The sequence below is a fragment of the Mycobacterium sp. NGS66 genome, assembly GCF_059812225.1.
Genome location: NZ_JCALCG010000016.1, coordinates 57,166 through 168,355, shown reverse-complemented (window position 1 = coordinate 168,355; position 111,190 = coordinate 57,166). Strand labels below are relative to the sequence as shown.

General features: G+C 65.7%; 102 protein-coding genes, 3 tRNA genes and 2 pseudogenes. 52 read left to right on the top strand and 55 right to left on the bottom strand.

What is annotated here, in order from left to right; all coding sequences use genetic code 11:
• The first annotated feature begins 199 nt into the window (after positions 1–199).
• Both AC5Y2L_RS24590 and AC5Y2L_RS24585 read left to right on the top strand, forming a co-directional pair.
• Positions 200–2,034 (top strand): annotated as a pseudogene (locus tag AC5Y2L_RS24590) (acyl-CoA dehydrogenase).
• 1 nt (position 2,035) lies between these two features.
• Complete coding sequence (locus AC5Y2L_RS24585) at positions 2,036–2,431, top strand: winged helix-turn-helix transcriptional regulator (protein WP_499938343.1); 396 nt, start codon at positions 2,036–2,038, stop codon at positions 2,429–2,431.
• Positions 2,432–3,274: 843 nt separating this feature from the next.
• Here the strand turns inward: AC5Y2L_RS24585 and AC5Y2L_RS24580 are convergent.
• Complete coding sequence (locus tag AC5Y2L_RS24580) at positions 3,275–3,964, bottom strand: Crp/Fnr family transcriptional regulator (protein ID WP_499938342.1); 690 nt, start codon at positions 3,962–3,964, stop codon at positions 3,275–3,277.
• Positions 3,965–4,829: 865 nt separating this feature from the next.
• On the opposite strand from AC5Y2L_RS24580, the gene AC5Y2L_RS24575 reads away from it, so the two are divergent.
• The 10 genes from AC5Y2L_RS24575 (at position 4,830) to AC5Y2L_RS24530 (ending at position 12,811) form a co-directional block, all read left to right on the top strand.
• Positions 4,830–5,072, top strand: a complete 243-nt coding sequence (locus AC5Y2L_RS24575; RefSeq protein ID WP_499938341.1) for a hypothetical protein — start codon at positions 4,830–4,832, stop codon at positions 5,070–5,072.
• A 458-nt stretch (positions 5,073–5,530) separates the two neighbouring features.
• Positions 5,531–6,751 carry a PucR family transcriptional regulator gene (locus AC5Y2L_RS24570; protein ID WP_499938339.1) on the top strand — a complete coding sequence of 407 codons (1,221 nt, stop codon included), beginning with the start codon at positions 5,531–5,533 and terminating at the stop codon, positions 6,749–6,751.
• A 238-nt stretch (positions 6,752–6,989) separates the two neighbouring features.
• A complete protein-coding gene (locus tag AC5Y2L_RS24565; RefSeq protein WP_499938337.1) occupies positions 6,990–7,448 on the top strand; it encodes an STAS domain-containing protein in 459 nt (152 codons plus the stop codon).
• 8 nt (positions 7,449–7,456) lie between these two features.
• Positions 7,457–7,672 carry a hypothetical protein gene (locus AC5Y2L_RS24560; RefSeq protein WP_499938336.1) on the top strand — a complete coding sequence of 72 codons (216 nt, stop codon included), beginning with the start codon at positions 7,457–7,459 and terminating at the stop codon, positions 7,670–7,672.
• Positions 7,669–7,980 (top strand): hypothetical protein, encoded by a 312-nt coding sequence (locus AC5Y2L_RS24555; RefSeq protein ID WP_499938335.1) that lies wholly within the window; start codon positions 7,669–7,671, stop codon positions 7,978–7,980. The genes AC5Y2L_RS24560 and AC5Y2L_RS24555 overlap by 4 nt, the downstream gene beginning before the upstream one ends.
• 881 nt (positions 7,981–8,861) lie before the next feature.
• Complete coding sequence (locus AC5Y2L_RS24550; RefSeq protein ID WP_499938333.1) at positions 8,862–9,881, top strand: SDR family oxidoreductase; 1,020 nt, start codon at positions 8,862–8,864, stop codon at positions 9,879–9,881.
• Positions 9,882–10,106: a hypothetical protein gene (locus AC5Y2L_RS24545; RefSeq protein WP_499938332.1), complete on the top strand. Its 225-nt coding sequence runs from the start codon at positions 9,882–9,884 to the stop codon at positions 10,104–10,106. It begins immediately after the preceding gene.
• A gap of 2 nt (positions 10,107–10,108) precedes the next feature.
• Entirely contained in the window at positions 10,109–10,873 is a 765-nt protein-coding gene (locus AC5Y2L_RS24540) for a phosphatidylserine decarboxylase (RefSeq protein ID WP_499944838.1), read from the top strand.
• On the top strand, positions 10,873–12,078 hold the full coding sequence (locus AC5Y2L_RS24535; protein WP_499938329.1) for a hypothetical protein: 1,206 nt from the start codon (positions 10,873–10,875) through the stop codon (positions 12,076–12,078). The genes AC5Y2L_RS24540 and AC5Y2L_RS24535 overlap by 1 nt, the downstream gene beginning before the upstream one ends.
• A gap of 196 nt (positions 12,079–12,274) precedes the next feature.
• Positions 12,275–12,811 carry a class I SAM-dependent methyltransferase gene (locus AC5Y2L_RS24530; protein ID WP_499938328.1) on the top strand — a complete coding sequence of 179 codons (537 nt, stop codon included), beginning with the start codon at positions 12,275–12,277 and terminating at the stop codon, positions 12,809–12,811.
• Positions 12,812–12,852: 41 nt separating this feature from the next.
• On the opposite strand, the gene AC5Y2L_RS24525 is transcribed toward AC5Y2L_RS24530, so the two are convergent.
• The 10 genes and pseudogenes from AC5Y2L_RS24525 to AC5Y2L_RS24480 all read right to left on the bottom strand — a co-directional run bounded on the left by AC5Y2L_RS24525 (position 12,853) and on the right by AC5Y2L_RS24480 (position 24,060).
• Entirely contained in the window at positions 12,853–13,011 is a 159-nt protein-coding gene (locus AC5Y2L_RS24525; RefSeq protein WP_499938326.1) for a hypothetical protein, read from the bottom strand.
• Positions 13,012–13,421: 410 nt separating this feature from the next.
• Entirely contained in the window at positions 13,422–16,505 is a 3,084-nt protein-coding gene (locus tag AC5Y2L_RS24520; RefSeq protein ID WP_499938325.1) for a replicative DNA helicase, read from the bottom strand.
• Between the two features lie 604 nt (positions 16,506–17,109).
• The gene (gene rplI, locus AC5Y2L_RS24515; RefSeq protein ID WP_499938324.1) at positions 17,110–17,568 is read right to left on the bottom strand and encodes a 50S ribosomal protein L9; all 459 of its coding nucleotides are present in this window, start codon (positions 17,566–17,568) and stop codon (positions 17,110–17,112) included.
• 32 nt (positions 17,569–17,600) lie between these two features.
• On the bottom strand, positions 17,601–17,855 hold the full coding sequence (gene rpsR, locus AC5Y2L_RS24510) for a 30S ribosomal protein S18 (protein ID WP_499938322.1): 255 nt from the start codon (positions 17,853–17,855) through the stop codon (positions 17,601–17,603).
• A gap of 44 nt (positions 17,856–17,899) precedes the next feature.
• A complete protein-coding gene (locus tag AC5Y2L_RS24505) occupies positions 17,900–18,418 on the bottom strand; it encodes a single-stranded DNA-binding protein (protein WP_499938320.1) in 519 nt (172 codons plus the stop codon).
• A 59-nt stretch (positions 18,419–18,477) separates the two neighbouring features.
• On the bottom strand, positions 18,478–18,768 hold the full coding sequence (gene rpsF, locus AC5Y2L_RS24500; protein WP_499938319.1) for a 30S ribosomal protein S6: 291 nt from the start codon (positions 18,766–18,768) through the stop codon (positions 18,478–18,480).
• Between the two features lie 112 nt (positions 18,769–18,880).
• Entirely contained in the window at positions 18,881–19,519 is a 639-nt protein-coding gene (locus AC5Y2L_RS24495; protein WP_499938317.1) for a DJ-1/PfpI family protein, read from the bottom strand.
• A pseudogene (locus tag AC5Y2L_RS24490) lies at positions 19,479–21,162 on the bottom strand (glycosyltransferase family 87 protein); the annotation flags it as partial. The pseudogene AC5Y2L_RS24490 and the gene AC5Y2L_RS24495, both read right to left, overlap by 41 nt.
• The gene (locus tag AC5Y2L_RS24485) at positions 21,159–23,633 is read right to left on the bottom strand and encodes a transglycosylase domain-containing protein (protein ID WP_499938316.1); all 2,475 of its coding nucleotides are present in this window, start codon (positions 23,631–23,633) and stop codon (positions 21,159–21,161) included. The gene AC5Y2L_RS24485 and the pseudogene AC5Y2L_RS24490, both read right to left, overlap by 4 nt.
• Positions 23,626–24,060, bottom strand: a complete 435-nt coding sequence (locus AC5Y2L_RS24480; protein ID WP_499938315.1) for a DUF5318 family protein — start codon at positions 24,058–24,060, stop codon at positions 23,626–23,628. Before AC5Y2L_RS24480 ends, AC5Y2L_RS24485 begins: the two co-directional genes overlap by 8 nt.
• Positions 24,061–24,184: 124 nt before the next feature.
• Between AC5Y2L_RS24480 and AC5Y2L_RS24475 the strand changes: the two genes are divergently transcribed.
• From AC5Y2L_RS24475 to AC5Y2L_RS24435, 9 genes are all read left to right on the top strand, one after another.
• Complete coding sequence (locus AC5Y2L_RS24475) at positions 24,185–25,066, top strand: DUF1707 SHOCT-like domain-containing protein (RefSeq protein WP_499938313.1); 882 nt, start codon at positions 24,185–24,187, stop codon at positions 25,064–25,066.
• Positions 25,067–25,226: 160 nt separating this feature from the next.
• Positions 25,227–25,769 carry a PadR family transcriptional regulator gene (locus AC5Y2L_RS24470; protein WP_499938311.1) on the top strand — a complete coding sequence of 181 codons (543 nt, stop codon included), beginning with the start codon at positions 25,227–25,229 and terminating at the stop codon, positions 25,767–25,769.
• A gap of 68 nt (positions 25,770–25,837) precedes the next feature.
• Positions 25,838–26,947, top strand: a complete 1,110-nt coding sequence (locus tag AC5Y2L_RS24465) for an inositol-3-phosphate synthase (RefSeq protein WP_499938309.1) — start codon at positions 25,838–25,840, stop codon at positions 26,945–26,947.
• Between the two features lie 154 nt (positions 26,948–27,101).
• The gene (locus AC5Y2L_RS24460) at positions 27,102–28,001 is read left to right on the top strand and encodes an Rv0045c family esterase (protein WP_499938307.1); all 900 of its coding nucleotides are present in this window, start codon (positions 27,102–27,104) and stop codon (positions 27,999–28,001) included.
• 26 nt (positions 28,002–28,027) lie between these two features.
• Positions 28,028–28,840 (top strand): LLM class F420-dependent oxidoreductase, encoded by an 813-nt coding sequence (locus AC5Y2L_RS24455; protein ID WP_499938305.1) that lies wholly within the window; start codon positions 28,028–28,030, stop codon positions 28,838–28,840.
• A gap of 109 nt (positions 28,841–28,949) precedes the next feature.
• The gene (locus AC5Y2L_RS24450) at positions 28,950–29,681 is read left to right on the top strand and encodes a GntR family transcriptional regulator (RefSeq protein ID WP_499938303.1); all 732 of its coding nucleotides are present in this window, start codon (positions 28,950–28,952) and stop codon (positions 29,679–29,681) included.
• A 33-nt stretch (positions 29,682–29,714) separates the two neighbouring features.
• Positions 29,715–31,532 carry an ABC transporter substrate-binding protein/permease gene (locus AC5Y2L_RS24445; RefSeq protein WP_499938301.1) on the top strand — a complete coding sequence of 606 codons (1,818 nt, stop codon included), beginning with the start codon at positions 29,715–29,717 and terminating at the stop codon, positions 31,530–31,532.
• Positions 31,529–32,278 carry an amino acid ABC transporter ATP-binding protein gene (locus AC5Y2L_RS24440; RefSeq protein ID WP_499938299.1) on the top strand — a complete coding sequence of 250 codons (750 nt, stop codon included), beginning with the start codon at positions 31,529–31,531 and terminating at the stop codon, positions 32,276–32,278. The genes AC5Y2L_RS24445 and AC5Y2L_RS24440 overlap by 4 nt, the downstream gene beginning before the upstream one ends.
• Before the next feature lie 64 nt (positions 32,279–32,342).
• On the top strand, positions 32,343–32,846 hold the full coding sequence (locus AC5Y2L_RS24435) for a MarR family winged helix-turn-helix transcriptional regulator (protein ID WP_499938297.1): 504 nt from the start codon (positions 32,343–32,345) through the stop codon (positions 32,844–32,846).
• A gap of 18 nt (positions 32,847–32,864) precedes the next feature.
• Here AC5Y2L_RS24435 and leuS read toward each other — a convergent pair whose 3' ends face one another.
• Complete coding sequence (gene leuS, locus AC5Y2L_RS24430) at positions 32,865–35,765, bottom strand: leucine--tRNA ligase (protein WP_499938296.1); 2,901 nt, start codon at positions 35,763–35,765, stop codon at positions 32,865–32,867.
• A gap of 182 nt (positions 35,766–35,947) precedes the next feature.
• On the opposite strand from leuS, the gene AC5Y2L_RS24425 reads away from it, so the two are divergent.
• Together AC5Y2L_RS24425 and AC5Y2L_RS24420 are read left to right on the top strand one after the other, a co-directional pair.
• The gene (locus AC5Y2L_RS24425; RefSeq protein ID WP_499938294.1) at positions 35,948–37,147 is read left to right on the top strand and encodes an LpqN/LpqT family lipoprotein; all 1,200 of its coding nucleotides are present in this window, start codon (positions 35,948–35,950) and stop codon (positions 37,145–37,147) included.
• A 51-nt stretch (positions 37,148–37,198) separates the two neighbouring features.
• Positions 37,199–37,546 carry a hypothetical protein gene (locus AC5Y2L_RS24420; RefSeq protein ID WP_499938293.1) on the top strand — a complete coding sequence of 116 codons (348 nt, stop codon included), beginning with the start codon at positions 37,199–37,201 and terminating at the stop codon, positions 37,544–37,546.
• A 117-nt stretch (positions 37,547–37,663) separates the two neighbouring features.
• On the opposite strand, the gene AC5Y2L_RS24415 is transcribed toward AC5Y2L_RS24420, so the two are convergent.
• Complete coding sequence (locus AC5Y2L_RS24415) at positions 37,664–38,272, bottom strand: YqgE/AlgH family protein (protein WP_499938291.1); 609 nt, start codon at positions 38,270–38,272, stop codon at positions 37,664–37,666.
• Between the two features lie 141 nt (positions 38,273–38,413).
• Here AC5Y2L_RS24415 and AC5Y2L_RS24410 point away from each other — a divergent pair, with 141 nt between their 5' ends.
• Positions 38,414–39,739 (top strand): MFS transporter, encoded by a 1,326-nt coding sequence (locus AC5Y2L_RS24410; protein ID WP_499938367.1) that lies wholly within the window; start codon positions 38,414–38,416, stop codon positions 39,737–39,739.
• A 2-nt stretch (positions 39,740–39,741) separates the two neighbouring features.
• Entirely contained in the window at positions 39,742–40,515 is a 774-nt protein-coding gene (locus tag AC5Y2L_RS24405) for a TIGR03084 family metal-binding protein (RefSeq protein WP_499938289.1), read from the top strand.
• A 142-nt stretch (positions 40,516–40,657) separates the two neighbouring features.
• Here the strand turns inward: AC5Y2L_RS24405 and AC5Y2L_RS24400 are convergent, their stop codons facing one another.
• From AC5Y2L_RS24400 to AC5Y2L_RS24360, 9 genes are all read right to left on the bottom strand, one after another.
• Positions 40,658–42,385, bottom strand: coding sequence for a serine/threonine-protein kinase PknH/PknJ (locus tag AC5Y2L_RS24400; protein ID WP_499938287.1), 1,728 nt, complete (start codon positions 42,383–42,385; stop codon positions 40,658–40,660).
• A 53-nt stretch (positions 42,386–42,438) separates the two neighbouring features.
• Positions 42,439–44,238, bottom strand: a complete 1,800-nt coding sequence (locus tag AC5Y2L_RS24395) for a serine/threonine-protein kinase PknH/PknJ (protein WP_499938286.1) — start codon at positions 44,236–44,238, stop codon at positions 42,439–42,441.
• Positions 44,239–44,343: 105 nt separating this feature from the next.
• Entirely contained in the window at positions 44,344–44,601 is a 258-nt protein-coding gene (locus AC5Y2L_RS24390; RefSeq protein ID WP_499938284.1) for a hypothetical protein, read from the bottom strand.
• Between the two features lie 117 nt (positions 44,602–44,718).
• Positions 44,719–45,900: a PPE domain-containing protein gene (locus tag AC5Y2L_RS24385; protein ID WP_499938282.1), complete on the bottom strand. Its 1,182-nt coding sequence runs from the start codon at positions 45,898–45,900 to the stop codon at positions 44,719–44,721.
• A gap of 9 nt (positions 45,901–45,909) precedes the next feature.
• Positions 45,910–46,209 carry a PE domain-containing protein gene (locus tag AC5Y2L_RS24380; RefSeq protein WP_499938281.1) on the bottom strand — a complete coding sequence of 100 codons (300 nt, stop codon included), beginning with the start codon at positions 46,207–46,209 and terminating at the stop codon, positions 45,910–45,912.
• A gap of 89 nt (positions 46,210–46,298) precedes the next feature.
• A complete protein-coding gene (gene eccCa / locus AC5Y2L_RS24375) occupies positions 46,299–50,378 on the bottom strand; it encodes a type VII secretion protein EccCa (RefSeq protein ID WP_499938280.1) in 4,080 nt (1,359 codons plus the stop codon).
• Positions 50,379–50,380: 2 nt separating this feature from the next.
• Positions 50,381–51,889, bottom strand: a complete 1,509-nt coding sequence (eccB, locus tag AC5Y2L_RS24370) for a type VII secretion protein EccB (RefSeq protein WP_499938278.1) — start codon at positions 51,887–51,889, stop codon at positions 50,381–50,383.
• A 71-nt stretch (positions 51,890–51,960) separates the two neighbouring features.
• On the bottom strand, positions 51,961–52,293 hold the full coding sequence (locus AC5Y2L_RS24365; RefSeq protein WP_499938365.1) for a DUF2710 family protein: 333 nt from the start codon (positions 52,291–52,293) through the stop codon (positions 51,961–51,963).
• A gap of 41 nt (positions 52,294–52,334) precedes the next feature.
• Entirely contained in the window at positions 52,335–53,615 is a 1,281-nt protein-coding gene (locus AC5Y2L_RS24360; RefSeq protein WP_499938277.1) for a DUF5631 domain-containing protein, read from the bottom strand.
• A gap of 81 nt (positions 53,616–53,696) precedes the next feature.
• Between AC5Y2L_RS24360 and AC5Y2L_RS24355 the strand changes: the two genes are divergently transcribed.
• Entirely contained in the window at positions 53,697–53,840 is a 144-nt protein-coding gene (locus AC5Y2L_RS24355) for a hypothetical protein (RefSeq protein WP_499938275.1), read from the top strand.
• 3 nt (positions 53,841–53,843) lie between these two features.
• On the opposite strand, the gene AC5Y2L_RS24350 is transcribed toward AC5Y2L_RS24355, so the two are convergent.
• From AC5Y2L_RS24350 to AC5Y2L_RS24330, 5 genes are all read right to left on the bottom strand, one after another.
• On the bottom strand, positions 53,844–54,149 hold the full coding sequence (locus tag AC5Y2L_RS24350; RefSeq protein WP_499938273.1) for a DUF2694 family protein: 306 nt from the start codon (positions 54,147–54,149) through the stop codon (positions 53,844–53,846).
• Entirely contained in the window at positions 54,146–54,463 is a 318-nt protein-coding gene (locus AC5Y2L_RS24345) for an ESX-1 secretion-associated protein (protein ID WP_499938271.1), read from the bottom strand. Before AC5Y2L_RS24345 ends, AC5Y2L_RS24350 begins: the two co-directional genes overlap by 4 nt.
• A gap of 10 nt (positions 54,464–54,473) precedes the next feature.
• A complete protein-coding gene (locus AC5Y2L_RS24340; protein ID WP_499938269.1) occupies positions 54,474–55,952 on the bottom strand; it encodes a DUF4226 domain-containing protein in 1,479 nt (492 codons plus the stop codon).
• A 117-nt stretch (positions 55,953–56,069) separates the two neighbouring features.
• Complete coding sequence (locus AC5Y2L_RS24335) at positions 56,070–56,435, bottom strand: HepT-like ribonuclease domain-containing protein (RefSeq protein WP_499938267.1); 366 nt, start codon at positions 56,433–56,435, stop codon at positions 56,070–56,072.
• Entirely contained in the window at positions 56,435–56,887 is a 453-nt protein-coding gene (locus AC5Y2L_RS24330) for a helix-turn-helix domain-containing protein (protein WP_499938265.1), read from the bottom strand. Before AC5Y2L_RS24330 ends, AC5Y2L_RS24335 begins: the two co-directional genes overlap by 1 nt.
• Before the next feature lie 140 nt (positions 56,888–57,027).
• On the opposite strand from AC5Y2L_RS24330, the gene AC5Y2L_RS24325 reads away from it, so the two are divergent.
• Positions 57,028–57,411, top strand: a complete 384-nt coding sequence (locus AC5Y2L_RS24325) for a hypothetical protein (protein WP_499938263.1) — start codon at positions 57,028–57,030, stop codon at positions 57,409–57,411.
• Positions 57,412–57,428: 17 nt separating this feature from the next.
• Here AC5Y2L_RS24325 and AC5Y2L_RS24320 read toward each other — a convergent pair whose 3' ends face one another.
• The 3 genes from AC5Y2L_RS24320 to AC5Y2L_RS24310 are packed head-to-tail and all read right to left on the bottom strand — an operon-like array spanning position 57,429 to position 59,381.
• Complete coding sequence (locus tag AC5Y2L_RS24320; protein WP_499938261.1) at positions 57,429–57,785, bottom strand: DUF4226 domain-containing protein; 357 nt, start codon at positions 57,783–57,785, stop codon at positions 57,429–57,431.
• 8 nt (positions 57,786–57,793) lie between these two features.
• Positions 57,794–58,630, bottom strand: a complete 837-nt coding sequence (locus tag AC5Y2L_RS24315) for a C40 family peptidase (protein ID WP_499938259.1) — start codon at positions 58,628–58,630, stop codon at positions 57,794–57,796.
• A complete protein-coding gene (locus tag AC5Y2L_RS24310) occupies positions 58,617–59,381 on the bottom strand; it encodes a helix-turn-helix domain-containing protein (RefSeq protein WP_499938257.1) in 765 nt (254 codons plus the stop codon). The genes AC5Y2L_RS24315 and AC5Y2L_RS24310 overlap by 14 nt, the downstream gene beginning before the upstream one ends.
• 144 nt (positions 59,382–59,525) lie before the next feature.
• Here AC5Y2L_RS24310 and AC5Y2L_RS24305 point away from each other — a divergent pair, with 144 nt between their 5' ends.
• The 4 genes from AC5Y2L_RS24305 to AC5Y2L_RS24290 are packed head-to-tail and all read left to right on the top strand — an operon-like array spanning position 59,526 to position 62,719.
• Positions 59,526–59,942 carry a WhiB family transcriptional regulator gene (locus tag AC5Y2L_RS24305; RefSeq protein WP_499938255.1) on the top strand — a complete coding sequence of 139 codons (417 nt, stop codon included), beginning with the start codon at positions 59,526–59,528 and terminating at the stop codon, positions 59,940–59,942.
• A gap of 55 nt (positions 59,943–59,997) precedes the next feature.
• Entirely contained in the window at positions 59,998–61,380 is a 1,383-nt protein-coding gene (locus tag AC5Y2L_RS24300; RefSeq protein WP_499938253.1) for an acyl-CoA dehydrogenase family protein, read from the top strand.
• A gap of 29 nt (positions 61,381–61,409) precedes the next feature.
• Positions 61,410–62,387 (top strand): pirin family protein, encoded by a 978-nt coding sequence (locus AC5Y2L_RS24295; protein WP_499938251.1) that lies wholly within the window; start codon positions 61,410–61,412, stop codon positions 62,385–62,387.
• Positions 62,384–62,719 (top strand): GNAT family N-acetyltransferase, encoded by a 336-nt coding sequence (locus AC5Y2L_RS24290; protein WP_499938249.1) that lies wholly within the window; start codon positions 62,384–62,386, stop codon positions 62,717–62,719. Before AC5Y2L_RS24295 ends, AC5Y2L_RS24290 begins: the two co-directional genes overlap by 4 nt.
• A gap of 24 nt (positions 62,720–62,743) precedes the next feature.
• Here the strand turns inward: AC5Y2L_RS24290 and AC5Y2L_RS24285 are convergent, their stop codons facing one another.
• From AC5Y2L_RS24285 to AC5Y2L_RS24270, 4 genes are all read right to left on the bottom strand, one after another.
• On the bottom strand, positions 62,744–64,051 hold the full coding sequence (locus AC5Y2L_RS24285) for an ammonium transporter (protein ID WP_499938247.1): 1,308 nt from the start codon (positions 64,049–64,051) through the stop codon (positions 62,744–62,746).
• A gap of 90 nt (positions 64,052–64,141) precedes the next feature.
• A complete protein-coding gene (locus tag AC5Y2L_RS24280) occupies positions 64,142–64,525 on the bottom strand; it encodes a type II toxin-antitoxin system death-on-curing family toxin (RefSeq protein WP_499938246.1) in 384 nt (127 codons plus the stop codon).
• Positions 64,522–64,722, bottom strand: a complete 201-nt coding sequence (locus AC5Y2L_RS24275) for a CopG family transcriptional regulator (RefSeq protein ID WP_499938244.1) — start codon at positions 64,720–64,722, stop codon at positions 64,522–64,524. Before AC5Y2L_RS24275 ends, AC5Y2L_RS24280 begins: the two co-directional genes overlap by 4 nt.
• Before the next feature lie 115 nt (positions 64,723–64,837).
• Positions 64,838–64,923 (bottom strand) — tRNA-Leu (locus AC5Y2L_RS24270).
• 248 nt (positions 64,924–65,171) lie between these two features.
• Between AC5Y2L_RS24270 and AC5Y2L_RS24265 the strand changes: the two genes are divergently transcribed.
• From AC5Y2L_RS24265 to pknB, 7 genes are all read left to right on the top strand, one after another.
• A complete protein-coding gene (locus tag AC5Y2L_RS24265) occupies positions 65,172–66,938 on the top strand; it encodes an FHA domain-containing protein (protein ID WP_499938243.1) in 1,767 nt (588 codons plus the stop codon).
• A 124-nt stretch (positions 66,939–67,062) separates the two neighbouring features.
• On the top strand, positions 67,063–67,530 hold the full coding sequence (locus tag AC5Y2L_RS24260; RefSeq protein WP_499938242.1) for an FHA domain-containing protein FhaB/FipA: 468 nt from the start codon (positions 67,063–67,065) through the stop codon (positions 67,528–67,530).
• A 49-nt stretch (positions 67,531–67,579) separates the two neighbouring features.
• Positions 67,580–69,073 (top strand): PP2C family protein-serine/threonine phosphatase, encoded by a 1,494-nt coding sequence (locus AC5Y2L_RS24255; RefSeq protein WP_499938240.1) that lies wholly within the window; start codon positions 67,580–67,582, stop codon positions 69,071–69,073.
• The gene (locus AC5Y2L_RS24250) at positions 69,070–70,482 is read left to right on the top strand and encodes an FtsW/RodA/SpoVE family cell cycle protein (protein WP_499938238.1); all 1,413 of its coding nucleotides are present in this window, start codon (positions 69,070–69,072) and stop codon (positions 70,480–70,482) included. Before AC5Y2L_RS24255 ends, AC5Y2L_RS24250 begins: the two co-directional genes overlap by 4 nt.
• Positions 70,479–71,957, top strand: a complete 1,479-nt coding sequence (gene pbpA / locus AC5Y2L_RS24245) for a D,D-transpeptidase PbpA (protein ID WP_499938236.1) — start codon at positions 70,479–70,481, stop codon at positions 71,955–71,957. Before AC5Y2L_RS24250 ends, pbpA begins: the two co-directional genes overlap by 4 nt.
• Positions 71,954–73,243 (top strand): serine/threonine-protein kinase, encoded by a 1,290-nt coding sequence (locus AC5Y2L_RS24240; RefSeq protein ID WP_499938235.1) that lies wholly within the window; start codon positions 71,954–71,956, stop codon positions 73,241–73,243. The genes pbpA and AC5Y2L_RS24240 overlap by 4 nt, the downstream gene beginning before the upstream one ends.
• Positions 73,240–75,117, top strand: a complete 1,878-nt coding sequence (gene pknB / locus AC5Y2L_RS24235) for a Stk1 family PASTA domain-containing Ser/Thr kinase (protein WP_499938233.1) — start codon at positions 73,240–73,242, stop codon at positions 75,115–75,117. The genes AC5Y2L_RS24240 and pknB overlap by 4 nt, the downstream gene beginning before the upstream one ends.
• Before the next feature lie 66 nt (positions 75,118–75,183).
• Here the strand turns inward: pknB and AC5Y2L_RS24230 are convergent, their stop codons facing one another.
• Both AC5Y2L_RS24230 and AC5Y2L_RS24225 read right to left on the bottom strand, forming a co-directional pair.
• Positions 75,184–75,846 carry an aminodeoxychorismate/anthranilate synthase component II gene (locus tag AC5Y2L_RS24230; protein WP_499938231.1) on the bottom strand — a complete coding sequence of 221 codons (663 nt, stop codon included), beginning with the start codon at positions 75,844–75,846 and terminating at the stop codon, positions 75,184–75,186.
• A gap of 15 nt (positions 75,847–75,861) precedes the next feature.
• Positions 75,862–76,614, bottom strand: coding sequence for a DUF881 domain-containing protein (locus AC5Y2L_RS24225; RefSeq protein WP_499938229.1), 753 nt, complete (start codon positions 76,612–76,614; stop codon positions 75,862–75,864).
• Positions 76,615–76,761: 147 nt separating this feature from the next.
• Here AC5Y2L_RS24225 and crgA point away from each other — a divergent pair, with 147 nt between their 5' ends.
• Both crgA and AC5Y2L_RS24215 read left to right on the top strand, forming a co-directional pair.
• Positions 76,762–77,043, top strand: a complete 282-nt coding sequence (gene crgA, locus AC5Y2L_RS24220) for a cell division protein CrgA (RefSeq protein ID WP_499938227.1) — start codon at positions 76,762–76,764, stop codon at positions 77,041–77,043.
• Between the two features lie 155 nt (positions 77,044–77,198).
• Positions 77,199–77,612, top strand: a complete 414-nt coding sequence (locus AC5Y2L_RS24215) for a PH domain-containing protein (RefSeq protein ID WP_499938226.1) — start codon at positions 77,199–77,201, stop codon at positions 77,610–77,612.
• Between the two features lie 86 nt (positions 77,613–77,698).
• On the opposite strand, the gene AC5Y2L_RS24210 is transcribed toward AC5Y2L_RS24215, so the two are convergent.
• Entirely contained in the window at positions 77,699–78,247 is a 549-nt protein-coding gene (locus AC5Y2L_RS24210) for a peptidylprolyl isomerase (RefSeq protein ID WP_499938364.1), read from the bottom strand.
• Between the two features lie 139 nt (positions 78,248–78,386).
• Here AC5Y2L_RS24210 and cwsA point away from each other — a divergent pair, with 139 nt between their 5' ends.
• The 3 genes from cwsA to AC5Y2L_RS24195 all read left to right on the top strand — a co-directional run bounded on the left by cwsA (position 78,387) and on the right by AC5Y2L_RS24195 (position 80,632).
• On the top strand, positions 78,387–78,812 hold the full coding sequence (gene cwsA, locus AC5Y2L_RS24205; protein ID WP_499938224.1) for a cell wall synthesis protein CwsA: 426 nt from the start codon (positions 78,387–78,389) through the stop codon (positions 78,810–78,812).
• Between the two features lie 327 nt (positions 78,813–79,139).
• The gene (locus AC5Y2L_RS24200) at positions 79,140–79,439 is read left to right on the top strand and encodes a PE family protein (RefSeq protein ID WP_499938222.1); all 300 of its coding nucleotides are present in this window, start codon (positions 79,140–79,142) and stop codon (positions 79,437–79,439) included.
• A gap of 17 nt (positions 79,440–79,456) precedes the next feature.
• Entirely contained in the window at positions 79,457–80,632 is a 1,176-nt protein-coding gene (locus AC5Y2L_RS24195; RefSeq protein WP_499938220.1) for a PPE family protein, read from the top strand.
• A gap of 227 nt (positions 80,633–80,859) precedes the next feature.
• Here AC5Y2L_RS24195 and AC5Y2L_RS24190 read toward each other — a convergent pair.
• From AC5Y2L_RS24190 to dnaA, 10 genes are all read right to left on the bottom strand, one after another.
• A tRNA-Ala gene (locus AC5Y2L_RS24190) sits at positions 80,860–80,932 on the bottom strand.
• A complete protein-coding gene (locus tag AC5Y2L_RS24185; protein WP_499938218.1) occupies positions 80,923–81,051 on the bottom strand; it encodes a hypothetical protein in 129 nt (42 codons plus the stop codon). Before AC5Y2L_RS24185 ends, AC5Y2L_RS24190 begins: the two co-directional genes overlap by 10 nt.
• A 26-nt stretch (positions 81,052–81,077) precedes the next feature.
• Positions 81,078–81,151: transfer RNA gene (locus AC5Y2L_RS24180), tRNA-Ile, on the bottom strand.
• A 63-nt stretch (positions 81,152–81,214) separates the two neighbouring features.
• A complete protein-coding gene (locus tag AC5Y2L_RS24175; protein ID WP_499938216.1) occupies positions 81,215–82,123 on the bottom strand; it encodes a DUF3566 domain-containing protein in 909 nt (302 codons plus the stop codon).
• A gap of 65 nt (positions 82,124–82,188) precedes the next feature.
• Complete coding sequence (gene gyrA, locus AC5Y2L_RS24170; RefSeq protein WP_499938215.1) at positions 82,189–85,974, bottom strand: intein-containing DNA gyrase subunit A; 3,786 nt, start codon at positions 85,972–85,974, stop codon at positions 82,189–82,191.
• Positions 85,975–85,985: 11 nt separating this feature from the next.
• Positions 85,986–88,019: a DNA topoisomerase (ATP-hydrolyzing) subunit B gene (gene gyrB, locus AC5Y2L_RS24165; RefSeq protein WP_499938363.1), complete on the bottom strand. Its 2,034-nt coding sequence runs from the start codon at positions 88,017–88,019 to the stop codon at positions 85,986–85,988.
• 255 nt (positions 88,020–88,274) lie between these two features.
• A complete protein-coding gene (locus AC5Y2L_RS24160) occupies positions 88,275–88,808 on the bottom strand; it encodes a DUF721 family protein (RefSeq protein ID WP_499938213.1) in 534 nt (177 codons plus the stop codon).
• Positions 88,805–89,953 (bottom strand): DNA replication/repair protein RecF, encoded by a 1,149-nt coding sequence (gene recF / locus AC5Y2L_RS24155; protein WP_499938211.1) that lies wholly within the window; start codon positions 89,951–89,953, stop codon positions 88,805–88,807. Before recF ends, AC5Y2L_RS24160 begins: the two co-directional genes overlap by 4 nt.
• A complete protein-coding gene (dnaN, locus tag AC5Y2L_RS24150; protein ID WP_499938209.1) occupies positions 89,954–91,150 on the bottom strand; it encodes a DNA polymerase III subunit beta in 1,197 nt (398 codons plus the stop codon).
• Positions 91,151–91,626: 476 nt separating this feature from the next.
• Complete coding sequence (gene dnaA, locus AC5Y2L_RS24145) at positions 91,627–93,183, bottom strand: chromosomal replication initiator protein DnaA (RefSeq protein WP_499938207.1); 1,557 nt, start codon at positions 93,181–93,183, stop codon at positions 91,627–91,629.
• Positions 93,184–93,724: 541 nt separating this feature from the next.
• On the opposite strand from dnaA, the gene rpmH reads away from it, so the two are divergent.
• The 9 genes from rpmH to AC5Y2L_RS24100 all read left to right on the top strand — a co-directional run bounded on the left by rpmH (position 93,725) and on the right by AC5Y2L_RS24100 (position 100,161).
• Positions 93,725–93,868: a 50S ribosomal protein L34 gene (gene rpmH / locus AC5Y2L_RS24140; protein WP_082966674.1), complete on the top strand. Its 144-nt coding sequence runs from the start codon at positions 93,725–93,727 to the stop codon at positions 93,866–93,868.
• 21 nt (positions 93,869–93,889) lie between these two features.
• The gene (gene rnpA / locus AC5Y2L_RS24135) at positions 93,890–94,246 is read left to right on the top strand and encodes a ribonuclease P protein component (RefSeq protein ID WP_499938205.1); all 357 of its coding nucleotides are present in this window, start codon (positions 93,890–93,892) and stop codon (positions 94,244–94,246) included.
• Between the two features lie 17 nt (positions 94,247–94,263).
• A complete protein-coding gene (gene yidD, locus AC5Y2L_RS24130; protein ID WP_499938362.1) occupies positions 94,264–94,542 on the top strand; it encodes a membrane protein insertion efficiency factor YidD in 279 nt (92 codons plus the stop codon).
• Positions 94,543–94,585: 43 nt separating this feature from the next.
• Positions 94,586–95,668, top strand: a complete 1,083-nt coding sequence (yidC, locus tag AC5Y2L_RS24125) for a membrane protein insertase YidC (protein ID WP_499938360.1) — start codon at positions 94,586–94,588, stop codon at positions 95,666–95,668.
• A gap of 57 nt (positions 95,669–95,725) precedes the next feature.
• Positions 95,726–96,349, top strand: a complete 624-nt coding sequence (locus AC5Y2L_RS24120; protein ID WP_499938203.1) for a Jag family protein — start codon at positions 95,726–95,728, stop codon at positions 96,347–96,349.
• Between the two features lie 67 nt (positions 96,350–96,416).
• The gene (gene rsmG / locus AC5Y2L_RS24115; RefSeq protein WP_499938202.1) at positions 96,417–97,136 is read left to right on the top strand and encodes a 16S rRNA (guanine(527)-N(7))-methyltransferase RsmG; all 720 of its coding nucleotides are present in this window, start codon (positions 96,417–96,419) and stop codon (positions 97,134–97,136) included.
• Entirely contained in the window at positions 97,133–98,140 is a 1,008-nt protein-coding gene (locus AC5Y2L_RS24110; RefSeq protein WP_499938200.1) for a ParA family protein, read from the top strand. The genes rsmG and AC5Y2L_RS24110 overlap by 4 nt, the downstream gene beginning before the upstream one ends.
• Positions 98,137–99,123, top strand: coding sequence for a ParB/RepB/Spo0J family partition protein (locus AC5Y2L_RS24105; protein WP_499938199.1), 987 nt, complete (start codon positions 98,137–98,139; stop codon positions 99,121–99,123). The genes AC5Y2L_RS24110 and AC5Y2L_RS24105 overlap by 4 nt, the downstream gene beginning before the upstream one ends.
• Positions 99,124–99,420: 297 nt before the next feature.
• A complete protein-coding gene (locus AC5Y2L_RS24100) occupies positions 99,421–100,161 on the top strand; it encodes an acetyltransferase (RefSeq protein ID WP_499938198.1) in 741 nt (246 codons plus the stop codon).
• Position 100,162: 1 nt separating this feature from the next.
• On the opposite strand, the gene AC5Y2L_RS24095 is transcribed toward AC5Y2L_RS24100, so the two are convergent.
• From AC5Y2L_RS24095 to AC5Y2L_RS24060, 8 genes are all read right to left on the bottom strand, one after another.
• Complete coding sequence (locus AC5Y2L_RS24095) at positions 100,163–101,377, bottom strand: N-acetylmuramoyl-L-alanine amidase (RefSeq protein WP_499938196.1); 1,215 nt, start codon at positions 101,375–101,377, stop codon at positions 100,163–100,165.
• A gap of 132 nt (positions 101,378–101,509) precedes the next feature.
• A complete protein-coding gene (trxA, locus tag AC5Y2L_RS24090; protein WP_499938195.1) occupies positions 101,510–101,863 on the bottom strand; it encodes a thioredoxin in 354 nt (117 codons plus the stop codon).
• Positions 101,860–102,870: a thioredoxin-disulfide reductase gene (gene trxB, locus AC5Y2L_RS24085; protein WP_499938194.1), complete on the bottom strand. Its 1,011-nt coding sequence runs from the start codon at positions 102,868–102,870 to the stop codon at positions 101,860–101,862. The genes trxA and trxB overlap by 4 nt, the downstream gene beginning before the upstream one ends.
• A 119-nt stretch (positions 102,871–102,989) precedes the next feature.
• Positions 102,990–103,718, bottom strand: coding sequence for an RsmA family anti-sigma factor (locus AC5Y2L_RS24080; RefSeq protein ID WP_499938192.1), 729 nt, complete (start codon positions 103,716–103,718; stop codon positions 102,990–102,992).
• Positions 103,719–103,764: 46 nt separating this feature from the next.
• On the bottom strand, positions 103,765–104,331 hold the full coding sequence (gene sigM, locus AC5Y2L_RS24075) for an RNA polymerase sigma factor SigM (protein ID WP_499938190.1): 567 nt from the start codon (positions 104,329–104,331) through the stop codon (positions 103,765–103,767).
• Positions 104,332–104,384: 53 nt separating this feature from the next.
• Entirely contained in the window at positions 104,385–107,879 is a 3,495-nt protein-coding gene (locus AC5Y2L_RS24070; protein WP_499938358.1) for a lipid II flippase MurJ, read from the bottom strand.
• Positions 107,880–108,043: 164 nt separating this feature from the next.
• The gene (locus AC5Y2L_RS24065; protein WP_499938356.1) at positions 108,044–110,365 is read right to left on the bottom strand and encodes a hypothetical protein; all 2,322 of its coding nucleotides are present in this window, start codon (positions 110,363–110,365) and stop codon (positions 108,044–108,046) included.
• 53 nt (positions 110,366–110,418) lie between these two features.
• Positions 110,419–111,153: an NUDIX hydrolase gene (locus AC5Y2L_RS24060; protein ID WP_499938189.1), complete on the bottom strand. Its 735-nt coding sequence runs from the start codon at positions 111,151–111,153 to the stop codon at positions 110,419–110,421.
• Between the last annotated feature and the right edge of the window lie 37 nt (positions 111,154–111,190).

Sequence of the window (111,190 nt, the reverse complement as noted above, 5' to 3'; positions counted from 1 at the left end):
ACAGCCGGGCCGCCGGAACACCATGCCCAGTGGTCGCCGCCCACCGAGCTCCGCACGGCTACCCGCTCATGCCCATTCGAGAGGGACAGGCAGCACGCCACAACGGCGAAGTCCGGCAGAAACGCGGCCGACGAGGCCGCCGCGGACTCCACACGCGGATATCCCAGAACTCACACCAACTACAAAAAGGACCACTCGCATGGGCCACTACAAAAGCAACGTCCGCGACCTCGAATTCAACCTCTTCGAAGTGCTGGGCCTCGACGAGATCCTCGACACCGGCGCCTACGGTGACCTGGACTCCGATGTCGTGCACCACATGCTCGACGAACTGCGACGCATCGCCGAAGGTCCGGTAGCCGAGTCGTTCGCCGACGCCGACCGCAACCCACCGACCTTCGACCCGCAAACACATGCCGTGCAGCTGCCAGAGAGCCTGAAAGCCGCCTACCGGGTGAGCTACGGCGCCGGCTGGGACAAGATCGGCATCGCCGAAGAACTCGGCGGCACACCGATGCCCCGCCCCGTCCTGTGGGCGCTGATCGAGATGCTGTTGGGCGCCAACCCCTCGGTCCACTTTTACGCCTCGGGCGCCTGCTTCGCGGACGTCTTCTACCGGCACGCCACCGAGGAACAGAAACGCTGGGCCACGATCTGGGCCGAACGCGGCTGGGGATCATCGATGGTGCTCACCGAACCCGACGCCGGCTCCGACGTCGGCGCCGGCCGCACCAAAGCGATCCCACAGCCCGACGGGTCTTGGCACATCGAAGGTGTGAAGCGGTTCATCACCTCCGCCGACTCCGGGGACTTGTTCGAGAACATCGTCCACCTCGTGCTGGCCCGACCCGAAGGCGCCGGCCCCGGCACCAAGGGCCTGAGCCTGTTCGCCGTACCGAAGTTCCTCTTCGATTTCGAAACCGGCGAACTGGGCGACCGCAACGGCGTCTACGTCACCGGCCTGGAACACAAGATGGGCCTGAAGGGCTCGGCCACCTGCGAGCTCACCTTCGGCGGCCACGACCGGCCCGCCAAAGGCTGGCTGGTCGGCGAGCGTCACGCCGGCATCGCCCAGATGTTCGACATCATCGAGATCGCGCGAATGATGGTCGGCACCAAGGCAATCTCAACCCTCTCCACCGGCTACCTCAACGCGCTCGACTACGCCAGACAACGCATCCAGGGCGCCGATCTGACCCAGATGGCCGACAAGACCGCCCCACGGGTGCCGATCATCCGCCATCCCGATGTGCGCCACAGCCTGATGATGCAAAAGGCCTACGCCGAGGGACTGCGGGCGGTATACATGTACACCGCCGCCCACTACGATGCCGATGTCGCCCAACAGGTTTCGGGCGCCGATGCCGACCTCGCACTGCGGGTCAACGACCTACTGCTGCCGATCGTCAAAGGCGTCGGCTCCGAACGGGCCTACCAGTACCTCACCGAATCCCTGCAAACCCTCGGCGGATCCGGCTACCTACAGGACTACCCCCTGGAGCAATACATCCGGGACGCCAAGATCGACTCGCTCTACGAGGGCACCACCGCGATCCAGGCCCAGGACTTCTTCTTCCGCAAAATCCCCGCGACCGCGGTGAGGCCCTCTCCCACGTCGTCGGCCAAATCCAAGAGTTCCTCAGCACCCAAGACGGCACCGAACGCTTGAAGCATGAGCGGCACCTGCTAGAGACCGCACTCGAGGACGTTCAGGCCATGACTGCGACGCTGACCACACACCTACTCGGCGCCGGCGAGCAACCAACCGAACTGTACAAAGTGGGCCTGGGCTCCGTGCGATTCCTGTTGGCCGTCGGTGATCTGCTTGTCGGTTGGCAACTGCTGCACCAAGCGCAGATCGCCCTGACCCAGCTCGACGCCGGCGCGACCGGCACCGACGCTGACTTCTACCGCGGCAAAATCGCTGTCGCACAATACTTCACCCGTACCGTCCTGCCCGGGCTCTCGGCAACCAGGACGGTACTCGGTGCCCTCAACGTCGAGATCATGGACCTCAACGACGCGCTGTTCTGACATGCCCGGCACAGACATACAACTACGCGGACGAACACACAGCGACATCGGCCCACTGCAGGCAGTGCTCGCCAGCATCAGCAACAAGTGGGTTACCACGGTGTTCGAACACCTCAGCGACGCAACGGAACTCAGCTATAGCGAGCTCCATCGCCGAAGCAGAGCATCCCGCAAGATGCTGTCAGCGACACTACGCAACCTCGTGCGAGACGGACTCGTGCAGCGCCGTGCAGCATCAGGCCCCGTGCCAAAACGCGTCTACTACCGCCTGACTGACCTGGGTCGCTCTCTCGACGCCAACCTCGACGGACTCCGGGACTGGGCCAACAACCACATGCACACCATCGAGACCGCTCGGCAAACCGGTAACGGCCCAGCTGGAGCGAGATGCAGGTAATCCGTCACGATATATGACAAGCAAACGATCGCGCGATCGCTCATCATCAGCGTCACCGAGGCTGGCACATTCAGTCACCGCCGTCGACGGACCTTCCTTGTCCCCTTGGGGCTACCCCACCATTGCCGAGCCGCCATCTCGCCGGCGAGGAATACGGCGGAATCGAATACCGAGGGTTACCAGTCGTATGCGCACGAAACTATGCTGCAGCACATTTAGGATGCGGATAATTCAGCCAGGTCCGCGGTCGTCGTTGCAATAAAATACGACGCTGGCGCTGACGCTGGCTGCGCTCAGGCTTGCGCGGACACAGAGATGGGCGTTTCCGCGCGTCGGTCGTTGCGTCCTTAGGTGCTCGATACGCCACTGTGACGTGTGGATCGCCAACTGGGGCGTGTACCAGCATCTTCCGCTAGGTCGCATGGAGAATTGAAATATCCGTCACGTCCAAATTCGTCATGATACCGACCGTGACGCGCTGGTAGTCCTGGGTCGCGCTCCGACCCCCGCCGGGTCACCGGCGCCAACGGAGCCCGCGCTGTCACTGCGATAACGGCGCACCGTTGCACAGATTGGCTAGAACTGAGCGTCTGGCCACACCGCACCGATCGGCCTATCGGTCCCTTGCTGGCGCCGCTGCTGCGAGGCACCCTGCGACGTGACCTTCGTCATGCTGTTGACCGATCGCGGGAAACCGCGCGTGCTGAACCTACCGCGGCCCCTGAAAGCCTTTGGCTGACGCAAAGGACGGACAGGTCGACGGCCCAGCGCAAGGCGCGTTCTTTACCCCGGCCATGGCCTCAGGCCATCCCGAGGTCATCGCCACCGAGCTGATCCGGCAGGTCAATCCCCCCGGCTCCGCATTACTAGGCGGGCGGGATCGACGATCACTACGGCATCGGTTTCGAGCTGTATCCAGCCTCGGGCGGCGAAGTCATGCAACGCCTTATGAGCTGCTTCCGGCGAAGCGCCTGCGAGCTGGGCGATCTCGAGGGGGCTCACATCGCGGACTATCGATGCCGCGCCGCCGGATTCGCGCAAGTCGAATTGCTGGGCCAGCAGCAGCAGCAGCAGCTGTTTAGCTACTCGCCCGGGCATATCGGTGAAGACATGGCCGGCGACGGTGTCGTTGGTACGGCGCATGCGGCGTGCCAGTACACCCAGTAGCTGCCCGCCGATCTGCGGGTGAGCGGTCATCCAGGCGCGCAGCGCATCACGGTCCATCCAGACCGCCGACATCGCGGTGATGGCGATCGCGCTGCAGGTGCGCGGTCCCGGGTCGAAAACCGATAGCTCACCGAACATTTCGGATGGCCCCAAGATCGCCAGCAGGTGCTCGCGCCCATCAGCGCAGCACTGTGCCACTTTGACCGTGCCGGATTTGATGATGTAGAGCCGATCGCCAGGCTCACCCTGAGCAAATACCACCTCGCGGGCCGCGAACTTGACACGGTGTAGCTGGCTTCTCACCGCAGCCAGACACTCGGATTCGACTCCGTCGAAAATGGCGGCCTTGGCCACGACCTTGTCCACAGCTCAAGCCCCCTCGGGTGTCCCGGCCAGATAAGGTGTCCTTGATGGAATTGCGGGGCAGCACTGCCCGATACCACGACCCGATACTCCCGCGTCGGTCGTGGTATTGGGGATGTGCAATTACGCCAGGCGGGGACTTGTTTCGAGCACATCGCATCAATGCGAATCACTTCGACGGTACCTCGCAATCGTCCTGAGAGCTTTATCCGCACGCACACGACTTTGGCGGGTCGATTGTTCCCGCGGACAACCGCGCGGCGTGTCGCACCAACTAGCCCCACGTGGCGACGAAGCCATGCGACGTTGCTGCGCCGCGCCGGGCTGCTGTTGCTGCCGGCGCCCGAGCCCCGCGCTAGGTCGAGTAGGTGCACTGTGTCCCAGGGTGTTTGGTTTCCGACGGCAGGCACCGTCGAGTTATCTGAGGTTCGATGGAAGTGGTTACCACTGTTCCCGATTGGGTCGAAAGATGTGGAACACTCAGAACAGGTGCTCCCGTTGGGCCTACAACCAGGTGCATCGATTGAGGGTGTCGGCTCGTGACGTGCACCGACGCGTCACTTCTGGATACGCGGATCCACAAGCGGCCCCGGACCTTTGGTGGCGCAGCTTCGGGTCCCCATTGCCCTACACGGCTAGCGCCGTTACTGTAGCCCGTTACGCCACATCACCAATACCGCGGTGGCGCAAGGGGGCGGCACCCTGTCCGAGATGGACGGGTTGGCCCGAGGGGGGTATTGGGCGGCGCTGCGCCGCGAGGCCGTTGCGGCATGCCCGGTCGCAGACCACTGGGCGAGTCAGCACCGTTGTGTCGCTCGTGCGGGGAAGGGGGGTCGACGAGATGACCGCGCACTGTCCCGTGGACTTAATGTCCACAGCCGCCTATATCGTTCGATCGTTTAACGATCGGAGTCAACCAGATCGCCTGGTCGAGGGGTGTTTAGCGGTATCGGATGCGTACCGGACGATGGATTCGGCCGCCCTCCTCGCCGAGGGCATGCGTCAAGCGATGATCCACATGCTCGGTGCACTGCAGCGCTCCTCGGTGGCGTTTGATGTTTATGACCGCGGCCTGCACCCCGAAGACGTCGCTATTGCGGTGGGGCACTAGCTGAAGCCGTCGATGCCTTCAGTGGTGCGGCCCAACATCTTTGCGATGCGCAAGCCGCCCTGGCCCATCAGATGCGTGGCGGGGCCGTCAGCGGCCACCAGGGCGCGCGGAGTGGTTGCTGTTCTGACGGAACACTGTTTTCGTCGGACTGAGACGGCGTGCTCAGCGCCCGTGGGTCCCCCCGACTGTCGGGCTGCGGTTGGGATTCGGGCACCACCACAGCGGTTTTCAAGCTGCTTTGGCTAGACGGCATCGGTGTGCTGTGTCCTGGCGGACATGCCCAAACCCGGCACGGATACCGGTCATCCCCCTGTTTTCGAGTCCAGCCCGATGGATCGCGGCGGGTTCCCTGGACACGACGCTTGGTGGTGAGCCATGCCCATTCAGGTCGAACCGGGCATGGCGGTGACAACGTGGAATCGATCGTGCCGACCATATTGGATACTTACGCTGTGCTGATGAGCGAGAACAACGTGGTCGGCGCATTCCAGCCGGCTCGAATGGTCGCATCCGCCCTACTGAAGAGGTTGCCTGAGCTAGCCGAAGAGCTGGCTCGCCAGATTGCCGACCGACTCGAGAGCTATCGCGCCGATCTGCTCGTGCCGCGAGAGGACCTCTACGACGCAGTGCTTGCCAATATCGAGTTCCTACTGCGCCACGTCGCGCACGAACAATCCATGGATCTCGACGCTCCCCGACAGACCGGCGCTCGGCGGGCCGAACAGGGCGTGCCGTTGGCCGCAGTGCAAAGCGCGGTTCGCCTGGGTTACCAATTTATGTGGGAGGCGATCGTCGACGAAGCGCAATCATCCGGCACAGCAAGCCACGCCGATCTGGTAGCCATGGCCTCGGATGTGTGGTCGGTCAATGACAACTTCACTACCGCAATGATGAATTCCTACAACGAGACCATGGCCGAACTGATGCTACGCCGTGAACAGGAGCGGTCGGCGTTGGTCGAGGCGGTGCTGCAAGGCAAGATCAGCGACGCCAGGTCACTATGGGAATTGGCCGACCTGCTGGACCTGCCGTACGAAGGGGCCTTTGCCGTGGTCGCCGCCGACGCTCCGCAAGTCGGCCGGGCGCCGCTACCGACTATCGAAGCGGCCCTGCGCACACGCGGTATCGGATCGGCTTGGCGATTGACCCCGGGCCTACAGATCGGGATCGTCTCGCTGCGCGAGGTCTCCAGGGTCGATCAGCTTGTTGACGCTTTGAACGCGCAGGCGACCGGCCGGGTGGGGGTAAGCCCGGTCTACTCCCGACTCGACCGAACCTCAGATGCGCTTGGTCTTGCGCGAATCGCTCTGGCCAATGTCGAGCCGATGAGCGTGGGTGTGACCGTGTTCGACGATGCCCCGCTGTCGATGATGGTGCTCAGCGCGCCGACGACCGCTTACCGGATCGCTAGCCGGATCCTAGGACGGTTACTGGGCCTGCCGGCAGATGATCGCGAGGCGTTGCTGACTACCCTGTCGACCTATTTTGAGGTCAATGGCTCCGCCGCCGAAGCGGGCAAACGGCTTTATCTGCATCCCAATACCGTGCGGTATCGCCTGCGACGCATTGAGCAATGCACCGGGCGCTCACTGGAATTCCCCCAAGATTTATCTGAACTCTATGTCGCGATGCAGGCCATCCGGCGCTTGCCCGGCGGCATCATCGATCCGTTGGTATGACCTGATCTCAGTGTCAGCTTCGGGCCGATCCGCGCTGTTCACCGGAACCATTCACGCGCCTCGGGATTGTTCCGCCGACTAACGACAAAAGCGCTTACAAGCACAATACTCGCAGTGTGATCGCAGTCACGCCCGTGGGCCAGTGCACTACCAGGTTGGCGCTTTCGCTTGAGCCATGGACGTTTCCAGCGAAGTGTTCGACCTGACCCGGATGAGTCAACTGGGGGGGTGATTTAACGTGACAACTGCTCGAAGTGGGTTGACGGTCTCTGCCAAGGCGGTCGCGGGCTGTTGTGTGCTCACTGTCCATGGCGTATGGGACGCCAGCACGTATGAACTTGTGCGTCACGCGGTTATCGCGGCCGCGCACGATGAACCTCGGGCGTTGATCCTCGACGTCAGCAGAATAGCGATCGCGGCCGAATCGGCGTGGTCGAGGTTCGCCAGCATCCGGTGGCCGAAGCCGGAGTTACTCGGCGTCCCGATAGTGCTGGTGTGTGACTCCATTGCCGGCCAACGAAGATTGCGCCGCAGACACATCAGCCGTTACCTGCCCCTGTACTTCAGCGTGCAAGCCGCGATCGCCGCCCTGACCGAGGGCGAGGGTCCCAGTGTCAGCGGCGCGAACGCCGAGCGCCTGGTCGCCGAGGCGCCAATAAGCCCGGCCGCGGCGCACGAGCTGCCTCAACGACGATGATGCCGCCGATGATCATCTTCGAGCAGCATGTGGGTGAGGGTATGCGCCGAGTGAAGGCGCGGCCGGTACCACGACGCATGCAGACCGCCGTCGGCCGCTACATTGCAGCCGAGATCACCCAGCACGCGCGCGCCCAAAGTCATCGGCCACTGCCCTTCGGCCGCGACGGCCAGGTGATCGAGCTAGGTCAACAGGTGTGCCACCGCCAAGGTGCATCGGCATGAGGACGCCACGGCGTTCTGGCTGGCTCAACGACCGCGCAGCGCTATTGGTCAGACTTCTTCAACAGCGCCACGGTCTGGCTGTAGCTGACGGCACTGCGCGCCATTACATTTCGGATCAGCTGGACCGCGTTGCCGAGATGATGGGCATCGGCCGGCAAGCCGCAAAACTCCATGTCACCGATGACGTCGTCAGCGACGTGGCCGACCGGATAGCCACCGCCGTCACATTGCACCCCGCCTCATCGAGCCGCCAGACTCGAGAAGCCCAGCTGGTGAATCTTGACGTCGAACGCCGCCGTCGCCGCTGATCATCTCCAGTCCAGAAGCTACGGCGGGTGGGCACGCTCACCGGGACGACCGAAGCGTTCGAGGTGAAGTAGCGTGAGACGCAAAAGACCCTCATCTTCTCGCCAGGCGATTTCAGGGTTGACGCAACAGCCTCAAGGTGAGGGTCCGGTGGGTCGTTGAGGAACACGAATCAGAACTCAACGGCACCTAAGCAAGGCGAGCACACTTTCGTAGTGCTCCGACAGATTCCGACGACGGCACCCGCTACGATTGCGTACTCAATGGTGGCTGGTCGCCGTCGGCCTTCGTTGTAGTCGGACAGCAATTGATGAACCCGGCGGGGCTGCGGCGGTCTTCCCATGAAGGAAAGAATCTGCGATCGTGCGCGGGGTCATCCGCCCGCGCGTGAGCCGATCAGTTCATCGCTGCTGCTGCGCTCGACGACCGCAGGGTCGATTCCTGCCAGCGTCAAATCACCGGCCAGCATCAGCCGGTCGGTCCTGCTGCGGCAACGACTACCTCACTCGCGTGTGTGCATCCCCGCCGAGAGTGGTGTCCGCACCATCGCCTCACCAATGCCACGCGATGACACTCATAGCTGTCCGATCGCGGGTCAACTCGTAGCCGTACGAGCGGGGCCCACCCAAATCCGTGATCCAACAACTGGATTCCGTTCAAGCGCGAAGGAGGAAAGGCGATGACTGAGGCTGATGGGCACCTGCGGAGTCGTGCTGACATAGTCACGTTGGCCGAGGACTGCCCGGCGCTGCGTTTCAGCAGCAAGTTCGCTGATATCGTCGCACTCGGTTGCGGTAGGGCCGGGTTACTCAGCCCGGTATTCGACCGGCGCGCGACCGGCAGCGTCGCCCCGAGCCGGGGCGGTGGCCGTGAGGTCGCACTCGTGTTGGGCGCCAACGGATTTGTCGGCACGCATCTGGTGGCCGCCCTGACCCGGCAGCCAGGTATCCGCAAGGTATACGCCGCGGTTCGCTCAACGCCCGATCTTGCCGGCGGCGCCCGACTGCAGGCCACCCTGACCCGGTACCGGATCCACGACATCGATCTCGACAAGATCGTCCCGACGCCCGCAGACCTGACCAAGAGAAATTTCGGGTTGGCTGATGACGAGTACACACGCCTGCTGGAAGACACCGACTTCGTCTTCAGCTGCGCAAGCTCCACCGACTACTCCAGGAGCTACCTCGAGCTTCGAAACGACTGGGTACTTAGTCTGTTGCGCGTCTTGCAGTTCTCGGTCGAACGTCGACGCAAGCATCTGACCTATTTGGGAAGCGTTGGGGCCTCCTTTTATCGCAACCCTAGCGACTTCCGCCGCCCCGACTCGTGGTGGTATTCGGGGTATTGCCAAATGAAGTGGGTTAACGGCGCGCTGTTGCGCGCGCTCTTCGATGTCGATGACGTCAGTGTCACGCTGTGCGAGGCGCCGTATGTCCTGGGGTCCACCGCCGTGGGCTTAGACCCGGGCCGTCACTACAGTTGGTGGCGTCTGATCGACCTGGCCGCCACGGCCGGGGCCATTTGGAAGGGCCCGGGAATGAACTACATTCCCGTCGACGTGCTCGCCGAGGTGGTTGCAAATAACGCGTTGGCCGACGGTCCGTTGAACTATCTGCTGCCGTGCAATCCGATCGGCTACCACAACACACTTTTCGCCGATCTGTTGGACCTCGATCTGGTCGAGTGGCCAGATTTTGTTCGGCTGGTTTCACACAGAATCTCGCCGCGCTATCAGGACACGTTGCTGTCATCCAACGTCGATGCACTGATCAGAATCGTCAACGAACCCGGCCCCACATTGCCGCGCGGCCACGACCCGTCCTGGTGCGACAACCGCCGTCTCTTTGGTATGTATCTGCGCAACATCGACTTTCGCGCTTCGTCCCGAAGGGAGGTGGCGTAGATGTGCACGGGAACAGTTGCGGTACAGGGTATCCGGGGCAACACTGCCGCGCTGTTGGCCGGTGTGGTCGGCGACTACTGGCGCTACGTGTTGACTTTGGTGTTCTACGCGACATGTTGGCCGATCGGCGGGATCGCAATGAGCATCGACAGATTCAGCGGATCTCGCAGCCTAGAGCTGCTGCTGCGGTTGTGTGAGGCGGTCGACGAAGGACGGTTCCGATGACTGTGCACCGACGGTCCTATTGGGCGCCGGCCGCACCGGCGGCGTTAGCGTTAACGGTCTTACTGTCGTTTGTCCTCTTCGCCTACTGGCGGACAAGGTACTTCTTCCGCGATCCGGTTCGCCAGATCCCCAGCAGCGACCACAAAATCGTCTGCGCCGCCGACGGCTTCATCACCTACGTGAAGCGCATCGAGGCAGGAACGGTGCCGATCGCAATCAAAAACCGCCGATCGATCGCGCTTTCAGAATACTGCGGGCTGGGCATCTGTGAGAGCGGTTACCTCATTGGCACGTATATGACCGAGCATTCGGTTCACCGAAATCGTCTCCCGATTTCCGGTGTCATCCAAGCACGTGAACACCGCCGCGCGGCTCCGTTCAACCGCTCGATGGCACGCACGCTGGCAAACCTCATCCTCGACCGCAGGCCGTTCGACCGTGACTGCGAGCATCTGGTCTGCAATGAGCGCTTAACGATCGGCATCCGACATCGGTGCGGTGCCGTAGTGGCTGTCACGCAGATCGCCGACCTGTGGGTCAACCGGATCGTCGCCGATGTCCGGGTCGGCGATGTCGTCACACGCGGAAACCAGTACGGGATGATCCGCTTCGGATCACAATGCGACGTATTCCTACCCGATGCCCTGGTGTCGAAAATCCTGATACGCCCGCGCCAATACGTTCTCGCCGGCTCCACCGTCCTGGCGCTCACCAAGCCGACACAAACCTGCGACATACCCTGCGCACAGTCCAACGAGGTGGCGTGATGATCTCAGTCCAAGCAGTCCAAACAGGTTCGCACTGGCGGGCGTTTCGTCGAGTACCGCGCGCTGCATACCGTCATGACCCGAACTGGATCCCGATCGAGCTCGTCGACATCGACCGTTTCCTGATCAACCCCTCGCCGCAGCGGCGAGCCCGGGCAACCACGCAGGCGTTCGTCGCGTTCGACGAGGGCAAGCCGGTAGGTCGGGTGGTCGCCATCGCCGACCACGACTTCATCTCGCACAGCCGCACACGGTGCTGCTTCTTCGGCTTCTACGAGGCCGTCGCTGACGACGAGGTCGCATTCGCCCTCCTCGACGAGGTCCGCACCTGGGCACTGGGCAGATCGCTGACCCAGCTGTGCGGCCCATTCAACCCGTCGATGGTGTACGGCGCGGGCGTGCTGGTCGGCGAGGCCGCCCAGCGCCCGCTCATCGGGATGCCACACAACCCGGGGTACTATGCCACGCACCTCGAGCGCTGGGGGATGACCGGTGTCAAGGACTTCCACAGCTACTTGATCGCCGACCCATACTCGCTGCTGCACTCCCCCGCGTTCGCCACGCAGTTCGCGATGTGGCAACGGTTCAGCGCGCGATCACCAGTGACATTCAGGTCGATGACCCACCAATCATTTGACCGAGATCTCGAGACCGTCCGGACACTGTACAACCGTGCCTTCGGCAACTTCATCGGATTCGCGCCGCTTCCCGCTGAAGAGATGCAAGATCTTGCCGACACTGTCCGGCCGATCCTGGACCTGCAACTGACCGTGATCGCCGAGATCGATTGCCGGCCAGTCGGATTCTTGATGGCCATTCCCGACGTCAACGAACTCGCCTCGCGCAGCGCGCTTCGGTGGCAAGCAAATCTATGGTCACGGACCCTTCGACAGCGGCTCACCGGCGCCGCTACACCTATGACCGCCAACATACGGGTCGACATGCTGGTAGTGGACCCCGATTGCGGCTATCAACCCACCGCGGGGCTGCTTCTGGTTGAGATGCTCCGCAGAATCCACGACCGCGGCTACGCAACCGTCGAAGGAGCGCCGGTGCTGGAGGACGGTTCCTGGATACAGCCGTTCCGCAGAAAGCTCAACCTCACGCCACACCGGACCTACCGGCTATATAGCAAAGACATCACCAACAGCCTTGAGCGCCGAGGGGAGCCACAGAGCAATGCTGAACAGCTACTCGCAGTTTGATGTCCACTCGCTCAAACAGCACGCCAGCACCGCGCAACACTGCGGTGTAGGCGCTTCGGTCATCGACTGTTTATGCAGCGATGAAACGCAACCCACACAAGCTCGATCGCTCGGGCAGACGATTCTGCAGAGCCGCCCAGCCGCCAGGCTGTACGCCAAGCTTCGGGGCCCCGCCGGACGGGCGACGCTAGGGGGCATGTCCCCGGCCGGGGAGCGCGCGGTAATTCGTGACAGCCTGCGCCTCACCGAAAGAACAAACGTCCTCGACGTCGGATGCGGACCCGGCAACTTCACCAGTTTCATCGCTACCGAACTGCCCGCCAGCGGGCTGGCCGTCGGTGTGGACATCTCGATGTCGATGCTCGAGCGCACTGTTCGTTGCACCGAAGTCTTCAACACCGTTTACATTCGAGCCGACGCACACGAGTTACCGTTCCCATCAGAAAGTTTCGATGGTGTGATGTGCTATGCCGCGATGTACATGATGAGTGACCCATACCGTGCGCTGGACGAACTCGTCCGCGTGCTAGCACCGGGCGGACGACTGGCCGTGATGACGACATGCACCGCCAACAGCCGCGCCGGGCGACTCGTGCAGTGGCTACTCACCGCACCGCTGGGTATCCGCATGTTCACCCGCCGCGACGTCGAGCACCAGCTCCGCGAACGCAACCTTCGCGACGTCGCGGTCCAGGTACACGGCATGTCCCAATTCATCACTGCTAGCAAATAGCCCAAGCCGGTCCTGCTCGGACCAGAGAGCGCACATCGACATCAAGCGAGATCGCGACACAGCCCGCGGGGGTCCAGGCGGATCATTTTCGACCGCAGCCGGAATACGTCAGGCTCGATGCCGAGCTGCTCGGCGAACGCGGCGAGGGCCGCCGACGGTGTCGCCGGCTGAAGGTCGGTGCGGTGCTGGTCGCGGCTCATTTGGGGCGTACCTCGGTTGCCTACGCCGCCGCATACCCCGACATGAGTTGTCCTGCAGGACACCGGGCGGCTTGGACACGAGTTTGAGAGCTATCACCAACCGCCGCTGACGACGCTCGCGAACTCGATCGACTTTGACGACCCGCGGCGCGCGCGGGCGTGCGTGGCGTGGTGGTGGTGGCTGCGGGTGTTCTACTATCTCCGCTGTAATCCCTTGCGATTACATGGAGTTGGGCGACGATCGCTTCGCGGAGGAACTGCGCAAAGGTGTAGCGTCGGCCGGTGACACGTCCAACGATGCGTACGGCAGCGCGGACACGCTGGTGTAACTCGGTAGGGATATTGACCTTACTGACGTCACCACCAACGCCGCCGGCGGCGGCGATTCTCATCACTCACCGTCACATCCGTCACCTTGCCATGTTGGCGAATCGCGACAAATGCAGTTGATGCGCGACGGTCACTGTCTTTGTGGGACCGTTACGGTGTTTGGCCAGAATCAAATCCGCCTCTCCCCCGCGCGGATCATCGCGGTCGAACGCATCGGGCCGGTGCAATAGGATGACAACGTCGCTATCCTGTTCGAGGCTATTATGCACTGAAATACCTTGTGCCACAAAGTTGTTCGTTCCAGGAACGGTGCCGTCGTAAACGTTCTGCTCCCCCAGGCTGGTGATCTCAGCCACCGTATCCCAATACACGTCGCTGGTCGCCAGCGCATGAATCTCGCGATCGTCCAGCAGCGCCGCCGCACGGTGGAGTCTCGGCCGGCTGGGAGAGTGCTTCCACAGCGTAGATCCCCAGAATTGGATGCCCATAGCGGCCGCGAACGTACGGTGCGTTATCCCCTTGCCGGACAGCGCCGTCCGGATCTGCCCCCATACCTCTTTCGGCGCGGTGTCCTGGCTTGTATTTCGCACCACATATTCGAGACGAGACAATACCTCTTGCGCCGCTACTCCTCTCGCGCCATGCACGCCGACGTGACGAAGGAACCTGGCCTGGTTTTCCGCACCGTAAATCAGTAGGTGCCAGCAGTCGCGGTAGCCGAATTTCTGCGCGCGCTTGATCCTCGTGAAGACGCCAACCCGAAGCAGCAGTTGAGCGACGTCATCGACAAGACGCCGGCTAGTCGACGCGTAATAGATCCGGCCCTGACCCGCCGTTGCGTCCCACCGCACCGACCCGTCCATCGCCCACAGATGCCGCAGGAACAACGCCACCTGATCATTGGGAGCGCGAAACACCGCTTCTGGCACGAACTTTTCGTAACTGCGCATCCCAAACAATCCGAGGCTGTCGAGCCAGGCAGCGATCGGGTTGCGCCGACCTTGCGCCAAGCGCCCCGGCGCCAGCATGCGCAGCGTTGTCACCCGTGCGGCGGGATACTCGTCTCGAACCGCTGTCACGCCGAAGTGCGCGGCCGAAATCGTCACCGGGACGAGGTTCGCCTCGTCGACCGACGCATAGCGGATCGGCTGGTTCTTCACACATGAACCGTCACCGATCATGTGGGCCAGCAGAATCAGCTCCGACTCGTCCATCCGCTGGGTGTCGACGGGTTCAGGCACCCGCCGAGGCACCGCAATACGATCACCAATCTTCAACTGCTCCAAGGGAGTCCAGCCCTCGAGCTTCATAAACGGATGGTTACCCGTTGCCTCAACCTCGCGCCCCGAGGCCAGCCGCAGTCGGAAAACCTCCTTGCGGCCACTGGAGAACACATTGGTCATCGGACGGGCGACCATGCGCAGCCGCTCATCCAGCGACCACACCAGCGGACGCTCGCCGGTCCGCATCAACTCTCCGAGGGACACCTCGGTACCCGTGTCGGCGCGCAGGATCCGGGTTGCGGCGGTCAGGCATCCCGACTCGCGGAGGTCGGCCAGCATGGGCTTCTTGTCGGTGCGCTGCTCAGGACCGCGGTTCAGCTGGCTGATCGCGACCACCGGAACCTCGAGCTCCTTCGCCAAAAGCTTGAGATGCCTTGAGAACTCGGACACCTCCACCTGTCGCGACTCGTACTTCTTGCCCGATGTCATCAGCTGCATGTAGTCGACCACAATCAGCCTGAGGTCGGCCTTCTGCCGCAGCCGCCGAGCCTTGGCGCGGACCTCCATCATCGTGAGATTGGGCGAATCGTCGATATAGAGCGGGGCTTCGCTGATTTCGCTCATGCGCCGCGCCAGCCGGGTCCAATCGTCGTCGCTCATGCGGCCCGAGCGCATATCGGAGAGCTTGATTTTCGCTTCCGCCGACAACAGCCGCATCACGATCTCAGACTTGCTCATCTCCAGCGAGAAGATGACGCTGGCCATGCGGTGCTTGATCGAGCAGGACCGCATGAAGTCCAAGCCCAGGGTCGAGTTGTGGGTCGGAACCATGCCCCTTCCGGCCAGGTAGAGATGATCGGTGCTGTCCACCTGGACGCAGCGCACCGCGACGCTCCGCACGCGACGCACCGAATCGACCTGCAGCACCGGAGTCAATACAGCGGTCTGCGCCTGCGCGAAATGCGCGGCCGATCCGGCTGCGTTGATAGTGTCCAAGCCGCAACGCAAGTGGTTCGATGTCCGGATGCCGTAGCTCGTGGGCCACTGGTGATCGGCGTCGGCGACAATGACTGTGCCGTCGGAGAACTCGATCTCGTAGCAGGGGCGGCCCAACAAAACGTCAGTCGCGGCCACAACCCGCGTCGGCTTCCCGTCGGCGCCGAGCAACTCGTCGCCGACACTGACATCGCCCATCGTCGTCCAACCGGACGGCGTCGGCAGCGGCGTATCCAGCGCAAGCGCTTTCCCCACCCCCGGACGGGCCGCAACTATGATCATCTGCCCTGGATGCAGACCGTTGGTCACTTCGTCGAGTTCGGTGAAACCCGTTGGCACACCGCGCGCCAATCCCCCGTTGGAGGCGATGGCGTCGATCTCGTCCATCGTCGGCTGCAGCAGATCCTCTAACGGGACGAAGTCCTCGGACAGCCGACGGTCGGCAACGTCGTAGATTTCGGCCTGCGCCCGATCGACCACCTCGGCCACATCGGCGCCCTCGGCACCGGCGTATCCGTACTGCACCACCCTTGTCCCGGCCTCCACCAGGCGGCGCAGCAGCGCCTTCTCGGCGACGATCCCGGCGTAATAGCCCGCGTTGGCGGCCGTCGGCACCGTCGAGATCAGGGTGTGCAGATACGGTGCGCCGCCGATCCGGCGCAGCAGCCCGCGCCGGTCCAATTCGGCGGCTACGGTCACCGCGTCGGCCGGCTCGCCGCGGCCGTACAGGTCCAGGATGGCGTCGTAGACGTTCTGGTGTGCCGGGCGGTAGAAGTCGCCGGGCCGCAACCTTTCCAGTACGTCGGCGATGGCATCCTTGCTCAGCAGCATCCCGCCCAGCACCGACTGTTCGGCGGCCAGATCCTGCGGTGGCTGGCGGCCGAAGTCCTCACTGGGCGGCGTGGCATCCATGCCCGGGTGCCCCAGATCGTCAACGACCGCCATGCGCTCTCACCTCCTCCGACCAGGCACCCGAACATACATTCGACAGCTGCTCTCAAGAGCGTAAGTTGCGGCACCGACAAAAGCCGTTGCTCCCGGTGGCCGACTCGTGGAAGCACCTGCCGTCGCCTCGCGCCGGGATGACGCTAAACGTTGCTGGAAGGTACTCCAAGGGGTGCTGTTCATGAAGCTGTGCATCGCGTGTGCATATCCGTCGGCACCTGTGTTGAGCGGGGTGTGGAAAACCTGTGGATCAATGCGGGTTGTTACGACATCACTGCTGATAAAAGTCCCACGACGTGCCGCATCCCGTGTGGACAACAATCTCTTCGGCGTGTCGGGCCAGGTTGCCTAGTCGGGCGTGTTGGTTTTCGGCCAGATTTTCGGCGCGTTAAGCACCGGTAACGGCGGCCACCGCAAAGGATGCTCGAAAATGTTCGCCAGCCGCGACCGCCGCAGCGGGCGGCCGGGGCATGTACCAACGCGGGAATTCGGCTGCACCGCAGCCGCGTTGGCTCTGCGTTCACGGCGCAAAACTACGAGTGAGACCCGCCACCACCGCAGAATGAAAAGCTCTCTACCGCACTCGGTGCGGCCTGCCGCGGAATCAGCTCTCGGCGACGACCTCGAGGGCAAGCTCGACATCGACCTCGGGATGCAGGTGTACCGAGACCGGGTGCGTACCGATGGCCTTGATGTGCGCCTTGGGCAGCCGGACTATTCGCTTGTCCAGATTGGGCCCGCCGGCCTTCTTGATGGCGGCGACCACGTCGTTGGAGGTCACCGAGCCGAACAACTTACCGGAGTCGGCCGCCGTCTTCACCGGCAACGACACCGGCCCCAGCGCCTCGATGGCCGCCTTGATCTCGTTGGCGTGCTCCAAATCGCGCACCGCCTTGGTTTCGCGTGCCCGGCGGATCTCGTCGGCCTGCTTCTGGGCGCCACGCGAGGCGACGATCGCCAGTCCGCGCGGCAGCAGGAAGTTGCGGCCATACCCGTCCTTGACCTCGACGGTGTCGCCGACGGAACCGAGGTGGTCAACGTCGGACGTCAGAATCAGCTTCATCGTATTGCAAACTCTCCGTTGGTATTTCGCGGTCAGCGCGCCGACGAGGTGAAGGGCAGCAACGCGACCTCGCGGGCATTCTTCACCGCGAGCGCGATGTCCCGCTGGTGCTGCACGCAGTTGCCGGTGACCCGGCGCGCCCTGATCTTGCCGCGTTCACTGATGTAGGTCCGCAGCAACGTCGTGTCCTTGTAGTCGATCACTTGTTCCTTCTTGGCGCAGAAGACGCATTTACGCGCCTTGATGGGCTTCTCCGGAGCCGGGCGCCGCTTGCTGGATTTGGCCATCTCTGTCTTTCTTTCCGTTCAAAGTGTGTTGAAGTGTCGTGCAATCAGAAAGGCGGTTCGTCGTCACCGCCGCCGAACGAGCCCGACGCCGGGGCGCTGCCCCATGGGTCGTCGGCCGGTGCGGCGCTCGGCTGGGCCGGCGCGGGCCGCGATCCGCCGCCGCCGCCACCGAAGCCGCCGCCTCCGCCGCCGCTGCGGCTGGCCTTGTTGACCTTGGCGGTGGCATACCGCAACGAGGGGCCGATCTCGTCGACTTCGACCTCGACGACGGTCCGCTTCTCCCCTTCGCGGGTCTCGAAGGAACGCTGCTTGAGCCGGCCGGTGACGATCACGCGGGCCCCGCGGGTCAGGCTTTCGGCCACGTTCTCGGCGGCCTCGCGCCAGATGTTGCACCGCAGGAACAGCGCCTCGCCGTCCTTCCATTCCCCGCTCTGACGGTCATAGATCCTGGGGGTGGACGCCACGGTGAAGTTGGCTACCGCAGCACCCGACGGCGTGAACCGCAATTCCGGGTCGGCAGTCAGGTTTCCGACGACGGTGATGGTGGTGTCACCAGCAGCCACAATTTCCTCCTGAGGACGTGTTCTGGCCGAGCCTACGCAACCGCGCTGACAGCAGACAGTCAGTGCTTGTCGGTGCGCATCACCTTGGTGCGCAACACCGACTCGTTGAGGCTGAGCTGACGGTCTAGCTCGGACACCGTCGCCGGCTCGGCCTTGAGGTCGATGACGACGTAAATGCCCTCGGCGTGCTTGGCGATCTCGTACGCCAGCCTGCGCTTACCCCAGATGTCGACCTTGTCGACCGTTCCACCGTCCTTGCGGACGACGTTGAGGAACGTCTCCAGGGACGGGGCCACGGTGCGTTCGTCGAGCGTGGGGTCAAGAATGACCATGATTTCGTATGGACGCATGGAAACCTCACCACCTCCTCTGGTCTTGAGCGGCCACGGTCTGTCCGTGGCAGGAGGGTCGCCTGCGTCGGCAACCCCGCTAGGTTACCGGACGGCAGGTCAGCTCGGAAAATTACTTCCTGGCTTGCAGGAATTCGGCTGCCCTGGCCTGTGTCGCCGGGTCAGCCTTGGCCAGTGAGCCCGCATCGAACGGCGGCTGCGGGTCGTATTCGATCAGCAATTGCGCGGCCTGCGCGGCCTCCCGATCGACCAGCAGCTCAACCAGCCGCAACGCCATGTCGATGCCGCTGGACACCCCCGCGGCCGTGATGATCCGCTGCGGCAGGTGCTCGACGACACGGTCGCTCACATACCGCGCACCCAACTCGTTGAGCAGGTCCGCAGCCCCCCAATGCGTCGTCGCGGTCAGTCCGTCGAGCAAGCCCGCCGCCGCTAGCAGCAGCGCACCGGTACACACCGACGTGGTGAACGTGGTCTGCGCATGCACCTGCTGCAGCCAGCCGCGGATGACTTCGTCGTGAATCAGCCGTCGGGTGCCGATCCCACCGGGGACGACCACGACGTCCGGCGTCGCGATTTCGTCGAACGCGGCGTCGCAGCTGAGGCCGAGCATCCCGTTCTCGGTGCGCAGTTCACCGCGCTGATGGCCGACGAACACCACGTCGACGGCCGGGATACGTTGCAGCACTTCGTAGGGTCCCACCGCGTCGAGTGCGGTGAACCGGGGAAAGACCGGGATCGCGACCAGCATCAGCCGCTCCCGACGCCGGCCGCCGCTGCCCCGGTCTCGGAGGGCACCGCCCGGCGTAGTCCAGCCGGGCGCAGCCCCTGAGGCAGCCAACCGGGTGCAGCGTCGGGCGCCCGGTCGAAAGGCCCGCCCGCCGGATCGTCCAGGCGTCCGTTCCACCGCACCAGGTCCTCGTCGGGGCGGTAGATCTGCCGAATCACCAACGCGCACAATGCCATAACCGCGATGTCGCGCAGCAGCACGGTCGTGGTGAACCACTGCTCGGGAAGCGAGCGGTTCGGGTTGCCGTAGAGGTAATACATCCGCGGCACCCACACCAACGCGTCAATCGTCATCCAGGCCAGCAGTATTCGGCGATGCGGCAAGGCCAGCACCGCCAGCGGTACCAGCCACAGCGAAAACTGCGGGCTCCACACCTTATTGGTCAACAGGAACGCGGCCACCGTCAAGAAAGCCAGCTGCGCCAACCGCGGCCGCTGCGGGGCGGTGAGAGCGATGTAAGCGATTGCCGCGCAACACACCACGAACAGCCCGGTCACCACCGCGTTGAGCACGGTGGGCGGCTCCCAGAAGCCCAGGCTCGGATCGAAACCCCGCCAGCCGGTGAACGATTTCACCACGTTGTACAGCGAGTCCATGTCGTCGCCGCGGCGGGCGTTGAGCCGGAAGAATTCCGACCAGCCGCGCGGAAACAGCACCAGCACCGGCAGATTCACCAACAACCAGGTCGCCGCGGCCGACGCAGCCGCGGCGGCCACCGCCCGCAGCCGCCCAGAGCGGATGCCCAGCACCAACATCGGGCCCAGGAACAGCAGCGGATACAGCTTGGCCGCGGCTCCCAGCCCGATCAGCAGCCCGGCCAACACCGGTTTGCGCCGAGCCCATGCCAGCAGCCCGGCCATCGCGAATCCCGTTGCCAGCGCGTCGAAATTGGTGAAGATCTGAAAGATGACCAGCGGCGAGGCCGCCACCAGGGCCGCATCCCAGATTCGGCGTCCGGCCAGACTCGCGGTTGCCCACACCGTCGCCAGCCAGGCCAGCGCCAACCCGAATGCGGCCACGTCGAAAAACACCACCACTTCGGCGATGACCGGCAGGGGGATGAGTTTGCTTGCCGCGGTATAGGTTTTGGCCACCGCCATCGACAGGTACTGGTAAACCCCGGTCAGCACCGGATACTCCATGTAGCGCACGGCGGGCTTGCCGTCGTAGCGGGTCTGGGGAGCGCCGCTGGGGTCGGTCTCGACCCAACTGGACTTGTACGGAAACTTGCCCTGGTTCAACAACTCCGCGCCGTACAACGGCACCGTGTCGGAGTAGCACAGTTCGTAGTAGGCGCGTTGATTCTCCCAAACCGCGACCCGCTGGTCGCCCGGCCCGGTTCCGGTGCTTTGCAGACACGCGGCCTTGGTCGACCAGCCCAGGGCCAAGAACACCAGCGCGATCACGAACATCACCCGCAGCGGCGTCATCACTCGGGCCCGGCCGATGAGCGCGTGCCGACCGACCGGCCCGCCGATGACGTCGGCCAACGCGGCGCCCAACGGGTCTGTGCGACTTGGGCAATCGCGGTTGTCGATGCTACGCGGATCCGGGGCCAACGGGCCCGGCGAGATGATCGGGGGCTGCTGCTGAACACCACTCACGGCGGCGAGGGCTCACCGGGCGGCGGGGCGGCGGGTGCCGGTGGTGGTGGCGGCCCGACGGTGACCGTCTGCGGCGGACCGACCGGGACCGTGATACCCGGGGCGACTTCCACGGTCGGCTGGATGACCGTCACCGACGGTGGCGGCGCGACGGGCTTGGGCGGTGGCGCGGGCACGCCCGCGTAACCACCGATCTCGGTGGGCTTGGGGAAGGATTCGTTCGAGGTGCCCTTCAGCGCCCCGTCCATGGTCGCCTTCCAAATGTCCGACGGCAGGCCGGAGCCGTAAACCGCTCCGCCAGAGGCGGTTACCAACGGTTGGTCACCCCTGACCGTGCCCACCCAGACAGCGGTCGACAGCGACGGCGTGTATCCGACCATCCACGCGTCCTTGTTCGATTTGGTGTCCCCCAACTGCGTGGTGCCGGTTTTGGCCGCCGACGGTCGGCCACCGGACAACGCGTGGCCCCGTGAATAGGCGGCGATCGGCTGCATGGCCGCGGTGACGTTATCGGCCACGGCCTTGGCGATGCGCTGTTCGCCCGGGCCGTCCGCGGCGCCGGCGTCGAAGAGAACTTGGCCTTCGGCGTTGACGACCTTCTGCACGAAGTGCGGCCGGTGATAGCTGCCCGATGCGGCCAGCGTGGCGTACGCCGAAGCCATGTCGATCACCCGAGTTTGATACTGGCCCAGGACAATTCCGTTGTTCGGCGGTCCACCCTTGCCGTCCTCGGACAGGGTGTGCGGGACGCCGGGGAAGCTGGTCGCAACCCCTGCGCGATGCGCCGCGTCCGCCACCGCCTGCGGCCCGTTCTTCAGCTTCAGCATCAACCGGTAGTAGGACGTGTTCAACGACTGCTTGAGCGCCTCGGCGATATTGCAGGTGCCGCAACCCTCGCCGTCGACGTTGGTGATCTTGATGCCGTCGACGGTCAAGGGGGAACTGTCGACCTGGTAGCCCAGGCCGATGCCTTGCTCGAGCGCGGCGACCAGCGCGAAGACCTTGAACGACGATCCGGTCTGTAGCCCGGCCTGTGCGAAGTCGAATCCGTTGGCGTCCGAACCGCCGTAGTAGGCGCGGATGGCGCCGTTGCGCGGGTCGATCGAGACCACGGCGGCCCGCATGTCGGGATTTTCCCCCTGGAGGTATTTCGATACCGCCTTCTCCGCGGCCTGCTGCGCCTGCGGCTCAATAGTGGTGGTGACTTGCAGCCCCTGGGTGTTCAACGTCTGCTCGTCGATGTTGAACAACTCCATCAGTTCCTTGGTCACCTGCCGCTGGATGAGCCCGTTGGGGCCGGTGGTCTGGAACTGCGCGCGGGCCTGCTCCGGCGGCACGGTCGCGGGAAACACCTGTGCCGCACGATCACTCGCGGACAGGGCCTTGGTTTCCACCATGCCGTCGAGGACCCAGTTCCACCGCACGTCGGCCCCCTTGGGATCGACGGCCGGATCAAGCGTGGACGGCCGGCGGATCAGCGCCGCCAGCAACGCCCCTTCGGAGACCGTGAGCTGCTCGACGGGCTTGTTGAAATACGCCTTCGCCGCCGCCGAAATCCCGTAGGCGCCGCGACCGAAGTAGATGATGTTCAAATAGGCCTGCAGCACATCGTCTTTGGACCACTCCCCCGACATCTTGGTGGCGATCACCAATTCCTTGGCCTTGCGCATCAGACCGCTCCACCCGTGCTGCGCGGAACCGACCAACGCGTTCTTCACGTACTGCTGGGTGATCGTCGACCCGCCCTGCAGATCACCGCTGCCGAAGAGGTTGTTGTTCACCGCCCGCGCAAATCCGCTGAACGAGAAGCCGGGATTGGAATAGAAATTGCGATCTTCCGCGGCGATGACGGCCTGGCGCACATGCACCGGCACTTGGCTGATGTTGACGTCGACCCGGTTACCTTCGGGCGGAATGATTTTCGCGATCTCCGAGCCGTCGCTGGCCAGGATGGTCGACACCTGGTTGGTGCGAATATCACCCGGCTTGGGAATGTCGACGATGAAGTACGCCATGGTGAAGGTGACGATGGGTAGCAGAAACACCATCACGGCGGTGAGAACCAGTGCGCGTCGCACCCATTTCCAGTTGACCTGCTGCTTGAACTGTTGGAACCACGGTGGATTCGAGCCCGGCCCGCGGCCACGTCCGCCGGGCCCTCGGGGAGGTGCGGGTGGCGGGGTCGGTCCGCCCGGTGGACGCCGTCCGGCGCTGGGCCGTCGTTGCCGGGCGGGAGCGGGGGCGTCCAGCGCCGCCTTGACCTCCTCGATGGGGTCCATCCGGACCGGGCCGCGGTCGTCACGAACCGGCGGGATGATCGAGGTCAATCGGTCGTCGGGAGGAACCTCTCGGCGCGGGGCCCGCGGACGGGGCTCCGCCGCCTCGTCCGGACTCGCATGCTTGCCTGCCCGTTCAGTCGGTGACCCCTTCGGGCCGTCATCGGACTGATCGTGGCGCCCTTCGTTATTCACTGGCCGTGCGGGCGCCGTTGCGCGCCGTCCGCGTGCCGCGCGTTCCCCTGGGCGGAGGTGCCGGGCGTGCCGCGCCGAGCACATACGACTTGACCAAGTGATTCCAGCTGCAGGTTCGGCATACCTCCACCACGTGGACAGCGAACTCGGAGAACCGGGTGGCCAGCAAGACCAATTCCTCGGCTGTTCGCGCCGACCCCGAGACCGCGCCCAGATGCTCCCCGAACACCCACGACACCAACGTGAGCTGCTCCTTGCGGCAGATCGGACACATCACCCGACTCGGTTTCCCGTGAAACTTCGCCGCGCGCAGCAGATAGGGATTCGCGTCGCACACCTCCGAGACGCCGGTGCGCCCCGCATACACCTCGGCCAGCAGGGAGCGACGCCGAAGCGTGTAGTCCACCACCTGTCGCTGCAGTCGCACGCTGACCAGAGTACGTCCCCCGCCGCGGCGCCGTTAGGCAACCAACGCGGTTGTCCGCCCCGTTGACCGGCCTGAGCGGCGGTATTGCCGATCACGATTGGCGCACGACTTCTACGATCAACCCGTGGCGAAATGGCTCGGGGCACCACTCGGCGGCGGGTTGACAACTGCGACCAGGGCCAAGGACACCGACCGTCAGGAGATTTGCACGCTGCTTGACGCCGCGCTCAGCGACGGCCAAATTTCCGGTGAAGAGCACCGGGAACGGATCGGCAAAGCCACCAACGCCGTGACGCTCGGTGATTTGAAGCTGCTGGTGTCCGACCTGCAGGGCAACGCGGCACCCGCCCGACTGCGTGGCCCGAAATTTCCGCTGAACACAGCGCGCTGGCGCGCACTGGCGGCCGGCTTCGTCGGGTCCGTGCTGCTGGGCGTTCTCATCGGTTGGGGGCTGTACGGCGACACCTCCTCACCGTTGGACTTCGGCGGACATGCCGGGGACCCGGGCGCCAAACCCGACGGGATTGCGCCGGTGGTGTTGACACCACCCACTCAGTTGCATTCGCTCGGCGGGCTGACCGGACTGTTGGAGCAAACACGCAAACGGTTCGGAGACACCATCGGCTACCGGATGGTGATCTACCCGACCTACGCCGTCTACGACCGGCCGGATCCTTCCGACGACCGGCGCAAGCTGGCCTACGACTACCGCGGTGGCTGGGGCGATCCGACGAGTTCCGCCAGAAGCAGTGGTGACCCTGATGTGCCCGTCGACCTCAGCAAGTTCGACGTGACGAAGGCCGTGGGCATCATGCGGGGCGCGCCGCAAACCCTCCACATCAAACCCGCCGACGTCAAGAGCACGTACCTGATCATCGAGCCCGGAAAGGATCCGTTGCAGCCCGATTCGTTGAGCCTGTCGGTGTACGTGTCCAGCGACTACGGCGGCGGCTACATCAACTTCGCAGGTGACGGCACCATCAAGCGGTTGAATCTGCCGTCTTGACTCCACGCTCGGCGCGGCTCGGCCGCCGAAAAGCGTGGCTGTGACTAATAACGCACGAACACCCGGTGGTGTTGTCGCAAATATATCGGAACGATACGATGGCACGAGGCGTCGAGCCGCTAAATCGCTGAGCAACTAGCCGAGCAAAGGAGGTGAGTCGGTGCTGGAGCTCGCCATCCTGGGCCTCCTGATCGAATCGCCAATGCACGGCTACGAACTACGCAAGCGGCTCACCGGTTTGCTCGGTGCATTCCGCGCATTCTCCTACGGTTCGCTCTATCCCGCCCTGCGGCGCATGCAAGCCGACGGCCTGATCGCGGAGAACGCCGCCCCGGCCGGTACCCCGGTCCGCCGCGCGCGCCGCGTCTACCAGCTAACCGATGAAGGCCGGCGTCGGTTCGCCGAATTGGTCGCCGACACCGGCCCGCACAACTACACCGACGACGGCTTCGGGGTGCACCTGGCCTTCTTCAACCGGACTCCCGCCGAGGCGCGGATGCGCATTCTGGAGGGCCGCCGCCGTCAGGTCGAGGAACGCCGCGAGGGGCTGCGTGAAGCAGTGGCGCGGGCCAGCAGCTCGTTCGACCGCTACACCCGCCAGCTGCACCAACTCGGACTCGAGTCCAGCGAACGTGAAGTCAAGTGGCTCAACGAGCTCATCGCTGCCGAGCGGGCGATGCCCGGCCTTACCGAGCAAACATAAATCCCGCACCACAGGGAACAGTTAACCCAATACCTGAGACAGCAGATATGAAGTTAGGAGAACGCCCAATGAGTGAGCACCAGCCGTTGAGGCCGGAGGCAGGACAGACGCAGACAGACGTACGAGTCGCGATTGTCGGCGTTGGTAACTGCGCCTCCTCGCTGGTCCAGGGCGTCGAGTACTACCAGAACGCCGACGACACGTCCACGGTCCCCGGCCTCATGCACGTGCGGTTCGGCCCGTACCACGTCCGCGACGTCAAGTTCGTCGCGGCCTTCGACGTGGACGCGAAGAAGGTCGGTTTCGACCTGTCGGATGCGATCTTCGCCTCGGAGAACAACACCATCAAGATCGCCGACGTCGCACCGACCAACGTGTTGGTGCAGCGCGGCCCGACGCTGGACGGCATCGGCAAGTACTACGCCGACACCATCGAACTGTCCGACGCCGAGCCCGTCGACGTGGTCCAAGTACTCAAGGACGCGAAGGTGGACGTGCTGGTGTCCTACCTGCCGGTGGGCTCCGAAGAGGCGGACAAGTTCTATGCCCAGTGCGCGATCGACGCCGGTGTGGCTTTCGTCAACGCACTGCCGGTGTTCATCGCCTCCGACCCGGTATGGGCCAAGAAGTTCGCCGACGCCGGTGTGCCGATCGTCGGTGACGACATCAAGAGCCAGGTCGGTGCCACCATCACCCACCGCGTGATGGCCAAGCTGTTCGAGGACCGCGGCGTGCAACTGGACCGCACCATGCAGCTCAACGTGGGCGGCAACATGGACTTCCTCAACATGCTCGAGCGCGAGCGACTGGAGTCCAAGAAGATCTCCAAGACCCAGGCCGTCACGTCCAACGTGCAACGCGAGTTCAACGCCAAGGACGTGCACATCGGCCCGTCCGACCACGTCGGCTGGCTGGACGACCGCAAGTGGGCCTACGTGCGGCTGGAAGGCCGCGCGTTCGGTGACGTGCCGCTGAACCTGGAGTACAAGCTCGAGGTGTGGGACTCGCCGAACTCGGCCGGCGTCATCATCGACGCGGTGCGGGCCGCCAAGATCGCCAAGGACCGCGGGATCGGCGGGCCGGTGGTCGCGGCGTCGGCCTACCTGATGAAGAGCCCGCCCGAGCAGCTGCCCGACGACGTGGCACGCGCGCAGCTCGAAGAATTCATCGTCGGCTAGCTGTGCGCGCGGCGCTCCTGCGCCGAAACTGCGGTCAGGGCGGGTCGTCGGCAGTAGTCGACGCCCTGAGCGCAGTTTGGTCGCCACCTCCGCAGTCTCGACGCCCAGCCCGGCACCGAGCGTCACGCCAGCGTGACGCATAGAGTCGGAGATCGTGACTGAGATCTCCGAAGACGAACTGGCCGGGCTCTCCGAATTCGCGTTGTTGTCCGAGAACGCCGAGCAGGCCGGCGTTTCGGGTCCGCTACCGAAGGTCGAGCGGGTGGACGCCGGAACCATCAGCGCGCTGCGCTGGGGTGAGCGCCCGCGGATCATCTTCCTGCACGGCGGCGGGCAGAACGCCCACACCTGGGACACCGTGATCGTCGGCCTCGGCGAGCCCGCGCTGGCAGTGGACCTTCCCGGCCACGGCCACTCGGCGTGGCGAGAAGACGGCGACTACTCCCCGCAGCACAACGCCGCCGCGCTGGAGCCGGTGCTGCGGGAACTCGCGCCGGATGCCGAACTTGTCGTCGGCATGTCGCTGGGCGGGCTGACGGCGATCCGGCTGGGCGCCCAAGCACCCGAGCTGGTCGACGAACTCGTCCTGATCGACGTCACGCCGTCGGCATTGCAGCGGCACTCCGAGATGACCAAGGAGCAGCAGGGCACGGTGGCCCTGATGCACGGCGAGCGAGAGTTCCCCAGCTTCCAGGCCATGCTGGACCTCACCATTGCCGCCGCCCCGCACCGCGAGGTCAAAGCGTTACGCCGCGGCGTGTTCCACAACTCCCGCCGGCTGGACAACGGCAACTGGACGTGGCGCTACGACGCCATCCGTAAATTCCCCGACTTCGGCGCGCTGTGGGACGACGTCGACGCATTGGCGGCGCCCGTCACGCTGATCCGCGGCGGCTCGTCGGGCTTCGTCAACGACCAGGACGCCGACGAACTCGCCCGTCGCGCAAAGCATTTCCGGGCGGCGCACATCGTCGAGAATTCCGGGCACTCGGTGCAAAGCGACCAGCCACGCGCACTGATCGAGCTGCTGCGCAGGGTACTCGACGGACGCTGAGTCGGCAGTCGGCATACGTTAGTCAGATGACTTCCGATCGCCCCGTTCGTATCGGCGTGCAACTGCAACCGCAGCACGCCCCGCACTACCGCAACATCCGCGACGCCGTCCGCCGCTGTGAGGACCTCGGCGTGGACATCGCCTTCACGTGGGATCACTTCTTCCCGCTCTACGGCGACCCCGACGGTCCGCACTTCGAATGCTGGACCGTGCTGGCGGCGTGGGCCGAGCAGACGTCGCGCATCGAAATCGGCGCCCTGGTGACGTGCAACTCCTACCGAAACCCCGAGCTGCTGGCCGACATGGCCCGTACCGTCGACCACATTTCCGACGGCCGGCTGATCCTGGGGATCGGATCGGGTTGGAAGGAGAAGGACTACACCGAGTACGGCTACGAATTCGGCACGGCCGGCAGCCGCCTGGACGACCTGGCCGCCGCGCTGCCGCGGATCAAGTCGCGCCTGGCGAAACTCAACCCACCACCCACGCGCGACATCCCGGTGCTGATCGGCGGCAAAGGTCCCCGCAAGACGCTGCGCCTGGTCGCCGAATACGCCGACATCTGGCACGGATTCACCACCGTGGACACCTACCCCGCCGCGGCGGCGGTGCTGGACGAGCACTGTGCGGCCGTCGGGCGAGACCCCGCCGCCATCGAACGGTCCGCCGGGGTGGAGAACGACACCGGCGTCGCCCGCGGCGAAGGCACCGACGCGCTGATCGCCAACGCCGAGGGCCTCGCCGGGCTCGGGGTGACGCTGTTGACCGTCGGCTGCAACGGCCCGGATTACGACCTCACCGTTGCCGAGACGCTATGCCGGTGGCGTGACCGCCGCTGAATTGCGGGCGTTTGCTTCGGCTTCTGATTCAAACCCCTAATAATTCGCGCCGAGTCGTGAGAAACTTGCCGCGCTGATCTAGGGGTTTGAAAGAGGCCAGCTGAAACCCATGCCCAAGAAATACGGGGTGAAAGAAAAGGACGAGGTTGTCTCGCACATCCTCAACCTGGTGCTCACCGGCAAACTGCGCAGCGGCGACCGGGTCGACCGCAATGAGATCGCGCATGGCCTCGGAGTCAGTCGTGTCCCGATTCAAGAGGCGCTGGTCCAACTCGAACACGACGGGATCGTGTCGACGCGCTATCACCGGGGCGCGTTCGTGGAACGGTTCGACGAAGCCACCGTTTTGGAGCACTACGAACTCGACGGACTGCTGAACGGCATCGCGTCGGCCCGCGCGGCCACCAACCCCACGCCGCGGATCCTCGGACAACTCGACGCGCTCATGCGCGCGATGCGCTCGGCCAAGGAATCGCGGGCGTTCACCGAAGTGGCTCGGGAGTACCGGCGCACCATCAACGACGAATACGCCGGACCACGGCTGCACGCCACGATTCGTGCCTCGCAAAACCTCATCCCCCGGGTGTTCTGGATGACCTACCACATCAACCGGGACGACGTGTTGCCGTTCTACGAAGACGAGAACGCCGCGATCCATCGGCATGACCCGGAAGCCGCGCGGGCGGCCTGCATTGCCCGGTCCTCTTTGATGGCTCAGACGATGCTGGCCGAGCTGTGGCGGCGCCGGGTATTCACCGCACCAGGCACGCCCATCCCCGCACACGTCCGGGTACTGGCCGGAGCCGACGCGGCGCGCACGGAACCATCGATTGCGCTCTGAACGGTTCGGCCGTCGGCCGATACGGTGGCGGTGATGAGTTTGTGTGTGAGTCTGCCCGCCAATCGCGTTGCCAAGCTGCTTTCAATCGTCGTCGCGGTCCTGATGGTGGGTGGCCTGACGTCGACGACGCTGGCCGGGCTGGCATTCGCGGACCGAAATCAGTGCGCGCCACCGGGTTTGGACAGCGCGACCACGTTGCCGAAAGACCTGACCGAGAATCCGGCGGTGGCCCAAGACGACCCGAACACGACCCCGTCGGTCGAGCCGCTGAGCTCGGTGGACCTCGGTGCATTGGGCCTCGGGACGCCGGGGGTTCTTACCGTGGGCACGCTGTCGGATGCCCCGCCCAACGCCTGCATCAACCCGACCGGACGATTCAGCGGGTTCGACAACCAGCTGTTGCGTGCCATGGCCAAGAAGCTGGGCCTGCAGGTCCGCTTCGTCGGCACGAATTTCGCCGGACTGCTCGCCCAGGTGGCGTCGCGGCGCTTCGACGTCGGCTCCGCATCCATCAAGGCCACCGACGCCCGTCGTCGCACCGTCGCATTCACCAACGGCTACGACTTCGGCTACTACGCGCTGGTGGTGCCGCCGGGCTCCGCCATCAAGAAGTTCACCGACCTCGCCGAGGGGCAGCGCATCGGCGTCGTGCAGGGCACCGTCGAGGAGTCGTACGTCGTCGACACCCTGCAACTGCAACCGGTGAAGTATCCCGACTTCGTCACGGTGTACGCCGCCCTCAAGGCCCGCCAGCTCGATGCGTGGGTGGCGCCGTCATTGCAGGCCCAGACGGTGATGCGGTCCGGGGATCCGGCGACGATTGTCGCGAACACCTTCAGCCCGGGTTCCTTCGTCGCCTACGCGGTGGCCAAAGACAACCAGCCACTGCTCGACGCGCTGAACTCGGCGCTGGACGAGGTGATCCGCGACGGCACCTGGACGAAGCTGTACAACGAGTGGGTTCCGCGGTCGCTGCCGCCGGGGTGGAAGCCCGGGTCGCGGGCCGCTCCCGGCCCGATCCTGCCCGACTTCGGTGCCATCGCCGCCAGCCACCACCACAAACCGGTAAGTCCGGCAGCACCGAAGTCCACCCTGGCCCAGCTGCGCGACTCGTTTCTCGACTGGGACATGTACCGGCAGGCCATCCCCGCGCTGTTCACCACCGGGCTGCCCAACACGTTGATCCTCACCGTCAGTGCCGGCGTCATCGGGCTGGTGGTCGGCATGGGCCTGGCGATCGCTGGAATCTCTGGTTCTCGCTGGTTGCGATGGCCGGCGCGGGTCTACACCGATGTCTTCCGCGGCCTTCCCGAAGTGGTGATCATTCTGATCATCGGGCTCGGTGTCGGGCCGATAGTGGGCGGCCTGACCAACAACAATCCTTATCCGCTGGGGATTGCCGCGCTGGGCTTGATGGCCGCGGCCTATGTCGGTGAAATTCTGCGGGCCGGCATCCAGAGCGTGGACCCCGGCCAGCTGGAGGCCTCGCGTGCGCTCGGCTTCAGTTACCCGGCCGCGATGCGGCTGGTGGTGATACCGCAGGGGATCCGCAGGGTGCTGCCCGCCTTGGTCAACCAGTTCATCGCGCTGTTGAAGGCCTCGGCGCTGGTGTATTTCCTGGGCTTGGTCGCCCAGCAGCGCGAGCTGTTTCAGGTGGGCCGCGACCTGAACGCGCAGACCGGCAACTTGTCGCCCCTGGTGGCTGCCGGCGTCTTCTACCTGATGTTGACCGTCCCGTTGACGCATTTGGTGAACTACATCGACGCCCGGCTGCGCCGCGGACGCGCGGCAGTGGAACCAGAAGAGACTCCGGACATGCTCAAGTCCACCTTCGGTCAGGAGATGACATGACCGAAGAGAAAGTGGACCGACGGTCAGTGTCCTTGGTAGGCAAGGATATTCACCAAACCCTCAACGGGACGGTGGTGCTGCGCGGTGTCGATATCGAGGCTCCGGCGGGCCGCACGGTGGCCGTCGTCGGCCCGTCGGGTTCCGGCAAGTCGACACTGCTGCGCACCCTGAACCGCTTGCACGAGCCCGATAGCGGGGACATTCTCCTCGACGGACGGTCGGTATTGCACGACGACCCCGACGAGTTGCGTCAGCGCATCGGCATGGTGTTCCAGCATTTCAACCTGTTTCCGCACCGCAGCGTTTTGGACAACGTCGCGCTGGCGCCGCGCAAGTTGCGTCGGTTGTCCGCCGACGCCGCACGTGAGCTGGCATTGACACAGCTGGACCGGGTCGGCTTGAAGCACAAGGCCAATGCGCGCCCGGGCACGCTCTCGGGCGGTCAACAACAACGGGTCGCGATCGCTCGGGCTTTGGCGATGTCCCCGCAGGTGATGTTCTTCGACGAAGCCACTTCGGCGCTGGACCCCGAGCTGGTCAAGGGAATCCTGCAGCTGATCAGCGACCTCGGCGACGACGGCATGACGATGATCGTGGTCACCCACGAGATGGGCTTTGCCCGCTCGGCATCGGACACCGTCGTCTTCATGGATCACGGCAAGGTGGTGGAATCCGGGCCACCAGAGCAAATATTCGAAGCTGCGCAAACAGAGCGCTTAAAGAAGTTCCTTTCCCAAGTACTTTGACGATCTAAGCCTTTTCCAGGTAACTACCGACTACGTGCGGCATAGCGCGTTAGACTGCCGACTTATGGCGGACAGCGAATCCACCGAGCCCGAGTTGGCGGAGCTGGCAGAAGGCCTGCACCGCGCGCTGTCCAAGCTGTTTTCGATCCTGCGCCGAGGGGATCCCAACGGGGCGGCAGCCGGTGAGCTGACCCTGGCCCAGCTGTCGATCCTCGTCACGTTGCTGGACCAGGGGCCCATCCGGATGACAGACCTGGCCGCGCACGAACGGGTACGCACGCCCACCACCACCGTGGCAATCCGACGGCTGGAGAAGATCGGCCTGGTAAAGCGCTCGCGTGACCCATCTGACCTGCGCGCCGTGCTGGTCGACATCACCCCCCGAGGCCGGGCAGTGCATGGCGAATCGCTGGCCAACCGGCGGGCCGCCCTCGCCGCCATGCTCGGTCAGCTCCCCGCCGCGGACTTGAACACCCTGATGAAGGCACTGAAGCCGCTGGAGCGCCTGGCCTCCGGCGAACCGGCAGCCAGCGCCGCGGGTGAATCGCCGGCGCGCAAGCAGGCGTGAAACCCGACCTGGTCCGCGTCAAACGACGAGGTTGACCAGCCGGCCGGGGACGACGATCACCTTGCGCGGGGTGGCGCCCGCCAAGAACGCCTGCACCTTGTCGTCGGCCAGGGCGGCGGCCTTCAACGTCTCTTCGTCGGCGTCGGCGGCCACCACCACCCGGCCACGCACCTTGCCGTTCACCTGTACCGGGTATTCGACCGTTTCGTCGACCAGGTAAGCCGGATCGGACTGCGGGAACGGACCGTGCGCCAACGAGGTGGTGTGGCCCAGGCGCAGCCAGAGCTCCTCCGCCAGGTGCGGGGCCAGCGGTGCCAGCATCAGGACCAGCGGTTCGACCGCCGCTCGGGGCACCGAGTCACGGTGCTCCTTGGTCAGGTGGTTGGTGTATTCGATCAGTTTGGCCGCCGCGGTGTTATTACGCAGTGCCGCATAGTCTTCCGAGACGCCGGCGATAGTGCGATGCAGCGCTCGCAAGGTGTCGGTGGCCAGCTCGGTATCGATCACCGTGGTGTCACCGGTGTGTTCGTCGACCACCAATCGCCACACCCGCTGCAAAAATCGATGCGCGCCGACGACATCCTTGGTGGCCCACGGTCGAGAGGCTTCCAGCGGGCCCATCGACATCTCGTACACCCGCAACGTGTCGGCGCCGTACCCGTCGCAGATCTCGTCGGGCGATATCGAATTCTTCAGGCTCTTACCGATTTTCCCGAATTCCTGAAACACTTCGATTTCGCCGTCGGGTGTGGGGTAGACGAATCTTCCGTCGCGCTCGATCACCTGCTCTGCGGGCACATAGGAGCCGCGCGCATCAGTGTAGGCGAAGGCCTGGATGTAGCCCTGGTTGACCAGCTTGCGGTAGGGCTCCAGGGAACTGACCTGTCCCAGGTCGTAGAGGACCTTGTGCCAGAACCGGCAATACAGCAGGTGCAGCACGGCGTGCTCGGCGCCGCCGACGTACAAGTCGACGCCACCGGGGTCGTCGGGGCCGTGCTCAGCGGGCCGCGGACCCATCCAGTAGGCTTCGTTCTCCTTGGCGCAGAAGCGATCCGGGTTGTGTGGATCGGTATAGCGCAGTTCGTACCAAGAGCTGGCCGCCCATTGCGGCATCACGTTGGTGTCGCGGGTATAGGGCTTCAGGCCGTCGCCCAGGTCCAGCTCTACGTGCACCCAATCGGTTGCCTTGGCCAGCGGCGGCGAGGGTTCGCTGTCGGCGTCGTCGGGGTCGAACAGCACGGGCGAATAGTCCGGCACGTCGGGCAGCTCGACCGGCAGCGCGGCCTCGTCGAGCGCGTGGGCGCGTCCGTCGCTGTCATAGACGATGGGAAACGGCTCACCCCAATACCTTTGCCTGGCGAACAGCCAGTCGCGCAGCTTGTATTCGATGCGGGCCCGGCCCTTCCCCTCGGCCTCCAGCCGGGCGGTGATCGCCTCCTTGGCTGCCGCCACGTCCAGGCCGTCGAGATAGCCGGAGTTGACCAGCGTGCCGTCGCCGGCGTATGCGGCCTCCGAAATATCGCCGCCGGCAATGACTTCGATGATCGGCAGGCCAAACGCGCGGGCGAAATCCCAGTCCCGCTGGTCGTGGCCGGGGACCGCCATGATCGCGCCGGTGCCGTAGCCGAGCAGCACATAGTCGGCAATGAAGATAGGGACGGGTTTGCCGTTGGCCGGATTGATCGCGTGGCTGCCGAGGAAGACGCCGGTCTTCTCCCTGCTCTCCTGACGCTCCAGGTCCGACTTGGCGCCGATGGCACGGCGGTAGGCGTTGACCGCGTCAGCCGGTGTGGTAGCGCCGTACGTCCATTGCGGGTTCGTCCCGTCCGGCCAAGCGCCCGCGACCAGGTCGTCGACCAGTTCATGTTCGGGCGCCAACACCAGGTAGGTGGCGCCGAACAGAGTGTCGGGCCGGGTGGTGAACACCTCGATGTCCACCGGTTGGCCGTGCCGGCTGGTCGCCGTGAACAGCGCCTCGGCACCGGTTGAGCGACCAATCCAGTTGCGCTGCATGGTTTTTATCTTCTCGGGCCAGTCCAGCAGGTCCAGGTCGTCGAGTAACCGGTCTGCATAGGCGGTGATACGCATCATCCACTGCCGCAACCGTTTCCGGAATACCGGGAAGTTGCCCCGATCACTGCGGCCGTCGGCGGTCACCTCTTCGTTGGCCAGCACGGTGCCCAGCCCGGGGCACCAGTTCACCAGCGAGTCGGCCCGGTAGACCAGCCGGTGGCTGTCGACGACGTCGGCCCGCTCTCCCGCCGACAGCTGCGCCCAGTCCCTGCCGTCCTCGAGACGACGTGCACCGGAATCGAATTCGGCGATCAGCTCGGAGATCGGCCTAGCCTTGTTGGCCTCGACGTCGAACCAGGCGTTGTAGATCTGCAGGAAGATCCACTGGGTCCACTTGTAGAACTCGACGTCGGTGGTGGAGAAACTGCGTCGACTGTCATGGCCCAGGCCCAGCCGTCCCAGCTGGCGCCGGAAGTTGACGACGTTGGCCTCGGTCCTGGTGCGCGGATGGGTGCCGGTTTGCATCGCATATTGCTCGGCGGGCAGCCCGAATGAGTCGAATCCCAAGGCGTGCAGCACATTACGGCCAAGCATCCGGTTGTAGCGGGCGAAGACGTCGGTGGCGATGTATCCCAGCGGATGCCCGACGTGCAGTCCGTCACCGGAGGGGTAGGGAAACATGTCCTGGACGAACAGCTTGTCCTCCGGCACGGCGCGACCGTCGGCGGGAGCCAGCGAGCCCACGGGGTTGGGCACAGTGAATGTCCCGAGCTCAGCCCATTTCTGCTGCCAGTCACTCTCGATGCGGCCAGCCAGTTCCGCGGTGTAGCGGTATCGCGGCGCATCGGGGTCCGGGACAACAGCACCTGCGTTGCCTCCGGGGGCGGCGGTCGGGGATTCGCTCACGTGAACAGGGTAGTGGGCGGTGCCGGTCGGCCCTCCGGCCACAGGTTGGTATCGGTTGCGTAGCGCACCGATCAGAGCTTCATCCCAGCTCGATTTCAGCCCTATTCCCCCCTTTGACCTCTGATTACAGTCGGCCTGAAGCACGGGCCCCGAAAAGCTGGGGTAGGAAGGATCGACGCAAAATGTTTGAGGTCGCACGGACGTGGCTGGCCGTCACTGGAGGTCTGGCCGCCGGCGTGATCGGTGTCACCGCCTTCGCCGGTGCCACCGCATCCGCGGCGCCTTTGCAGCCACTCCCCCCGCCCACTCCCGGTGTCACAGCTCCGGCGCCAGCTCCGCAGAACATCACCGGCCTGCCAGGCAGCACTAACCGGTTCGCGCCGACGGCGCCGGGGGCCAACCCCGGGACTCCGGTCAGCCCGCCCATTCCGACGGCCGCGCCGGCACCAGGGGCGGGCACCCCGATGCCGGCCACCGCGACCCCGCCGGTCACCGGGACAATCCGCGACTACCTGCAGTCCAAGGGCGTCAAGCTGGAAGCGCAGAAACCCCAGGGCTTCAATGCGCTCGACATCACCTTGCCGGTGCCGACCCGCTGGACTCAGGTTCCCGATCCCAACGTGCCCGACGCGTTTGCCGTGATCGCCGACCGGCTCGGCAACAGCCTGTACACCTCGAACGCACAGCTGGTGGTGTACAAGCTGATCGGCGACTTCGACCCCAGGGAGGCGATCACCCACGGCTTCGTCGACAGTCAGCAACTGTCTGCCTGGCAGACCACGAATGCCTCGCAGGCCGACTTCATGGGCTTCCCGTCGTCAATCATCGAGGGCACGTATCGCCAGAACGAGATGGCGCTAAACACCTCGCGGCGCCACGTCATCGCAACGTCCGGCAAGGACAGGTATCTGGTGTCGCTGGCAGTGACCACCGCCCTGTCGCAGGCAGTCGCTGACGGTCCGGCCACCGACGCCATCATCAACGGGTTCCGCGTGACGGCTCCGACGGCGCCGGCCGCTCCCGCGGCTCCCGTGGCTCCCGCGGCTCCCGTGGCTCCGGCGGCTCCCCCGCAGGCGGTCGTCGCTCCCCCGCAGGCGCCCGTCGTCGCTCCCCCGCAGACAGCCGTCGCTCCCCCGCAAGCGCCGGTGGCGACGCCCACCCAGATATCGGCCGCGGCTCCGGTCGCCGTGCCTGCGCAGGCGCCGGTGGTGGCACCTCGTGCACCGACCCTGCCGGCACCCGCGGGAATTCCCGCGGCGGCGCCGCCGGCACCCGGCCAGTCGCTGACCCCGCAACCCACGCCCAATCTGTTGGCCCTGCTTCCTGGGCTGCCGCCGTTGCCGAACCTGCACCTGAACCTGCTGGGCACCCAACCGCGCTAAGCGGCAGGAGCCCGACGAGCGGGTCGCCGGGCGGGCTCGTATTGTGAGCCCATGCTGATCGCGGGCGTGCTATGCGTGTGTGCGGCGGTGGTGTCCGCCGGCTTCGGAACCTGGTCCCTTTCCCACGCGCCCACCGCCGACGCGACCCAGACGGCTCTGCGTGCCATGGCGCCCACTCAGTTGGCGGTCGCTTTGATGCTGGCGGCCGGCGGCGTGGTCGCTTTGGTCGCGGCGCCTCCCACCGCCTTGGTGCTGGTGATCATCTGTGTAGCAGGCGCTTTCGGCACGCTGGCCGTCGGGTCATGGCAGAGCGCACGGTTTGTATTGCGCCGCGGCGCGGCTACCGAGCCGGGCGTCTGCGCCGGCAATTGCGCGGTCTGCACGCTGTCCTGCCACTGAACGTCATTTTGGGCGGCGATGGTGAGCGCGTCGAACGTGTGGGCTATGCACGGAAATTGATCGGCGCTTTTCGTCCATACCACCCACGTTCGGTGAGTAAGCCCGCGGGCGATCCGCTCAGTTGCGGCTGACGTCGATCGGGTGAGTGGCCAGCAGCGAAAGCGGCAACGGCTGCCGGCGCAGTACCTGACCCCACAGGTCGGACCGCGGACCCACCAGAACGTCAGATGGCAACGCAGACAAGACAATCCAGTCGTCTCGTTCTATCTCGCCTTCGAGCTGCCCGATGGTCCAGCCGGAGTACCCCGCGTATATTCGCACGCCCTCCACAAATGGTGCGATCTGATCCGGGTCGGCATCCAGATCCACCATCGCCATCCGTCCGGCCACATGCCGTAGACCAGGCGCCCCCTGCGGATCGACGCCGACGCGCAGCACCGCCAGACACAGCGCCGCGTCCCGCTTCACCGGCCCACCGATGAACATGGTCTTCGGCTTGGCCGCAAGCTTGGCCCACTGCGGCAAGACGTTGTACACCGCCGTCTCGCTGGAGCGGTTGAGCACCACACCTAATGTGCCGCCGTCATTGTGCTCGACGATGTAGATGACGCTGCGACGGAACGTCGGTTCCAGCAGATCGGTGTTGGCGAGCAGCAACGTTCCTGCACGCACCCGTTGCGCGGCAGGTGCGACATAGTCCTCGGGATCCTCGGGCTGCGGCACCACTCCATCATGGCACTCCGGCTGGCATCGCCGGGCCAAACGTGCACGGCTCGCGGATATTTGTACTGTTGTTGGGTCGGCGCCGAGCGAGGTGACCCTTGCTACCCCCGATCGTTGGAAGTGGGTGCTGTGGATCAACCCCGAATGCAGGGGAGCGCGCCCGTCGCCCTTTGGCGGTCGGTGCGCAGTCTGCCCGACTTCTGGCGACTGCTGCAGGTGCGCATGGTAAGTCAGTTCGGCGACGGGCTTTTTCAGGCGGGCATGGCCGGAGCGTTGCTATTCAACCCGGAACGGGCCGCCGACCCGATGGCGATCTCGGGTGCCTTCACCGTGCTGTTTCTGCCCTACTCACTTTTGGGTCCATTCGCTGGCGCGCTGATGGATCGGTGGGATCGACGGCTGGTACTGGTAGGCGCCAACCTGGGCCGGTTGGTGCTGGTCACTGCCATCGGGACGATCCTGGCCACCCGGGCGGGGGAGTGGCCGTTGCTGTGTTTGGCGCTGCTGGCCAACGGCCTGACCCGGTTCGTGCTGTCCGGCCTGTCGGCGTCGTTGCCGCATGTGGTGCCGCGCGAACAGGTGGTCACGATGAACTCAGTGGCTACCGCGTCGGGCGCGGTCGCGGCCTTTGTCGGTGTCATCTTCATGCTGCCGCCCCGCTGGCTGGCCGGCGCAGGGGATAAGGGCTCCTCGGTCATCATCTTCATCGTCACGATCCCGCTGGCGGTCGCGTTGCTCTTGTCGTGGCGATTCGCCCCCAGGGCACTGGGCCCGGATGACACCCGGCGCGCGATCCACGGATCGGTGTTCTACGCCGTGATCACCGGTTGGGTGCACGGCGCACGGACTGTGGTGCAACTACCGACGGTCGCTGCCACCCTGTCCGGTTTGGCCGCGCACCGGATGGTGGTCGGCATCAATTCGCTGCTGCTGTTGCTGCTCGTCCACCACCCGAGTAATCCGCAGAAAAGCGGACTGGCAACCGCGCTGATCTTCTTTGCGGCGGCGGGAATCGGCGCCTTCCTCGCCACCGCGCTCACTCCGCCCATGGTCCGTCGCTGGGGCCGCTACGCGACTGCAAACGGTGCGCTGGTGGCGGCCATGCTCATCCAGATCGCCGGGGCCGGACTGGTGATACCGATCATGGTGATCTGCGGCTTTCTGCTCGGGGTGACCGGTCAGACGATCAAGCTCTGCGCCGACTTCGCGATGCAAATCGATGTCGACGACGCGCTCCGCGGCCACGTGTTCGCTGTGCAAGACGCGGTGTTCTGGGTCGCGTTCCTGGTCTCGATAAACATTGCGGCGACGATGGTTCCTGATGACGGTCGCGCGCCGGGGTTTGCGCTGTTCGCGGCGGGACTCTATCTGGTTGGGCTGGTCGCTCACGGCATCATCGGGCGGCGGGGCCAGCCGGTGCGGGCAGCCGACCGTTCCTTGACTCGCGACCAGGATTCCTTCAGGAGGTAACCGTGGCTGGTGCAGCACCGATCGTCGCCGACCTGCGGGCCGAAAGCGAAGAGCTCGATGCATTGGTGGCGCCTCTGCCGCCGGACCGTTGGGCCGATCCGACCCCATCCCCGGGATGGACGATCGCGCACCAGATCGCGCATTTGTTATGGACCGACCGGGTCTCGTTGATCGCGATCACCGACGAGGCCGGGTTCGGCGAGGTGCTGGCCGCGGCGAGCGCCGATCCCGCGGGCTTCGTCGATGCGGGTGCCGAAGAGTTGGCGGTTATGGCGCCGGCGGAGCTGCTAGCCGACTGGCGCGGCACTCGAGCCCGGTTGCACGACGCTCTGGTGTCCGTTCCCGACGGGCGCAAGCTGTCGTGGTTCGGACCTCCGATGAGCGCTGCGTCGATGGCCACCGCGCGGTTGATGGAGACCTGGGCGCACGGACTTGACGTCGCCGATGCTCTGGGCGTCGACCGGCCCGCCACCGAGCGACTGCGCTCTATCGCGCATCTTGGAGTGCGCACCCGCGACTACGCCTTTGTGGTGAACAATCTGGCGCCTCCGACTGAGCCTTTTCGGGTCGAGCTGCGGGGACCCGGCGGCGACACGTGGTCGTGGGGTCCACCCGACGCACTGCAGCGCGTCACCGGGTCCGCACAGGACTTCTGCTATCTCGTCACGCAGCGACGTGGATTGAACACCCTGGACATTGCGGCAGAGGGACCGGATGCGCAGCGCTGGCTGGAGATAGCTCAAGCCTTCGCCGGACCTCCCGGCCCCGGTCGCTGAGCGCGCCTCGCGCGCGAAAGAGAGCCGGGGCCCATCAAACCAAGCCCCGGTCGCTGAGCGCGCCCCGCGCGCAAAAGAGAGCCGGGGCCCATCAAACCAAGCCCCGGTCGCTGAGCGCGCCCCGCGCGCGAAAGAGAGCCACTTATTGCGGGATCTTCGCTGTGATTGCCTTGACGATTGCCAGGCCTTGGTCGCCGACGTTCAACCCGTTGGCCGCGACGTCGATGATGACGTTGTTGCGGACAGCCAACACGCGCTGAACACTGGCTGAGCTCCGAGCTTGAGCGGTGAATCTGATGACCAGAAAACCGTCGGGCGTGTCCAACGACCCGAAGGTCCAACGGCTAGGAGTTTCGTTGGGGACGGTAAGCGTGAAGGATCGCCCAGCACAGGCCGCCCATTGTCGGTGTTGATCGTCGAAAACCTTACGAGCCGCGTCCGCGGAGAAAAATGCGACCACCGCTTGCTCGACCATGTTCGGGCCGGTCGGGTTGGCGACGATCTGGAGCTGCGATCCGATCGATCCAGTGTGGGCGTAGGCCCCCAGGTCGGCCGGTGCATACGGACCGGTGCAGTCCTTCTCCGAGATAGCCGGGGTGTCATCGGTGAAGCCGTTACTCGAGGTGTTTTGCACGACCATCGAAGGGACGCCGAATATCGCCGCGAGCTCTTGCGTGGACAGCAGCAGCCCAGCCAATGCCGAGGCTGGCTGCAGTGCTCCTGGACCCGTCGCCGACGTGGTGTCTGACGAGATAGCCGGTGGATTGCTGGATGCCGGCGAGTTTGATACCGATGCTGCGGCGGCGGGCGGTGAGTGGGATCGCCAGGTACGCGCGACGGCGGTGACCACTGTGGCGGCGACCACCAGAACGACGACTATTAGCGCCGCGATCCTGCGGCGTCGCCGCCTGACCGGGGGCGGGGGCAACGGGAGACCGGGCCACGGCGGATAGCCGGGTGGGGGCATGGGCTCGCCGCGAATCTGTTGCCGCATAACAGGTGTCGGCACAACTGTTGACGGTGTCGCGGCATCGGTGAGCGCCTCGGCGGCGGCGGCGGCCAGCTGGCGCGCCGACGAGAACCGCCGGACGGGGTCTTTGGCCATTGCCGTAGCAATCACCGCATCCATCCGCGTTGATATGCCGGGCAGCAGATCGGTGACTCTTGGTGGTGGGGCGTACAAATGCGCGGCCACCACGGCCGCCATACCCGGATCCGTGGCATACGGCTCGTGGCCGGTAAGCATCCGAAACAGGGTGCACCCCAAGGAATACAGGTCCGCCCGGGCGTCAGCCGGTCGTCCGGCGAGCACCTCCGGTGCCGCATACGGCAGCGTGGCGAGCAACGAGCCCGTGCCGGTCAGTCCAGCATCGCCGAGCGCGCGAGCAATCCCGAAGTCTCCCAACAAGACTCGCTCATCGGGACCAATCGTGCCGGACAGCAACAGGTTGGCCGGCTTGATGTCCCGGTGGATTACGCCGTGCTGGTGGGCGTAGTCGAGCGCCTTGGCGGCCTGGCCGACGATATGCACCGCGCGCGCCGGCGACACGGCGCCCGCGCGCACCGCTTTGTCGGCGTCGGTGCCGTCGACGAACTGCATCGCGATCCACAGCTGACCTTCGCCGGTTTGGCCGCGGTCGTAGATCGACACGATGTTCGGGTGATCCAGCCGGGCGGCGACATCTGCTTCCCGGATGAAGCGGGCCCGGAAATCGGCGTTGGCCGACAACTGTGCGCTGAGCACCTTCAACGCGTCATAGCGTGGAAGATTCGGATTCGCGGCCAGATAAACCGCTCCCATGCCGCCCGAACCCAGTACCCGCTCGATGCGGTAACCCGCCACCACCGACCCGACGCTGAGCATGACCATTTGGGTCTCAGATTAGTGGCTGGCAGCCGGTGGCCAACTTGACCGCAAGCGCGCTATTGGGGGATTTTCGCGGCGATGGCGTTGAGAATCTCGACGCCCTTCTTGTCGACGCTCATGTTGCAGGCGCCGACGTCGATGATGACGTTGTTGCGGGCGGCCAGGGCGCGCTGACACCCGGCGTAACTTCTGCCTTCTCTGGATGTCGTCAGTACCAGGGTGCCGTTGGGAGTGCTCAGCGGGCTGAAACTCCACCGATGAGGTGCCTCTCGGGGAAGCGTGAGCGTGAAGGTGCGCCCCGCGCATGCTGCCCATTTCTGGTGTAGATCGGCGAGCACCTTTTGGGCGGCGTCGGCGGTGGGGAAGGCGATGACAGCCTGCTGGACTGCTTCTGGACCGGCGGGATTCTCCATCTGCTGAAAGTGCGAGGCGACGGCTCCGGAGTTGACGTACGTCGCCTGGTCAGCCGGTTCGTAGGGTCCGGTGCAGTCTTTGTCGGAGATGTAGGGGGAACCGTCGGTCCAGGTGTCGGCGGACGACGAGACAGAAGGCATGTTGGCTCCGCCCATGATCCGGCTGACTTGCTCGGCGGGCAGCAATAATCCGCTGAGTGCCGAACCCGCCACCGGCGGCCCCGGAGCCCCACTTGCGGTGCCGGGCGGCTGACCATCCGCCGAGCCGGCCGACGTCGGCGGTCCGGATGCCGTCGGCGGCGCGGTGTGTGGTGGCTGGGATCGCACAGTGAACGTCAGCGCCATGACCATGGCAGCGACGACCGCGATGGCGGCCGTTGCGACAATCGCAATCCGGCGTCGATCCCGCCGTCGTCTTCCTGGCGGCAAACCCGGGAACCCGGGCGGTGGGGGAGGCCATGGATATTGCGGCGGCGTGGGCGCGGCCGCCATCGTGCGCGCGGCACCCGGCTGCCACCACTGCGCGGCAGTCGAGGCCGTCGGTACCGAGTGCGAGCTCACCTGGGCACCCGAAATCGGTTGCCACGGAGCAGTAGTCGAGCCCATCGCGTCATGCAGCGCTGCCGTAGCAGCGGCCGCCAGTTCACGGCTAGATGAAAAACGATGCGCCGGATCCTTCGCCATCGCGGTCGCGATCACCGCGTCCATGCGCGGCGACAACCCCGGCGCCCAATCGCTGACCCGCGGCGGCGGCGCCTGCAGGTGCGCGGCGACCACAGCCGCCATGCCGTCGACCCACGCGAACGGCGCCTTGCCCGTCAGCAATCGAAACAACGTGCAGCCCAACGAGTATTGGTCCGCCCGTCCGTCGAACGGGAGGCCACTGAGGACCTCGGGCGAAGCATAGGACACCGTCGCCATCACCGACCCGGTGACCGTCAACCCCGCGTCGCCGAGCGCACGGGAAATCCCGAAGTCCCCCAATAGGACTCGCTCATCGGGTCCGATCGGGCCGGACAGCAGGAAGTTCGCCGGCTTGACGTCGCGGTGCACGACGCCGCACTGATCGGCGTAGTCCAGCGCCTTGGCGACCTCGCTGATGATGTACACGGCGCGTGCGGGGGTCATCGTGCCCGCGCGCAACACCTTGTCGGCGTCGGTGCCGTCGACGAATTGCATCGCGATCCACAACTGACCCTCATCGGTTTGCCCGCGGTTATAGATCGACACGATGTTGGGGTGGTCCAACCGAGCCGCGACATCGGCTTCCCGGATGAACCGAGCGCGAAAATCCGGATTGCCCGACAACTCGGCATTGAGTACCTTGAGCGCGTCGTAGCGGGGAAGACTCGGGTGCGCGGCCAGGTAAACCTCACCCATGCCGCCCGAACCCAGTACCCGCTCGATCCGGTAACCCGCCACCACCGACCCGGCGCTGAGCATGTCCTATCCGACTCCGAATGCGTGGCGGCGGGCACCGGCGCTGACAAGCGCTGACACTGCAGTCACCCGTTCAGTATGCGGGCGCCGAGGCGCCCGCGGCAGACGTCAACGACGAGGCTCCGGCGGCGGGTGTTGATCGCCTCTGCCCTCGCTATCGTCAGCCTCAGCCGATTCGACCCACTCCGGTAACGGTGTCGGCGGCACACCTCCATGCATCAAATCCAGGTACGGGGAGGCGTAGGGGTCGGCGCTTCGTGGCGGAAATCCACCACGGGACTTGCGCAGGTAGGTGATCACCAAGACGCTGCAGCCCAGCACAAGAAAGGCGAGCAGTGCGACCTTGCCGAGCAGCAACCAATTCATCAAGGGCAACGTTACCCGGCCCGGAGGTCCCGTGGACGTTTACCTGTGAAAACCACTGCTATGCATCAGCTTCCGCACAACGCTAAAAATGACGTGCATCAAGCTGGTCGTCGTCGCTCAGACGTCCTTCAGCTGGTCGCTGGGGACGACGACGCGGGCGCGGGCGACGTCCTTCTCGTTCTCACCGCCGCCGCCACGCGCCGACATGCCCGCCGACGTCAACGGCATGGGAGCACCACCCATTCCGGAAGTCGTTGTGGGACTTCGTATCTCGGTGGCATTGAGCACCCCGGCCCGTAGGCCCACGGGCCTGCCGCCGGTTTCCGGCTCGAAACTACTGGTTGGCCTTGTGTAGCTGGTCAGTCCAGCTCCGGGAAAGGACCCGACTGTGCCGGCGCCGCCGGCGGACGCACCACCGACCCCACCTCCGGCCAGCACCGGTTCGACGGCCGCGGCCGCATTCGGCGCGGCGGTCGCGGGAAACATGCCGGCCATCGATTGCAGCATGGTTTGCGGCAGGCCGGTGATTCCCTGGAACGCCTGGAGCGGCGCGTGGACCAGCTGCTTGAGTGGCTCGGTGGCGCTGGACATCATCGACATGGGTTGCTGCACAAGCGAACTCAGTTGGCTACTCGCGTCAGGGGGAGTGGCCGCGGTGTGCCCCGCGGTCTGGGCGGCCTGCGTCGATGCCTGCATCGCGTCGTTCACGCCGGTGTGTGCCGCGGCCTGCCCGACGGCTTCTGCGGCGGCCGCCGGGGCGCCCGGTGACGCTCCGAGCGGGGCGATGGGCGGCGGCACGCCCAGAACGGCAGTCAGCGTGCCCATGACGCCGGAGTACGTCCAGCCGCGGATCGAATTGTGCGGCCAATGCTCGCCGAAGTATTCCGTGTCGCGTTCGACGATCGCCGGGGTGTTCTGACCGAAGAAGTTGGTGGCGTTCAGCACGGCCCATTCGTCTCGGTTGGTCTGCGAGACCACCGATGGGATGACCGTGGACTGCGCAATGGTGAAGGCCTCGACGGCGGCTTGGGTGACGCTGATCTTGTGCGCGGTCCAGCCGACCAGTGTCTGCAGTCCCGCGTTCAGGCCGGTCGCGGCGGCCATCGAGCCGGTGGCCCCCAAACCCTGCCATTGCGCGGCCGTGACAAGGGTGTTGACCGCCGAAAGTCCCATCGACAGTTCCTTGGTCGCGGTCTCGGTGACCCATACCAGGTTGTTGGCGATCACCGATGCCGCGCTGCCCGCCTCGAAGATTGCCGCTACCACCTCGGGCGGACCTGACCACCTCGGGTCGGCCATGTCGTCCTCTTACAGCAGGCCCGCGCTGATCGCCTCGACGGCCGTCGTGGTGGCGGCAGCCATTCCTTGGGCACCCGAAAAAGCCGCGCGCTGCCCGACGTGCTCGGCCGCCGAAGCCAGGTACGCCGTACCGGCGGCGTTCAGCGCGGCCGCGAACTGGATGGAGTCCGCGTCGGCCGCCATCGGTAGGACCCCGGTGAGGGCCGCCGCTCCGGCCGCGGTCGTGGCCGCCATCCCCTCGCTGATCCCGGCCTCGGCCGCTGCCGACAAGTCGACGCCGTCCGGAGTCATGCTGAACAAGCCGCCCATATATCGATCTCCCTTGTGTGTGAAGGCCCCGCTGGAGCTGTCTGAGTTTAAGAAGGGTGCTGGATGCTGTCGAATCAGGTTTCGACCACCTAGGTTTCCGGGTTCCCCACCAGCACGCCTTCGATCGCGCCGTCGGTGGTGACCAGCAGACCGCGCCCGGGCGGCAGCTGCTGGGCGCTCACCCGCCCGAAGACCTTCACCGCCGCGGGATCGTTGTCCATGAACAGCGTGGGCGCGCGCGAACTGGTCATCTTCTGCAAGAAGGGATTCGTCACCGACACCCCCGCCCAGTTCCCGGGTAGCCGGGAGACGATGACATGCAGTCCGATTTCGCGGCTGCGCTCGATCAATCCCCACAGCGGCGCTGTGGCCGCGTTCTTGCCGATCACACCGTGCGGCCGCAGTTCCTGTTCGTCGTCGATCAGCAGGAAATGGTGCGGTCCCTGCCAGGTGCCCCGGTTCAGCAGCTCTTCCTGGCTCAAACCCGACGGCGGCAGGCGGTCGCGCATGATCTGCGCCAATCCCTCGATTACCTCGTCGATGTCGTCCTGGGTATAGGCGTACGCGCGCACATGCGGCCCCCGGACTTTTCCGATCAGCGATGTCTTGGGATCGACGATGCTGATCTGTGCCTCGTCCGGGCTGAAACGGCTGACGATCGCTTGCCCGAACGCGGCCAGCGCCGTGGTCTTCCCGCACAGCTGGCGGCCCAGCACGAGGAGGTTGGGCAGCACCCGGGCGGGCAGGGCGACCGGCTGCAGCGCACTCTCGCCGATTGCGAAGGGGATGTTCAACGGGTCTGCCGCGTCGGCGGTGTCCGCGAAGGCAGCGATCACGCGAGGCAGCGCAATCTCCTCGGGCAGCCGCGCCAACCGCTCCACTCGGCCGGCGCCGGTCAGACCGGCGATCAGCGGGCCGAGCTCGCGGGTGCTCACGCGCGCGCCATTGCTCGCGATGATCTCCGGTACGCCGACCAGCAGCTCATAGCCTTCGCGGGTGACCCCGAAACCAGGCCTGTCCAGTGTGTTGCGGGCCGCCTTTCGGCGTTCGAAGCCTTCGCCCATCTGCGTTTCGTCCGGGTTGCTCAGCCGCAGCTGGATGCGTGCGTTCGAGACGTTGACCAGCTGTTGCTTCTGTCCCACCAACCAGGCCGTGGCGCTGGTCATGACGTGCACCCCGTACGACAGGCCCTGGCGGGCGATTGCGATCAGCCGGTCTCCCGTCGCGGCGTCCTTCTCGTAGAGGTCGCTGAAATTGTCGACGACGAGGAAGACGTCGCCGAATTTGTCGTCGGGATCGGTCGGCCCGACGCCTCCGCTGCCGAACCGCCGATCGCGAAATTCGGCGATGTCGATCTGGTACCGCTTGAACGACGCTTCCCGGGCAAGGATCAATCCCTCCATCGATGCGATCGTCCGCGACACACCCTCGCGGTCGGTCTGGCTTACCACCGAGGCCACGTGCGGCAGCTCTTCCACCGGATACAGCGAGGCCCCCACACAGAAAAACGTGACGCGCTCGGGTCGGTACATCAGCGCCGCCGAGGTCATCAACGTCATCAATGTGGTGGACTTACCGCGCTGCGCGGTGGCGACCACCATGACGTTGTCCATCTCGGCGTCGATCGCGTGCACTCGTTGCGCGTGCTCGTCGGGGATGTCCACGATGCCCACCGGAAACACCAGGCCCGGGTTTTCGCCGTAGTCGACATCCCAGGGCTTGCCGCGCCATCGCGCCACCAGCGCATCCACCGGCTCGCTGACTTCCAAAGGGGGAAGCCAGATCTGATGTGGCGGCCGGGCCGGGTGCGACACCAGCGACTCCCGGATCACGTCGACCAGCTTCTTCTTCCGGAATCCGTCTGGATGGAAGAGGAACTCGTCGGGCTCCTCGGGTTCGTCGGCCACCGCCAGCGCGGCGCTATCGGATTCGCTGAGCGGCTGATATGCCCAGGTGTACGAGCGTGGTTGGGAAAAGCTCACCGCCACAGTCTTGTTCACGTTGACCGCGCGTTTGGGCACCACGAATGGAGCGGACACGTAAAAGCACCGGAACTGCTCGAGGTCACGCGGCCCGACTTTGAGCAACGCGTACCCGTTCTCTTTCGACGGAAGATGCAGCGCCGAGTCGCTACCGATGACGTCGCGTGAATCTTCTGCGGTCTCGGCGCGCAATGCCACCCGGAAGGCGATGTTGCTCTTGACCTTGCTCAGCGACGAAAGGTCCAGCCGCTGGCCGCCGAGGGTGAAGAAGACGTTGCAGCCGCGACCCTCCTGCCCGATGTGGATGACGAGGTCGATCCACTCCGGGTGGTGAATGAACAACTCGAGGTACTCGTCGATGATGACGAGCAGAATCGGCACCGGCTCCAAATCCCGTCCGGCGAGCCGCATCTCCTCGTACTCGTTGGCGTCGCGGGCGCCAGCATCCTTGAAAAGCCGGTAGCGCCTGGCTATCTCGCCGTTGATCGCCTTGCGCATCCGCTCGGCCAGATGGCGGTCGTCCTTGCCCAGGTTCGACAACGAGCCGGCGACGTGCGGAAATCCTTGCAGATCTTGGGCAGCAGACTCGAACTTCATGTCGACGAAGATGACGATGAACGTTTCCGGCGAGTGTGTCAGCGCGATCCCGCTGCACAACGACAAGAAGTACTCCGACTTGCCCGACCCGGAGGTCCCGATCACCACCGAGTGAAAGCCGTAGCCGCCAAAATCCTTGGCGCGCAAGATCACATACTGCAGCTCACCGCCTTGCTTGACGCCGACGGGCACCATCGCCCACCTCTGGTCGCCGCGGCCCCGGCTATCGGCCCAGAGCCTGTCGACGTCGAGTTCTCGCGGATCGCTGATACCGAGTGCCCGCAGCAGTTCACCGCCCTGGCTGTCGGTCTCGGACAAGTCGCCAGCGCTCATCGGCGACCACCGCGCCAGCGCCCGGGCATACCTGTTGGCGGTGCTCTCGGCGAGCATATCCGCGACGGCGTAGAACGTTTCGCGGTGGGTGAGCCGGCCCTCGCGCAGCGTGAACCGCTGGTTGGCGCCAAACCCGACGCCGACGCCTTCCCGGGTGGCCAACCGCAGCACCGTGATACCGGCCATACCCTTCTGTCCGGTCACGCCCTCCCATTGCTCGGGCGTGCCCGCGTTGTCGTCGACGATCACCCAGTGCGGGCCCAGTGCGGGGCCGCCGAGCGACTCCACGGGCGACGGCATTGACGTCGGGCTGGAACCTACCGGCGGCGTCCACGGCCCGCGGCCCTTGCGATGCAACTCCGCGTCGAGCGCTTCTTCCAACTCCACCGGGGATGCAAACACCAACCGCCGCAGCCCACATGCATCGAACATCTCGTCATGCTGGTTGTGCGGCAGCCATACCAACCAGGACCAGAGCTCGGGATGGCGGGTGACCACCATCAGCTTGAGGTCGCTGGGGCTGTGATAGACCGCGAGGGAGCACAGCACCGACCGCATCAGGTGGTGCAAGTCGCTCGGCTCTTCGCCGATGAAGCTGAAGCCCGGGCTGGACCGCAGGCTCAGCACCTTGCCGATCCCGCGAATCTTGCTCTGCTCGAGGATGAAATCCCTTAGCGCGCCGCCGGTTACCGGCTCCAGCTCCTCGCCGACCGGAACGTCCGGCCATTGCAGTGAAACCGCCGCTTCGCCCGCTTGTTGCACACCGATCCCCAGCCGGACGTCGAGGAAGTCTGGGTCGCTGGGCCGGCGCTCCCACATGCGGGGCCCGCCGATGACGGTGTCCAGCCGCTGCGGATCGGCATGGACGAACAGCTGACCGCGGCGCTGCTCTTGCGCGGCGCGCTGGACTTCGTCGCGGTCGTCGTCCAGCTGGCGCAGGTAGCTACGGCGTTGCTTTTCTTGTTCGCCCCAACTGATGCGGCGAGCCCGCCCGAACCGTCCGCTGAACATCAGCGTGCCGAACCCCACCAAGCCGATCATCGGGAAGAACCCGGACTGCAGGGATCGAACGCCCGAGGCGTACATCACCACCAGCGTGCCGATGATGCCTACCAGCAGCGCCGGCAGCGCGATCATCAACAGGATGTTTCGCGGCTCGCGTTCCGGCAGCGCCAGCGGCGCTTCGATCGCGATTCGCACCGGCGGGATGGTCGGTGCGGGCTTGCGGGCGGCGCGGACGAAACCCCGTTTGGACATGTCTAGCTCCCGTTGTTCTGATCGTTGGGATCGGGAATGGGTGCCACCATCCCACCCCCGGGAATCGCGTCGCGGGCCACCAACGCGGCGTCACGGCTGATCGCCGGCCCGGTCGCAAACGTGCGGACGATCGGCCACGGAGCTTGCGCTGCAAGGCGCGAATCCAGCCCCAACGCTCGCAGGGTCCGCTGATCGGATTGGATGCCGTACCGAACCCCTTGCGGGGAAAGCCAATACAAACTCTCCCGGCTGCCGGCGGCGACAACGCCGCTCGTCGTCGCAACGAAATTGGCCGCGTCCGGCAACACCAGCGTCTGGTTGGCCTCCACCGAATCGGGATGGCGGTCGTCGCGAACCAACTGCACCAAGCGGGAATCCATGCCGATCGGTACCGGCAGACCGCGCCCGCTGAATACCGCGACCCGGGCCTGGGGATCACCGGCTTGCTTCTCCCATCCCACGCATGTCACCGGATTCGCGGACGTATCAACGAAATCCAGCTTTCCGGTTGGGTAATAGTCGACATTGAGCACATCGACCACCGGGATGTGTATCAGCTTGTCCGGCGCCACCAGCGTCGGCGTCGTCGAACCGTGCGAATCCCCGGAGCGCAACAGGTCCGCGACGAAACTGCTGATCTTCTGCACGCCTCCGGCCAGCAACACGTAGAAGCCATTGACGGCCCCGCTTGCATCGCGGGTCTCCAGAACGCTGCCCACCGAGGCCCCGGGCAGCCATTGCGACGGCGTGCCGGCCGCCGGAACGGCAGGCAACACAAGGGGTTCCGTCGACGGCATGGCGTCGAACAGGGCGTTGGAGATTTCAACGGGATAGGTCACTCCGGGGTCGAGACCGAGGTTGAAGGTGACCGCTCGCTCGGTGGGCTCGATCCGGGACCGCTGCCCGTGCCAGATGACGTAGGTGGCGCCACGATGAGTAGCCAGGATGGCTTGGCCAGGACCCATCGCCGCGGCCCTCCCGAACGGCGAGAGTTGACCCGCAATCGCCGTCACCACGGCAGCCGTCCCGCCGGCCGGGGTGGCGCCCCGGTTGGCCGCGGTGTCGCACACCGACCACGCCGATACGGCGCCCGACGTGACCGGCAGGCTGTCCGGAACACCGGGGATGCCTATCGTCGGTCCGGTCGGGTATTTGGCGATCTCGCCCGCTTTGACCCAGGCGGGGGCGGCGGCATTGCCCACCGCCAATCGTGCCGAGGTCAGGTTGAGCGCCGGGTAGAGGCGCCCGTTGATCTTGGCGTACACCGCGCCGGTGTCGCGGTCACCGACGATCGCCGATTCGCCGACCAGACCGGCGGGTTTCATGATGTGCAATAACGCCATCCAGGCGACGCCGATGACGACGAGCACCATCGACAACGCCACCGCCGCTTGCTGTTTGCGATCGTCGTGCTTCATGCGTACGGAGAACCTGGTGATCGCAGCGCGCAACCGCCGGTTATAGAACAGGTGCCCTGAATTCTGGTCCCGATTGGACAGATTGAGTGGCACTCTTCATTTCCCCCTTCGACAGGATCATTCGTCGGGCAGCCCCAGCACGCTTGCGTGCTGCGGCACCGCCGTCAGCGCAATTGGCCGCCGTACCTGGCCTGGTTCTCGGCTTGTGCCTCCGCCCGCAACGCTGCGATGGCGAGGTTCAACCGGTCGGTCAGTTCCCCATGTGCATATCCGGTCATCACGTCCGGATGCAGCGTCAATTCGAGCAATCGGCCGTCGGAATTCGCGACGGCATGAATATCGCCCAAGTCGACACTGTATGTGACGGTTTCTGCCTGCGCGACAAGGGCTTCCCACTTGTCCGCCGCCTCGCTCAGCTCGCGCAGAACTGATTCGACGAGATCTTTGTCCGTCAGGTCACTCAGCTCACCGCTGCGACCGTCCGACCCCGACACGATGACAGTATGTCGACGGCCCCCACCAGCGTCAATTCAAAGGCTCAGGGCTCCATTGACGGCTCACCGCCGGTCTCCCACCGGGTCACCGGTGGGGCGTTCAATTTCTGGAACCAGCAGAGATGGTAATTCGCCGATATTCGGTCCCCGGTGACAAATCCTTCGGTGGCCGCCAACAACAGACAATTCAGCAAATGCGCAGGGTCGACATCCGGAAATTGGGTCAGCAGTTGCTGATACGCGGTGTCGCGATGCACGCGAAGCAGATCCACTTCGTCGTCGACCACGCCGGTTCCCGCGGCAGCGGCCCTCGCCAGGGTATGCACCATCCGCGGTACGCCATCGCGCCAGTGCGTGGCTTGGCTCAGATCCCAGCCCAGGTCATCGATCGGCGGCAGTTCGCGTGGTTGCACCGACGTCGGCGTGGCGGCGAACTCAGCGGGCCAGTCCATAGCGTCGCCAGGCGCATAGGTCACCTTGCGCAGGGTGTCGCCCAGCAGGGCTGACACTTTGCCGGTGCGCCGTTCGGGCGCCAGCAGGCGCACCTCTTCGGGGATGGCGATGCCTGCCGGAATCCAGCCATGCGCTAGGTCAGTGACCAGCACTGTCGTCCCATCCGGGCAGTCGCCGACGGCCCAGTTCAGTCTGGGATCTTGACGAACGACGAACGCGAGGAGTCGTTGCAGTCGTTCATCCTCGGACTCCGCGGGAACCGTGGGCGCCGGGGCTGGTGGTGGCTGCGACTGCGATGCCGGCTCGGCGGCGAGGTCCGCAGAGCCGGTCGGCGTCGCGGGTGTTGGCGCCGCCGATGCGTCAGGGACCTGGCCGTCCACCCGCACCGCACCGGTACTGAACGTGCTCTGCGGCGCCGCGCTGGGCGGCTCTGGGTGCCGGACAGGCGGCATGACCTGCGTCTTGTCCAGATCCATCGCGGCGGAGTCGGGCGGTTTCGCACCTCGTGCGGGCGGTGGAGCCGTCATCGGCTGCAAATGACGAAGTACCGACTCGACTCGCCGCACAGCGCGGGCTCGAGATTGCTCGATCACGCGTGCCTCTTGTGCCCGCCGGACCGGATCGGCCATCCCGGCGCGTCTCATCAGCTTGAGCTCATCGTTGGCGTTACGGGCGATCCGCTGCAGGTCGTCGCGGAGATGGTCGGCAAGCGCGGCGTTCTCGGGAGTGATCGTCGACAGCTCGGCCGGCCAAAGACCGCCGATGACCCATGCGGTGCAATCGATGGGAGAGCTGAACGCCGGTATCGTCAACGATTCCTGCGTCGCTCTGCGCAGGCGCTGGCGCGCCGTCATCCGACCGAAGATCGCCACCGGGAAAGCGTACCGGCGTCCGGGGCTGACGTGCGCAGACGGTGAATTGTGTGGCCCTCGCGGCGTGGGTAGCGTGGGGACATGGCTGATTCTGCGCTGCAGCAGCAACTCGACGAGGTGCGTGCGCTGCTCGGCCGGGCCCGAGAACTGTTCGGCGCCAACCCAATCGAGCCACCCGCCGATATCGTTCCGAACCCTGACGCGGCCAAGACCTGGCTGGTTTGAACGTCAGCTGCCGCGGCGGCGCAACTGATGCGCCAGTAACTTCTCGATCGCCGCATCCAAGTCGTGCGGGGTTGGCACCTCCGGTGAGGGCGAGTGCCCGGCGGCCACGATCTCGTCGCGCACTTCCAGCAAAGCCTTGAGGCACGACACGTCGGCCGTCAAGAGAATGGCCTGCGCCAGGGTGGACGCATCGGTGTCCATCGCCTCGGCGCTCAGCGCGACGCTGTGCAGGTATCCGCCGCGACAGGAACGGACCAGGATGTGTCCGCTCGGATGAACGGTGTCGAAGGCCGGATTGGGGTCCGTCATCGACCGCCGTCGGCGACGCCGCCGAGGTTGCGTGCCGCGTCCTGTTCGTGCTGCTCCCACGCCGTCGCGGTCGCCCTGAGGTTGCGGGCCATGTTGGCGTGGTCGTCGGCCTGTTGTTCGTAGCACCGTCGTCTCAGCTCGAGCAGTTCGCGTCCGGCGTCGCGAAGCTCGCCGAAGATCGGCCCCAGCGAGTCCAGGCTTTCCTGGATCGCTGGATGCGATGACGGCACGGTCCGTAGATAACCGGAGACCTGCTCGTGATGCGCCGCCGCTGCACGCAAGTGCGCGGGCACCACCTGGACTTGCTCTGCCATCCGTTGTCTCCTACTCGTGCGCTGGGGCGCTCACTCTGTAAGCCGCCGGGCGGGTCGGTGTCGGTGGTTCGGTTTGCGCCGGCGCCGTGCCCGGTGCCGCATTCGCCGGCGTCGGCGGATGCTCCCAGCCTAGAAAGCTGGGTCCGCTGACTGTCGAGATGTGCTGGATTTGACCGTCCATGATCGCTTTGCTGTGACCGAGCGCCAGGGCGTGACGATCGGTGAACATACCGACGTCACCCGGAGTGACCCGGGACGGTTCGAGAGGATGAGCAACCGGCGTCCCGGGCGGCGGAATCGTGATTCCCTGCTGGCGAAAGGCCTCGGCGATGGGAACTCCGGCAGCCGCGGCCTTGATGGCCGCGGCCAATTGCGGGCTGGCGGCCGTCACCGTTTCGCCGTCGGGCAGCGTCACCGAGGTCGGGCCCGCCGGCTGCGGTTCGGGCACTGCCGACGACGGCTCCTTGCGCTCGCCGTCCTCGTCACGGGGGTCCTCGGGTCCGCCGTGGCCCTTTTCGGCCCGCGGGTGCGTGTCCTCGTCGAGGTCGCGGAGCGCCGGATCCATCTCGCCGCCCCTCGACGCAGTGGGCAGCGCCAAGCCGCTCGGCAGCCCCAACCCGGGCATGGAGGTTGGCAGTGCGCCGCCGGGCGTCGCTGCTCCGCCGAGATTGGGGATGCTCGGCATGGCGGGAGCCACCGGCATGGCAGGCGCTGTGGGTGCGGCGGCGACGGCCGGCGCCGGGGACTCCCCGGCGAGCAAGCCGGGATCGGCACCCAGCAGCGCATCGAGGTAGGGATCCGCTCCGTCTCCGCTGACTCCGCCGGCGGGTGCCGGTGCGGGCGTGGCCACCGGCGACCGCGCTTCACCGGCACCAGTGGGCACCGCCTTGGACGCCTCGTACAGCGATGTCCACGCGGCCATCAGGGCGGACTTCGACGTGTCGTCAAGGCTTGCATCAGCGACCACTGCCCGGATGTCGCGGAGCTTGCCGATGAGAAACCGCTGGAAGTCGCGCGCGCCCGCGGGGGTGTCGAGATCGGATCGCGTGCGCAGCGCGGCTTCGATCTCCTGCTGTAATTTGGTCAGCGCTGCCCTGCCGTCCACGGCTTTGAGGTGTGCATTCAGAATCGCCGAAATCACTTGCAGATCGAGCTGCGAACTGGCCGAATTCTGGTGTGCCAGAGCGGCTTCGGCCCGCGCTATGGCTTCGGCAGCGTCGCTGTCCGGTCGATCCGAGGGCGGCCTGTCGGTGGCCGGCGGCCTTCCCGTCGGCCCTTCCCCAGGCGCACCCGGCCCGGCACCGAACAGCTGGGGATGCTGCTTGCGGATCTTGCCCAGAATCGCTTCTATCTGTTCTGGACGAGCGAGCGGCAGGTTGATGACGGCCGCCACCTCGTCCGGCGTCAGACCCGTCTTCCATGCCTGCGGGTCGCCGGTGGCGGCCTGGATGCGCGAGAGCGCTGCGGCCAGGTCTGCCCAAGTCGACATCGGCTACGCCTACCGCGTTTGCGGGTGCCGCCGCGCGTCCTCCATGCGCGGTGACAGTACGCAGGCGGCTGCACCGCGACAATTCACCTCACTGTCAGTGCGGGGAGAACCTGCGAGTCAACCCAGAATCTCCTCGACATAGCGCTTCAACTCGGCCGCTTGGGTAAGGGAGATCCACACCTGGTGGTAGTCGAGGGCCCGGTACTTGTGATCGGCGATTATCCGTACGCCGATGATCTGCTGCCAGGGCTGAGCCGGATACTCTTCGCGAAACTCGGAAGGTATATGGGAAGCGGTTTCTCCGATGCGGCCTAGGACGGCCTCTGCTGCGCGTTGCTGGCGCCATTGCGTCAATAAGCGCTCCCGGCCGTCGGCCACCAGCTCCGCCGCTTCCCCACAGAATTCGCACAAATCATCGAGTCGGTCGACGATGCGGTCGCCATATCTGCCCGCAATGTAAGCGCGGCCGGTGCGCGGCGGCATCAAACGGGCAGCGCGTCCGCCACGACCCGGCGACCGAACCGTCCCCGCAGGCCGCTCTCGCTGATGACCTCGACCGGCACTCCGAGCAATTCGCGCAACTCCCCTTGCAGCAAAGCGACATCGCCAAGCGACGAACCCGGTCGAAACCTCACCACCAGATCGATATCACTATCAGGGGTGTCCGTTCCACGCGCGACCGAGCCGAAGACTCTCGGGTTCTCCGCACCGTACTTGCGCGCAACGGCCCGGATCTCCTCGCTGTGCCGACGCACCAGCTCCGACGGACGCACCCGGGTCGCCTCCTCGATCCTGGCCAAGACTCGCGGGGTCACCGGGCGTGCTCCGCGTTCGTAGGCAGATAGATGCGGTTGCGCGATGCCAGTGGCTTCGGCGAGCTGTGCTTGGGTCATTGCGGCCCGTTCACGAAGACCCCGTATCCGATCGCTGCTCACGTCGTCGAATATACCATCTACGGTATGTCGGCGCTTTGCCGCGGCGCCGCGGCCAACGGCTGACGCAAGAATTTCGCAAGTCCCCGGCGATAACCTACGGCCGACGTCAGCCGAGGAATCAGATGAACACCATCCGCACCGTGAAACCAACTCTTGCGAGGGCATTACTGTCAATCGGCCTGGCGCTGGCCGGCTTTGGGCTGGCCGACGGCACAGCCGAGGCCAAAACCGGCCCGCCGCCGCTGGGCGCCTGGCCCGGGTGTCCGGAAGACCATCCCGCCGGGCCGTGTCACTGGTGCCCGGGGGATCCACCGGTTCAGACCGGCAATCTTCGGGTGAACCCAGTGATTTGGGACAACAACGTCTGCCACACCTACTGGTATGTGTACTTCGGGCAAGGCAATGTTGCGCAGAACATCTTTGAGGGGGAGGTTCCGCCACCGCCGCCTCCGCCGCCGCCCCCGGCTCTGATCAATAAGGACAATTGCCGCTTCATCCTCGGAAACTTTTGCCCGCGGGCATGAAGCAAATCCGTCTTCGGCTAAGGCCGCGGGGCTTCGTAGTGCTCCCGTAAGCCCTGCAGCACAGCGCTTTTCGCCTGGGCAACGTCGCGGACGTGCGCCATGACGGCTGCGATCTCGCGCTCTTTGGCAACCAGAAAACGTTGAAACTCGCGCGCGCCCAAGGGGGTATCGGCGGCGGACTGGTCCGACACGGCCTGCTCGATTTCGGCTGCGATCGCATCGAGTCGGCGCACGCCCTCGCGCATTTCGGCATGAGCGGTGGCCAACGCGTCCATCAGCGCCCGGTCGGCGTCAGAGATGGCGCTGTGCCGGCTCGCCAATCCCGCCTGTTGCGCCTGAATGGCCGCTATTGAAGGTCCGGTCTGCTCCGCCATGATCCTCCTCAAACCGGCCGACGAATTTGCACGTAATTACCCAATCGGCTGATCCGCACCGATGCGCCAGAGTAGGGCGCTTCGACGACCAAATTGTTGCCGATCGCCATCTGCACGTGTCCGGAATGCGGAAAGACGAGGTCGCCCGGCCGGACTTGTGCGCGCGGCACCGGAATTCCGTCGTTGATCTGTTGATAGGTAGTGCGGTCCAGGTGGACTCCGGCTTGCGCGTAGGCCCATTGGACCAAACCCGAACAGTCGAACTGGTTGGGCCCGGATGCACCCCAGACATACGGGCGGCCCAGCCGCGACAGCGCGGCGCGCACCGCAACGGCGGCCCGCCCGCCCGTCGCCGGTAGCCGCAACCCGGTCGGTGCTGCGCCGCGATGGTGGGTCAGCCGATATCGCAACGCGCGCAACGCCGCAACATGCTGTCGCGCCCGCCACCGGGCTGCCAACACGTGCGCGCGCTGAGCCCGCAGGCGCGCCGCCCGACGCCGTATCGCTTCGCGCTGCGCCATCGGCGTCGCGGGCGCGACGGCAGCATCGGCGCGAGCCGCATCTAGCACTCCTTTGGTCAGCTCATGTGCCCGCGCCCGGTCCCGATGGGCGCCCGCCAGCACGGCCGTTATCGCGCTATCCGTTCGTGTCGCCGACAGCAAGGCGTCCCGGCTCCGGTGCACCGATTCGCGGTAATAGCCATGTGCCGCAACGGCATTGGCTGCAGCAGTGCGCTGCAGCAGGTCGGCGTGGTGTCCGCTGCCGGCATCCACCGCCGCGGGCCGCGTGTCACCGGCGAACAGTTGGTGCGCCCGGCTCAACGCCTCGATCTCACTCTGAACCACTGGTTCCCCCAGACTCGATGGCGTCGGTAAACGCGCGCATGCGGGGGAGAGCGCCCGGCGGGATGGCTCCCCCGTTTCGGATATCCCACACCTCGTCACTGCCGACACCAAGCAGCGCGGCGATGACGGTTTCCGGTAAGCCCGACCGCGCGCACGCGCGATCGAACCGCGCGCTCAAGCTGGTCGGCATCCGCTCGAGCAGCGCACTGCGCGTCTCCTCGAGTTGCTGCAGATGTTCCATCAGCCGGCCGGTCGAGTCGGCGCCGGCATTCACCGCGACCCGCCAGGAGCCGGCGGCCAACAACTCGGCCTTCACACACTGTGCGATCACAGAGAGAATATACGTCTCGTATTCGTTCGACGTCGTCGCAGGCAATCGCTCGATTACCGATTTGATGGCGTCGAGCTGGGCTTCGGCGTAACCCTCGAGCACTTCGGTGTCGCTCTTGCGATCCACGACGACCGTGCCAGAACGTCTGCCGGCGAACTGCCCGGGTGGCGCAGCGGCGATGAGCCGGGCGAGCTCGGCATCCGGATCGGCCGCGACCAGCAGCCGCGAATAGGTGCCGGGGGGCAACCCGAGCCCGTTTTCTACCTTCTGAACAGTGCTCTTATGCGGCTTGCGGGCGCCACGCTCCAAATAGCTCAAACCCATGATGCTGACACCGGTCGCGGCCGCCAGATCCGCCAGCGACAGATCGCGCGACTCTCGCAGCGCTCGTAGCGCCGCGCCGGCCGATTCACGGCCCATCGCCCGCTCCGGCCACAGAGCGGATATTACACAAGCGGGCCGTCATTCCAGGGATATACGTTTTCGTCACGTTTCGCTTGCCTCCTCACGTGTTTCGTGTATACGATTCCGCCTACGTTTTCGGCCTCGGACAAGGAGAACAACATGGGACATCCCTGCGCGGTGAACCCCGAACTGTGGTTCGGCTACCCGGATGACGACGGCGGTGACGGAGCCGCCAAGGCTCGCGCGTACGAGCGCTCGGCCACCGAGGCGCGGATCCAATGCCTGCGCCGCTGCCCGCTCGCCCAGCAGCGGCTGTGCGCCCAGCGTGCGATCAAGCATCGCGAAGAATACGGCGTATGGGCCGGCGTCAAGCTTCCCGGCGGGCAATACCGCAAGCGTGAACAACTCGCCCGCGCCCATGAGGTGCTGCGGCGGATCGCCGCCGGCGAAATCAACGCCCGCGAGCTGCCCGAGAACGCGGCGCTGCTGGCGCGCCGGGAGCGCGATGCCCTGCCGGCGGCCGCGGTGGTGTTGCACCTTCCTCCGGCCCGAGTGGGACCGCGTCCTGCGGCCTGACGGTGCGGTCGGCGGGGCAGTTTGTTGACCGATTCGACGGGGTAGCCGCGCAGGCATGACGTTCGACCTGACGCCGACGGCAGCACAACACGACCTCGCCCGACGCACTCACGAATTCGCCGAAGATTGCATACGCCCCGTTGCGCTCCACTACGACCAGCGGCAGGAGTTTCCCTGGCCCGTGCTGGAGGAGGCTGCGCAGCGCGGGTTCTACAGCCCGCTGTTCTATCGCGACTTGATCGGTGACCCGACCGGCATCTCGCTGCCGATGTTCATGGAGGAGTTGTTTTGGGGTTGTGCCGGTATCGGTTTGGCGATTGTCATGCCGGCGCTGGCGTTGTCTGCGATCGGTCAGGCCGCGTCGCCCGAACAGATGCTGGAGTGGGCGCCCGAATGCTTCGGGACCCCGGGCGATCTCAAGCTCGCCGCGTTGGCCATCTCCGAGCCCGAAGGCGGCAGCGACGTGCGCAACCTGCGCACCACGGCGCGGCGCGACGGTGGCGACTGGATCATCGACGGCCACAAGATGTGGATCGGCAACGGCGGGATCGCCAACGTACACGTCGTCAACGCGGTCGTCGATCAGGACCTCGGCCACCGCGGTCAAGCGCTGTTCGTGGTGCCGGGCGGCACGCCCGGACTGGAACTGGTGCGCAAACTGGACAAGCTGGGCTGCCGCGCGTCGCACACAGCCGAGTTGCGGTTCGACGGCGTGCGGGTTCCGGCAGCGAATTTGCTTGGCGGACAAGAGAAACTCGACGCCAAACTGGCGAAGGCTCGCGAAGTGGTGGCCGGCGGTCAACGATCCGGCTCGGCAACGCTGGGCACCTTCGAACAGACGCGCCCGATGGTCGCCGCGCAGGCGATCGGGATCGCCCGCGCCGCACTGGAATACGCGACGGCCTATGCCACCGAGCGCGAGGCGTTCGGCGGACCGATCATCGACAACCAGGGCATCGCATTTCCCTTGGCCGAGCTGGCCACCCAGATTGATGCGGCCCGGTTGCTGACCTGGCGTGCCTCCTGGATGGCGGCCAACGGGGTACCGTTCGAGCGAGGCGAGGGCTCGATGTCCAAGTTCGCCGCCAGCGAGGTCGCCGTCAAGGCGACCGAGCGTGCCATCCAGACCATGGGCGGCTGGGGTTACATCACCGACCACCCGGTGGAGAAGTGGTACCGGGACGCCAAGCTGTACACCATCTTCGAGGGCACCAGCGAAATTCAGCGGATGGTCATCTCCAACGCGCTGGGCGCGGCGGTGGGCACGCCGCCACTGCATGTGGTCTTGGAGCCCTCCGGTGGGCCGTTCAATCGGATGTTCGGTCGCGGTACCCCGTTGCGGTCGCGCGCTGCCGATGTCGCGCTATCGATGCAGGATCGGGTCCCCGAGCCGGTCATGCGGTTGGCGATGAAGGTGCTGCGGCCACCGGGCCGGTGAGTCGTTAGAACACAGGTAGCGTCGGGCTGGTGAGCAATCTCGAGGCGGCGCCGGTGGAACTTGCCTGCACGGCGTCGCGGGCCGCAGGTGTCGAGGTGCTGCGGCCGCGCGAGGTTCCCCTGGGCGGCCCGCGCGCGATCCCGGTGCGACGTACGCTGCCGCAACGCCGGCGCTCGCTGATCGGTGCTTGGTGTTTCGTCGACCACTACGGTCCGGTCTCGGCGCGGATGGACGTTCCGCCTCATCCACACACCGGGCTGCAGACGGTCAGTTGGCTGTTCAGCGGGGAAGTGGAACACCGCGACAGCGGCGGCGTCCATGCCATGGTCCGGCCGGGCGAGCTGAACCTGATGACGGCGGGAGTCGGCATCTGCCACTCCGAGGTTTCGACGGGATCGGATGCCGGCACGGTTCTGCACGGTGCACAACTGTGGGTGGCACTGCCGGATTCCGCTCGCGACACCGGACGCGGCTTCGCCCACTACGCTCCCACGCCGATTTCGTTGGCCAATGCGGTGGCGCGGGTATTCCTCGGGGAACTGGCGGGCAGTCGTTCGCCGGTGTCGACGTTTACTCCACTGCTGGGCGCCCAGCTCGACCTCGACCCGCGCGCAGAGTTGGACATCGACGTCGACCCCTCGTTTGAACACGGTGTGCTGTGCGACAGCGGTGAGGTGGAGATGTGCGGGACTGCCCTGGCGGTCGGCGACCTCGGGTACCAGGGAACGGGGCACTCGATGCTGCCGCTGCGCAACACCGCCGAGCGGCCCGCGCGGGTGCTGCTGCTGGGCGGCACACCGTTCGACGAAGAACTGGTGATGTGGTGGAACTTCGTGGGCCGCAGCCACGACGACATCGTCACCTATCGCCGGCTGTGGGAGGACGCCGACGAACGCTTCGGCGCCGTCTCGGGGTATCACGGTGCGGTCACGCGGCTGCCCGCCCCGCCGATGCCGACCAGCCGGCTGCGGCCCAGACCGATACCGACCAGAAGGGAATCCAGATGACTGCGGACAAGACGGGCGCCGAAACCACGGTGAGCTTTGAGGACGGGCGGTACACCATTGCCGTCGACGGCAAAACCGTCGGGGTCGCCGAATTCGCCGATCGTGGCAATCAGCGCGTCTTCCACCACACCGAAACCGACCCGGCATACGGCGGACGAGGATTGGCGACGATCCTCGTCGAGCATGCGCTGAAAGCGACGCGCGAGGCGGGCAAGCGCATCGTCCCGCTGTGCTCGATGGTCGTCACGGTGCTGAAGAAACACCCCGAATACGACGACATCACCGATCCCGTCACCGTCGATGTCCAACAATGGGCGCAGACCCTGCCATAACCGCGTCGGAGGCAGGCCGCGGGCTCAGCCGTCGTCGTCGTCCGTCGGGCGCACGCGTGAAGCGTCCCGGTCGCCGAATAACGGTCGGCGTACCTGCTGGTGCCCGTATACGCCTTCGGCATAGGCCGTTTCGGCGTGCTGGGTGAGGTCGACCCCGCTGACCTCGTCTTCGGCGCTGACCCGGAATCCCATGAATCGCTCGATCAAGGTGGCCAGTAGATAAGTCACTGCGAAGGCGTACAGCCCGACCACCACCATCGCCAGAGCCTGTTTGCCCAGTTGGCTCAGGCCGCCGCCGTAGAAGAGGCCGTTCGGGCCGTGAGTCATCACCGCGGTGGCGAGCAGGCCGATCAGCAGCACGCCGACGACTCCGCCGACGAAGTGCACCCCCACCACGTCAAGTGAGTCGTCGTAGTTGAGTCTGAACTTCACCGCGACCGCGAAGGAACACACGATGCCCGCCATCAGCCCGACGACTGCGGCGCCCACGGTGTTCACCGTGCCGCACGACGGGGTGATGGCCACCAAGCCGGCGACCACTCCGGAGGCGGCGCCGAATGTGGTCGGCTTGCCGTCCCGAACCCGTTCCACCGCAAGCCATCCCAGCATGCCAAGGCAGCCGGCGACCAGGGTGTTGAGGAAGATCGCCGACGCCAACCCGCTGGCGGCCAGGGCCGAACCGGCGTTGAACCCGAACCAGCCGAACCACAGCAGTCCCACTCCGAGGAGCACGAACGGCAGGTTGTGCGGCCGCATGGCCTCCACCTTGAAGCCGATGCGCGGGCCGAGGACCAGTGCCAACGCGAGCGCCGACGCGCCCGAAACGATCTCGACGACCAGTCCGCCGGCGTAGTCCAGCACCCCGAGCTTGGACAGCCACCCCGTCGGCGCCCAAACCCAATGCGCCACAACGGAATACACGGTAACCGCCCAGATGGGCACGAAAACCATCCAGGCCGCGAACTTGGCGCGGTCGGCGATCGCGCCGCTGACCAGCGCGACGGTGATGATCGCGAACGTCAACTGGAAGGTGGCGTACAGCAGTTCGGGAACCTGTCCGTGCAAGGTTTCCGGACCGATGCCCCGCATCCCGGCGTGTGCCAATCCGCCGAGGAATCCGCCCGCACCACCGCCCGAGAACGCCAGGCTATAGCCGACCAGCAGCCATGCCACCGTGACCAGAGGTATGGATATGAAGCTCATCATGATCATGTTGAGCACGCCGCTGGTGCGCACCATGCCCCCGTAGAAAATCGCCAACCCGGGCGTCATCAGCAGCACCAGGGCGGTACTGGCCAGCAGCCAAGCGGTGGCGGCGGGATCGATGTTCAACTTTGCGCCCCTCTCGATAACCGTCGATGAGGATATCGGCGCGATTTTGCACACCAGCAGCAGACGGGGCGATAGCGGGCGTCCCCATGACTAGGCTTGCCGGGCCATACCGCCCAATCGATGGGCGATCTTGGCGACCGCGTCGAGCTCGCCGGTCGCCACCGCGATCACCAGATCGAACTTGTCGTCCTCGGAGGCAGAGATTGTGTAGCCGTTGTAGCCGTAGAACAGCCGCATGGCGACCCAACCGAGCCGCTTGTTGCCGTCGACCAGGGCGTGGTACTTGACCAACGACTCCAGTAGTGCGGCGGCCTTCTCGTGGATCGCCGGATAGGCGTCCTCGCCGAACACCGAGGTCCGGGGACGGGCGAGTGCGGATTCGAGCAGGCCGTAGTCACGGACCTGTGGGGGGTGCCCAAGATAGGCCGCAGCCGCGGCCAGCAAGTCATCGAGATCGAGGTATTCGCTGCTCATGCATCCGCTAGGCGCTTGAGCAACCCGGCATCCTCATCAACGATCTGGGCCAGCAGGGCGGCACGGCGTGCCTCGCGGTTGTCGAGATATTGATCGACGGCCTTGAGAGCAACGGCCTGCATTGACAGACCCTCCCGAGCAGCAGCCTCGCGCAGCCGCGCGGCCTGTTTTTCGGTCAGTCGCAATGTCATCGCCATGATGATCATGGTATCGAGTGATACCAGCCGATACCACTGCTACCTCGGTACCTACCTGTTATAGCCGACGCCTCGACCGTCAACCGCGTAAAGAGGCGCTGAGCTGCGCTTACCGTGGTGGGCGAAGGGGGACTTGAACCCCCACGTCCCGAAGGACACTGGCACCTGAAGCCAGCGCGTCTGCCATTCCGCCACTCGCCCGAAACAACCGCAGGACCATACCACTGTAGTAGTAGCGTCCCCCGGCCGCTCAGGGGCCTGCAGACCGCTGCAGCCCGCGATGCCAGTTTCTTAACGAGACTGTGAACATTGGGGCGCGATTCTCAGGATTCTCACGGTGCCGAACGATCGCAATGTCCCGATACCATGCTTGGGTGATCAATACGCGGGGGAGTCGTTTGCCTTGCGGTCAAGATCCGCCCAGATAAATGGGGTGCGAGTGCTGAAAGATGGGTAGCCAAAAAAGGCTCGTTCAGCGCATCGAGCGCAAACTCGAGACGACCATAGGAGACGCGTTTGCCCGGATGTTCGGCGGATCGATCGTGCCGCAGGAGGTCGAAGCCCTGTTGCGCCGCGAGGCGGCCGATGGCGTCCGGCCGCTCCCGGGAAATCGCCCGTTGGCGCCCAACGAATACATCATTACCCTCAGTGTGCACGACTTTGAGAAGGTGGGCGCCGATCCAGATCTCACGACGCGCGCCTTCGCCAGGTACTTGGCGGACTACGTCCACGAACAGGGGTGGCAAACGTATGGTGATGTGGTCGTCCGGTTCGAGCCGTCGTCGAACCTGCATACCGGCCAGTTCCGCGCCCGCGGTGCTGTCAACCCCGACGTCGAGCCCCGCCCGACGGTCACCGATTCCGCCCGACCACAATCAGATCAAGCGTTTGGCGCAGAACCAGGAGTACCACCAATGACCGACAATTCGAGCTACCGCGGCGGTCAGGCGCAGGGGCGACCCGGCGACGAGTATTACGACGACCGCTACGGCCGTCCGCAAGACGGCCCGGATCCCCAGGGTGGCCACGACCCGCGTGGCGGCTATCCGCCGGAGCAGGGCGGCTACCCGCCCCAGCAGGGATACCCTCCGCCCCGGCATGAGCAGGGCTACCCCGGCCAGGGCGGCTACCCGGATCAGGGCGGCTACGGACAACAGGGCGGCTACCCGGGGCAGGGCGGATATCCCGGCCACGGCGGATATCCCGGCCCAGGCGGATATCCGGATCAGGGCGGCTACGGCGGCCAGGGCGGCTATCAAGACCAAGGCGGCTACCAGGGCCCGGGTGGCTACCAAGACCAGGGCGGTTACCAACCGGCGCCGCCGTCGTATGAGCAACAGCCTCCTACCTCCTACGGCGGCGCCCAGTACGACCAGGGCTACCGTCAGGACGCGGGCAGCTATGCGCCGCCGCAAGGCGGTGGGCAGCCCGGCTATGCCCCGCCGCAAGGTGGCGGGTACGGCGACTACGGGCAGCGCCAGGATGAGAGCGGCTACGGTTCCGCCCCGTCGGCCCCGGCCGAGCAACGGCCGGCTTACCCGGATCAGGGTGGTGGTGGATACGACCAGGGTTACCAACAGGGCAGCCCGGGCTACGGTCAACAGGACTACGGCCACCAGGACTACGGCCACCAAGATTACGGCCAGCAGAGCTACGGTCAACAGGACTACGGCCAGCAGGACTACGGCCACCAGGACTACGGCCAGCAAGATTACGGTCAGCAGGACTACGGCCAACAGGACTACGGTCAGGACGCTTTCACCCGCTATGCCGATGCCCCTCCCGGTGCCGGCTACGCCCCTGCTGCCGGCGGCGACTACGGCGCACCCGCCCGGAGCGACTACGACTATGGTCAGTCGGGCGGAGCCGCCGACTATGGTGCCGCCGGCGGCTACGGCGGCTACGGTCAAGGCGGCTACGGGGCTCCGGCCGCGACGGTCACCCTGCAACTGGACGACGGCAGCGGGCGCACCTACCAGCTGCGCGAAGGTTCGAACATCGTGGGCCGTGGACAGGACGCTCAGTTCCGGCTACCCGACACCGGCGTCTCCCGCAGGCATCTGGAAATTCGCTGGGACGGGCAGGTCGCACTGCTGTCCGACCTCAACTCGACGAACGGCACCACGGTCAACAACGCACCGGTACAGGAGTGGCAGTTGGCCGACGGCGACGTGATCCGTCTGGGCCATTCCGAGATCATCGTCCGCATTCACTGACCTGCTGGGGCCACAGCCGCCGGGCTTCGCCACGCGTCGACCACTGTCCAAGTATCGTGACGTTGCCGAAGTGCTCGGTGGCACGGATGCGGGGGATAGGGCGCCAGGACGGAAAGGACGCCAGATGCAGGGATTAGTACTGCAGCTGACGCGCGCCGGATTTTTAATGTTGCTATGGGTATTCATCTGGTCCGTACTGCGGATCTTGAAGACCGACATCTACGCGCCGACCGGCGCCGTCATGGTGCGTCGTGGCCTCACGTTGCGAAATACGCTGCTGCCTTCGCGCCAGCATCGGCATGCCGCCCGCTATCTGGTGGTGACCGAGGGGGCGCTCGCCGGCGCGCGCATCACGCTGAGCGGGCAGCCGGTGTTGATTGGGCGCGCTGACGACTCCACCCTGGTGCTCACCGACGACTACGCCTCGACGCGGCACGCCCGGCTTTCTCAACGCGGCTCAGAATGGTATGTCGAGGATCTAGGATCGACGAACGGCACCTACCTCGATAGGGCGAAGGTGACGACTGCGGTACGAGTCCCAATCGGAACGCCGGTTCGGATCGGCAAGACAGCAATCGAGTTGCGCCCGTGACCCGCGCCGGCGACGATGCAGAGCGCAGCGATGAGGAGGAGCGGCGCTCGTGACTCTGGTCCTGCGATACGCCGCCCGCAGTGATCGCGGCTTGGTACGCGCCAACAACGAAGACTCCGTCTACGCCGGCGCGCGACTCCTGGCGTTGGCCGACGGCATGGGCGGCCATGCGGCCGGGGAAGTGGCCTCCCAATTGGTGATCGCCGCGCTGGCGCACCTCGATGACGACGAACCCGGCGGCGACCTGCTGGGCAAGCTCGAGGCGGCGGTGCGCGCCGGCAACTCCGCCATCGCCGCGCAAGTCGAGATGGAGCCCGACCTCGAGGGGATGGGCACCACGCTCACCGCAATCCTGTTCGCCGGCAACCGGCTCGGGCTGGTGCACATCGGCGACTCGCGCGGCTATCTGTTGCGCGACGGCGAGCTGACCCAGATCACCAAGGACGACACCTTCGTGCAAACCCTGGTGGACGAAGGACGGATCACCGCCGAAGAAGCACACAGCCACCCGCAGCGCTCACTGATCATGCGCGCCCTGACCGGCCACGAAGTCGAGCCCACCCTCACCATGCGGGAAGCACGCGCCGGCGACCGTTACCTGCTGTGCTCGGACGGGTTGTCCGACCCGGTCAGCGACGAGACCATCCTCGAAGCGCTGAAAATCCCCGACGTCGCCGAAAGCGCTTACCGGCTCATCGAATTGGCGCTGCGCGGCGGCGGCCCGGACAACGTGACCGTGGTGGTCGCCGACGTCGTCGACTACGAGTACGGCCAGACTCAGCCGATTCTGGCCGGAGCCGTTTCCGGTGAAGACGACCACGCAACCCTGCCCAACACAGCCGCCGGCCGCGCCTCGGCCATCGGGCCGCGGAAGGAAATCGCCAAGCGCGTCCCCCCGCCCATCACGCCACCGCGTCGGTCACGGTGGTCGCGCTGGCGACTGCCCATCATCGGCGGCCTGGTCACCTTGTTGCTGGTGGCCGGTCTGTTCGTGGGTTGGATGTTCATTCAGCAGAACTACTACGTGGCCGAACACAACGGCAACGTGACGATCATGCGCGGTATCCAGGGCGGGATCTTCGGCATTTCTTCAAACGACCCCTATTCGGTCGCGTGCGCCGACGCCAGCAACCCCCCGCAGTTGTCCTTCGTCCCTTACGGGTCCAAGGGCCGCAGCTGCCAACTAGTTACCCTCAAGGATCTGCGCGGTCCCGGGCAGGAGCAGGTGCAGAACAGAAAGCTCCCGGGCGGCAACCTGGGTGACACCGAACGACAGCTCAAGGAGTTGCTGACTCGCAACCTGCTGCCAGTGTGCACGAGGCATGGCGTGTCCCCCGAGCCGTCGGAGCCTCAGCCCAGCACTTCGCAGACGACGACACCCTCCACCTCATCCGCCGCCTCAACAACCGGCTCGCCGCCCAGCACGCATTCTTCAGGCGTCACCACATCGACCAGCCCGCCCAGCACGTCCCCGTCACCGGTGAGCACAATCCCGGGACCGTCGCCTCAGAAGCCGGGCGTCGACTGCCGGGAATCCGGATGACGACCCAAGTTCAGCCGCCGGTGGCGGTGACGCCTCCGTTGCCGACCCGGCGCAACGCCGAACTGCTGCTGCTGTGCTTCGCGACGATGATCACCGTCGCCGCCTTGCTCGTCGTCGAGGCCAACCAGGAGCATGGCTTGCGCTGGGATCTGGCCGGCTACGGGTTGGCCTTTCTGACTTTGTTCGGCTGCGCGCATCTGGCGATCAGGCGTTCGGCCCCCTACACCGACCCGCTCCTGCTGCCCACGGTCGCATTGCTCAACGGACTGGGCCTGGTGATGATTCACCGGCTCGATCTGGCCGACAAAGCCGCGCATGCCCACCGTCATCCCGAAGCCGCTCACCAAATGCTGTGGACCCTGGTCGGTGTGAGCGCGTTCGCGCTGGTGGTGACCTTCCTGAAAGATCACCGACAGCTCGCGCGGTACGGCTACCTGTGCGGACTGACCGGTCTGGTACTGCTGGCGATTCCCGCGCTGCTGCCCGCGTCGCTCTCCGAGCAGTACGGCGCCAAGATCTGGATCCGATTTCCGGGCTTCTCGATCCAGCCCGCGGAGTTTTCCAAGATTCTTCTGCTGATCTTCTTCTCGGCAGTGCTGGTGGCCAAGCGCGGCCTGTTCACCAGCGCCGGCAAGCATGTGATGGGCATGACCGTGCCCCGCCCGCGCGACCTGGCGCCCCTGCTGGCCGCTTGGGTGATCTCGATCGGCGTGATGGTCTTCGAGAAGGACCTGGGGACTTCGCTGCTGTTCTATGCGTCTTTTCTGGTGGTGGTATATCTGGCCACCCAACGCTTCAGTTGGGTGGTCATTGGGATGGTGTTGTTCGGCGCGGGAAGCATTGCGGCGTACTACTTTTTCGACCATGTCCGGGTCCGCGTGCAGATGTGGTGGGACCCCTTCTCCGATCCCGACGGGCACGGCTTCCAAATCGTGCAGTCGTTGTTCAGCTTTGCCACCGGCGGCATTTTCGGCACCGGGCTGGGCAACGGTCAACCGGACACCGTGCCGTTCGCCTCGACCGACTTCATCGTCGCCGCGTTCGGCGAAGAGCTTGGGCTGGTCGGGTTCGCCAGCGTGTTGATGCTGTACACGATCGTCATCGTGCGGGGCCTGCGGACGGCGATCGCCACCCGCGACAGCTTCGGCAAGCTGCTGGCCGCAGGCCTGGCGTCGACACTGGCCCTTCAGCTGTTCATCGTGGTCGGCGGGGTCACCAAACTCATCCCGCTGACCGGGTTGACAACCCCATGGCTGTCGTACGGTGGGTCGTCGTTGTTGGCCAACTACGTGTTGCTGGCCATCCTGGCGCGCATCTCGCACGGCGCCCGGCGTCCCATACGTACCCGTCCGCGCAGCAAGACGGCGCCGATCGCGGCGGCCACCACCGAGGTGATCCAGAAGGTATGAACACCTCTCTCCGCCGGATCTCGGTGACCGTGATGGCGTTGATCGTCCTGTTGTTGCTCAACGCAACGTATACCCAGGTGTTCACCGCCGACGGACTGCGCGCCGACCCCCGCAACCAGCGGGTCCTGCTTGACGAGTATTCGCGACAGCGTGGGCAGATCACCGCGGGCGGTCAGCTGCTGGCGTTTTCGGCGGCCACTGACAACCGCTTCCGGTTCTTGCGGAAATACCCCAACCCGGAGGTGTACGCGCCGGTCACGGGCTTCTACTCGCTGAATTACTCCAGTTCCGGACTGGAACGGGCCGAAGACGCCCTGTTGAACGGCTCCGACCAGCGGCTGTTCGGGCGCCGCCTGGCCGACTTCTTCACCGGTCGAGATCCGCGCGGCGGGAACGTCGAAACCACGCTCAGCCCACGCGTCCAGCAGGCCGCCTGGGACGCGATGCAGCAGGGCTGCGGCGGTCCGTGCAAGGGAGCCGTCGTCGCCCTGGAACCGTCGACCGGGAAGATCCTGGCGCTGGTGTCGTCGCCGTCCTATGACCCCAACCGGCTGGCGTCACACGATCCGGGCGAGCAGATGCGGGCGTGGCAGCAGTTTCGGGACAGTCCGGATTCCCCGATGACCAACCGCGCCATCTCCGAGACCTATCCGCCGGGCTCCACGTTCAAGGTGATCACCACCGCTGCCGCGCTGCAGGCGGGGATCAAAGAGGACCAGCAGCTGACGGCGGCGGCCAGGATCCAGCTCCCCGACAGCAAGGCGTTCTTGGAGAACTACGGTGGTACCCCCTGTGGCAGCGGCGAGACCGTCTCGCTGACACAGGCTTTCGCCCTGTCGTGTAACACCGCATTCGTCGACTTGGGCCTCAGCATCGGCGCCGATGCGCTGCGCAACATGGCGCGTTCGTTCGGCATCGACAGCATGCCGAGCGTGATACCGCTGCAGGTCGCAGAGTCAACCGCTGGACCCATCGCTGACCGGGCGGCGCTGGCCATGTCGAGTATCGGACAGAAGGACGTTGCGCTGACCCCGCTGGAGAATGCGGAGATCGCCGCCGCCATTGCCAACGCCGGGGTGATGATGCAGCCGTACTTGGTCGATAGCCTCAAGGGGCCGGACCTGGCCAACATCAGCACGACGGCCCCCTATCGGCAGCGCCAAGCGGTCTCGCCGCAGGTCGCCGCTAAGCTGACAGAGCTGATGGTCGGCGCCGAGAAAGACGCACAACAGAAGGGGGCCATTCCCGGCGTGCAGATCGCTTCCAAAACCGGTACCGCAGAGCACGGGACCGATCCCCGCCATACTCCACCGCATGCGTGGTACATCGCCTTCGCGCCCGCGCAGCACGCGAAGGTCGCGGTAGCGGTGCTGGTGGAGGGCGGCGGCGATCGCCTGTCCGCGACCGGCGGTACGCTGGCCGCGCCGATCGGGCGGGCCGTGATCGCGGCCGCAGTGCAGGGGACGGGACCATGAGCCCACGAGTTGGTGTGACCCTGTCCGGCAGGTACCGCCTGCAGCGCCTCATCGCCACCGGAGGCATGGGGCAGGTGTGGGAAGCCGTGGACAGCCGGCTGGGCCGACGTGTCGCGGTCAAGGTGCTCAAAGCGGAGTTCTCGCAGGATCCCGAGTTCATCGAACGGTTCCGCGCCGAGGCGCGGACCACGGCGATGCTCAACCACCCGGGAATCGCCCAGGTCCACGACTACGGCGAGAGCCAGATGAACGGTGAGGGCCGTACCGCCTACCTGGTCATGGAGCTTGTCAACGGCGAGCCGCTGAACTCCGTGCTCAAGCGAACCGGCCGGCTGTCGTTGCGGCACGCGCTGGACATGCTCGAGCAGACCGGCCGGGCCCTGCAGGTCGCACACGCCGCCGGTCTCGTCCACCGCGACGTCAAACCGGGCAACATCATGATCACGCCCACCGGGCAGGTCAAGATCACCGACTTCGGCATCGCCAAGGCCGTCGACGCCGCGCCGGTGACCCAAACGGGCATGGTGATGGGTACCGCCCAATACATCGCGCCCGAACAGGCCCTGGGTCACGAAGCGACCCCGGCCAGTGACGTCTATGCGCTGGGAGTCGTTGGCTACGAAGCGGTTTCGGGTAAGCGGCCGTTCGTCGGGGATGGCGCGCTGACGGTGGCGATGAAGCACATCAAGGAACCTCCGCCGCCGCTGCCGACGGAGTTGCCGGCCAACGTCCGTGAACTCATCGAGATCACCCTGGTCAAGAATCCGCAGATGCGCTACCGCAGCGGGGGACCGTTCGCCGACGCCGTCGCCGCGGTCCGGGCCGGCCGGCGGCCTCCGCGGCCCAGCCAGACACCGCCGGCGGGCCGGGCCTCCCCGGCCGCCATCCCATCGGCCGCGCCGGCCAGGGTCGCCGCCACGCCGGGCGGCCGCGCGGCCACTGCCCGATCCCGGCCCTCGACCGGCGCCCGGCGCCCGCCGGCACGGCGCACTTTCTCGTCAGGCCAGCGCGCGCTGCTGTTGGCTGCCGGGGTGCTCGGAGCCCTGGCCATCATCATCGCCGTGCTCATCGTCACCTCCCACGGGGCAAACGAGCCCAGCCGGCCAACAATGACCCAGACCGAAACCAACACACCGAGTGGTTCGGCACCTGGCCACCCGCAGCTGAATTGGACGGATCGGGTCCAACCGGGTAATTCTGGACGTCAACCGGCCGCAGTCGGCTGGGTTGTCAGGTTGATGCCGCAACCCGGTTCGTCGCCGGCCCGACCTGAGACACCGGAATGACCACCCCCCAACATCTGTCCGACCGCTATGAACTGGGCGACATCCTCGGTTTCGGGGGTATGTCCGAGGTTCATCTGGCCCGCGACCTCCGCTTGCACCGCGACGTCGCGGTCAAGGTGCTGCGCGCGGATCTGGCCCGCGACCCCAGCTTCTACCTGCGCTTCCGGCGCGAGGCGCAAAATGCGGCGGCGCTGAATCACCCGTCCATCGTCGCGGTGTACGACACCGGCGAGGCGGAAACGCCGTCGGGCCCGCTGCCCTACATCGTCATGGAGTACGTCGACGGGGTCACGCTGCGCGACATCGTCCACACCGACGGTCCGATGCCACCCCGGCGGGCCATCGAGATCATCGCCGATGCCTGCCAGGCCCTGAACTTCAGCCACCAGAACGGCATCATCCATCGCGATGTCAAGCCGGCGAACATCATGATCAGCACCACCAACGCGGTCAAGGTGATGGACTTCGGCATCGCCCGCGCTATTGCCGACAGCGGCAACAGCGTCACCCAGACCGCGGCGGTGATCGGGACCGCGCAATACCTTTCGCCCGAACAGGCTCGCGGTGACCCAGTCGACGCGCGGTCCGACGTCTACTCGCTGGGCTGCGTGCTGTACGAAATCATCACCGGCGAACCACCGTTCACCGGTGACTCGCCCGTCGCGGTGGCCTACCAGCATGTCCGCGAAGACCCCGTTCCGCCGTCGGCGCGGCGCGAGGGCATCTCCGCCGATCTGGACGCCGTCATTCTCAAGGCGCTCGCCAAGAACCCCGACAACCGCTATCAGACCGCGGCGGAGATGCGGGCCGACCTGGTCCGAGTGCACAACGGCGAGACGCCCGAGGCTCCCAAGGTGCTCACCGACGCCGACCGGACTTCGCTGCTGACGTCCGCGGGTGGCGGGTACGGGGGACCGCGCACCGATCCGCTGCCCCGGCAGAACTTCGACGACGACGGCGACCGAGGCGGCGGTTCGGTCGGCCGCTGGGCTGCCTTGGTCGCCGTGCTGGCGGTCCTGACGATTGGCGTCGTCATCGGCTTCAACACGTTCGGCGGAAGCACCCGCGACGTACAGGTGCCCGATGTGCGCGGTCAAGTGTCCGCCGACGCTATCGCTTCGCTACAGAACAAGGGCTTCAAGACGCGCACGCAGCAGAAGCCCGATCCGACCATCCCTGCCGATCACGTCATCGGCACCGAGCCCGGGGCCAACACGTCGGTGGGTGCGGGCGACGTGATCACCATCAACGTCTCGACCGGTCCGGAACAGCGCGAAATACCGGACGTCTCCTCGATGTCCTACGCCGAAGCCGTCGAACGCCTGAAGCGAGCCGGGTTCAGTAAGTTCAAGCAGACGACCTCGGCGTCACCGCCGGAGATGAAGGACAAGGTCACCGCGACCATCCCGCCGGCCTCCCAGTCGTATGCGATCACCCAAGTGATAACGATCATCGTCGGCACCGGGCCGGAGACTAAGCAGGTTCCCGAGGTCAAGGGCCAGACGGCCGAGGCGGCGCAAAGTTACCTCAACGCCTCCGGCTTCACCAAGGTCACCCAGGTCGATGTGGACAGCCCCCGCCCGAAAGGCGAGGTGATCGGCAGCAATCCGCCGGCCGGCCAGACGGCGGCCGTCGACTCGGTGATCCAGCTGCAGGTCTCCAGGGGCAACCAGTTCCTGATGCCCGACCTGCGGGGCATGTTCTGGGCCGATGCCGAACCGCGGCTGCGCAACCTGGGATGGAACGGGGCCCTGGACAGAGGCCCGGACGTGGACGCGGGCGGGCCCGGGCACAACAAGGTCATCACGCAAAGCCCGTCGCCCGGTACGCCGGTCAACTTCAACGGGATCATCACGCTGGCCTTCGGCCAGTAGCAGACCCCGTCCGTGGCGATCGCAAGCGCGGGGCAGCCGGGCGCGGCGGGTCGCCACCATCAGGTGCTAGCTGGCGGTGGAAGTTGGCAGGTGTGGCCGCACCGCGGCGCGCACGTCGTTTTCCAGCCGTCGAACAAGAGTGTCGTCTCGCGTCCATCCGCAAAACCCGAGCCAGTTGGCCAGCATCCGGTGACCACCCTCGGTCAAGATCGACTCGGGATGGAATTGCACGCCGTGAATCGGAAGTTCAGCATGCTGCACACCCATGATCACCCCGCTGCGGGTACGCGCCGTCACCTCGAGCACCGCCGGCAATGATTCCGGCAGGATGGTCAGCGAGTGGTACCGAGTTGCCGTGAACGGGTCCGGAAGTCCTTGCAACACACCGACATTCGTATGGAACACCTGGCTGGTCTTGCCGTGCAGCAACTCGGGGGCCCGGTCGACAGTGGCGCCGAACGCGACGCCGATGGCCTGGTGTCCCAGGCAGACTCCCAGCAGCGGGGTCCGCGTAGCAGCGCACGCACGCACCAGGCCGATCGACGCGCCGGCGCGTTCCGGCGTGCCCGGTCCCGGGCTGAGCAGGACGCCGTCGAACCGCTCGACGGTCTCGTCGGACAACCGGGCGTCGTCGTTGCGCCACACCTGGGCCTCGACGCCCAGCTGGCCAAGGTACTGCACCAGATTGAAGACGAAGCTGTCGTAGTTGTCGACGACCAGGATCTGCATCGTCCCAGGCTACCGTCAGTAGCCGATGGGGCCCGCGGGCCGGGCGAAGTGCATCCGGACCGGCTCCGTGCGCCCGACGATCTGCATGTCCGGCTTGACCTCCTCGCGGTAGCCGAGGCCGAACCGGACCACGTACTGCTTGTACACAGTCACCAGGGGAGCGGCGGCGAGGGCCGCCTGCATGGCGGAGGCATTGCCGATCGCGCTGATCGTGTAGGGCGGGCTGTAGGTGCGGCCGTTCAGCAAGAGCGTGTTCCCCACACAACGCGGCATCGAGGTGGCAATGATTCGCTGGTCCTGCATCTGGATCGCCTCGGCGCCCGCACTCCACAGGGCGTTGAGGACGGCCTCGATGTCTTGCTGATGTACCACCAGGTCGTCGGGAGACGCATCCCGTGGGAAGCGGCCGTTGGTGTCGCGCTGGGCATCGTCGAGGGTCACCGTCAGCCCCGGCCCGTGAACCGGGTTCATGCCGGCCTCCCCGGCCAGCTCGCTCGAGCGTCGCAGCATCGCCGCCAAGGCGGTATCCGAAGACCTGCCATGCGTCGTGTCGATCTTGCCGGCCAGCTCGTTGCGCTCGGCGTCCAGCCGGCTCACCGACGCCCGCGTCTCGCGCACCAGGTCGACCAGTCGCGGCGCGTCACTGCGACGGATTTCGGCGCCGCCGGACACCCCATGCGTGGCGGCCAGCAGCAAGCCGGCCAGCAGGCATACCAACGGCACGCCGAAACGCCAAGGTGAGCGACGCGCGTTCTGCGCATCCTTCATGGGCGCTCCGTTTCCTAATCGCGCTGCGAGGTGGGTTAGTCTCGTAGCCGAACTGAGCCGAGGCATGCACTCGTTATCGTTGCATCCTTCCCGCTCGCTGCGTTATCGAGGTTGTTGAGCCAGTCCCCGAGGTAGTTCGAGGTAATCATGCCCAAGTCGAAGGTCCGCAAGAAGAACGACTTCACCGTCAGCGCGGTGAGCCGCACACCGGTGAAAGTGAAGGTCGGGCCGTCCAGCGTGTGGTTCGTCGCATTGTTTGTCGGCCTCATGTTGATCGGCCTGGTCTGGTTGATGGTGTTCCAGCTGGCGGCAGTGGGCACCCAGGCTCCGGCCGCGCTGCACTGGATGGCAGAACTGGGGCCGTGGAACTACGCCATCGCGTTCGCTTTCATGATCACCGGATTGTTGCTCACGATGCGCTGGCACTGAGCCACCTTAGACACGTGATGAATTCATTTTGGTGCCACTGCTTTACTGAGCCAGCAACTTTCGCGTCATTCAATCACACGCGTGTGATTTATCCCCACTGTTGATAGCGCTTGTGGATAACCGCATCGGCAGTGGTGGGAGGGTGTAGAACCCGCATGCAGCAAACCCAATGGGAGCCGCCCGCGGCCGGAATCGCTGGTTGTGGCGTTGCGGGCATGGTGATGGCTACCCTCTGTGTGACCGTGGTCACAGACGCGCCAGGGCGCGTTATGGCGGGGATTGCCGCACTGGGTTTGATCTTGTTTGCGGGCTTCTCGTGGCGCGCGCGGCCAAAGCTGGCAATTACCGCCGACGGGCTGGCTGTGCGGGGGTGGTTTCGCACGCAGCTATTGTCCCGCTCCGCTATCAAGATCATCCGGATCATCGAGTTCCGCCGGTGGGGCCGCACGGTGCGGTTGCTCGAGATCGAGGACGCCGAGGGCAATCTGTTCGTGCTCTCCCGGTGGGACCTCGGCACCAACCCCTTGGACGTACTCGACGCCCTCACCGACGCTGGCTACGCCGGCTAGTCAGCCGGCCCGGCGAGCGTGCGTGTATGTACACCGACACGCCGGTTGCGGCGGCATTTTGCGCACCCTCGTCGCGGTGCTGCCCCTCAGGAGATCGTGACCGACTCGATGACGACCGGCTCGGTGGGGCGGTCGTTGCCGTCGGTGGGCGTCGTGGCGATTGCGTCCACCACCCGCTGCGACTCCGGGTCGGTCACCTCACCGAAGATCGTGTGACGCCGGTTCAGGTGCGGGGTTTGCCCGACGGTGATGAAGAACTGCGAGCCGTTGGTACCCGGACCCGCGTTGGCCATCGCCAGCAGGTAAGGCCTATCGAACTGCAACTCGGGGTGGAACTCGTCGGCGAACTTGTAGCCCGGGCCGCCGCGGCCCGTTCCGGTCGGATCTCCGCCCTGGATCATGAAACCCTTGATCACCCGGTGAAAGACCGCGCCATCGTAGAACGGACCGGACGGACCGCCCGATGCGTTCTGGGTCGAGTACTCCTTGGTCCCCTGCGCCAAGCCGACGAAGTTGGCGACGGTCTTGGGCGCGTGGTTGCCGAACAGGGCGATCCGGATGTCACCGCGGTTGGTGTGCAGCGTGGCGGTGGCGGTCTGATAAGGGCTGTTGGTCACGGGATGACAGTCTGCCACTACGCGGGTGCGCGGCGGCACCGGGTCTCGCCCGACGCGGCCTGCCCGCAATGAGCCCGAGAACCGCCCGATGATGGCAGTCTGTCTATCGGCGAAGCGACGGCCGACACCGAAAAGAACGAACACCGAAAGGCGGCAGATGAGCGCGAAGACGCAAGCGCGGTTAACCCCTCGGGAACGGCTGACCCGAGGGCTGACCTACTCGGCGGTCGGCCCGGTGGACGTCACGCGAGGGGTCGCCGGGATGGGGCTGCAGTCCGCGCAAGCGGCGACGTCCGCACTGCGCCGGCGCTACCAGGAAGGCCGGCTGGCCCGGGAACTCGCGGCCGTCCAGGATTCGCTTGCTCAGGAACTGGCCGCCGCCCAGGAAGTGGTCACCAGTCTGCCGCAGGCGTTCCAGGAGGCGCGCCGGTCGCGCCGCCACCGCAGGCGACCGTGGGTGATCGCCGGGGCCGCCGCCGCGACGCTGGCCGTCGGCGCCGTCACGTTCAGCATCGTGCGGCGGTCGATGCGCCCGGAGCCGTCGCCCCTTCCGCCGAGCGTGGACGTCCAGCCGCGACCCTGAGCGGTCGGGGCTCGACGTATGCCCCATACATAATTTCCGGGCGCAACATTCCCATTGTCGGAGTTGAACCACCGGTTAACTCTGGTCAAACTCATATAATCTTATTGAGCGATTTCCATTTGCCCTGCTGATCAGTGCAAATTGTATTTGCAAACTCATACTTACAAATACGACGGCGCTAATTTTGTAAAAACCATTTTGCTCACTCTGAATCTTTGCCAATCTCGCTGGTCAGCGACGATTCCGGCGGATTTTGCGCGCTGAATGTGTTACCCGGCGACGCATATCTTTCCCTGACAACGACGGCTAGTTGAAAGGGACGCTCGTATGTCTTTCGTAGTTTCACAACCAGACAAGCTGGCGGCCGCGGCCAGCAATCTTCAGGAGATCGGCGCCGCATTCAACGCCGGCAATGCGGCCGCCGCCGGCCCGACCACCGGTGTTGTTCCTGCCGCCGCCGACGAAGTCTCGGCGCTGACGGCCGCGCAGTTCGCTCTTCATGCCCAGCGCTACCAGGCGCTGAGCGCTCAGGCGACCGCCATTCACCACGTGTTGGTGGCGACGCTGTCGGCTAGCGCGGCCTCTTACGCGGAAACCGAAGCCGCGAACGCGGCCGCGGCGGGCTGAGCGGCTAGGAGGCGATGGTGGACTACGGACTGTTGCCACCGGAAATCAATTCCGGGCGAATGTACACCGGCCCTGGGGCCGGTTCACTAGTGGCGGCCGCGGCCGGCTGGGGTGAGCTCGCCGCTGATCTGCACTCGACCGCCGCGGGGTTTGAGTCGGTGATTTCCTCTATGACCAGCGGTCCCTGGCTCGGTCCGTCGTCGGCAGCGCTGGTAGCGGCCGCGACTCCACATGTGGCGTGGCTGCAAACCAGTGCGGCGGAGGCCGAACTCGCCTCCAGCCAGGCGGCGGCTGCCGCGACCGCCCACGAGACGGCGTTCGCGGCGACGGTGCCTCCGCCGGTGATCGCTGCCAACCGCGCGCTGCTGGCGGCATTGGTGGCGACGAACTTCCTGGGACAAAACACTCCGGCGATCGCCGCTGCCGAAGCGGAGTATTTCGAGTTTTGGGCCCAGGACGCGGCGGCGATGTATGCCTATGCGAGTTCCTCGCTGGCGGCGTCCCGGTTGACCGATTTCCAGCAGCCGCCGGAAGTGGCCAATTCGTCCGGGGTGGCACGCCAAGCTGCGGCGGTCTCTACAGCGCAGACCACCAATACTCCCCTCCAGACGGCGCTGCAACAATTCGAGGCGCAATTGGACGCCCTGAACGTTACCCAGCTGACCAAGGCGATCACCGGCGCGGACATCGACAAGTTCCTGACGACTTACACCCCGTTGGCCGACATGGCTTCGCTGTACAGCAAATACGTCGTGCCGTACGTGTCCACCGCACAGTCGATGATTCAGTCGACGCAGGCCTTTGGACAGGTGAGCAACGGAATCACGGCCATGAGCACCTTCGGGAAGGCTCTGGCTCCGGCGGCCAAGGCGGTCGAGGGCGTGGCGCAGGCGGCGGGATCGGCCGCAACGCACGTCGCCGCGAACACCGGGAGTGTGGCGGCGGGAGTGGGGAGAGCACTTCCGCTGGGCGGGTTGTCGGTGCCACCGAGCTGGGCCCCGGTTAACGCGGTGACCAATCCAGGGGCCGCGGCCCTGATCAGTAACACCACGTCGGTGCCAGCGGCCGCCGAAGGTATGGGCGGCCTGCCGATGGCTCCATTGGGGCCGATGGGCCAAACCCGCTACGGGCGCATCCTTCCCACCTACGGCTTCAAACCCTCGGTGATGGCACGCCCGCCGGCGGCCGGCTGATCGGGGACCACGCAATCTGGCGTTGACTCTGCGGTGACGGCGCAGCCCACTCGCACTCTTGCGCCGCAGCCGCAGAGTCAGCGTCAAAAGGTGTGCCGTGTGTCATCCTTTGCGGGCGCGGACTAGACCATATGTGAGCCGGTCCGCTGTTGACTCTGCGCTGAGGGTGCACGCCACTCGCACTTTTGCGCCGTAGATGCAGAGTCAACGGAAAAATTGGCCAAGAGTGGAGCCTAGGGGAATCGAACCCCTGACACCTGCCTTGCAAAGGCAGTGCTCTACCAACTGAGCTAAGGCCCCTCGTTGCCACGGTCCTCGGGCGAATCGGTCACCGCCACGTGCCACACCTCGACGTCACGACGGGATCGCACCACCGCCGCCACCACAGCGAGCGCTGCCAGTGGCAATGCGAGCTTCACACAACGTCTTGACGGGCACATGGTTGTGGGCCTAGGAGGACTCGAACCTCCGACCTCTTCGTTATCAGCGAAGCGCTCTAACCGCCTGAGCTATAGGCCCGTACGCGGGTACGGCCGAGCGACGAGATTACCGCAATCGCCTCCACTCCCAAAAGCTGCTCGACTAATCGAGGTCGGCGAGGGTCACTTCGATGCCGCCGATCAAGTCGGTAGCCAAGTTGTAGATGAACGCGCCGATCGTCGCCATCGCGGTCAGCAGCACGATGTTGACCAAGCCGATCAGAACCGCGCCGCCGAAGATCGTGCCGCTGGAGACCAGTTCACCGGCGCTGCCGCTGGTGTTGTTCAGCAAGTCGCCGACGTTGCTGTTGAGCTTGGCCCACACGCCCATGCCGCCGAGCACCAGGTAGAGGAATGCGACAGCGATCATCCACACGAAGAACAGCGCCACCGAGAGCAACAGCGACACCTTCAGCGTGCTCCACGGATCGATCCGGCGGATCTGCATGCTGGCCCGCACCGGTCCCCGGGCCCGCCGCGATACGTGCACCCGGCCTTCGCGCTTTTCACGTGCCTCCCGGGCTTCACGCGCCTCCCGGGCCTCGCGAGCCTCCCGGCTTTCGGTGGCCTGCGTGCGGCCACCAACAGAAGTAGTGGACGTCTCCGAAGCGCGTTCGGGTACCGGTTTACGCTGCGGCGGCCGCGGTAACGGCCCCGACAGATCCGGCAACTCGCTGGCGTATGCCTCGGCCGGCGGTCCGTCACCGCGCGCCGGGGCCGCGTCGAACTCCTGGGTTTCGTTCCTCGCGTGCGCCGACGGGCCGGCCGAGGTGCCGGATATGAAGCGGTTCAGCCGTGCGTCGATGCCGCTCGTCGGGTTCGACGGTTTGGGCTCAGCCGGTGCCTCCGACGCCGACCGGCTAGCGCGGGTGGCCCCCCGTTGCCATGGCGGCGAGTCCCCGGCGTCCGGGCTGCGGCCGGGCGCGGCCCGGTGCGTACCGGTGCGTTCGACCCCATCGCCATTCGAGTTATCGCCCTTATTGGGGGAGCCCGACTCGTTCGGTGAGTTCACCCCGACTCCTAACCTGTGTACCCAGGCCGGCCTGGGCAGTGCAGTCGCATTATTCCTAGCCGGGCTCAGGCCCGACCACCCGACTCCTCCGCACCGTCGGTTTGCCCGCCATTCTCGTCGCCGCTTTCTTCGGCGTTGCGTGCGATGGCTAACAGTGTGTCGCCCTCGCCCAAGTTCATCAAGCGAACACCTTTGGTCTGCCGCCCTGCCTTGCGGACCTGGCGAGCCGCGGTCCGGATGACGCCGCCCCCGGAGGTGATGGCGTACAGCTCGCTGTCGTCGTCGACAATCAACGCCCCAACCAGCCTGCCACGCCGACGGTCGTACATCACAGTCAGCACACCCTTGCCGCCGCGGCCCTGTACCGGGTACTCCTCGATCGCGGTCCGTTTGGCGTACCCGCCCGACGTCGCGACCAGCAGGTATGTGCCCTCGCGGACGACATTCAGCGACAGCAGCCGGTCGTCGGCGTTGAAGCGCATGCCCTGCACACCGGAGGTGGCCCGGCCCATCGGCCGCAATGCCTCGTCGGTCGCCGAGAACCTGATGGACTGGCCGTTTGCCGAAACCAGCAGCAGGTCGTCGTCTGAGGAGCACAGCACCGCGCCGACCAACTCATCGCTGTCGCGCAGGTTGATCGCCACAATCCCGCCCGAGCGGTTGGAGTCGAAGTCGGTCAGCTTGGACTTCTTGACCAGACCGTTGGCGGTGGCCAGCACCAGATAAGGGGCGTCCTCATAGCTCTTGATCTGGATGACCTGCGCGATGCGCTCTTCCGGCTGGAAGGCCAGCAGGTTGGCGACGTGCTGACCACGCGCGGTGCGCGCGGCCTCCGGTAGCTCATAGGCCTTGGCTCGGTACACCCGGCCCTGGGTGGTGAAGAACAGAATCCAGTCATGTGTCGAGCACACGAAGAAGTGCCGCACAATGTCGTCCTGCTTGAGCCCAGCGCCCTGCACACCCTTCCCGCCGCGCTTCTGACTGCGATACAGGTCGGTCTTGGTGCGTTTGGCGTATCCGGTTTCGGTGATGGTGACGACGACGTCCTCGCGGGCAATCAGATCCTCGTCGCTGACATCGCCGTCGGCGGCGACGATCCGGGTACGACGGTCGTCGCCGTGCTTTTCGACGATCTCGCCCAGTTCGTCGCGCACGATGGCACGCTGCCGTTCGGGCTTGGCCAGAATGTCTTCCAGATCGGCGATCTCGGCTTCGATCTTGGCCAGGTCGTCGATGATGCGCTGCCGCTCCAGCGCGGCCAAGCGCCGCAGCTGCATGTCCAGGATGGCCTGCGCCTGGATCTCATCGATGTCGAGCAGCTCGATCAGGCCTTGTCGGGCGATGTCGACGGTCTCCGACGCCCGGATGAGCGCGATGACTTCGTCCAGCGCGTCCAGAGCCTTGACCAGTCCGCGCAGAATGTGGGCCCGCTCGTTGGCTTTTCGCAGGCGGTAGGTGGTGCGCCGGACGATGACGTCGAGTTGGTGCTCGACGTAGTGGCGGATCAGCTGATCCAGCCGTAGCGTGCGCGGCACGCCGTCGACGATGGACAGCATGTTGGCGCCGAAGCTGGTTTGCAGCTGGGTGTGCTTGTAGAGGTTGTTGAGCACCACCTTAGCCACGGCATCGCGTTTGAGCTCGATGACGATGCGCAACCCGACCCGGTCGCTGGACTGGTCCTCGATGTTGGAGATGCCGGCCAGTTTGCCGTCGCGAACCTGCTCGGCGATCGAGGTGATGAAATTGTCGTGGTTCACCTGATACGGCAGCTCGGTGATGACCAGCGACGTCCGGCTACGCGAATCTTCTTCTACCTCAACGACTCCGCGCATCCGGATTGAGCCGCGGCCCGTCGTGTAGGCGTCCGCGATGCCTTGCGAGCCGACGATCAAGCCAGACGTGGGGAAGTCGGGTCCTTTGACCCGTTTCATGACGGCGGCCAAGGTGGTTTCTTCGTCGGCGTCGTGGTTTTCCAAGCACCAGAACACCGCGTCGGCGAGCTCGCGCAGATTGTGCGGCGGGATGTTGGTGGCCATGCCGACCGCGATGCCGCCGGAGCCGTTGGCCAGCAGGTTGGGGAACCGGCTCGGCAGTACCGTCGGCTCAAGCACCCGGCCGTCGTAGTTAGGAATGAAATCGACTGTCTCCTCGTCGATTTCGCGCAGCATCTCCATGGCCAGCGGGGTAAGTCGCGCCTCGGTGTTGTGGCTGACGAAGCCGTTGGTCAGGAAGGCGTGGTCATCGGTGTCGACGCGCAGGCTGTACACCGGTTGCACGCCCGCATCGGTGATCGAGGCGACTTTGGCGTAGTAAAAACGGCCATCGGTGAGGTCGGTCGCGATCGCGCGGACATCGGGATCTGCGATGCGCGACAGGATCTCGGCGCCGCGGGTTCGCCATCGGGATAGCCGATCGATGTTGTGGCGGTTCAGCCAATCCTTGTCGACCCAGCGACTGCCACAGTGCTTGCGGATGAACTTCGCGAGGCCGGGCACATGATCGGTGTCCATACCGGCGCAGGGTGGCATCGACGCGAGGATTCCGGTCAGCTTGGTTTGCTTGGCGCCGCCGAAACCAATTTGTGTTGCGAACAATTCGGCCTGGGCGCGGTTGGTGATCACGACCTTGTATTCGCCGACAGCGTGGCGGTAGCGGCGTGAAATTACGCCGAACTCCAGCAGCATCAGTTGGACGTCTTTGGCAAGCCGCTCGCTGATCGTATTGTAGGAGATCTGAATCGTATTGCGCGGCAACGCGGAGCACGACCCATCGCCCTCGAACAACGCTTGGAGAAACACGCGCTTGACGGCGGCGGGGGAGTGCCATAGCCACTCCGGGACCGACTTGTCTGCTGACCGCTGCCCCATCATGTCCCAAAGGCGGCTCTGCTTCAGCGCGGTTATGTTGTAAACGTGGAGCTTTTGCATCAGAGAGCCTGACGCATTCTTCGTCTGGTAGATGCAGCGTTTGCCTCCTACGACGGCGTCATAGGCACCGGCCACCATGGCGAAGTAGTCCCGATCGCAATTGGCGAAGCCGGCATACCGTTCGAGAATGAAACCCTCGCTGATGAAGGCTCCCAAGAGCAGCGCTTCCATCACGTCGTGCCAGTCGGCCGGTCCGAATTCCATCGGGGGAGTGCGCTGGAGAACTACATGGTCGTCGGGGCGGATTTCCTCGATCAGTTTCCACAGCAGCGTCGGTACACCGCCAACGTCGACGAGGCACAGTAGTGGATGGTTCGCCGTACCGGTGACCTCATAGCCCTCAGCGGTGCGCACCGTGTAGGTCTGGTGCTCGCCGGAATGGAACAGTCGGTCGGCTAAAACTGGGTTGCCATGCCGATCGAGGACCTTCAGCTCGACGGTGTTGTCCGAGTTTGAGATGGCGCCAGGAACGACATCGCCGATCCGCATGGATTGCCCAAATGGCAAGCGCACCAATGCATCTCCAGATGTACAGTAGCGCATGGCGGCCGGAGGATCATTACCTGGTGAGCCGAAGTTGCCTTGCCCGTCGACCAAGGGATACCGCAGCGACCACGGCTGCGCCATGCGCACCAAAGTGTCGTAGATCGACGCGTCGCCGTGCGGGTGGTAATTACCCATCGTTTCGGCCACCGAGCGCGCCGACTTGGCGTGGCTGCGATCCGGGCGGAACCCGGAGTCGAACATTGCGTAAAGAACCCGGCGGTGCACCGGTTTCAGGCCGTCACGCACCTCAGGCAGAGCACGGCCCACGATTACGCTCATCGCGTAGTCGATGTAGCTGCGCTGCATCTCTTGCTGGATGTCGACGGGCTCGATCCGGTCGCCGGCCTCGTCGCCCGGCGGCAGCGTGGTGTCTGTCATCTATTCCTCGTTTAAACGTCCAGGAAGCGAACGTCTTTGGCGTTGCGAGTAATGAAACTGCGGCGGGCGTCGACGTCCTCGCCCATCAGAATGGAGAACAACTCGTCGGCGGCCGCGGCATCGTCCAGCGTGACCTGACGCAGCACGCGTACGGTCGGGTCCATCGTGGTTTCCCACAACTCCTTGGCGTCCATTTCGCCAAGACCCTTGTAGCGCTGGATGCCGTCGTCCTTATTGATCTTCTTGCCGGCCTTCTGTCCCGCCTCGAGCAGGCCGTCGCGCTCGCGGTCGGAGTAGGCGAACTCGGGCTCGCTGCGCTGCCACTTCAACTTGTACAGCGGCGGCTGCGCCAGGAACACGTGCCCGTTCTCGATCAGCGGGCGCATGAAGCGAAACAGCAAGGTCAGCAACAAAGTTGAGATGTGCTGCCCGTCGACATCGGCGTCAGCCATCAGCACGATCTTGTGGTAGCGCAACTTGCTGATGTCGAACTCGTCGTGAATCCCGGTGCCCAACGCGGTGATAATGGCCTGGACTTCGGTGTTCTTCAGCACCCGGTCGATGCGGGCCTTTTCGACGTTGATGATCTTGCCGCGCAACGGAAGAATCGCCTGGAACATCGAGTCGCGGCCGCTCTTCGCCGAGCCGCCGGCCGAGTCGCCTTCCACCACATACAATTCCGACTTTCGGGGGTCGGTGGAGCGGCAGTCTGCCAGCTTGCCCGGCAGGCCACCGAGATCGGTAGCGCTCTTGCGGCGCACCAACTCTCGGGCCTTGCGCGCGGCTATGCGGGCCTGCGCGGACGAAACCGCCTTGTTCACCACGGTTTTGGCTTCGGTGGGGTTGGCTTCGAACCAGTGTGTCAGCTGCTCGTTGCACACCTTCTGCACGAACGACTTGACCTCGGTGTTGCCCAGCTTGGTCTTGGTCTGGCCCTCGAACTGTGGCTCACTGACCTTCACCGAGATCACCGCGGCCAATCCCTCCCGGATGTCGTCGCCGGTCAGGTTGGGGTCTTTGTCCTTGAGCAACTTCTTGTCTTTGGCGTACTTGTTCACCACCGACGTGAGCGCGCTGCGGAACCCCTCTTCGTGGGTACCACCCTCATGGGTGTTGATGGTGTTGGCGAAGGTGTGCACCGACTCGGAATAGCCGCCGTTCCACTGCATCGCGATCTCGACTTCGTGGCCGTCACCTTTTCCTTCGAAAGCGATGACGCTCTGCTGGATCGGGCTCTTGGTCCGGTTGATGTGCTTGACGAAATCGATCAGACCGCCGGGGTAGTGGAAAGTGCGGTGCTTGACCTTGTGCGGCGCAGTCGATTCGGCGGCTTTTTCCTCCGCGGACTTGGGCGCTTCGGCGGTATCGCTGACGACCTCTTCGACGACCTCGTCCTGCTCCACGCGTTCGTCAGTCAGATTGATCGTCAGACCCTTGTTGAGGAACGCCATCTCCTGGAGTCGACGGGCGACGGTCTCGAAGTCGTACTCGATGGTCTCGAAGATGTCCGGGTCGGCCCAGAATCGGATCGTGGTCCCGGTCTTCTTGGTCGCCTCGCCCTGTTTGAGCGTTCCCGGCACCGCGTGGTCGTAGTACTGCGACCACTCATGCCCGTCGCGCTTGATATCGACTTCCAGGCGGGTCGACAGCGCGTTGACTACGGATACACCGACCCCGTGCAAACCACCGCTGACGTTGTAGCCGCTGTTCTCCCCGCCGAATTTGCCGCCGGCGTGCAGCTGGGTCATCACCACGTCGACGGTCGGGGCGCCGGTGGCGTGCATGGCGACTGGGATGCCGCGTCCGTTGTCGGTGACCTCGACACCGCCATCGTCGAGCAGACGCACGTCGACCTGGGTGGCATAACCGGCCATCGCCTCGTCCACCGAGTTGTCGACGACCTCCCAGATCAGGTGGTGCAAACCACGTTCGCCGGTGGACCCGATGTACATCCCCGGGCGTTTGCGGACAGCCTCCAGACCTTCGAGGACGGTGATCTGTTCAGCGCCGTAATTGGCTTGGGGCTTCTTCCTTTGGGCAGCCACGGTCGGAATGCTCTCCTTGGGGTTGCATGCGAGCGGTTCAGTCACCGCAGCGGTCGCATCCGTCCACTCTACCGTGAGGCACCGTCAGCACCGATTTTCTGGGCGCGTTTCTACCCAGCTAGTTGGGCCGTGTGCTTGACATCTCCGTTCGGGTCGCGTCCCGACGTTTGCCACGCCGATACGTTTCGTTCTGGTGGCTCTGAGGCCGCGTCGCCATGACACTTATATGACGCTTCGGGGGGCCGCTCGGTTCCCCTATCCGTAGGTGTCGCGCGGTCCGCGTCCGGCGATATGACGTGGCCCCTTCCGCCAGGACGGTGCGGCCGGGCCGGTGATCCGTAGCGAGGTCACCACACCGTTGCCCACCGCCGCGGCGATCTTGGCCAGCAGCTGGGCTTGCATCATCCGCAGCTGGGTCGCCCACGCCGTCGATTCGGCAGCCACACTGAGCACGCCATCGCTCAGGCCGGTGGGGGTGGCGTGGTCGGCGATCTGCGCGCCGACCACCGACGGCCACTGGCCCAATACCGTGCCCTCGGCGACATGCGCCGACCAGCCACGCTTTTTTGCCAGCTCGCGTGCCAGCCTGCCGAGCGGTTGCGGGTCACGCCCGTCGGGGCCGGGGCCCGACCAGCTGCGCCGCTGGCCCGCCACGCGGCGCGGTATCGGCGCTGACGCGCGGCCACGGCCGGAGTCCTTGCCCTGCGCGCGGGCCGCAGCTCGCGCTTCCTCCAGGGTCCGGCGCACCAAATCGATAGCCGCCGGCCGCCCGTCGTCGCGTTCCGTCACGATTGCACCACCGATATCCGACCGGAGTCGTCGTCGCGCATCTCTATGCCCACCTGCCTGGCATCCCAACCCGTCGGCAAATCCTCCTGCACCGCCGCAGTCACCAGCACCTGCTCCGCGGATTCGGCCACCGCGCCCAGGGCCCGGCGACGGGCGGTATCAAGTTCGGCGAAAACGTCGTCGAGTAACAGCACAGGTTCATCACCGTCGGTGCGCAACAACTCATAGGCGGCCAACCGCAACGCCACCGCGAACGACCACGATTCCCCATGGCTTGCAAAGCCTTTCGCGGGTTGGTTACCCAATCGCAATTCCAAGTCATCGCGGTGCGGGCCAACCAGGCACACGCCCCGTTCCAACTCGGCCGCGCGCCGCGCGGACAGCTCAGCCAACAAGGCGGCTTCCAGATACTCGCGGCCGGGCGCCGGGTCGGTCCCGATATCCAGGCTGGGGCGGTAGACGATGGAGGCGGATCGCGATCCGGGTGCCAACAACTGGTAAGCCTTCTCCACTTGCGGCGCCAGCTGGTCGGCCAGCGCCATACGAGCCGCCATCAGTTCCGCGCCATGCTCGGCCAACCGGCCGTCCCAGACGTCCAGGGTGTCCAACGCACCGCTCTCACCGCGATGCCGGGCCCCCGACAACGACTTCAACAAAGCAGTGCGCTGCCGCAGAACCCGGTCGTAGTCAGCGCGCACCGCGGCGATCGCCGGTCGGCGCTGGGTCGCCAGGTCGTCCAAATAGCGTCGCCGCTCCGCAGGGTCGCCGCGCACCAAACTCAAGTCTTCCGGAGCAAACAACACCGCCCGCAGCACCCCGATCACCTCTCGGGTACTGCGCACCGGTGAGCGGTTCAATCGCGCCTTGTTGGCCCGGCCGGCGGCGATCTCCAGGTCCACCGCGCACTCGCGGCCCTCGTTCACGACGATGGTCGATACCACCGCTCGGGTCGCGCCGGTCCGGATCAACGGAACGTCGGTCCCGACCCGGTGAGAGCCCAGGGTCGCCGAATACCACAGTGCCTCAAGCAGATTCGTCTTACCGAAGCCGTTGGGAGCGAGAAACACCGTCCGGCCAGGATGCAGTTCGAGGTCGGCGTGCGCCCAGGACCGGAAGTCGCGCAGTCCTAAATGCCGGACGTACACCTAACCGGGCAGCCGAACCGGCATCAACAGATAGACGTATTCCGTCGGCAGGGCCGGGAAGGGTGCGTTACCTGTCGGGTGGTCCTCTTGGGTGGCGGGACGCAGCAGAGCAGGCTTGCCGGGAGTGGTGAAACCGAACGACACGCGCTCGGAATGCACCGACCCCAGGCCGTCGGTGAGATACGTCGGGTTGAAGGCGATGGTGAGCGGCTCACCCGCGAAATCGACGGCCAGGTCTTCTTCGGCGCGGCCCACATTGTCGTCGCCGGCGGAAAGCCGCAGCATGCCGTCGGCGAATTCCATCCGGACCTGCGCGCCGCGATCCGCGACCAACGCCACCAGCTTGATCGCTTCGGTCAACTCGGCGACGTCGATGGTGGCCAGCGCGGTGTGTTCGGCCGGCAGCAACTGGCGGAACTTCGGGAATTCCGCATCCAACAGCCGGGTGGTACTGCGTTTGCCGTTTCCGCTGATGCCCAGCAGCCCCTCTTTTCCCACGCCCATACCGGCGCCCAGCGCCAGCCGCACCTCTGGGCCGTCGACGCCCGACTTGGCCACTTCGGCCAACGTCCTGGCCGGCACCAACACCGAAGCCTCGATGTCTTGTGACACCGCCGACCAGGTCAGCTCGCGCACCGCGAGGCGGAACCGGTCGGTGGCGGCCAGCACCACCGTGTCACCGGAAATCTCGACGCGAATGCCGGTCAACATGGGCAAGGTGTCGTCGCGGCCGGCCGCAACCGCGACCTGGTTGATCGCCTCGGCGAACAGCTCCGAAGGCAGCGTCCCGGTTTCTTCGGGCAGCATCGGCAGGGTGGGGTAATCCTCGACCGCCATGGTCGGCAGCGAGAATCTGGCGCTACCACAGGTCAACGACAGCCGATTACCGTCGACATAACAGTCGACAGGCTTGTTCGGCAACGCCCGGGTGATGTCCGACAACAACTTACCGGACACCAAAACGCTTCCAGGAGAAGCTATTTCGGCAGCGACCTGGGCTTCGGCAGAGACCTCGTAGTCGAATCCGGAGATCGTCAGGCCGTCGTCCGTGCCGGTTAACAACACTCCGGAAAGCACTGGGACCGTCGGCCTGGTGGGCAGATTTTTGGCCACCCAGGACACCGCATCCGCGAATGATTCTCGGACCAAACGGAACTTCAAGTCGGTGAGGCTGGCTCTCGTCGTCGCCGCGTCCATAGCGTCCCTTCACCATCGAGTTCGAGTTGAGTGGCTAGCCGCCCCGCAATGTTCTTGATAGGCAGTCGAAGAACAACCGTAGAGCTTCTGACCTCAACTTGAAAGCTAATCAGCAAGGGTGACAACCGGGCTGCGATGCCGGGTGCGAAGCGTGTTCAGCGGCGTGTCCCCAGCCGCGTTCTTCAAAGAACAAACGACGAAGAGATTTCAGTAACAGTAATAAGGGCTGTGCATGCTGTGGACAATTCGGCCTTGTCGCAGCTAGCGGAGTGGCACGGTTGTGGATGACGGCGGCGGCTGCTGTGGGGGTCATGTTGGTCCGGTGGGGATGGAGTCCGGATGTGCACGGGCTGGCGAGTAATTACAAATCGATCACCTGGTGTGTGCACAACGCTGTGCACAGTCGATGGGTGTGACAGGTGTGACCAGCGGGGGAGAAGTTTTTTGGAAGAAATCGGCCCGACGACGCCGTGCGCTCAGCGCTTGGACCGCTGCCGGATACGGGTGGTGAGCTCCTTGACGTGATCGAACACCTCGCGTCGTTGCGCCATCTCGGAGAGAATCTTGCGCTGGGCGTACATCACCGTCGTGTGGTCCCGGCCGAACGCTTGGCCGATCTTGGGCAAGGACAAGTCGGTGAGCTCGCGGCACAGATACATCGCGATCTGCCGCGACTGGGCCAACGCCCGGGTCTTACCCGGCCCGCGCAGCTCTTCGACCGTGGTGTCGAAGTATTCGGCGGTGGCGGCCATGATGGTGGCCGCGCTGATCTGCATGGTGCTGGCGTCGGCGATCAGGTCGCGGAGCACGATCTCCGCCAGCGCTTTGTCGATCGGAGTCTTGTTCAGCGAGGCGAACGCGGTGACCCGGATCAGGGCCCCCTCGAGCTCGCGGATGTTGCGTTCGATGCTGCTGGCGATGAGCTCGAGCACGTCGTCGGGAACCGCGAGCCGTTCCATTTGTGCTTTCTTGCGCAGAATGGCGATGCGGGTTTCAAGCTCCGGCGGCTGCACGTCGGTGATCAGCCCCCACTCGAACCGGGTTCGCAACCGGTCTTCGAGGGTGGCCAGTTGTTTGGGTGGCCGGTCGGACGAGATGACGATCTGCTTGTTGGCGTTGTGCAACGTGTTGAAGGTGTGGAAGAACTCCTCCTGGATACCTTCCTTGCCCTCGATGAACTGGATGTCGTCGACGAGCAGCACGTCCACGTCGCGGTAGCTGCGCTTGAAGGCGACCTTGCGGTCGTCGCGCAGCGAGTTGATGAAGTCGTTGGTGAACTCTTCGGTGGAAACGTACTTGACCCGCATTCCGGGGAAGAGCCGTTGTGCGTAGTTGCCGGCGGCGTGCAGCAGGTGTGTCTTGCCCAACCCGGATTCGCCCCAGATGAACAGGGGGTTGTAGGCGCGGGCCGGCGCTTCGGCGATGGCCAGGGCCGCCGCGTGCGCGAACCGGTTGGAGGCGCCGATGACGAACGTGTCGAAGGTGTAGCGGCGGTTGAGACTGGTCCCGCTGCCGTTACCGGATTCGGCGGGACGCTTGGTGAAGTAGGTCGGCCAACTCTTGTGAGTGCCGCCCAGCGTCTCCCCGTTTTCGTAGCCCTCGTCGCCGTCGAAGCCGTCGAGGCTGTCGAGACGATTGTCCAGGCCGGTGTCGGTGCCGAACTCGTCGGCTGGTGCGAAGACGTCGGCGGGGGACAGGGTGGCGTCGTCGGTGTCGTTCTCGGCGGTCGGCGCAATGCGCACGCCCAGTTGGATCTGTTGTCCGAGCCGTCGGCTCAGCGCATCCGTGATAGGAGTGCGCAGGTGGCGTTCGATCTCGTTTTGCACGAAACTGCTCGGCACCGAGAGCAGAGCAAACCCCTCGACGATGGTGAGTGGTTGTACCAGGTTGAGCCAGGCTCTTTGCTGGGGAGTAAGCGGGGTGACCAGGGTTGTGCCGCTACTGGTGCCGCCGTCGGGGTCTGACTCACCGTTGAGCTCGGAAACGACCGCGTTCCACACTTTGGTGAAACCGGAACCGGGATCATCGGTCAACGACGCATCTCCCTGGTTCTCGCAGATTTAGGGCCGGGTACAACCGTTTCAGCGACCGGAGCAACTGTCCACATGCTTATCCACAGCTGTGGACAGGACGATCATAAACTAGCCGCTCGGCGACGGCTTACGACTCGATTCTGGAGACAACCCGTGGAGGTCATCTGGCGCCCGTCGTTCTGCCACCCTTGCTTAGTTGTCGACCGCCGCTCCAGTCCGAGACCGAAGCTAACAGTTTTCTGTTCGGCTGCCAACAGTTTCGTGTCATTACGCGAAGGTTCATTTGCGCCGCGGGCGGGGTCCATTGGGGCAGGCCAGGTTTGACCCGGCGAACCGACGTCAGTACCCTCAGAAAGTCGCCCGAAAGTCGGCGATACGGCTGCGACCGAAGCTGACGCCGCAACGACAGCTTGGGGACCGCGCCGGCCAGTAGCAAGACAAGCCCCAACCGATCCCGGGCGCCCTGCGGACCGACTCAGTTGCAAAGCGCGTGCGGCCGGATGGCTCGGACACTCGAGCCAGATACAACGAGGAGAACGCCGTGGCCAAGGGCAAGCGGACCTTCCAGCCCAACAACCGGCGCCGAGCCCGCGTGCATGGTTTCAGACTGCGGATGCGTACCCGCGCCGGGCGTTCGATCGTCTCCAGCCGCCGCCGTAAAGGCCGGCGCGTCTTGTCTGCCTGAACGCAACCGGGTCCTTCGGCGGTGTTACCCGCACATAACCGCATGAGGCGGTCAACCGAGTTCGACGAGACGGTGAAGCACGGGATTCGTACCGCGCAGCCCGACCTCGTCGTCTACGTCCGGCGCGGCAGCGATGCCGACGGGGGTCCCCGGGTGGGGCTGATCATTGCCAAATCGGTGGGTTCGGCCGTCCAGCGGCACCGAGTCGCGCGTCGCCTGCGACACGTCGCCCGGACCATGCTGGGGCAGCTCGATCACTCCGACCTGGTGGTGATCCGCGCGCTGCCAAGCAGTCGGCACGTGTCGTCGGCCTGGCTGGAACAGCAACTGCGCGCCGGGTTGCGGCGTGCGGTGGAGTTGACGGGAGCCGCCCGGTGAGGGCCTCGCTGAGGGGCATGGGCACGGCTGCGGCGCGTGGCCTGATTTTCCTCATCCAGTTGTATCGGCACATGGTGTCGCCCTTGCGGCCGGCGACGTGTCGCTTCATGCCGACCTGCAGCCAATACGCCGTGGATGCTCTGACGGAGTACGGCCTGCTGCGGGGAAGCTGGCTGGCCGCCGCCCGACTCGCCAAGTGCGGCCCGTGGCATCGGGGCGGCTGGGATCCCATACCGGAGCGGCGCGAATCCCGTGCGGAACGCGTGGACGTCAGGAGTGACTCTTTTGTCGTTTGACCCTTTCAGCCTCGACTTCGTCTATTACCCCGTGTCGGCGATCATGTGGGTCTGGTACAAGCTGTTTGCCGCGGTGCTGGGACCGTCGAACTTCTTCGCGTGGGCGCTGTCGGTCATGTTCTTGGTGTTCACCTTGCGCGCGCTGCTCTACCAGCCGTTCGTCAAGCAGATCCGCACCACGCGTCAGATGCAGGAGCTGCAACCGCAGATCAAAGCGCTGCAAAAGAAGTACGGCAAGGACCGCCAGCGCATGGCGCTGGAAATGCAGAAGCTGCAACGCGAGCACGGGTTCAACCCGATCCTGGGCTGCTTGCCGATGCTGGTGCAGATCCCGGTGTTCCTGGGGCTGTATCACGTGCTGCGCTCGTTCAACCGGACGGCGACCGGGGGTTTGTTCGGCGGCGGGGTGGGTGGACCGCAGATGACGCCGGAGGTGAATCGCGCAACGCGGAACTACGTGTTCAGCCCGAGCGACGTCGGGCATTTCCTGGACGCGAACCTTTTTGGCGCGCCGATCGGTGCGACGATGACGCAGACCCGTGGGATCCAGGCGTTCACGCATTTTCCGGGGGAGTTCTCCCGGCTCGCCGTAATTGCCGTCGGCCTGCCGGTGATGATCCTGGCCGGCATTGCCACCTACTTCAACAGCCGTGCGTCGGTGGCGCGGCAGAGCCCGGAGGCCGCCGCGAATCCGCAGACCGCGATCATGAACAAGCTTGCGCTGTATGTGTTTCCGTTCGGCGTGGTGGCCGGTGGGCCGTTTCTTCCGCTGGCGATCATCCTGTATTGGTTCGCGAACAACATTTGGACCTTCGGTCAGCAGCACTACGTGTTCGGCATGATCGAAAAAGAGGACGAAGCCAAGAGGCAGGAAGCCATCGCGCGGCGCGCGGCCAACGCACCGGCGCCCGGCGCCAAGCCCAAGCGGCCACCCAAAGCGGCCGGCGGATCCGCGGCGCTTGCCGACGGCGAATCCGTATCCGAATCCGGGCCGGAGACCTCCGACGGCCAAGAGCCCGAAGCGACCGGGACCCGAACCAAGAAGGCGAACCCGACCGTGCGGAGCACCGGTCCGAGTAATCGCACACCGCGCCCTGGCGCTAGACCCAAAAAGCGAAAGCGCTGACCCAGGGACGGACACAGACACGCGAGACCCCCAAGAGACAGGCAAGGGAGAAAAGCCATGACCGATGCCGACACCACCGAGCGCGACCTGCGGGCCGACGAGGTTGGGCAGACCGCCGCGACGGCCCGTGGTAGCGAGCCGGCTGACAGCGGTGTCGACGTAGCCGACGTAGCCGCCGAAATTGACGAGGCCGACGACACCGCGCCTGCCGACGATCTCGAGGAGCGTCTGGTCGCCGAGGGCGAGATCGCCGGCGACTACTTGGAGGAGTTGTTGGATCTGCTCGACTTCGACGGCGACATCGATCTGGACGTCGAGGGCAACCGCGCGGTGGTGAGCATCGACGGCAGCGACGACCTGAACAAGTTGGTGGGCCGCGGGGGAGAGGTGCTCGACGCGCTCCAGGAATTGACCCGGTTGGCGGTACACCAGAAGACCGGTGTGCGGAGCCGGCTGATGCTCGACATTGCTAGCTGGCGACGCCGGCGCCGCGACGAATTGGCCGCCCTGGGCGACAAGGTGGCGCGGCGGGTGCTGGAGACCGGTGAGCGAGAAGAGCTCTCGCCGATGACGCCCTTCGAGCGGAAGATCGTCCACGACGCGGTTGCGGCGGTGGCCGGGGTCCATAGCGAAAGCGAAGGTGTGGAGCCGTCTCGCCGGGTGGTCGTGCTGCGGGACTGACCCCGCTCATGCCTTGCTAAGCCAGGAATGCCTGGGCAGCTGCCGCCGGAAGCCCACGAATCGAGGAATGTTTCACGTGAAACATCACGGCTCTTACGAGCGGGCGGCGACGGTGGGCACGGCCCCTGATGTGGCGGGCGCGGTTTTCGGGGCGAACCTTGCGGCCGCCCAGCGCTACGCTGACATCTTGGCAACCGACGGAGTGGAGCGCGGACTGCTCGGGCCGCACGAAGCTGATCGGTTGTGGGAGCGGCACCTGCTCAACAGCGCCGCCGTCGCTGAGTTGCTGGAGCCGGGGGAGCGAGTGGTCGACATCGGCAGCGGCGCCGGCCTGCCGGGGTTGCCGTTGGCGATCGCCCGGCCCGATATCGAGATGGTGCTGCTCGAACCGCTCCTGCGACGAAGCCAGTTTCTGCGTGAGGTGGTGGCGGAGCTGGGACTGCCGGTGGAGGTGGTACGCGGCCGAGCCGAGGAGCCGCAGGTGCGCGAGCGCCTGGCCGGACGCGATGTCGCGGTGTCGCGTGCCGTGGCGGCCCTGGACAAGTTGACCAAGTGGAGTATGGCGTTGATACGACCGGAGGGCCGGATGCTGGCGATCAAAGGAGAACGCGCGCACGACGAAGTCCGCGAACACCGGCGTGTGATGGCGGCGGCCGGCGCGGTTGATGTCAGGGTGGTCACATGTGGCGCGAACTATTTGGCTCCGCCCGCAACCGTGGTCTCGGCCCGACGCGGCACGCAGACGCAACCGGGCCGTCAGCGAACGGCGGGCAGGCGAAGGCGATGAGCGCTCCAAGATATCCGGCCGGCCCGCCCGCGGCAGGCAGGGAAGCGCAGCAGGAGGCGGCGCCGTCGGCGCACGGGGAACCTCCGGATGTGACCGCTGATGTTTCACGTGAAACATCGAGCGAGCACGACACCCCGATCGGCGCCGCGGCAGAACGTGCCATGCGGGTGCTGCACACCGTTTACGAACCGCTGCAGCGTCCGCCATCCCGACGGGTGTTCACCCTCGCCAATCAAAAAGGTGGCGTGGGCAAGACGACCACCGCGGTCAACCTCGCCGCCGCCCTCGCCGTCCAGGGGCTCAAGACGTTGGTGATTGACTTGGATCCCCAGGGCAACGCGAGCACTGCGCTCGGCATCACCGACCGGCAATCGGGCACGCCCTCCTCGTACGAGGTACTCCTCGGTGAGGTGCCGCTGCACGCCGCGCTGCGTCCCAGTCCGCACAGCGAGCGACTGTTCTGCGTACCGGCCACCATCGACCTCGCCGGCGCCGAAATTGAGTTGGTCAGCATGGTCGCCCGCGAGAACAGGCTGCGCACCGCGCTGGCCGCCCTCGACAATTTCGACTTCGATTACGTCTTCGTGGACTGCCCACCGTCGCTTGGCTTGCTGACGATCAATGCGCTCGTCGCAGCGCCTGAAGTGATGATTCCAATCCAGTGCGAGTACTACGCCCTGGAGGGTGTGTCACAGCTGATGCGCAACATCGAGATGGTGAAGGCGCATCTGAACCCCCGACTCGAGGTGACCACCGTCATCCTGACCATGTACGACGGACGTACCAAGCTCGCCGACCAGGTCGCCGCGGAGGTGCGCCGGTATTTCGGCAGCAAGGTGTTGCGCACCGTCATCCCGCGGAGCGTCAAGGTCTCCGAAGCCCCGGGCTACAGCATGACCATCATCGATTACGATCCCGGTTCCCGTGGAGCGATGAGCTACCTGGACGCAAGCCGGGAACTGGCCGAACGTCATCGACCACCAGCCGCGAAGGAACGACCATGACCAACCCGTCACGCCGGAAAGGCGGCCTCGGCCGCGGGCTCGCGTCGCTGATCCCCACCGGACCCACCGAGGGCGACGGCGGTTTCGGGCCGAGGATGGGTTCGGCAGCCGCCGACGTCGTCATCGGGGGACCGGGACCGGAGTCGCCGGCGATCGGCGCGGTGTACCGGGAGATCGCCCCGGCTGACATCGAGGCCAATCCCCGCCAGCCCCGGCAGGTGTTCGACGACGAGGCGCTGGCGGAACTGGTGCACTCCATCCGGGAGTTCGGTCTGCTGCAGCCGATCGTGGTGCGGGCGGTCAGCGGTTCCCAGAGCGGCGCCCGCTACCAGATCGTGATGGGGGAGCGGCGGTGGCGGGCGGCGCAGCAGGCCGGCCTGGCGACGATCCCGGCCATCGTGCGCGAAACCGGCGACGACAACCTGTTGCGCGATGCCCTGCTGGAGAACATCCATCGGGTGCAGCTGAACCCCTTGGAAGAGGCGGCGGCCTACCAACAGTTGCTCGACGAATTCGGGGTCACCCACGACGAACTGGCGGCCCGCATCGGGCGGTCCCGCCCGTTGATCACCAACATGATCCGCCTGCTGAAGCTCCCCATCCCGGTGCAGCGTCGAGTAGCCGCCGGGGTGCTGTCCGCCGGTCATGCCCGAGCCCTGCTCTCGTTGGAGGCCGGCCCCGACGCGCAGGAGGAACTGGCCGGCCGGATCGTCGCCGAGGGCCTGTCGGTGCGGGCGACCGAGGAAGCTGTCACCGTCGCCAATCATGAGGCCAACCGCAGCGGCACGGCCAAGCCGGCGCATCCGCGGCGCAAGCCGATTCAGATGCCGGGTCTGCAAGACGTTGCTGAACGGTTGTCGAACGCCTTCGACACCCGCGTGACTGTCACCCTCGGCAAACGCAAGGGCAAGATCGTGGTGGAGTTTGCTTCGGTGGATGACTTGCAACGCATCGTCGACGCGATGACCGCGTCCTCGGCATGACCGGGCTACCCCGTGTAATTACGTCACTGTGACACTGCGCCGGTTCGGCTCGCTCGGCAAGCGTCTCCGCCTCCGCGATCAAATCGAGAAAGACTGTGCGTCAAGCCATTTCGGCATGTGTCCGCGGCTCATGGTAAGGGGCGGGCGTACCGCGGTGATCGGCGCGTCGGGAGCGCGCCAACGGGCACGGCAAAACTGGCCCGACACTCCGAAACTCTCCTATCCTGGAGAGGTTGTCGGTGCAGCCGGGCCTGGGGTGCAGCCGGGCCGCAGTACCGCACGGAGGCCAGGAGACTAGTGTCTGCTCGAATCACACCGCTGCGGCTCGAAGCCTTTGAACAGCTTCCCAAGCACGCGCGCCGCTGCGTCTTCTGGGAGGTCGACCCTGCGACCCTCGGTACTCACGACCACCTCGCCGACCCCGAGTTCGAGAAGGAGGCGTGGTTGTCGATGGTGATGCTGGAGTGGGGTTCCTGTGGTCAGGTTGCGACCGCCATTCCCGACGAGCGCAGCAGCGCCGAGCCGCCTTGCCTGGGGTATGTCCTCTACGCCCCGCCGGGTGCGGTGCCGCGTGCGCATCGGTTTCCGACCGCACCGGTGTCTGCCGATGCCGTGCTACTGACGTCGATGGGTATCGAGGTCGGGCAAGCCGCCGATGACCTGCCGCACAGCCTGATCGCCCGGGTGATCGACGAGTTGATGCGACGCGGGGTGCGGGCGCTGGAGGCTTTCGGCCGTACGGCGGAGGTCGCCGAATTGCAGGACCCGCGCATGGTGGACCCGGACGTGCAGCCGGTGCTCGAGGCACTCGGCGACTGCTCGGTGGACCACTGCGTTATCGACGCGGACTTCCTGCAGGACGTGGGTTTCGTCGTGGTCGCCCCGCACCGGTACTTTCCGCGGCTGCGGCTCGAGCTCGACAAGGGTCTGGGATGGAAGGCCGAAGTCGAGGCGGCCTTGGAGCGGCTCTTGGCGAACGCTCAACTGCAGCAACCCGTTGGGGCGGGGGCTACGGCCACCAGCGCGTCGGACGGTTAGGTTAGGAACCGCTGCGGCTGCGTTCGACGGCTAATTCGTGGGCCAGCAACTCGGCGAAAGTGAATGTGCCCGTTGGGCGATCGTTCTTGCCCAACAGATACAGCCGCTTGACCGCCGCCAAAATGCCTTCGGCGATGGCGTCGCGGGTCTGCGTCGAGACCAACATCGCGCGATCGCGCGGGTTGGTGATGTAGCCGATATCGACCTGAACGGTTGGCATCCGGGTCAGCCGCAGCAGATCCCACGTCCGGCCATGGGTACGGCAGTCCCGTAAACCCGTGCGGGCCACCACTTCTCGTTGAATGAAGTCGGCGAGGTTGCGGCCGATGGTGGACACCGAACCATGCGAGTTGCCGAAGTGAAACGAGGCCACGCCGTTGGCTGCGGGGCTGGACTGAGATTCGCAACGCAGGCTGATCATAAGATCGGCGCCGACGTTGTTGGCGGTGGCTGCCCGTTCGGCATCCGACGGGCTGCGATTGGTCGGCCGCGACAGAAAGGTCTCCATACCAATGGCGGTCATCCGGCCTTCGAGACGACTTGCCAAGTCCCACAACACATCTGCTTCGCTGATCGGCCCGTCTGGACTCTGGGTGATCAAGCCGTGGTCCGCGCCACCGCGTCCCGGATCGATAATGATCCGCTTACCAGACAGCTTGGGTCCAGACCGTCGTACCAGCTCCTCTTCGCGAATTGCGTGCGGCGACCCGCCGGTCACCCGCGAACTCAGAAAGTACAAGGAGCGCAACGTTTCTGGACCGCAGATACCGTCGGCGGCCAGACCGTATTCACGTTGGTAGGACATCAACGCGTTGTGCGTCTGCAACCCGAAGTGCCCGTCCACCAGGCCGGTGTAGAACCCGAGGTCTTGCAGCCGGGATTGCAGGGTTGCCACGTCGTCGCCGTAAAGCGGCGCACCGAATTGGTGATACAGGGTACGGGCGCCAAGCCGGTACGACGCCTCCTTCAACGCCCGGTAGGTAGCCTCGCCGACGACGCCGTCCACCAGTAGTCCGCGATGCTGCTGAAAGGCGCGCACCGCCTGATCGAGCTCGTCGTCGAAAATATCGAGCGCTACATGCCTGCCGGTGCTCAGGTCCTCATCGGAATTGTCAAGCATTCCCAGCGCAGCGAGCGCAGCCCGTATCTCGGTAACAGCGGCGCTCCGGTCACCAGCGCGCAGCGCGTCGCCGGCTTCGCGGCGCGGACTCGACATGCCAAGGGCCCTCCGGGACTACCTGATCTCGCTAACCAATGCCTAATGGTTAGCCGGTATTGTCGCAGATACTCGCGGATTTTCGGAAAACCGCAGGCTAATCGAGCGTATGGTGTGGCGAACCAGAGCCGTTCAGCCGAGCCCGGGTACCGCGTCGGAAAGCTCGCGCAGCAGCGCCGCCTTGCCCTTGGCACCGACGATCCGTTTCACTGGCTGGCCGTCCTTGAACAGGATCAGCGTGGGTATCGACACCACCTGAAAATTGCGTGCCGTCTCGGGGTTGGCGTCCACGTCGAGTTTGGCGACGGTGAGCTGGGACCCCTGCTCGGCGGCGATCTCCTCGAGCACCGGCGCCACCATCTTGCACGGTCCACACCAGGTTGCCCAAAAGTCAACCAGCACAGGCTTATTGCTGGACAACACGTCTGTCGAGAAGGACGCGTCGGACACTTCCACTGTGGCCCCGGCGTTTTCGGTGTCGGTCATCGTGGTGCTCCAATCAAATCGGTACTGTCGGCGGTCCCGGCCGTTTCGCCTCCGGCAGCCGAGTCTGCGTGTTCGGCCAGCCAGCGCTCGGCATCGATGGCCGCCGCGCAGCCACTGCCGGCCGCGGTCACCGCTTGCCGGTAGGTGCGGTCCACTAGGTCGCCTGCTGCGAACACACCTTCCAGCGACGTACTCGTGGTGCGCCCCTTGACCAAGACGTAGCCGTCCAGGTCGACTTCGAGGGCATCGCGAACCAGTTCCGAACGCGGTTCATGGCCGATCGCGACGAACACGCCGGTCACCGGCAGGGTGGTCTCCTTGCCATTGACCGTGTCGCGCACTTTCAGCCCGGTCACGGTCGTGTCGCCTTCGACCGCGACCACCGTGTGGTTGGTGAGGAATTTGATCTTCTCGTTGCTGCGGGCCCGGTTGAGCATGATCTTGGACGCCCGGAACTCGTCGCGCCGGTGCACCAGCGTCACGCTGCGGGCGAACCGGGTCAAGAAGGTCGCCTCCTCCATCGCCGAGTCGCCGCCGCCGATCACGGCGATGTCCTGGTCGCGGAAGAAGAACCCGTCACAGGTGGCACACGAGCTGACGCCGCGGCCCAGCAGTTCTTGCTCGCCGGGGACGTGCAGGTAGCGTGCGGCGGCCCCCATCGCCAGGATGACGGCGCGGGCGCGGTGAGTTTCCCCGTCCGCGGTGACGACGGACTTGACCGGCCCGTCCAGCGACACCGACTCCACGTCTTCCATCCGCAGATCCGCGCCGAAGCGCAGCGCCTGCTCGCGCATCTGGTCCATCAGTTCCGGACCGGTGATGCCGTCGCGAAAGCCGGGGTAATTCTCCACGTCGGTGGTGGTCATCAGCGCGCCACCGAAGGAGGTGCCTTCGAAGACCAGGGGTGACAGCTGGGCGCGTGCGGTGTAGAGCGCCGCGGTGTATCCGGCCGGGCCCGAACCGATAACGATTACTTCGTGGACGGGGCCATCTGCAGAAGCGGTCATGCGAGCCTTTCGGGTGCGAGCCCTGGGAAGAGGGGTGAAACAGCTAAGCCTTCGAACGCCAGGGTAGGCGAGGCTGTTCCCGCGCTCCTCGCACCACGCCCTCGAGAGCCCCGGCTGCGCTAGGCCCGCGGAACCTGCGTGCTGGCCAGCAACCCGGTATCGACAGCACTGCAGTTCAGCCCAACTGCGAAGACCGCCAGCTCCTGAGGTGTATCACCAGGCAGCACGAGTAGTACCGCCGGACGGGAGTTCACCTCGATCGGTCGTGCGCCCAAGACCGGGGTGGACGGGGGATAGCCGAGGCCGCGCAGGCACGATGCCCGCCGCGGTGGATCCTCGAGAGCACCGTGTGCGCCGTAGTCCGGGCCGTGGTTGAGCAGTTCGAGGATCTGGGCCGCAGACAGCGGAATCGCGCCGGCCGGGCCGTTGGCAGGACCCGGCACCGTGATGTGGTCCGCCGTGGCCGACGTGCTCGATGAATGTGATGGCTTGTTCAACAGCGCCGACGCGCCTAGGCCGATGGCGACGATGAGTGCACCCAACCCGACGAAGCCGGCAATCAGCCGGCCCGGGCGGATCGGCGGACGGGCGGAATGAACGGCCGCGCGGGCCGCGTCGGGCGCGAACGCCGGACTCGAGTCGTTACCGGCGGCGGCGAGGTCGGTGCGCACCTTGTTCAAGGCCCGCAGGATGTCTTCGGCCTGCGGATCCGCGCGGACCCGGTTGCGGACTCGGGCCGCGGCCTCGTCGTCCAGCAGGCCCGCCTGCAGGTCGGCCAGCAGGTCCACCGTCAGCGGCGGGTCCGCATCAGCTGCACCGTGTGGCGGATCGGTATCGGGTTCACCCATCCGACCCAGTGTCCTTGATGCACAGTTCGATGGCTATGCACAGGGGTCAGGTCGTCGCGCTGACGCCGGTATTGAGGTAACCGAGCAGCTCGGCGAGCCGGGCGCGAGCCCGGGCGCACCGGCTCTTGACCGTGCCCTCGGGGATCCCCAACAGCCGCGCCGTGTCGGCGATCGAATAGCCCTCCATGTCGACGGCCACCACCGCTGCGCGCTGCTCGACCGGTAGCCGCATCAACGCGCGATGCACCAGAATCGCCGTCTCCACTTGCGCCGTCCGATCCGCTACCGGGTGGATATCCTGCAATGGGCTGGTCGGGTGCGCCTTGGCGTGCCGCAGCCGGTCCAGGCAGGCGTTGACCACGATGCGGTGTAGCCAGCTGCGCACCGCGGCATCATTGCGGAAGGTACCCGCGCCGCGGTGGGCGGAAAGCATGGCGTCCTGCAACGCGTCTTCGGCGTCTTCGGGGGAGCGGCTGGTGAGCCGCGCGAGCCGGTGCAGCTGCCGTCGGTGCCGGTGGAACAACTCGTCGAACGCATACCGGTCGCCGGCGACGTGGGCGGCCAGCAATTCGCCATCTGTGCGGTCCCGCTTGATGTTTCGCCCGAAGCCCACGAGCCGGGACAGTAGCCAACCGGGTGCTGTGCGGCACTTCACCCGCGCCGCTATTAAGACGCCGCTTGAATCGTGATTTCGGAGATGCTGGCCTGGCTCTTGCCGCCGGTGGTTCCCAGCGTGGAGATCCACACCAGCAGGTTCGACGTCGGCGAAGAGGACTTGACCGCAATGGTGTTGCGCCCGGGTTTGAGCGCCGTCGCCCCGGTCAGCAGCGTGGTGTCTTCGAGCTTGGCCGGCGTCGCCGTCTTGGCGGAGCGAATCTCGACCTTGGTGCCGGTGCTGGCTATGTCGATGGTTACCGCGCCGACGACTGTCGGGCTGGGCAGTTGCAAGATCAACCCGACGCCGTTCTTGAAGCCGGGAAACGGGACAGGGTCGCTATACACGTCGGTTTCCCAGGAGGTGCCCGGGTTGCCGTCGATGACGTTGCCGGCCGTGCCGGGGGAGTCGGCTTCGCCGCCGGGCGAGAAGACCGTGGCCTTGGTGGGTCTTACGGTGCTGCCGGCGGGTGCAGTCGCCGACGCCGAGGCCGACGCGGTCACCGACGTCGGCGTGTTCAGGCCGAGCTCTTCTTTATTGAAGCCGCCGCCGACGCCGCCGAAGATCTTGTTCACCAGTTGTGCGATCACCAGCAGGGTCACCACGATGATGACGGCAGCGGCACCGATACCGATCAGCACGTTACGGCGCCGATTTCCCAAAGGTCCGGCGTCGCGGACCGATGGCGGGCGCCGGGCGGCGGTGACCCGCGGTTCGTCGACGGCGTCGGTATCGTCGATCGGGCCAAGCACCTCGGTTCGGTCAGCCACCGCGGTCGCCTGCTGCAGCAAGTTCAAAAGCGTTGAGGCGCTTCGTATTCCGCCGTCCTCCTGAACGGACCTGACGGCGACCGCCGAAATCTGGAACGGGATGTCCGGTTCGATGACGGTCGGTTCCAGCGGATTGCCCGACGCGTCCCGCTTGGCCGGCGCCAGGCCGCTGCGCACCCCGGACTCCGGCAGCGGCCACCTGTTGACCAAAAGGGCATACAGCGCCGCACCGATTCCCCTGATGTCGTTCTGCGGACTCGCGTCGGGCATGGTCGCCGGGTACGCCAGGACGACGTCGCCGTCGATGCTGACCCGCACCCGGGCAGGATGGTCGATCGACAGCGCGACACCGGCCCGATGAGCGGCTGCGGCAGCGGCGGCCAGCGACTGCATCGCCCGGACGGCGCCTACGGGAGACGGCGCGGTATCGGCAACCTCCTGCAGCGAACCGCCGCGAATCCACTCCGAGACCACCAGGCCGCCGGCACCGGTGTGGACGACGTCGAGCACCCGGGCCACACCTGGGGTGTCGATCCGGCTGAGCCGCAGGGTGCGGGCCAGGATGTCCTGCAGCACCTCGGGGGGCAGCGCGCCGTCGGGATCGACGAAGGTCAGCGCCACCTGCCGGTCCAGCGCGGTGTCCAGCGCCTGCCAGAACTGCAGTGGCGGCGCGCCGCCGTGGAAGACCAGCAGCCGGTAGCGGCCGCCGGCGATGCGGGCACCGGGAACCAGATGCACGTCGTCGGTGTCGGACGCAGCTTCGCGGGGCGCGTCGAAGCCATGGCGCGGACGAGGGGCCTCGGCGGAGGGACCGCCGTTCAGCTCGTCGGGTGAGCGGGGCGCTGACGCCCGATCCGGGCCGGGAGTGTCAGCGGCGGGGGGTATGTCGGGGTGAAAGTCGTCGGCGACCGATCGCTGCACGTCCGGACCCCGTGTAGAGCCGGATGCGAATTCGGGCGAGGTGCTTTCCACAGGGCGGTCGCTCACCTCCAGTCCTCTCGCTATCCCGGCTCTAGCGACCCGCTCGGGAGGTCTGCGCCGGATCGGCTCTTGGACCGCTTTGGGTCCCGGCCGGGTCGAATTCCTCTGCTCAGGGTACGTGACCGGGCCGCGACGAGACGATTTAACCGGTACCGGGGCCGTCCCGGGCGGTCCAGCCCGGCCGATGCGGCGCCGGATCGCGCCCAGGGCCGCGCGCGCCTCGGGCACCTGCCCGCGCAGCATCACCGCCGCCATGATCGGCAGCATGATCGTCGCCAGTGCCAGCAGCCGCAACAACGAACCCGCGCCGCCGAAGTGAGCGGTCAACGCGCCCAGTTTCAGCAGCCGGTCGGCCACGTGGGCGATCAGGCCGGCCAGCAATGACGCGGCCGTCGTCACCAGGATCGTCCGCGCCTCGGCGGCGCCGACGAGCTGGCCGCCGCGGGGCAGCAGCGCACGCCGCAACAGGTAGTACCCGACGATCGCGCCGGCCAGGAACCCCAGGCCGTTGGCCAACCCGAGGTAGCCGGCCACCAGCTTGGGGTCGCCGGTGACATGCGGCGCCAGCACCGAGCCGGCGATCTTCACACTGGTGATGACCAAGATGATCACGATCGGTGTCCATGGTTGCTCGCGCGCGTAGAACACCCGCAGCTGCAACAACACCAGCGCGTAGGGGATCAAGGTGAACGCCGACAGCGAGATGGCCGCACCCAGGTATCCGGCGTCCACACCACCGAAGTGGCCGTAGGCGAATAGGGCACTGCCCATGGCCGGACCGCCGACGGTCATGAACGCGACGATCGGGATGAGCGTGATCATGGTCAGCCGGGTGGCCAGTGACAGATCGGCGAGGACAGCCTTGATGTCGTCGGCGGCGGCGTTGCGGCTCAGTCGCGGCATCACCACGGTCAGTACCGTGACCCCGATCATGCCGAAGGGCAGCATCAACACCAGCCAGGTGTAGTTGTAGATGGCCGGCCCGGATGCGGCTGCCGTGCTGGCGATCTGGTTGCCGACGACCAAGCCCAGCTGGCTGATCACCACATAGAGCACCATCGCTGCGGCCATGGCGCCGAAACGCTTGAGCCGTTCGTCGATTCCCCACAGCGGGCGCAGGCTGATGTGTTGACGGCCGATCGCCACCAGCAACACCCCGGTCTGCGCGAACACCCCCAGGCTGGTGCCGACCGCGAGGACCAGCAACTTGGTGTTGCCCATCCGGACGGGGTCGACCGACAGCTCTCCCGGCACCAACAGGTACACCACCAAGGTCGCTATCGCCACCACGTTGTTGACCACGGGCGCCCACGCCGGCGGCCCAAACACATTGCGGGTGTTCAGGATTGCCATGAACACCGACGTGAGGCCGTAGGCCAGGACCTGCGGCAGCAGCAGGTAGGCGAAGGCGGTGGTCAGTGGCTCGTTGACCTGCGGGTTGCGGCCCAGCATCAGCCGCACCAGCAACGGCGCCGCCAGCACGGAGAGCGCTGTGGCGATCAACAGCAGGGTGGTCGTCAACGTCACCAACCGCCGCACGAACGCGGCGCCGCCGTCGGCGTCGCCCTGCTCGGCGCGGGCCAGCACCGGGACGAAGATCGCGGTGAACGTGGCCTCCAGCACCAGCGCGGCGACCAGGTTCGGTAGCTGATTGGCCACCGAGAAGGCGCTGGACAGCGCGGCGCCGAGGATGGCCGCCAGCAGCACGATGCGGGCAAACCCGGTGATTCGGCTGATCAGCGTCGCGAACGCCATTCCCCAAGACCGCGACACCAGCGCCGCGTCGGACAGCTCGGGTCGCCGAGCTGCCGGCTCCGGTGCGGGCAGGCGGGGCGGAGTCACGACCTGAGCGGGTGCGGTACGTCGCTGCGGTGGCCGCTGTCGGTGCGACGGCCGCTCAGGCCGACGTGCGGCGGGTTTCATACGCGGTGCTTCTCAACCCGATCGGCGGCCCGAGGCGGCAGGTCCGGTTGCTGGGGCGGCGGGTCGGGACGGTCGAGGTCGGCGCGGTCGGGCTGGCCGCGGAAACGATGCCACAGCCGACGCCCGGCCAGCGTCACCAGCACGGCCGCAGCGGTCAACGTGATTGCGAACAGCACTTTGCCGTAGGCATTGCAATGCACCGAAAACCGCACCGGCTCGCCCAGCCGCATGCCGTCCTGCGTCCGTAGCGATACGTCGATGGCGACGCGTTGGGTGAAGCGCACTTCGATCGGCACCCGCAGCGGCAGGTATCCCGGCGGCAGCTCGATCTGGCCGACGTCGGTGACGCTCATCCCTGGCGGCGTGTCGACCTGAAGCCGTACCCGGATCGGCACGGCCAGGCCGTTGTGCAAGGCCAGCGGGAGTGGACTGTGCTCGGTGGCCAGGGTGTAGGAACCGCCCGGGTTGACGATCGTCACCGCCCCGAACAGGTCGTTGATCGTGTTACCGACGACCGCCAGCCGCTGCTGGGCCAGCCCGTTGCGGGTGTCCGGCGGTTGGGACTGACTCAGCGCGCGCAGCATGTCCTCGCGCAGCGGCGCGGTGTACTGGACACCGGTCAAGCCGGTGCGGTCATCGGTCATCAGCGCCGACGTAAGTCCCCACAACCGGCCGACCTGGCCGGCGATCTGGCCGGTGACATCGTCGCCGAACTGTCCGCGCGCCGACGGGTAAGGACCCGGCGGTTCCGGTGTGCCGATGCCGATTTGGGCGGCGGCATCGGCGACGACGGCGGTGAGCGGCCGCGGCACCGCCAGCCCCGACCGGATGGTGGTGGCCAGCGCGGTCAAGATCAGCTGCGCGTCATCGCCCTGCAGGTTCCATGACGCGGGCGGCACCAGCAGTTGGGTGCGGGGCGCGGCGGCGCGATCCAGGCTGCGCCAGAACATGGAGCCCAACGCATCCTGACGGCGCGCGGTGAGCGAGTCATGCGTCAGCCGCACCGCCAGCGACGAGTCCAAATAGGTGGGAGTGAGCGGACTGTTGCCGGCCCCGGCCAGTGCGGCGCCGACGGCCGGGTCGAACGGCGCGACCACCACATGCGGGGACAGCCGCCGCGGAACGGTGTCGGCGGCATGGGATCCGCCGGCGGTGTCCTGGGCGGAGAAGTCGGCCGCCGCGATCGCAACGGTGCTGTCGTTGGCGTTGAGCAGGTCGACCGCGCGGTGGGTCAAGGGGCCATCCGGGAGCACGGTGGCTGCTCGGGTGGAGGTCACATCGAGGATGTGGTCGACGACGTCGCCGGCGCTATGGGTGGCAATCGCGCTCAGCCCGCGGTCGTTGACGCGCTGGAGGGCGTCCAGGTCGGCTTGGGCATACGGCAGCGGCGTCACGCAGATTCGGTGCGCCAGCGTCCGTAGCCGGTTCAGCCAGGTGGCCGCCGATGCTTGACCGGCGCCCGGATGGGTTTGTGGACCGGCGCTGCCGGCCGGTTTGGAGACGACGTACCCACCGGTCATCGCGTTGACCGTGACCAGCAGGTCCGGGTCGACCGCCAGGCACAGCGCTCGCCCCACCGCGCCGTCCGGGTCGACATCGTGGCTGGTGGCCACCTCGGCCGCGGAGAGCAGGATGTCGAGCCGGCCCCCGGTGGCCAGCGAGGCGGCCAAGTCGTCGTCAACCAGGCGGACCGGAACTGTCCCACCGGGGGCGCCGGGGGCCAACCGGGGCCGGTCGGCCAGCGGCCACAGCATGGTGATCCACACCGGTTTGGAAGTGTCGGGTGCCACTGCGGCACTCAGATCGTCCGCCTTGTCCGGGGGAATCCCGAGGACCGGCAGCAGGAAGCGGGCGTTGTCGAGCCGGGCCGGGGCACCGTAGTCAGGAGTGCCGTTGGCGTTGACCAGTAGCGGGTAGACCCCGGGCTGCTCAACACCCAACGAGGGCTTGACCAGTGAGCGCAAGGGCGCGGTGAGGGTGAAGCCGGTTTCCTGGCCGCGCTGCAGTTCGGGGGAGATCGTGACGAAATCCCCGGCCGGCTGGTATTGGTCGGTGCTGCCGTCGAGGGAGGTGCGCAGGCCGGCTGACGACGTGACGGGCGCCGCGTGCTCCAGCCGGACCATCACGTCGTGGACCGGGCGGTCGCCGACGTTGGTGACCGTCCCGGTGACGGTGACGATCGGGTCGCTGGTGGTGGTGACGACGTCCGGGCTCACCTGATCGATGCGCACGTGGATGAAGGGGGTCGCGCTGGGTTCGCCGGCGATCGCCCGGGGCACGGTTGATCCGGTGAACACCACGGCAAAACCGGCCACCATGCCGACGACCGCGGCCAGGCGCAACCAACCGGTCCACCGGGTTCGCGGCGTGGTCACGGCCCCGGCTCGCGGCCGTTCCGTGGGCCCGCTGCGCGCTGGTCGGAATGGCGGGTGCGTGAGTGTGTCTGTGGTCTGCGCCGGGGCGAGCTGGGCGGAAGTGGCGGCAGCGCGGCCGGGCCGTCGCTTTGCAGCTTGTCGATCAGCTCGTCGGCCACCTCGGCCAGGCGGCGTTCGTCGGCGTAGGCCAGCCGGGACGGGAGCTCGCGCATCGGCACCCAGGCCACCTCGGCGACCTCGAGGTCCTCGTCGCACAGCTCGCCGCCGGAAAACTTCATCAGATAGTGGTGCACGGTCTTGTGTACGCGGCGGCCGTCGGTGACGAACCAGTAGTCGATGCGTCCGAGGGCGGCGAGCACGCTGCCGCGGATACCGGTTTCCTCGGCGACCTCACGAATGGCGGTCTGCTCGGCGGTCTCGCCCATCTCGATGTGGCCCTTGGGCAGCGACCAGAGCATCCGGCCGCGCCGGTCGATACGGCCGATCAGGGCCGCCACCTGCGATTCGCGGGGTCCGTCGATGCCGTCGATGACCAGCCCACCGGCGGATGTTTCGTGCACGGTGCGCAGCCGCTCCGGCGCGCGGCGCGGCGAACGAGACCTCCGCGGTTTCGTCGTCGCTGCGTCACCGGTCGGCTGGTTGTCCACGTGATTCTGGGCGGAACCTGCAGCGCCACGACCGCGGCGCCGGCCCCGGCGCCGACGTGGTTTCGCCTGTTCGCCGTCCGACACTCAAGCGATAGTAGCTGGCAGGGAGGGTGCCTCCGCC

What these genes read in the sequence shown, in the direction of transcription:
- AC5Y2L_RS24070 (WP_499938358.1), bottom strand. Translation starts at nt 107,879, where the DNA reads ATGGCGTTCGCGACGCTGATCAGCCGAATCACCGGGTTTGCCCGCATC.
- AC5Y2L_RS24290 (WP_499938249.1), top strand. Translation starts at nt 62,384, where the DNA reads ATGACTGCGGACAAGACGGGCGCCGAAACCACGGTGAGCTTTGAGGAC.
- AC5Y2L_RS24555 (WP_499938335.1), top strand. Translation starts at nt 7,669, where the DNA reads ATGAGGACGCCACGGCGTTCTGGCTGGCTCAACGACCGCGCAGCGCTA.
- AC5Y2L_RS24300 (WP_499938253.1), top strand. Translation starts at nt 59,998, where the DNA reads ATGACGTTCGACCTGACGCCGACGGCAGCACAACACGACCTCGCCCGA.
- AC5Y2L_RS24450 (WP_499938303.1), top strand. Translation starts at nt 28,950, where the DNA reads ATGCCCAAGAAATACGGGGTGAAAGAAAAGGACGAGGTTGTCTCGCAC.
- gyrA (WP_499938215.1), bottom strand. Translation starts at nt 85,974, where the DNA reads ATGACAGACACCACGCTGCCGCCGGGCGACGAGGCCGGCGACCGGATC.
- AC5Y2L_RS24585 (WP_499938343.1), top strand. Translation starts at nt 2,036, where the DNA reads ATGCCCGGCACAGACATACAACTACGCGGACGAACACACAGCGACATC.
- AC5Y2L_RS24425 (WP_499938294.1), top strand. Translation starts at nt 35,948, where the DNA reads ATGTTTGAGGTCGCACGGACGTGGCTGGCCGTCACTGGAGGTCTGGCC.
- AC5Y2L_RS24575 (WP_499938341.1), top strand. Translation starts at nt 4,830, where the DNA reads ATGTCCACAGCCGCCTATATCGTTCGATCGTTTAACGATCGGAGTCAA.
- AC5Y2L_RS24530 (WP_499938328.1), top strand. Translation starts at nt 12,275, where the DNA reads ATGTCCCCGGCCGGGGAGCGCGCGGTAATTCGTGACAGCCTGCGCCTC.
- AC5Y2L_RS24380 (WP_499938281.1), bottom strand. Translation starts at nt 46,209, where the DNA reads ATGGGCGGCTTGTTCAGCATGACTCCGGACGGCGTCGACTTGTCGGCA.
- AC5Y2L_RS24110 (WP_499938200.1), top strand. Translation starts at nt 97,133, where the DNA reads ATGAGCGCTCCAAGATATCCGGCCGGCCCGCCCGCGGCAGGCAGGGAA.
- rplI (WP_499938324.1), bottom strand. Translation starts at nt 17,568, where the DNA reads ATGAAGCTGATTCTGACGTCCGACGTTGACCACCTCGGTTCCGTCGGC.
- AC5Y2L_RS24265 (WP_499938243.1), top strand. Translation starts at nt 65,172, where the DNA reads ATGGGTAGCCAAAAAAGGCTCGTTCAGCGCATCGAGCGCAAACTCGAG.
- AC5Y2L_RS24345 (WP_499938271.1), bottom strand. Translation starts at nt 54,463, where the DNA reads ATGGCAGAGCAAGTCCAGGTGGTGCCCGCGCACTTGCGTGCAGCGGCG.
- trxB (WP_499938194.1), bottom strand. Translation starts at nt 102,870, where the DNA reads ATGACCGCTTCTGCAGATGGCCCCGTCCACGAAGTAATCGTTATCGGT.
- AC5Y2L_RS24280 (WP_499938246.1), bottom strand. Translation starts at nt 64,525, where the DNA reads ATGAGCAGCGAATACCTCGATCTCGATGACTTGCTGGCCGCGGCTGCG.
- pbpA (WP_499938236.1), top strand. Translation starts at nt 70,479, where the DNA reads ATGAACACCTCTCTCCGCCGGATCTCGGTGACCGTGATGGCGTTGATC.
- yidD (WP_499938362.1), top strand. Translation starts at nt 94,264, where the DNA reads ATGGGCACGGCTGCGGCGCGTGGCCTGATTTTCCTCATCCAGTTGTAT.
- crgA (WP_499938227.1), top strand. Translation starts at nt 76,762, where the DNA reads ATGCCCAAGTCGAAGGTCCGCAAGAAGAACGACTTCACCGTCAGCGCG.
- AC5Y2L_RS24310 (WP_499938257.1), bottom strand. Translation starts at nt 59,381, where the DNA reads ATGGGCCGTGAATCGGCCGGCGCGGCGCTACGAGCGCTGCGAGAGTCG.
- AC5Y2L_RS24215 (WP_499938226.1), top strand. Translation starts at nt 77,199, where the DNA reads ATGCAGCAAACCCAATGGGAGCCGCCCGCGGCCGGAATCGCTGGTTGT.
- AC5Y2L_RS24455 (WP_499938305.1), top strand. Translation starts at nt 28,028, where the DNA reads ATGACTTCCGATCGCCCCGTTCGTATCGGCGTGCAACTGCAACCGCAG.
- AC5Y2L_RS24095 (WP_499938196.1), bottom strand. Translation starts at nt 101,377, where the DNA reads ATGTCGAGTCCGCGCCGCGAAGCCGGCGACGCGCTGCGCGCTGGTGAC.
- AC5Y2L_RS24385 (WP_499938282.1), bottom strand. Translation starts at nt 45,900, where the DNA reads ATGGCCGACCCGAGGTGGTCAGGTCCGCCCGAGGTGGTAGCGGCAATC.
- AC5Y2L_RS24435 (WP_499938297.1), top strand. Translation starts at nt 32,343, where the DNA reads ATGGCGGACAGCGAATCCACCGAGCCCGAGTTGGCGGAGCTGGCAGAA.
- AC5Y2L_RS24535 (WP_499938329.1), top strand. Translation starts at nt 10,873, where the DNA reads ATGATCTCAGTCCAAGCAGTCCAAACAGGTTCGCACTGGCGGGCGTTT.
- rsmG (WP_499938202.1), top strand. Translation starts at nt 96,417, where the DNA reads ATGTTTCACGTGAAACATCACGGCTCTTACGAGCGGGCGGCGACGGTG.
- AC5Y2L_RS24230 (WP_499938231.1), bottom strand. Translation starts at nt 75,846, where the DNA reads ATGCAGATCCTGGTCGTCGACAACTACGACAGCTTCGTCTTCAATCTG.
- rpsF (WP_499938319.1), bottom strand. Translation starts at nt 18,768, where the DNA reads ATGCGTCCATACGAAATCATGGTCATTCTTGACCCCACGCTCGACGAA.
- AC5Y2L_RS24250 (WP_499938238.1), top strand. Translation starts at nt 69,070, where the DNA reads ATGACGACCCAAGTTCAGCCGCCGGTGGCGGTGACGCCTCCGTTGCCG.
- AC5Y2L_RS24065 (WP_499938356.1), bottom strand. Translation starts at nt 110,365, where the DNA reads ATGGTGGCCGGTTTTGCCGTGGTGTTCACCGGATCAACCGTGCCCCGG.
- rpsR (WP_499938322.1), bottom strand. Translation starts at nt 17,855, where the DNA reads ATGGCCAAATCCAGCAAGCGGCGCCCGGCTCCGGAGAAGCCCATCAAG.
- AC5Y2L_RS24465 (WP_499938309.1), top strand. Translation starts at nt 25,838, where the DNA reads ATGAGTGAGCACCAGCCGTTGAGGCCGGAGGCAGGACAGACGCAGACA.
- AC5Y2L_RS24560 (WP_499938336.1), top strand. Translation starts at nt 7,457, where the DNA reads ATGATCATCTTCGAGCAGCATGTGGGTGAGGGTATGCGCCGAGTGAAG.
- AC5Y2L_RS24350 (WP_499938273.1), bottom strand. Translation starts at nt 54,149, where the DNA reads ATGACGGACCCCAATCCGGCCTTCGACACCGTTCATCCGAGCGGACAC.
- AC5Y2L_RS24340 (WP_499938269.1), bottom strand. Translation starts at nt 55,952, where the DNA reads ATGTCGACTTGGGCAGACCTGGCCGCAGCGCTCTCGCGCATCCAGGCC.
- AC5Y2L_RS24335 (WP_499938267.1), bottom strand. Translation starts at nt 56,435, where the DNA reads ATGCCGCCGCGCACCGGCCGCGCTTACATTGCGGGCAGATATGGCGAC.
- trxA (WP_499938195.1), bottom strand. Translation starts at nt 101,863, where the DNA reads ATGACCGACACCGAAAACGCCGGGGCCACAGTGGAAGTGTCCGACGCG.
- AC5Y2L_RS24395 (WP_499938286.1), bottom strand. Translation starts at nt 44,238, where the DNA reads ATGCTCAGCGCCGGGTCGGTGGTGGCGGGTTACCGGATCGAGCGGGTA.
- eccCa (WP_499938280.1), bottom strand. Translation starts at nt 50,378, where the DNA reads ATGTCCAAACGGGGTTTCGTCCGCGCCGCCCGCAAGCCCGCACCGACC.
- AC5Y2L_RS24260 (WP_499938242.1), top strand. Translation starts at nt 67,063, where the DNA reads ATGCAGGGATTAGTACTGCAGCTGACGCGCGCCGGATTTTTAATGTTG.
- yidC (WP_499938360.1), top strand. Translation starts at nt 94,586, where the DNA reads ATGTGGGTCTGGTACAAGCTGTTTGCCGCGGTGCTGGGACCGTCGAAC.
- AC5Y2L_RS24275 (WP_499938244.1), bottom strand. Translation starts at nt 64,722, where the DNA reads ATGGCGATGACATTGCGACTGACCGAAAAACAGGCCGCGCGGCTGCGC.
- AC5Y2L_RS24390 (WP_499938284.1), bottom strand. Translation starts at nt 44,601, where the DNA reads ATGAATTGGTTGCTGCTCGGCAAGGTCGCACTGCTCGCCTTTCTTGTG.
- AC5Y2L_RS24240 (WP_499938235.1), top strand. Translation starts at nt 71,954, where the DNA reads ATGAGCCCACGAGTTGGTGTGACCCTGTCCGGCAGGTACCGCCTGCAG.
- AC5Y2L_RS24200 (WP_499938222.1), top strand. Translation starts at nt 79,140, where the DNA reads ATGTCTTTCGTAGTTTCACAACCAGACAAGCTGGCGGCCGCGGCCAGC.
- AC5Y2L_RS24105 (WP_499938199.1), top strand. Translation starts at nt 98,137, where the DNA reads ATGACCAACCCGTCACGCCGGAAAGGCGGCCTCGGCCGCGGGCTCGCG.
- AC5Y2L_RS24305 (WP_499938255.1), top strand. Translation starts at nt 59,526, where the DNA reads ATGGGACATCCCTGCGCGGTGAACCCCGAACTGTGGTTCGGCTACCCG.
- AC5Y2L_RS24320 (WP_499938261.1), bottom strand. Translation starts at nt 57,785, where the DNA reads ATGGCGGAGCAGACCGGACCTTCAATAGCGGCCATTCAGGCGCAACAG.
- AC5Y2L_RS24420 (WP_499938293.1), top strand. Translation starts at nt 37,199, where the DNA reads ATGCTGATCGCGGGCGTGCTATGCGTGTGTGCGGCGGTGGTGTCCGCC.
- cwsA (WP_499938224.1), top strand. Translation starts at nt 78,387, where the DNA reads ATGAGCGCGAAGACGCAAGCGCGGTTAACCCCTCGGGAACGGCTGACC.
- AC5Y2L_RS24225 (WP_499938229.1), bottom strand. Translation starts at nt 76,614, where the DNA reads ATGAAGGATGCGCAGAACGCGCGTCGCTCACCTTGGCGTTTCGGCGTG.
- dnaN (WP_499938209.1), bottom strand. Translation starts at nt 91,150, where the DNA reads ATGGACGCGGCGACGACGAGAGCCAGCCTCACCGACTTGAAGTTCCGT.
- AC5Y2L_RS24080 (WP_499938192.1), bottom strand. Translation starts at nt 103,718, where the DNA reads ATGGGTGAACCCGATACCGATCCGCCACACGGTGCAGCTGATGCGGAC.
- AC5Y2L_RS24445 (WP_499938301.1), top strand. Translation starts at nt 29,715, where the DNA reads ATGAGTTTGTGTGTGAGTCTGCCCGCCAATCGCGTTGCCAAGCTGCTT.
- AC5Y2L_RS24120 (WP_499938203.1), top strand. Translation starts at nt 95,726, where the DNA reads ATGACCGATGCCGACACCACCGAGCGCGACCTGCGGGCCGACGAGGTT.
- AC5Y2L_RS24495 (WP_499938317.1), bottom strand. Translation starts at nt 19,519, where the DNA reads ATGCTGGTCGCGATCCCGGTCTTTCCCCGGTTCACCGCACTCGACGCG.
- AC5Y2L_RS24400 (WP_499938287.1), bottom strand. Translation starts at nt 42,385, where the DNA reads ATGGTCATGCTCAGCGTCGGGTCGGTGGTGGCGGGTTACCGCATCGAG.
- AC5Y2L_RS24570 (WP_499938339.1), top strand. Translation starts at nt 5,531, where the DNA reads ATGAGCGAGAACAACGTGGTCGGCGCATTCCAGCCGGCTCGAATGGTC.
- AC5Y2L_RS24355 (WP_499938275.1), top strand. Translation starts at nt 53,697, where the DNA reads ATGGCTGATTCTGCGCTGCAGCAGCAACTCGACGAGGTGCGTGCGCTG.
- AC5Y2L_RS24520 (WP_499938325.1), bottom strand. Translation starts at nt 16,505, where the DNA reads ATGGCGGTCGTTGACGATCTGGGGCACCCGGGCATGGATGCCACGCCG.
- AC5Y2L_RS24545 (WP_499938332.1), top strand. Translation starts at nt 9,882, where the DNA reads ATGTGCACGGGAACAGTTGCGGTACAGGGTATCCGGGGCAACACTGCC.
- AC5Y2L_RS24525 (WP_499938326.1), bottom strand. Translation starts at nt 13,011, where the DNA reads ATGAGCCGCGACCAGCACCGCACCGACCTTCAGCCGGCGACACCGTCG.
- AC5Y2L_RS24440 (WP_499938299.1), top strand. Translation starts at nt 31,529, where the DNA reads ATGACCGAAGAGAAAGTGGACCGACGGTCAGTGTCCTTGGTAGGCAAG.
- AC5Y2L_RS24410 (WP_499938367.1), top strand. Translation starts at nt 38,414, where the DNA reads ATGCAGGGGAGCGCGCCCGTCGCCCTTTGGCGGTCGGTGCGCAGTCTG.
- pknB (WP_499938233.1), top strand. Translation starts at nt 73,240, where the DNA reads ATGACCACCCCCCAACATCTGTCCGACCGCTATGAACTGGGCGACATC.